This is a genomic window from Anaerostipes amylophilus (assembly GCF_025567365.1).
GTDB classification, from domain to species: domain Bacteria; phylum Bacillota; class Clostridia; order Lachnospirales; family Lachnospiraceae; genus Anaerostipes; species Anaerostipes amylophilus.
Genome location: NZ_JAOQJG010000003.1, coordinates 132,836 through 248,178 on the forward strand (window position 1 = coordinate 132,836; position 115,343 = coordinate 248,178).

Below are 115,343 nucleotides of genomic sequence, written 5' to 3' on the forward strand. Positions count from 1 at the left end.
AACAACTGTACGTTACACAGAATATCAGTATGACCGCAGAGGACAGACAACAGGATATGCAGAATTAAGTCAGGAAAACGCACCGACAGCGGATGAAATCAAAGAACACCAGATCAGATACCATTATGACAGTGATGGAAAGCTTACAAAGGTTACCTATCCAACGACCAAGAATGGAGTTCAGGCTTTAGCATATGAATATGACCAGAACGGATGGCTGACAAAGATCAAAGGAGAGATCCAGTCAGGAGATGGCAGTACAGAAAAGACGGTACGAAGCTATACTTATGACAGCTATGGAAAAGTCAAAGAGATCAAAGACTACAGAGATCTGTTAAACAGCAGTGATCAGGCAGTGAAGAAAGCCTACACTTATGACAGCCTGGACCGTGTCAAAGAGATGACGTACACAGATCTTGAGACAGACAAAGTGATGGAATCTTACCGCTACAGTTATGACAAGAATTCCAATATCACAGAGAAAACAGAAGTCAATAACTATCCAAAAGAAGATACGGATAAAGTCAATGAGACAAAAGCCTATACTTATGATGCACTCGGACGACTGACAAAGACTGTGACAACCGATCATAAGAACGATGACAAGACAAAGACCGTTACCTATACTTATGACAAAGCTGGAAACAGAACCACAGAAGATGATGGAACCACACAGACAGCGTATACCTATAACGGACTGGATCAGTTACAGACAGCAACAAAAGAAAAAGGAACCGCAGTTGACGAAGTCCGCCAGTACAGCTATGATGCCAATGGAAACCAGACGGATGTCAAAAACACAAAGACAGGACAGACGGAATCTTATACTTATGATGCAGAGAACCGCTTAAGCAAAGTATCTGTGACCGACAAAGACGGAAAGACAGCTGTGATCCAGCAGAACCATTATAACGGAGACGGACAGAGAATCCAGAAAGTGGAAGGAAGCAAAACGACGAACTATTACTATCAGGACGGAGTAGTTTCTTACACAACCGATGGAGAGAACAGCCAGACATCCCAGAACCTGATCGGAACCGACGGAAATATCCTTGCAACACAGAGATATGGAAGTGACCATACGGACTATCTGTTGTATCATAAAGATATCCAGGGAAGTACCACAAGTCTTGTAAAAGAAGATGGAAGTGCTGATGCAACATACCGGTATACAGACTTTGGAGAGACAACGATCAACGGAGATAACAAAGCAGAGAATGAGGTTTGTTATACTGGAGGAATCTATGATCATAGTACAGGGCTTTATTATCTGAATGCAAGGTATTATAATCCAGAAGATGGACGGTTTGTGACAGAGGATACTTATCGAGGAGAGACTGCTAAACCAGAGACAGGACATTTATATGCTTATTGTGCGAATAATCCGGTGAATTATGTGGATCCTAGTGGACATAAGGCTAAAACAGTAATTTATTATAATAAAAAAGGGAAGGATTTTAAGAAACAAGCAATGCATTCTCCATATTATAAGAATAGTCAAGTTACATTTAAATCTGTGATTAAAAAAGCACAATTTAAAAAAGAGTGGGATAAAATACCAAAAGGAACATCTGAATTATATTTATATTTGCATGGTGGGGTTAGTTGTTTGTATTTTGATGGTTCTGATATGAATTTAAAAGAGTTGTTAGCTTTAAAAAAGAAAAAAATAAAAAAGAAGATAGTATTGCTTTCATGTAAGGGAGGAATAGGAGACAAAAATAGTGTGGCTAAAATTATGGCTAAAAAATGTCAATGTGTTGTGTATGCATCTAGTTATCCATATGGATTATCTTATAGATATGATAAAAAGAAAAAAGTGTATTATCCTAGATATGGAGGAAAGCGAAATTATTATAATCATGAAAATCCATTAAAAAAATATAAACCTTAATGATGTTATTGAAGTATAAAAAAGAGGAGATATAGAGATGGAGAAAATTGTAATGTATTTAAAAAAAGTAATTATTTTGTTGTGTGGAATTGTACTAGGATATTTAACATCAAGAAGAACAGATATGTCAATCAGTTTAGAATGTATTCTAGGTGATGGCGTTTTTATTGTGTTAGTTATTACGATTATTATGGTAATAACTAAGGAGAAAATAAAATTAGGTATAAACTGTGCCATATTTGGATTATCATTTGTTATTGGTTCAACATGGATTAAGAATATAGAACTTTTTTTTGAATTTGGAAAACAGAATTATGATTATATTTTATGTGGATTAGGTGAAGCGATTATTATTCCTGTGATTTTTGGAGGACTAGGAATAATTCTATATTATTATCATAAAGAAGGCATTTTATCATTAATTTTATCAGGATTACCTGTTATGTATTGTTCATTTACTTTGATTTCTTATCAATGGGAGAACCAATTTTTGTTAGCAATTATTATCAATTTATTAATTTTAGTAATAGTTTTTTGCCTTACAGGTAAGAAATATATGAAATATAAAATACTTTTTATAGTTTTAGGAGGAGTGCTAGGTTTTTTCTATTTTGTTTGAATATATTAGTTGCTTTTTATGTAAAGAAAATAGAATAGATTTTATGAAATAGGTAGGATACAAATTTAAGGTCTCGTGGATCTTACGAAGTCGGAAAAAAGAGGTGCAATAAAACAAAGAAACATAGTTAAATGAAAAGATACGATTATCAATAAGACGGCAGATGATGGGAACAGAAATGTCACAACTTATACTTATGATGACCAGAACTATGCCACAGGTGTAGACAGAAAGAATGGAAACGAAACCATCAATAACAGTATTTCATATGATATGGGAACGGATGGAAAAACTATGACTAGTGTCAAAGATGCCAACGTACATGTAAACAAAGGAGTGATGCTGAAAATCATAGAATAATTCATTTTAAATGATTAATTATAGGAGGATGAATTATGGATAAAATAAGAAAATTTCTAATTTATGGAGTTATCATAATCCTTTTAATCTATAGTTTTATGACAGATAAAGGCGCTGTTCGCTTTAGTGTATTTATATCAGGATATCCTAAAGAGGCAATAACAGGAAGTTTAATATTAGATAAGAGCCATAAATTGAAGTCAAATCAGAAGGCATATATTATAGAACCATATCCTGTAGATAAAGCTACACAAGGAGTATTAGATCGCTGGCTGGTTGAACGACATGCTATATTTTATATCGCAAGGTTTGCCACGGGAGCATAATTAGTAAAGATAAAGACAAGGATATATCCAAAAAACAGTTATACGATTCTATTTGCAATCCCAATATGCAAGGCGTAAAGGAAGCATTGAAAAATCATGCAGAACTTGCAAAAGAAACAATCAAAATATCATCAAAAACGAAGCCGTTAGAATTAGCTGTCAGAGAGATTGAGAGTGGAAATGGACATGTTAAATAGCCTATTGGAATCAGGTGCAAAGCCTGATTCCAATACAAGATTGTGATATAAATGATAAGGAACGGAGGAAAAAGGTATGAAAAAGGGATTCACAAAGAAACGATACCAATTAATTTTACTTATAATTCCATGTATCATCATTTTAGCATATATATATTTTACGCAATCCAATAAGATAGATACAATCAAATTAAAAAGAAGATTGTTTACAACATATTCACCATCTAAGAATCATCAACTTAATGTATATACAGCAGATACAAACAAAGAAAATGCTTCCGTATTAGTAGAACTTAAAAATGATCAAACAAAGAAAAACATATACTGGCAGCCAAATACTTCATGGGCATATATTGTCTGGAAATCAGAAAACATTGTTTATATCAATGGCACAAAAATAAATCTGTCAAAGAATAAACAATATGATGAAAGAGATAACACAGGGGAATCTTTTTACTCAAAAAAAGACAACAATCCACTATATCTTTCCATTCTAAAACAAGAGATTGATGAGCAGAAGATTATAAAGCAACTCAAAGACAAATCAAATATAAATTATGCAGATGCACAAGGGAATACTTTGTTGATGATAGCATCTTATACAGGCAATATGAAGATTTTTCATCAATTGAAAGACAATGGAGCCGATATAAGTAAAAGAAATAATGAAGGACAAGGCGTACTAGAATTTGCAATTAGGAGTGATCTTTCAGAGAAGCAGATTCTTAAACAATTAAAAGATGAAATAAAAATGGGTGCGGTTATAACGGAAGAAACAAAAAATGCTGTGATACAGCCTTGGAATTATCGATGGAAAGCAGCAAGTTGCAATTATAAGGTTTTGGATTGGGTATATGATAAATTAAACCAGAATCCAGAAACAGATATGACAGCAGAACAAAAGGTTCTCTTAAAGGCAGCAAGAGGACAGAAAACAGAGGGGACAAAAGAAGAAGCAAAACTTACAGATAAAGATGGAAATACAATGCTTATGATAGCAGCGGGATATGGAAATCAAAAGCTGTTAAATAACTTGTTAGCTCAAAACCTAAAACTGACACACAAAAATCGCTTTGGAGAAGATGCTTTGTTATATGCTATATCGAAAGATCAAATAACAACAGCAAAACAATTATTGGAAGCAGGTATGGATAATCAAGAAGCCCTGCTAAAAACAGCACAGACAGGAAATGTGAAGATGGCAGAGCTGGTATTAAAATATTTAGACTTACGATCTGACTGGTATATAAAGCAGGCAGTGATAGAAGCAATGAATGAGGGAAATGAAGATTATGCTTATAAATTGTTTTTGAAGTTAAAGGATAAAAATTATAAGGGCGGAACGGAAACAATATATGAGTATGCCAAAGAAATGGGAGTAGAAAAAATTATAGATTGGTATAAAAAGTAATTAGTAAAGGTATTAAATCTAAGAGGTTCTGCTTATGTTAGAACATTTTCATGAGTTGACCACATTGGGTCCTGTAGACCTTACGAAGTCAGAAAACGAGGAAAAAGAGATACAATAAAACAAGGAAGAATAGCAAAATCAGAAAAGTAGCTAGAATAATCGCGATAAATTTAATAATATAAAAAATATCAGATTTCATAAGGACTACGCTACCTTAAGTTATACGCCGTGGCTTTTATGATTTAGCCATAGCCTATCAGTCAGTGCACGTCAACTATTGAAAGCGCCGTATACCGAACGGTACGTACGGTGCTGTGAGAGGACGGCGGTTAGTCACCGCCTCCTACTCGATTTAATGTGAGGAGATGATATAATGGTAAGAAAAAAATAGTTTTAATAGTAAAGATAATTTTTGTATTAATAGTAATTAATGGAATTTTATTAGCAATTCAATATCTGCCTCAAATGAAAGTTGATTCAATAATCTCAAATATGAACGAATATACACAAGAAGATAAAATCTTACTTGATACAGGTGGGGTAACAACATTTCCAACAACGCCATGGAACAGATTGTATTTATATGACGTTGAACATAATAAATGGAAGTTAATAAAAAGTAGTATGATTCCTTATTATGGATTTGGAAGTAAATTTATACTAAATAAACAAAAAATTTATTATAACAGATTTGGAGCGGAAGAAGGAATTGAATTATATTCCAAAAAGACAAAAGGATTTGGCTTTGGCAAAGAAGAGTTGGATCAGGCAGGAATTTGCACCATATCACCAGAATATATGTATTATTTAAAAGAAAGTGGGGCAAGTGATTTTAAAAATAATATATATAGAAAAAATTTAAAAACAGGGAAAACAGAAGTTTTTCTAAAAGGCGAATTCTCCTATATATTAAGACAGGATCATGGAAAATTGTATACATACAATAATGTAGATAAGCAAATCTATGAAATAAATTTAAGTGATAAAACCATCGTGAAATGTAAAAATAGGGGAGATATTATGTGGGCAGGATATATAGATGACGAACATTTCATGGTAACGGATGGGTTAAATGTTTATTCATATGATAAAAAGAGTAAGAAGAAAAAGTATTATATAAAAGATCTGAAAAAAGAAGAAGACTTTTTAAATGATAATTTAAAGATAGACAATAACAAATTATACTATAGTACAAATAATATGGATGTTTTTGTGTTAGATATAAAGACAGGAGAAATTAAAAAGATTGCATCTGAAAGCAAAAATAATAAGAATAGTGCGTGGACATCAGTCATATTTACAAAATCATATATAGTAATAGACATAACAGGTGAAGACTATAAAAACAGGAAAATGTATATTTATTCTTATGGTGGAAAGCTGATTAGAAAGGTGAATGTGCAGCCAGTATGGTAAAATTATTAGATATGACAAAGAGACAGTTACCAGAGAAATTTGATGCTTAAAAAGATATGACAATCATAGATGGTTATAAAAATAACTCATACGATCAGCCAGCCGGTTGTTGATGGAGACAGTATTACTATAGGAAAAGATACCATTATTAATGAGACTGCATATGATGTCAATGGAAAAATGAGAGTGCTGTTACCGATGGAAATGTCACAATCTATACTTATGATGACCAGAACCGTGTCACAGGTGTCAGCAGAAAGAATGGAAACGAAACCATCAGTAACAGTATTCCTTATGACATGGGAACGGATGGAAAGACCACGACCAGTGTTAAAGATGCCAACGGACATGTAAACAAAGAAGTGACAAATGAAGCAGACCTTATGAAGTCAGAAAACAAGAAAAAAGATTCAGAGGGTAGAAGTTGCAAGAAAATTGCAAAAGATAACAAGGCGGTATGGAATTTGAAATTTATACAATGAGGAGGAAGAACATGAAACAAAGAAAAACTAGATATCTGTTATTAATTTTCTGTTTAATAATGCTGACTGCTTGTAATGGAAAGACGACGAAAAAACAAGTTAATTCTAATAGAAAATTATCTCAAATTTTAGATGTTAAAAAAATGCAGATAAAAAGTGATGATGGGTATGGATCATTAAGAATCATAAATCCAGTTGTAGAAAATAAAAGTTATGTTTTTTACATAGAAAATGGTAAAAAAATTATAAAAGTAAATAAACAAAGTAAAGAAAAATCAGTAATCGTAACATTTAAGAGAGTAAATAAAGGCGGCTTATCTCTAGAAGGAAATTATCTGTATTATATATATAATCAAGAAATATATAAAAGTAATTTCAAAGGAAAATACACAAAGATTTTATCAAAAGAAAATTTGAAGAAATGTGGGGTAAATGCAGAAGTTGTTTCGGTAAAAATGTACCATAATAAATTGTATATAATAATGGAGGATTATACAAATTTATATGTTGTTCAATATAATGAAGAAAAATATAAAGTTCTTATAAAAGGTTACATGAGGCAAATATGTTTTGGAGGAGAATGTTTATATTATATAGATAAAGGAGGAGCTGGTATTTATGAGATAAATTTAAATACGCAGAAACAACAGAGAATTCGAGGAATAAAATGGTATGAGGATTATGAGATGGACAATCATCCAATATACATGGAAATAACAGTATATAATGGGAAACTATATTATACAAAATGGGAAACTAAAGATGATATAGGTCGACAAGTCATGTATGAATATGAAAAAAATGAAAAGGATAAAAAGATTTTTGAATTTCAAGGAGGAGCAAATGCCATAGCGGATTCCACAAAAGTTATTGTAGACGAAGTTATGTATGATTCTGAGCATGAAGGAATGCAAGTATTTGATTTAAAAGATAACAAATCATATATTATAAAAAAACCGACATATAAGACAGGAGGCATAAACTTTTTGATCGATGATGTAATACTATATGAAGATGATAAATCTTCAAATAATGTGTACATAATGGAGCGAATTAAATAATTTGGACATTTGACCCCATAGACCTTGTGAAGTCAGAAAATAAGAAAAAAGATTTTTATTATGATTGCGATGCTTTCAACATTTTGTTTACCATATGTGGATGCAGTAAAGATAAGGACAAGGATATATCCAAAAAACAGTTATACACCTTTATTTGTAATCTCAATATGCAAGGCGTAAAGGAAGCATTGAAAAATCATGCAGAATTTGCAAAAGAAACAATTAAAACATCATCAAAAACGAAGCCGTTAGAATTAGCCGTCAGAGAGATTGAGAGCGAAAAGGTACAGCTACAAATATGCTCACAATTGATAAAGAGTGGTGCAGATGTTAATGAAAAAGGAGATGAGATAACAGCACTAAAAGGAACGGTAAGTAGGATTCCATTTGAAAATTATAATGAGAAAATGGACATGTTAAATAGACTATTGGAATCAGGTGCAAAGCCTGATTCCGATATAGTTTCATTTCTTTTAAACAATGATAACAGCAATTGGGGAATGCAGTATTATTTCACGCCTCAAATTTTAAAAAAATTAGAAAAATATGACGGAAAACAAAATATATCACAAGGATTACGAGCAGCAATGAATGGAGATGATCATAAACTTCAAAAACTTGTGATATCAGATAAAATAAATAAAAAAGATAAAGAGCAGGTATTAGCTTTTGCAGCAGCACATTGTAATGTGGATACATTGAAGATCATGAGAAAACAAGGGTATGATTTTTCTTGGAAAGACTCAGATAAAGTAGGATTATTGCAGATCGCAGCACTATGCAATCATTCTTCAGTAGTAAAATATTTGTTAGAACAACAATTAAATTCAAAAGCAAAGGCAGATTATTATAAAGTGAGAGCAGTTGATTTTGCGATTGTCGCAGGAAACTTAGACAATGCAAAGATTTTGATAGAAAAAGACAAAGTGAATTTCAAGAAAAATCATTACGGAAAACCTTGTGATGTATGGGAATTTATTTTAGCCTTCGGCGATAAAAAATCTTTTAAAACACTAGAATCTTTAGGTCATCAGCCAACAAAAGAAGAAATATATGACACCTATCAAAATTACGGTAAGGAACAATATGAGCAGGGGGTAAAAGTAAAAGAAGATGAATTGCAGGAAATAATCTGTATCGAATTTAAGTGCTCGTAGACCTTATGAAGTCAGAAAACAAGGAAAAAGAGATGCAATAAAACACGAAAACGTAGTGAAATCAGAAAAGTAACTAAAAAAATCACAATAAACCAAATAATATAAAAAATATCAGATTTCATAAGGGCTACGGTACCCAGTTGATGAAGTGCGCCAGTACAGCTATGATGCCAATGGAAACCAGACAGATGTTAAGAATACAAAGACTGGACAGACAGAATCCTATACTTATGATGCAGAGAACCGCTTAAGCAAAGTATCTGTCACCGACAAAGACGGAAAGACAGCCGTGATCCAGCAGAACCGTTATAACGGAGACGGACAGAGGATCCAGAAAGTGGAAGGAAGCAAAACAACGAACTATTACTATCAGGACGGAGTAGTTTCCTATACAACGGATGGAGATAACAGCCAGACATCCCAGAACCTGATCGGAACGGATGGAAATATCCTTGCAACACAGAGATATGGAAGTGACCATACGGACTATCTGTTGTATCATAAAGATATCCAGGGAAGTACCACAAGTCTTGTAAAAGAAGATGGAAGTGCTGATGCAACATACCGGTATACAGACTTTGGAGAGACAGCAATCAACGGAGATAACAAAGCAGAGAATGAGGTTTGTTATACGGGTGGAATCTATGACCAGAGTACAGGATTATATTATTTGAATGCAAGGTATTATAATCCTGAGGATGCAAGATTTTTGATAGAAGATACTTATCGTGGAGAAAATGATAAACCTGATACACAACATTTATATGTATATTGTGCGAATAATCCAATAAATCATGTTGATCCTAGTGGTCACTATGCAGTGGCATTATATACATTAGTAAAGGTAGTTGCAGGAGGAGTGGTATTTTATGTATCATATTCAACTTGGAAAAGACGAAGGATAAAGACACGATATGCAGGAAGAAGAGTTACTTTTAAAACTAGAATATCTATATGGCTTACGTGGAGAGCAGCTAATAGAATAATGCATAGTAAAGGTAAGGGAAAAAAGAAAAAGCAGTCAAAAATGAGTGAAAAAGAAAAATCATCAGATATACCAAGTTGGGCAGATGGACATAATCCAAAAGCAGGAGAAAATGGAAATGCTTATGCAAAAAGGGAAATGGACCAACGTTATGGAAAAGGGAAATGGAAAAGGAAAGGAAGACAAGGACATGAATATAGTGAATTAAAAAAATGGGCAGACAGGGGATACCGATACAAAAAAAGAAGATAAGTAATTTGTAAATGTATAAAATATATTGAAGGAGGTAATAATAAGAATGGTTTATGAGCTATTTTTTTCATATTATGATCAAGATCCAGAAAATGATGAAGAAATGATTATTGCTGCATATTCATCATATGAGAAAGCAGAATCAGCAAGAAAAAAACTTTTGGAACAACCAAGGTTTAAAGGAAAAGAAGATTTTTTTGAAATTCATGATTTTAAAATGAATGAACCTTGGTGGGATGAAGGATTTTGGAGAGCAACAAGGTCATATTTCATAATTCAACTTTTAAGAGGATATGTAATTGAAAAAGAGCAAGAGCATAATTCAGAAAATCATAATATAGAAATAAGAAATCAAGAAGATAGATTAGTGTATCAAGGTAGCATGGATTGTTATTATGATCATGAAAAATTTTTGTGTTTGAAAAATATTGAGAGTGGGGAAATGTATTGTTTAGATAAACAACAAGGAAAGATTCAATATGAAGCAAATACTTATGAAGATATGTTAAAATTTGTAAGACAAAGATATCAGATTGAAATTTTTGGATGGAAAGATATTTTTAGAAAATGAGGTGATGCAATATGTATGTATATCAACTAACATATAGAGATGAAGGAAACCTATTACCCATTGGTTATTTTGGAAGTTGGAAAAAGGCAAGAAATGTAATGAAAAAGTATAGATCAACATTACCAGGATTTAAAGAATATCCAAATTATTTTATTTTAAAAAAAGTAAAATTAGATGAGGATGATTACTATTTTCCAGAAAAATAAAGCTGCACAAGGAGTACTAGATTGAAGGCTACTTGAATGATGCGATATATTTTATATTACAAAGCTTACTATGGGAGCATAATTAGTAAAGACATTTCATTCGTAGACCTTATGAAGTCAGAAAAGAAAAAAGAGATGCAATAAAACATGAAAACATAGAGAAATCAGAAAAGTAATTAGAATAATCATAATAAATTTTAGAATCAGATTTCATAAGGGCTACGGTACCTTAATGATATTCAGGGAAAAGTGCCACAGGAAGATACAACTTCCTATGACCCGATAGGAAGAGAAGTTTCAAGTATCGACCAGAATACAGGAGAAGTCAGTCTATAAAGTAAATTGTAGAATTAAACTAAATTGTTCAAAAAATTGCAAATAAAATACACATTTAACGTATAGAACAGAAACTTGTATTGGATAGCATAGATAAAAGATGTTATAATATCCCAAGACATAAGATTACATTTAATGTAGAAAATCAGGAGACAGCAGGGTATGAAATATAATATTCCAGAGAGAGTTTTAAGGGATATTTCTGTATTTGCAAAAAAATATTCAATCAATAAAGTGATTTTATTTGGATCAAGGGCAAGAGGTGACAATACAGAGAGAAGTGATATTGATATTGCTGTATATGGTGGAGATTTTGATTCTTTTTATTGGGATATTAAAGAAAAAGTACATTCCCTTTTAAGTTTTGATGTGGTAGAAGCAGATAAGTCAATTTCAGAGGAATTAAAACAAGAAATAGAAAAGGATGGTGTGGTGATATATGAAAAAGCTTGAGAACTTTTCGAATTGCTTGGAAGTGTTAAAAAATGCAGATTTTGAAATGGCAGATAATAATGATATATATAGGATAGGTGTAATCGGACAGTTTAATTTGACATTTGAGCTTGCATGGAAGGCATTACAAGAAATCTTAAAAATGCACGGAGCAGATGGAGCGGCAACTGGGTCACCAAGAGAGATTTTACAGTTAGGATATAAACTTAGTTTTGTAGATGATGCAGCAGTATGGTTATTGATGTTAAAAAAAAGGAATACATCTGTTCATATATATAATGAACAAGAAGTTGATGAGATGATATTATTGATCCGTGATAGTTTTATTCCAGCATTTGTTGTTCTTGAAAAGACGTTAAGAAGCAAATTAGAAGAAGTAAAAAATGACTGGGAATAAAAGATTTTGGAATCTGTAAATATACAGAGAGGCCAATGAATACTAGATTACAAGAGATATTCCTCCTTTTTCTTTTGCTTGCGTATAAAAAACGAACGTAGTAAAATAAAAAAATATATGTGAATGAAAAAGAAGGATTGAACGGTATGAAGAAAAAACAAATAAAAGGAATGTTATTGTTATTATTAGCAGCAATTATATGGGGAAGTGCATTTGTGGCACAAAGTGTTGGAATGGAATATGTCGGACCATTTACGTTTAATTGCGTAAGAACATTGATAGGAGGGATTGTACTCATTCCGTGCATTACACTTTTAAATCATGGAAAAGTAAAGAAAAAGATGACGAGTTCCGAGAAAAAAAGATTAATGATCGGGGGAATCTGCTGTGGAATTGCGCTTGCAATAGGAAGTACACTTCAACAATTTGGAATTATGTACACAACAGTAGGAAAAGCAGGATTTATCACAGCTTTTTACATTATTATCGTTCCCATTCTTGGTTTGCTATTAGGAAAAAAATGTGGATTATCTGTCTGGATTAGTGTTATGATTGCTTTGATCGGACTTTATTTTTTATGTATTACAGATGGCTTTTCGATTGGGAAAGGCGATAGTTATGTATTTTTAGGTGCATTGGCATTTGCGATTCATATTTTAGTGATCGATTATTTTACACAGTTTAATGATGGAGTAAAAATGTCATGCATTCAGTTTTTTTCCTGTGGAATAATCTGCTTTATTCCAATGATACTGTTTGAGCATCCAGAGATCAGTACGATCTTACTTGCATGGAAACCAATCTTGTATGCAGGAGTACTGTCATGCGGAGTTGGATATACATTACAGATGGTTGGACAGAAGAACATGAATCCAACAGTGGCCTCCCTGATTTTAAGTCTGGAATCCGTGATATCTGTGATCGCAGGATTTTTAGTATTGCATCAAAACTTAAGCCAGAGAGAATTGATAGGATGTGCGCTGATGTTTATAGCGATTATTCTGGCACAACTGCCAGGGGAAAATTGATTTGAAAATATAGTAGTGTATGCTTTCTTTATCTGGTTTGTAGCGCATGATATAGATAACTAATTTTACGATTTTTCCTACTAACTTTGCATAACGCATGGCATCGTGATTGATATCATCATTTTGTGCGTTGATAATATAAAAAGCAATATTTGCAGCTTCTTCTTCTGGAAGATCAACTGCTAGTCTATAACGATCATAAAGTTCAATTAATGCAATTCTAAGACCAACAGTAAGTTGAGTTGCAGCAACATCTTCTGGGGCACAAGTATAAGGATATGTCATTAATTTAGTAATCATAGAACCAATTTTTGCATCTGGAACGATTTCGCGTAACAATATAGCAGCTTTTGCAACAGCTACAAACCGATGGTGCAATGCTTGATAACAACACTGTGTTTCGCCTTTTTCTCCACAAAGATCTGGAATGATACCAGCAGTAATAAAGGAGTGACGATGGATACTGTCAATTTCATTAAATGTAATCCAATATTTCACATATTCTCCGTAATGCTCAAAACATGTCTTTGCGTAGCGAAGGAATCCATGACGTTTTGGATAGTAAGTATCATCCATAGCTTCGTGAATACGTTTGCTTGAAATCGTAACGTGGGCTTTATAATCTTTTATGCCTACATTCCATGCTCCTTCTAATTGAACAGTGTCTAAACCAATGTGCATTAAAATTTCTGCACCATTGTCAGCAGTCATAGCAATCGCATGTTTGGTGTCATATACAGTTGCAATCACACTATCACATGGAGCATAAATAGCACCGTTTCCGCATATTTCAGGAGAAATTTTAAAAATTGATTATATGAATATAACAGAAATTTGGTATCTATGGATAAAAAATCACAATTGACAAACCCCTAAAGGTGTTATAAAATAAGTAACGTTAAAGGCATTGATGGTGCACAGTAAGAAGCTACATAGCTTCCGAAATTCACACCGTAGCTGTATCTCTGAATGCGATGCAATATACATTTTCACATCAGGCATCAGTAGGAGATAACGGAGTCTGCCCGTTACGCAGAGACTTAAGTGCTTATGGTAATTAAGAAGACGTTTAACGATACCATAGGAATTAGGGTGGTACCGCGAGTATATAACAAGAACTCGTCCCTTTGCGGACGGGTTCTTTTTCTTTTATTTAAATATACAGAAAAAGAAAAATGAACCTGATCCGAGAATATAGAAAAGATCAATAAAGGAGAACTAAGCAGATGAAAGAGAGATTAGAGGCAATCAAGAAAGCTGCCTTGGAGAAAATCGAGCAAGCAGATGCAATGGAGAGCTTAAATGATATCCGTGTATCTGTACTGGGTAAAAAAGGTGAATTAACTCAGGTATTAAAAGGAATGAAAGACGTAGCCAAAGAAGAACGTCCGATCGTTGGACAGATGGTTAACGATACCAGAGCAGTCATCGAAGAAGCATTAGAAAAAGAGATGACATTATTAAAGAAAAAAGTTCGTGAAGAGAAGATGAAACGTGAAGTCATCGACGTTACATTACCTGGAAAAACTCATGAAAAAGGACATCGTCATCCAAACCAGATCGCTCTTGAAGATTTAGAGAGAGTATTTATCGGTATGGGATACGAAGTAGTCGAAGGACCAGAAGTAGAATACGATAAATATAACTTTGAGATGTTAAATATTCCTGCAAACCATCCTGCAAAAGATGAACAGGATACATTCTATATTAACAAAGATATCGTGTTAAGAACACAGACATCTCCAGTACAGGCACGTATCATGGAGACAGGGAAGATGCCAATCCGTATGATCGCACCTGGACGTGTATTCCGTTCTGACGAAGTTGATGCAACACATTCTCCATCTTTCCATCAGGTAGAAGGATTAGTTGTAGATAAAGGAATCACATTTGCAGACTTAAAAGGAACATTAGAGCAGTTTGCAAAAGAATTCTTCGGACCAGATACAAAAGTAAAATTCCGTCCACATCATTTCCCATTTACAGAGCCAAGTGCGGAAGTAGACGTTACATGTTTCAAATGCGGTGGAAAAGGATGCCGTATGTGTAAAGGAAGCGGATGGATCGAGATCTTAGGATGCGGAATGGTTCATCCACACGTTCTTGAAATGTGCGGAATCGACCCAGAAGTATATTCAGGATTTGCATTCGGAATCGGACTAGAGCGTGTCGCATTATTAAAATACGAGATCGACGATATGCGTCTGTTATACGAAAACGACAAGAGATTCTTATCACAGTTCTAGGAAACGATAAGAATATTTCGAATAGAGAAGATAGAATAAAGGAGAATAAAAGTAATGGATACACCAATTTCATGGATCAAAGCTTATGTGCCTGATCTTGATTGCACACCACAGGAATATGCAGATAAAATGACATTATCTGGTTCCAACATGGAAAGTGTCACATATTTAGATAAAAACTTAGAAAAGATCGTAGTCGGAAAGATCGAGAAGATCGAGAAACATCCGGATGCCGATAAACTGATCATCTGCCAGGTAAATGTCGGAGATGAAACTATTCAGATCGTAACAGGAGCACCAAATGTATCAGAAGGAGACTTAGTACCAGTTGTCTTAGACGGTGGACGAGTAGCCGGAGGACATGACGGTGGAAAGAATCCAGAAGATGGAATTAAGATCAAAAAAGGAAAACTTCGTGGAGTAGAATCTTTTGGTATGATGTGTTCTATCGAAGAACTTGGAAGTTCCAGAGATATGTACCCAGAAGCACCAGAATATGGAATCTACATTTTCAATAAAGATGTGAAACCGGGAGACGATGCAGTCGAAGCTTTAGGACTTCGTGATGCAGTTGTCGAATTCGAGATCACATCAAACCGTGTAGATTGTTTCAGTATGATCGGTATGGCAAGAGAAGCAGCCGCTACATTTAAGAAAGACTTCTATCCACCAGTCGTTACAAAGACTGGAAATGATGAAGATGTCAACGATTACATTAAAGTAAGAGTTGAAGACGTAGACCTTTGCCCAAGATACACAGCAAGAGTTGTGAAAAATATCAAATTAGCTCCATCACCAGAATGGATGCAGAGAAGATTATCTGCAATGGGAATCCGTCCGATCAATAACTTAGTTGATATCACAAACTACGTGATGGAAGAATACGGACAGCCAATGCATGCATACGATCTTGATACAATTTCAAACAAAGAGATCGTTGTCCGCCGTGCAAAAGCAGGAGACAAATTCACTACATTAGATGGTGAAGAAAGAACACTGGACGAAAATGTCTTAATGATCTGTGATGGAGAAAAAGAAATCGGTATCGCAGGTATCATGGGTGGAGCAAACTCTATGGTAACAGATGACATCAAGACATTATTATTCGAAGCAGCATGCTTTGACGGAACAAACATCCGACTTTCTTCTAAGAGAATCGGTTTAAGAACGGATGCATCTGGTAAATTCGAAAAAGGATTAGACCCAGAAAATGCAATGGCAGCGATGGATCGTGCATGCCAGTTGATTGAAGAATTAGGAGCTGGAGAAGTTGTTGGAGGAGCCGTTGACGTTTATCCAAATCCAGTGAAACAGATTCGTCTTCCATTAGAAGTAGACAAGATGAACGCTCTTCTTGGAACAAATGTATCCAAAGAAGAAGTATTAGAATATTTTGCGAGAATCGAACTTGGATACGATGAAGCAACAAACGAAGTGATCGTACCATCCTTCCGTCAGGATCTTCACCGTATGGCAGACCTTGCAGAAGAAGTTGCAAGATTCTACGGATATGACAACATCCCTGTTACATTACCAAACGGAGAATCCACAGCCGGTAAGAAACCATTCAAGATCCGTGTCGAAGATGTCTGCAGAAATGTAGCAGAACAGAACGGATTTAGCGGTGGAATGACATATTCTTTCGAAAGTCCAAAAGTATTCGATAAATTATTATTACCTGAAGATGCAAAAGAACGTCAGGCAATCGAGATTTCAAACCCATTAGGAGAAGACTTCAGTATTATGAGAACGGTTTCCTTAAACGGAATGTTAACATCTCTTGCTACAAACTTAGCACACAGAAATAAAAACGTAAGACTATACGAATTTGGAAATATCTATATTCCAAAAGCATTACCATTAACAGAATTACCAGATGAAAGAATGCAGATGACACTTGGAATGTACGGAGAATGTGACTTCTTCACATTAAAAGGTGTTGTAGAAGACATACTTGATTCCCTTGGATTAGGTGGAACATCTGAATATACACCAACAACTAAACATCCATTCTTACACCCAGGAAGAGCTGCAGATGTCACAATCGATGGAGAAAAGATCGCTTACATCGGACAGATCCATCCAGAAGTTATGGATAACTACAACATGAAAGGCGAAGTCTATGTAGCAGTCATCGACATGCCAACATTAGTACCAAAAGCAACCTTCGACCGCAAATACGAAGGAGTAGCCAAATTCCCAGCAATGAAACGTGACTTAAGTATGGTTATGAAGAAAGACATCTTCGTTGGACAGCTTGAGAAGATCTTCAAAGACAAAGGTGGAAAACTTCTTGAATCCTACGAATTATTCGATGTCTACGAAGGAGACCAGATCGAAAAAGGATACAAATCCGTAGCATACTCCTTAACATTCAGAGCAAAAGATCGTACATTAGAAGATGCAGAAGTATCTAAGATCGTTGAGAAGATTCTTGATGAACTTAAGAAATTAGGCGTTGAATTACGTGCTTAATTGTGATTGAAAATAAAATAAAGTGAGAATTAAAATCCTCTGGCAGATAATATTGTCAGGGGATTTTTTGAATTTATATATAGCAAAATTGGAATTTACCATCATTTGTGTTAATATAAAAATAAAAGAAAGGAAACGAGGTGACAGCAGAATGGGAATTTATCTAAATCCGCCAGCAGACGGCTTTGAAGATATTTTAAAAGATGATATCTATGTGGATAAAACAGAATTGATTGCATATACCAATCAGGTTCTGGGAACAACAAGAAAGCTTACATGTTTCAGCAGACCAAGAAGATTCGGAAAATCTTTCGCAGCCCAGATGTTAGTTGCCTATTATTCAAAAGGTACAAAATCTGAGCATTTATTTAAAGACTTAAAAATTGCAAAAGATATAGAAGAAAAAAGCCATTACAAACAATATTTAAATCAATGCGATGTCCTATTCTGGGACATGACATGGTTTATTACCAATGCCCGGAATATCGAAGATACGGTAAAAGATCTTCAAAGAAAAATAATTTTCGAATTAAAAGGAGAGTTTACAGACTGCATAGAACAAGAAACAATAGCACTTCCAGAAGCACTCCTGCAGATCAGTGCGGTCACAGGACGAAAGTTTTTTATCATTATCGATGAATGGGATGCGTTATTTCGAGAAGCCCAAACAGATCAGAGACTGCAGGAAGAATATATCCAGTTGTTAAGAGGATTGTTTAAAGGGATACAAGTTTCAAGATTCTTAAGTGGAGCCTATATGACAGGAATTCTTCCAATCAAAAAATACGGAACACAATCAGCATTAACTGATTTCTACGAATACACGATGCTGGAACCAGGACCATTAGCAGAATTTGTAGGATTTACAGAACAAGAAGTCAAAGATTTATGCAAAGAGCAGCAAATCGATTTTGAACAGGCAAAAAAATGGTACGATGGCTACTGCTTCGGACAGACAGGACATATTTATAATCCGAATTCCGTAATGAAAGCAATATTTAACAAGCGATTCAGCAACTACTGGACCCAGACAGAGACATATGAATCACTAAGAGTTTATATCGACTTAAACTTTGACGGCTTAAAAGATATGATAGTAGATCTGATAGGAGAAAAACACTGCAGAATCGATACAGGATCATTTCAAAATGATATGACATCACTGAAAAATAAAGATGATGTATTAACATTATTGGTACATTTAGGATATTTAGCGTATGATATTGATCAAAAAGAAGTTTATATTCCAAATGAAGAGATCCGTCAGGAATTTATTAGGGCGATTAAGAACGGAAAAAGACAGGAACTAGTTAAAACCAATAACCTAAATTAAAGAATAGAATTATAGAAATAGAACCGAGACCATATGAGCTCGGTTCTATTTCTATAATTCTATTCATCTACAACTTAAGTCAATGAAACTTTCTTCAAAAAATTATTGTTTTTCAATAATTTCCATGCTACAATAATCTTGAAATTATCGAAAAACAATAATTAGAGGTGGATAGGATGAAATCAAACATAAATAAATTAATCCTGATCGAAGTCATCGCAGGAATCCTTGTTGCATTCACAGGACTATTATTTTATTCCATGTATATGTTCATCAATCCAGGACTCATGTATCAGAAAATGCCAGACATTTTTTCAATGGACCAAAGCAGTCTGATTGTAATGAAAATTATTTACGCATTCATCGTTTACAGCGTCCTGATCATGTGGTTGATCATGAAAGCGATCCGTTTTCTTGGAGATGACAGCCAGAAGAATTGGAAAAGCCGCTTGTATTTTGGGATGAAAGGACTGATTGCTGCACTAGTCAGTTATTACACGCTTTTGATCACATATGCAAAGACATTTGAACTGCTTCATAAGAGCGAAAATAAACTGCAAAATGTATCTTCGATAGAATGGTTTAAATCAGTATTACAGTTATTACCAATCATTATGACAATCCTGCTATTTATCAACATCATTCATGTAGTAAAAGCAATCGAAGATCATAAGGAAGAGCAGCAGATGATGACGGTGGCAAGACTTGCAGGTGTCGCAAAGGTTACCGCAGTGGTTACAGTCATATCAGATTTTATCCTGAATTTTTATCAGTTTTTGCTTGGAGCGACTTTACAGAATGTAAATGTCACGTTTGCGCCAGACGTATCCATGGAACCATTGATCATAGCATTTGGAGCATTGATCTTCCATGAATACTTCAAGTGGACCAAACAGCTAAAAGAAGAAAATGACCAGTTTATATAGAAGGAATGATAGTTATGGCAATTAAAATACATTTGGATGATATCTTAAAAGAGCGAAATATGACATCCAAAGAACTATGTAAAAAAGTCCATATTACAGAAGCAAACCTGTCAATCTTAAGAAGCGGCAAGGCAAAAGGAGTACGTTTCTCAACGATCAATAAGATCTGCTATTATCTTGAGTGTGATGTTGGAGATATCTTGAAATTTGACGGGAGATTGGAGAAAGAAGATGAGTAGGGGAATAAGAAAAACAGGAGTATTGGCAATGGTTGTGATGCTGGCAGCAACTCTATCAGGATGCCGCCTTGCAAAAAAAGACGAGGATGGAACAGTAAAGAAAACATTGTATGGTGCTTATGCAGTTGTAGGAAAGAGTCTGGATGATCCAGACATTCCAGATCCAGAGATGGAAGGAACAACCGTTGGGCAGAAAGATAAAAAAGGATTTGTTCATTTTAAAAAGATCAAGGGATATTTCTTTTTTCATAAATACGATCAGAAAGAAAATACGATCAGCATGGATGGTGATCCACAGTTGACTCATTTTTCAGGCGGCTCTAATATGAAAGATGGCGAGATCCAAAAAGATAAATGGCAAAAGACAGGCCAGTCATGTAAGGCAACAATTTATGTTCAGGAAACAAAAGGAATCACAAAAGTGCAGATTGGAAGTGTATATAAAAGAGCAGATGGTACATTTTATCTGGAACCTTCAGGAAGGTCTTCTGTGCAGGATCTATGTAAAACAGGAGGGTCTGGGATCAGCCAATCTTTTTCTGTGGATACAGAAGAAGGAAAGATGACATACCGTGTGGACTTTAAAGCAGACCGTGCAGTCAAAAAGATTCAGATCATCGAAATGAACAAAGATGATGTCAAGATCAAAAAAACAGCCTATATTTCACCTGAAATAAAACAATACCAGATGCAAAAAGACACAGCATATGTTATCATAAATGAACAGCTGATCGGTATGAAAGGTCAAACGATCAACAGACAGAAGATACATTCAGCAAAGAAGAATTTCACATATAAATGGAAGCAGCTTGGAGATGATGGAGTATTGACACCGACAGACTTGAAGTTTAAAAAGTAAAATCAGGAGGATAAAATTGAAATATGAAAGATAAAAGAGAATCATTTAACAGCAGGTGGGGATTTATCCTCGCCTGCATTGGTTCGGCAGTTGGTATGGGAAATATATGGATGTTTCCGACAAGGGTATCTTTGTATGGGGGAGGTTCCTTTTTGATCCCATATTTTATCTTTGTCGTTGTGATCGCATCCACTGGTGTGATCGGAGAGATGAGTTTTGGACGTGCGGCAAGGTCTGGACCGATTGATGCATTTGGGATGGTCTGTGAGAAGAAAGGAAAGAGAAAAGTCGGGGAAGGGTTAGGAATGATACCAGTTCTTGGTTCTCTTGCTATGGCAATCGGATATACAGTTGTGATGGGGTGGATCTTAAAATATGCTGTTGGAACTTTCACAGGGGCAACACTTGCACCAAAGACGATCGAAGAATTTGGCGGACGTTTTGGAACAATGGCATCTGCATTTGGAAATAACATCTGGCAGATTTTAGCTTTGATCTTATGCATGTGTATTTTAATCTTTGGTGTAGGAGCAGGGATTGAGAAAGCCAATAAGATTTTAATGCCAATTTTCTTTGCGCTGTTTGTGATCCTTGGAATCTACGTGGCATTTCAGCCAGGGGCAGCAACGGGATATCAATATATTTTCAGAGTCGATAAGGCGGCCATCTTAGATCCAAAGACATGGATCTTTGCACTAGGACAGGCCTTCTTTTCCTTATCCGTCGCAGGAAATGGAACATTGATCTATGGATCGTATTTATCCGATGAAGAAGACATCCCATCATCTGCAGCAAGAGTTGCATTTTTTGATACGGTTGCTGCGATGCTTGCAGCACTCGTGATCATCCCAGCTATGGCAACAACTGGAGCAACACTGGATCAAGGAGGACCGGGGCTGTTATTTATCTATCTTCCAAACCTGATCAACTCCATGCCAGGAAGTACGATCATCGCGATCATCTTTTTCGTTGCAGTGCTTTTTGCGGGAATGACATCACTGATCAATCTCTACGAAGCACCGATCGCAACCGTACAGGAAAAACTCCACGTAGGAAGAAAGACCGCCTGCGTGATCATCGCAGTGATCGGCGTGATCGTATCCTTATTGATCCAGGGCATCGTATCTGACTGGATGGATATCCTATCCATTTACATCTGCCCATTAGGAGCGGGGCTTGCAGGAATCATGTTCTTCTGGGTAGCAGGAAAGAAATATGTAGAAACACAGGTAAACAAGGGAAGAGAAAATAAATTTACGAAATTATATTATCCAATCTGTAAATATATTTATGTGCCAATCTGTATTTTAGTATTGGTACTTGGAATTGCATTAGGAGGAATCGGATAATTATGCCAGGATATATTTTACATTTAACTGCAGCACAGATGTTTTTAAAACAAACAAAAAAAGAGCAGGAATTGTTTGTCAATAAGCAGGAAACAAATAATTTTTTAATTGGAAATCTGATGCCAGATACAACAAAAGATAAAGCAAGATCACATTTTAGAGATCCCAAATATCAAGGAAATATGGTAGAATATCCAGAAATATCATGGTTTGCGAGGAAATATCATAATATTTTACATGATCCGAGTGTAATGGGATATTTATTTCATTTATATATCGACCGGAAGTTTTTCAAAGAATACATGCCAAGAATTATAGAATTCCGAGATAAAGAAGATCGGGTAGAGGAAAAAATGAACAAGGTAAAATATGTGATCTTAAAAAGAACTGGAGAAAAGATTTTAAAAGAAGATTTTTTCTCAGAGAAATATTATTATGGTGACTATACGAAGATGAACACGTATCTGTTCAATCATTATCATATACCGATCAGACTTGATCCAGAAGTTAATAATCCAGGAATTGAAGAAGTTTCTTATCGGAATGTAAAAAATGTTTTAAAAGAATTAGAAGGATACCTGACAGTGCCAGAAGAGGCGGTAAAGAATGTTAAAGTATTCGATGTGGAAGATTTATTATCATTTTTGGAAAACAGTGTAGAAAAATATAACCCATGGAACTGTGAGTAAGAGCAGTTCCATGGGTTATGTTTTATTTATTATTATTCTTTTCAGCTTCCTGCATCTTCATAGCACGAACTTTCAAAGGAAGTCCAAATAATGTAATAAATCCATCTGCATCATGATGATCATACATATCACCAGTTGTGAAAGATGCTAAAGATTCATTGTATAAGCTGTATGGAGAAGTAGTTCCAGCTTTGATGATATTACCTTTGTAAAGTTTGAATTTAACTTCACCTGTTACATATTTCTGAGTAGATGTAACGAATGCCTGGATTGCTTCACGAAGTGGAGTGAACCATTTTCCTTCGTATACAACTTGAGCCATCTGGCTTCCAAGTTTCTTCTTAGCTTCCATTGTTTCACGGTCAAGGATCAATTCTTCTAACTGTTCGTGAGCTGCCATTAAGATTGTTCCACCTGGAGTTTCGTATACACCACGGGATTTCATTCCTACAACACGGTTTTCAACGATGTCGACGATACCGATACCATTTTCGCCACCAAGACGGTTTAATTCAGTGATGATCTCAGAAACTTTCATTTCTTTTCCATTTAATGTCTTAGGAACACCAGCTTCAAATGTCATAGTAACTTCTGTTTCTTTATCAGGAGCGTTCTGTGGAGTTACTCCTAAAACAAGCATGTTATCATAGTTTGGTGCTAAAGAAGGATCTTCTAATTCAAGACCTTCGTGGCTGATATGCCATAAGTTACGGTCACGGCTGTAGCTGTGGCTTGCATCAAATGGAAGATGGATTCCGTGTGCTTCACAGAATTCAATTTCATCTTCACGAGACTGCATTGTCCATACGTCTGTCATACGCCATGGAGCGATGATCTTGATGTCTGGAGCTAAAGCTTTGATACCAAGTTCAAAACGGATCTGGTCATTTCCTTTTCCTGTAGCACCGTGGCAGATAGCAACTGCGTTTTCTTTTCTTGCAATCTCAACTAATTTCTTAGCGATTGCTGGACGAGCCATAGATGTTCCAAGAAGATACTGATGTTCGTATACAGCACCTGCCTGTACGCATGGCATGATGTAGTTATCACAGAAATCATCAACGATATCTTCGATATATAATTTAGATGCTCCGGATAATTTTGCTCTTTCATCAAGTCCGTCTAATTCGTTACCCTGTCCACAGTTAACGCAGCAACAGATAACTTCATAGTCAAATGTTTCCTTAAGCCAAGGAATCAGAGCTGTAGTATCAAGACCTCCGGAATATGCTAAAACAACTTTTTCTTTCATGAAATAAATCCTCCTAAGTGTATATTGACGGGATGCTTTCTTATCTTTCTTATTATATAGAATGTAATATTTCGAAATCAAAATCCCGCATGTTCATATAAATATTTGCTTGTCTATTAATATACGTTATATTTGCATCTTTTGCAAGTTCTATTTTCGAAAATAATGAATATTTATAACATAAAAATGAATAAAATGAAAAACAATTGCATATTTATACAAAACTATTGCATATTTTAAAATTCGGTTGTATACTTATGAACAATGATTGAAAAAATAACCTACATTATAAAAGAGAAGGACAAGGAGATTAACATGATCAAAGCAGGAATCATTGGATCCACAGGTTACGCAGGACAGGAACTTGTAAGAATCCTTACACAACATAAAGATGCAGAAGTTGTATGGTATGGATCCAGAAGTTATATAGACCAGAAATATTATGAAGTATTTAGAAATATGTTTCAGATTGTGGATGACAAATGTTTAGACGATAACATGGATGAACTTGCATCCAAAGTAGATGTCATATTTACAGCAACACCACAGGGACTGTGCAGCTCATTAGTGTCAGAAGATATCTTATCAAAAGTTAAGATCATCGACTTAAGTGCAGATTTCCGTATCAAAGATGTCAATCGTTATGAAGAATGGTATGGAATCAAACACCAAAGTCCAGAATTTATCGATGAAGCAGTTTATGGACTTTGTGAGATTAACCGTGAAGATATCAAGAAAGCACGATTGATCGCTAATCCAGGATGCTATCCAACATGCTCTACATTATCTATCTACCCAATGGCGAAGGAAGGACTGATCGAGATGAACAGTGTGATCATCGATGCAAAATCAGGAACATCCGGAGCTGGACGTGGAGCAAAAGTCAACAACTTATATTGTGAAGTCAATGAAAACATCAAAGCATATGGAGTCGCAACACACAGACATACTCCAGAGATTGAAGATCAGTTAAGCTATGCATCTGGAGAAGAAGTGTTATTAAACTTTACACCACATTTAATTCCAATGAATCGTGGAATTTTGGTGACAGCTTATGCAACACTTAAGAAAGATGTAAGCTATGAAGAAGTCAAAGCAATCTATGATTCTTATTATAAAGATGAAAAATTCGTCAGAGTTTTAGATAAAGATGTCTGCCCAGAGACAAGATGGGTAGAAGGAAGTAACTATGTAGATGTCAACTTTAAGATTGATAAACGTACAAACCGCATCATCATGATGGGTGCTATGGATAACCTTGTAAAAGGTGCAGCTGGACAGGCAGTACAGAACATGAATCTTATGTTTGGATTAAAAGAAACTGAAGGATTAGAATTAGTACCAATGTTCCCATAGAACTTTGGTAAGGAAGGACTAGAATTATGAAGATCATCAATGCCGGAGTAACAGCTCCAAAAGGTTTCAAATGTGCAGGACTTCGTGCTGGAGTCAAACCAGGGAAGACAAACAAAGATATGGCAATGATCGTAAGTGAAGTGCCAGCAAAGATCGCAGGAACATTTACAAAGAACATCGTAAAAGCAGCTCCAGTTTTATGGGGAAAGAAGATTGTAGAGGAACAAGAAGCAGTCAGAGCCGTTGTAGTTAATACAGGAATTGCCAATGCATGTACTGGTGCACAGGGATATGAAAATGCTGTAACAGAAGCAAAAGAAGTTGCAGCCTTGTTAGATATCAAACCAGAAGAAGTTGTCGTAGGTTCCACAGGAGTTATTGGACAGCAGCTTCCAATGGATGTTATTAAAGAAGGAATCAAGAAATTAGTTCCTGAATTGAAAGCTGACAGACAGAGTGAAGAAGATGCCTCATGGGCAATCCTTACAACCGATACAAAACCAAAAGAAGCAGCGGTAGAAGTAGAAATTGCTGGAAAGACAGTTACAATTGCAGGTATGTGCAAAGGTTCTGGAATGATTCATCCAAACATGGGAACAATGCTTGGATTTATCACAACAGATGCAGCGATTGATAAAGCTTTATTATTAGAACTTCAGAGAGAACTGATCGAAGATACATTCAATATGGTATCTGTTGATGGAGATACATCTACAAATGACACTGTTTTCGTTTTAGCAAATGGAATGGCAGAGAATAAAGAAATCACAGAAAAAGATGCTGATTATGAAGCATTCAAAGAAGGTTTATTATATGTGAACCAGTCTCTTGCAAAACAGATCGCAGGGGATGGAGAAGGATGTACACGTTTATTTGAAGTTCATGTAGCAGGTGCAGATTCTAAAGAAAATGCGAAAATCTTAAGTAAATCTGTTGTGACGTCAAGTCTTACAAAAGCAGCAATTTATGGAAAAGATGCGAACTGGGGAAGAATTCTTTGCGCACTTGGATATGCGGGAGTTGATTTTGATCCAGTGAAGGTTGACATCAGCTTAAAGAGTGCGGATGGTGTGATTGAAATCGTAAAGGATGGAATTGCAACAGATTATTCTGAAGATGAGGCAACAAAAGTATTATCCGCAGATGCAGTGACAGCAGATATCAACGTACATAATGGAGATTTTGAGGCAACTGCATGGGGATGTGACCTGACTCATGATTATGTAACGATCAACGCGGATTACAGATCATAAAATAAAATACAGAAAAGCAAGACAGTTACGAAAGGAAAAATGAATGGAACAGATGGAAAATGAAATCGAAGAATTAATCGAACAGTCAAAACAAAAAGCAAAGGTATTAACAGAAGCATTACCATATATCCGTCGTTTTAATAACAGTTATGTTGTTGTTAAATATGGTGGAAGTGCCATGAAAGATAAGAATCTTCAAAAGAGTGTTATCCGAGATGTTGCTTTATTAAAATTAGTAGGTATGAAACCGATCATCGTACATGGTGGGGGAAAAGAAATCAGCAAGTGGGTTCGTATGTCAGGAAAAGAACCTGAATTTTATCATGGACTTCGTGTCACAGATAAAGAGACAATGGAAGTTGCTGAGATGGTATTATTTAAAGTTAATCAGGAACTGGTTGCCATGATGGCAGAAGTTGGAGTGAAAGCAGTAGGTCTTTCTGGAAAAGATGCAGAAATGATCCGCGTTAAGAAAAAAGAGATGCCAGGAAAAGATCTTGGATATGTTGGTGAAGTAACGAGCGTTGATACAACACTTCTTGAAGCACTGATCGAAGATGATTTTGTACCAGTTATTTCTCCAATCGGATTAGGAGATAATTACGAAGCATATAACATTAATGCTGACGATACAGCATGTGCAGTTGCAGAAGCATTAAATGCAGAGAAACTTGTATTTTTAACAGATATCGAAGGTGTTTTTGTAGATCCTGAGGATAAATCAACACTGATTTCTGAGATGGATTTAAAACAGGCAAAAGAATTTATTGACAACGGAGTTGTTGGTGGAGGAATGCTTCCAAAACTTAAAAACTGTATTGAAGCGATCGAAGGTGGAGTTTCCAGAGTTCATATCTTAGATGGACGTTTGACAAACTGTTTGTTACTGGAGTTCTTTACAGAAAAAGGTATCGGAACAGCTATCTTAAAAGAACCATTATTTGATAAACCATTATTCAGTGAAGATGAGGAAGGATGTTAAGATGAAAACTCAGCAGGAATATATCGACCAGGGAGAACAGTATATCTTAAAGACATACAATCGTTTTCCAGTTGTATTAGAAAAAGGGGAAGGCGTTTATTTATACGATGCTGACCATAAAAAATATTTAGACTTTGGTGCAGGAATTGCCGTATTTGCATTAGGATATGGAAATGAAGCCTACAATCAGGCATTAAAAGATCAGATTGACAAGCTGATCCATACATCAAATTTATATTACAACATTCCAGCAGTAGAAGCTGCAAAGAAGATTGTTGATGCTTCAGGACTTAAAAAAGTATTCTTTACAAATAGTGGAACAGAAGCGATCGAAGGTGCATTAAAAGTTGCAAGAAAGTATGCATATAACAAAGATGATTCCAAAGATTATGAATTTATCGCTATGAATCATTCTTTCCACGGAAGAAGCCAGGGAGCTTTATCTGTTACGGGTAACAGCCATTATCAGGATGGATTCGTGCCAAAAGAATTCCGTGCCGTATTTGCAGAATTTAATAACTTAGAAGATGTTGTATCAAAGATTACAGACAAGACTTGCGGAATCATCTGTGAGGTTGTTCAGGGTGAAGGTGGTATTTTCCCTGCAGATAAGGAATTCTTAGAGGGACTTCGTAAAGTTTGTGATGAAAAAGATATTTTACTGATCTTTGATGAGATCCAGTGTGGAATGGGACGTTGTGGATCCTTATTTGCACATGATCTTTATGGAGTGAAACCAGATGTTTTAACACTTGCAAAGGCACTTGGATGTGGTGTTCCAGTTGGAGCATTTGTTGTAGGAGAAAAGGCTGATGGGGCTTTAGTTCCAGGAGATCATGGAACAACTTATGGAGGAAATCCATTTGCAACAGCAGCGATCAATGCCGTATTTGATCAGTTTGAGAAATTACAGATTCCAGAACATGCAAAAGAAGTGGGAGCATATCTGTGGGATAAATTAGAAGAATTAAAAGATAAATACAGCTTTATTACAGGACATCGAGGAATTGCCTTGATGCAAGGTCTTGAATTTGATGCAGATCATCCAGTTGGAGATATTGTTAAGAAAGCATTAGAGAAAGGACTGATCTTAATTTCAGCAGGAAATAATGTCATTCGTTTCGTGCCACCACTTGTCATTGAAAAAGAACATGTTGATGAGATGCTTTCTATTTTAGAAGATTGTATTGCATAAGATGTATAAAATGAACCTCTGTGGAAAGACTATTTATAAAAAGATAGTTTTTCATGGAGGTTTTTTTATATGTTAGGGTTGATCATTGCGTTAGTTTCGGGTGCACTTATGAGCATTCAGGGAGTGTTTAATACAGAAGTAACAAAACAAAGCAGTACCTGGACAACGAGTACGTTTGTTCAGGCAACAGGATTTCTGGCATGCTTGATCATATGGTTTGTGACAGAAAAAGATCAAAGCTTTACAATGCTTCTAAAAGTAAGTCCTAAATACCTTTTGCTTGGAGGGATGATTGGAGCAGCGATCACATTTACGGTAATTAAAAGTATCGAAAGTCTGGGTCCTGCACAGTCTGCTATGCTGATCGTTGCATCGCAAAGTGTTATTTCTTATCTGATCGAGGTATTTGGATTGTTTGGAGTGGAAAAAACAGGTTTTGCATGGATAAAACTTTTAGGAGTTGTTTTGTTTGTTGCAGGTTTGTTAATATTTAAATGGAAATGATAAATATCTCTTGTAAAGTATTATAATTTTCGCTAAAATAGAAAATAGATTTACATGTTCCAGGCTCTTTGCATAAGACCGGGAGGTTTATGTTGTTTAGAAGAGTCCAAATAATAAACATTTTGCTGGTGGTGATATTTATATTTAGTGGATGTACACGCAGAAGTGATGTAATGATAGCATCAAGGCAGGAGAAGACGACAACGGCCAGGAAATCCTCATCCAAAGATTCTATTTACGTCTATATCTGTGGAGAAGTAAAGCATCCAGGTGTATATAAATTTTCAAAGGACGACCGGATCGTAGCAGCGATCAAGGCATCTGGAGGACTGACATCCAAGGCATCAGCAGAGAGTATTAACCAGGCAGAGAAGATGAAAGATGGGCAGCAGATTACAATCCCATCGAAGAAACAAGTAACAAAGAAGGAAACAACCGATGTGAACGCCACACAATCTTCCTCTGGAAAGATTAATATCAATACTGCAAGTGTCGAGGAATTAAAGACACTTTCTGGAATTGGAGAATCGAAGGCGAATGATATTATTTCTTATCGAGAGGAACATGGCTCTTTTACAAGCCCTGAAGATATCATGAAGATTCAAGGAATCAAAGAGGGAATCTATAATAAGATCAAAGACAAGATAACAATATAATTTATAGAGGTGGAAAAATGAGGAAGGTCTTAGTTGTTGATGATGAAAAACTAATCGTGAAAGGCATTAAATTCAGTTTAGAACAAGACGAGATGCAGGTTGACTGTGCTTACGATGGCGAAGAAGCATTAGAGAAAGCAAAGGAGAATAAGTACGATATCATTCTTCTTGATGTGATGCTTCCTGGTCTGACTGGATTTGAAGTGTGTCAGGCAATTCGTGAATTTTCTAATGTTCCGATCATTATGCTGACGGCTAAGGGAGAAGACATGGATAAGATTCTAGGACTAGAATATGGTGCAGATGATTATATTACCAAGCCGTTTAATATTCTGGAAGTAAAGGCAAGGATCAAGGCTATTTTACGAAGAAGCGCACATCACGATGTGAAAGAAGAGGAATCTGCAAAAGTTGTAGAATCCAGAGGATTAAAGATCGACTGTGAAAGCCGCAGAGTACATATTCACGGCAAAGAAGTGAATCTGACAGCCAAGGAGTTTGATCTGCTTGAACTTTTGGTATTTCATCCTAATAAAGTATATAGCAGAGAGGATCTGTTGAATACCGTATGGGGATACGATTATCCAGGAGATGCGAGAACTGTTGATGTTCATATTCGAAGACTGAGAGAGAAGATCGAAGTGAATCCCGGAGTACCGGACTATGTACATACAAAGTGGGGGGTAGGTTACTATTTTCAAGCGTAAGAGAGATCGATTTGCCTTCTTACATAGTATGCAGTTCTTTATCTTTCTATCAATCTTTTTGCTGACGACATTGATATCTGTTTTTTTTAGTAAGTTTTTGAATGATGGATATCGAGAGAAAATATATGATCAGAAAGTTGATAGTGTAGCTAGTCAGTGTGCATGGCTTGGAGATCAGGTAGTTGGAGTTGATTTTCGTTTAGACGATGGCTCCAACTCTCTTTCTACCCAGACAGATAAATTAGCAGCGAGTATGAATGGTCGGATCATCGTAATCAAAAGTAATTATAAGATCATAAAAGATACACATACAGATTTTCAGTCAAGATTCTTCCTGAATCAGAATATTCTTGATATCATGGAGGGAAACAAAGAAAGAATTGTTACAGAGAATGGAAAATATATTGAAGTTTTGGTTCCAATCACATACAAGACAGGAAATAAAACACAGATTCTTGGTGCAGTAATAGCGACTGTTCCATCAGAAGATATGATGGGTGCAGTCATCGAGATGGAACACAGAAGGAATATGCTTTTGGTTGCTTTCATTATATGCGGATTGTGTGCGGCGATGGCAATCAGTTATTTACTGACAAGAGATTTAAAGAAGATTCAGAAAGACGTTGATTTTATTGCATCTGGGCATGAGGATGAGTCGATTGAAGAGACAGGATTTTTGGAAATGCGTATGATTGTACAGCGCTTTAACGAGATTCTTGGAAGAATGCAGACATTAGAAGAATCCAGACAGGAATTTGTATCGAATGTGTCTCATGAATTAAAAACACCAATGACATCAATGAAAGTTCTTGCAGATTCTCTGATTCAGCAGGGAGATCAGGTTCCAGCAGAACTATACCGTGAATTTATGCAGGATATTGTCGCGGAGATCGATCGAGAGAATGTTATTATTTCTGACCTGTTATCCTTGGTAAAACTAGATAAGAAAGCAGCACAGCTTCAGATCACTACAGTCAGCATTAATGAATTGTTAGAGATTGTTATGAAGAGATTAAAGCCGCTGGCACTTCAACGTAATATTGAATTGATCTTTGAAAGTTTTCGTCCGGTTACTGCGGAGATTGATGAAGTGAAATTATCACTTGGACTCACAAATCTGATCGAGAATGGTATTAAATACAACAAAGATGACGGATGGATCCGTGTTACATTGAATGCTGATCATAAGTATTTCTATGTGAAAGTAGCGGATTCAGGTGTAGGTATTCCAGAGGACTGTCAGGATCAGGTATTTGATCGCTTCTATCGAGTGGATAAAGCAAGATCAAGAGATACTGGAGGTACCGGACTTGGACTTGCGATCACGAAAAGCGTTGTATCTCTTCATAATGGAGAGATTAAGCTGTACAGTAAAGTTGGTGAAGGAACAACATTTACCTTAAGAATTCCGTTAAAATATAAAGGCTAGGAGGAGAAGATGAAGAAAAAATCTGTTATGATGATGTTCTGTCTGATTCTTGTTCTGGCACTTACAGGATGCCGGTCAAAGAAAGAAACGAATGACCAGAGCAATCAAAAAGGAACGGCGATTTATTACACAAACAATGATGTGACAAAACTCATATTAAAAAGAAAAAATATCAGATTAAAAGGCAGTCAGATTCAGAAAGTTCAGACGTTATTAGGAGAACTTCAGAAGACGCCAAAGAGTCAGAACATACGGTCTGTTATACCAAAGAGAATTGTGATCAACAGTTTTGAGGTGAACAGCAATATTGTTCAGGTTGATTTTTCAATGGGATATAAACGGATTGCAGAGAACAAAGATTTAATCTGTCGTGCGGGGATTGTTTATACATTAACTCAATTGAAAGGAATTAACTATGTATCATTTTCGATTTCAGGAGAACCTATGCTTGATACAGATGGAACAGCATTAGGAGCACTTGGAAGAGACAGTTTTGTGTTTGATGAATTGCCAATGAAATGATTTATGAAAAAAAGACCTATGGTTCTTATATTTACCGGAGTATTATCCGGAATGGCCGTTGTATGGAATATTTTATCCATGGCAACGGCTTTTTATTTACTTGCAGGACTCTGCATTATGGTGTGTATGCTTTGCTTTGATAAGGGATATGGATGGATCATCGCAGGAATGATCTTAGGAATTATATTTGCTGCATCTGCTAAAATCTCGATGAATCTTGATTTTTCACAAGTCAGATATAATGAAACACAGGATATCATAGGAAAGGTAGTTGAAGTATCGCAAACAAAAACCGGAAAGCAGGCATTGCTTCTTAAAAATGATATGCTGGAAGGAAAAATTTTATTATATACATCAAATGACGAAGAAATAAGTTCAGGCGATGTCGTATCTTTTAGGGGCAGCCTTAAAGTCTTTGATGGAGCAACCAATCCAGGACAGTTTTCCAACAGGCATTATTATTTTAGCAGAGGTATTTATTATCATGCATATTCAAAAGACATACTTATTAAAAAATCTACAGAGTTATGCTTAGATCAAATGATCGCAAGATGCAGAAAATATTTAAAACAACAACTTAGTATGCAGTATGATGAAGGAATTTCAAATTTCCTGAATGCAATGATGCTTGGAGATAAAACAAAGCTTAATGATACTGTAAAAGATGATTTTAAAGAAAGCGGTCTGATTCATTTAATGGCAGTATCTGGACTTCATATTTCGCTGGCAGGAAGAAGCATTTATCGGCTGTTTCGCAGACTTTGTGGCAGCTTTATGATCAGTTCAGTTATTGGAACGATGTCAGCGGTATTTTATTGTGCTTTAACGGGATTTTCAGTATCTTCTTTAAGAGCATTGATCATGCTTTTGATCTATTTTTTATCGCAGATTTTAGGAGAACATTACGATTTATTATCATCGGCTTCTTTTGCTGGTGTGATATTGCTTCTTATACGTCCATACAGGATTTATGATACAGCGTTCCTTTACTCATTTACAGCGGTTTTTGTGATCGGATGTTATCAGAGGATCAAGCCAAGGCTTAAGGGCAAGTTTCAAAAAATAAGAGAATCTTTATTGTTTTGTACAGCGATTCAGATTGGAATGTTTCCAATAATAATTTATTTTCAATATGAAGCACCGCTTCTTTCGTTTTTGGCAAATGTGATAGCTGTACCATTGGCATCGACGGCATTTACGGTGGCGTTTGTTTTGATCTTTCTTCCACATACAATTTTTCACGATATCATTTCGTGGATGATATATGTGATCTTATGGCTTTCCAAACGATCATATGGAATGCTTACAATCGGGCATGTACCATTTTTCTGGGTGATTTTGTTTTATAGTCTGCTTTTGTTGTGTACTTCTAAAAGAAATAAACTTCAATTTAAGATCAGGATTGGTCTTGTTTATACAGGAATTGTGCTTCTTATATTTATACCAAAGTTTCGAAAGAAGACGATCACTTTTCTTGATGTTGGACAGGGAGACTGTTTTATTGCTGATACCAATGCAGGACTGATAATATCAGATGGAGGAAGCAGTAGTGAAGATCAAGTTGGAAAATATAGGATTCTCCCATATATAAAATATCTTGGATATCAAAGGGTCAAAATTGCAGTTATCAGCCATATGGATGTGGATCATTATTCTGGAATTCTTGAACTTCTTAAGATGGGAAGGATTGAATATCTTGGACTTCCTGAAATACAAAAGGATGCAGCAATGGAAAAGATCATAGAAGCGGCAAGACAAAATAATACTAAAGTTTTTTATTTATCGAGAGGAAGAACAATTAAGACGAAAGATGATTATCTTAAAGTTCTCCATCCGGTAAAGAACAGTAAGATGGAAAAGAATGCGGCTTCAATTGTCATGCAAGGGAATGTGCTTGGATACAAATTACTTCTTACAGGGGATGTAGAAAAAGAAGGAGAAGAACAGCTTCTGGGAGAAGGACTTAGCCACGCAGAAATATTAAAAGTAGCACATCATGGTTCTAAGAATTCTACGAGCAGCGAATTTTTGCAAAAGGTATTGCCGGAACAAACGATCATATCCTGTGGACAAAATAACAGATATGGACATCCGCATAAGGAAACAATTCACAGGTTAAAAAGCTGCCATACGAAGATCAAAAGAACAGACACAAATGGAGCTGTCATTTTTCGAGAGAAAAGAGATGGTTGAAAATCAGTTAAAAACAAGGTATACTATCAAAAGCCAGAGAAAGAGATGCAAAAATATGAAGAAAATATTAGAAGATATCAAGACAAATACATATGAACGATTTTATCTGTTTTACGGAGAAGAAAAATATATGATCTCCCAGATGAAGAATCAGTTAAAGAAGGCTTTAGTTTCAGAAGATGATACGATGAATTATTCTTATTTTGAAGGGAAAAAGGCTGATTCAGTGGAGATTGCAGAGCTTGCAAAGACACTGCCATTTTTTAGTGATCATAGATTCATTATCTTGGACGAGACAGGCCTTGGAAAGAAGAGTGATGATTCTTTTATTGAGGCATTAAAAGAAGCTTCTGATACAAGTGTACTTCTTTTTATTGAAGACAGTGTTGATAAACGTTCAAAGATTTATAAGTTCCTTTCGAAGGAAGGACATGTAGTCTGTTTTGAATCAGCAGGAGATAAAGAATTATCCAGATGGTTGATGTCATTACTTAAGAAAGAAGGAAAACAGATGTCATCTTCGACAATGCGAAGTTTCTTATACCGTTGTGGATCTGATATGTATACATTAAAAAATGAACTGGAAAAGCTGATTTCCTATGTTGGAGAAAGAAAAGAGATTACGATTCATGATTTAGAACAATTGACATCGTCTCAGACGACAAATCAGATTTTTGTAATGCTTGAAGCAATTGCAAGAAAACAAAGAGAAAAAGTACTTACATTATATTACGATCTGATCGAATTGAGAGAGTCTCCATTTGGGATTCTTGCGTTGTTGGTAAGACAGTGTAATCAGCTGCTTCAAGTAAAGGATTTAGACAGATTAGGAAAGAATAATGGAATGATCGCCAAGCAGATGAAAGTACCAGTGTTTGTGGCAGGAAAATTAAAAGATCAGGCTAAGCTGTTTTCGATGGAAACACTGTGTAATATGCTCGAGTTATGTGCGAAGACAGATGAGGCGATTAAAACAGGAAAGATCAGCGACAGGGTTGGAGTGGAACTGTTACTGATTGAGTTCAGCCAGAAATAAAATAAAGGAATTAAAAATGGGATAGCCAGATAATAAGAGTGGCTATCCTGTTTATTTTCTAAAAATGTAAACGAAAAAGAAGCCTGACGGTGGCTTCTTTTTTGCGGGTTAATTATATTTATATTCGATTCTTAATATTTAAAATTAAGCGATAGCGTTAACAGCTTTAGATAAACGAGAGATCTTTCTTGAAGCTGTATTCTTGTGGAAGATTCCTTTAGAAGTAGCTTTGTTGATCTCAGAAATGCAAGCTGTTAAAGCTTCAGAAGCTGCTGCTTTATCGTTAGCTGCGATAGCTGCCTCTACTTTTTTGATATATGTTTTAACTTTAGTTTTGATTGCTTTATTTCTTTCTGTTTTTGTGTTGATAACTTTGATTCTTTTTTTTGCTGATTTAATATTTGCCAAAGTGGGCACCTCCAATATAATAACTTAAATTTCTTACTTTTCTTGAATCTTGTCTATAGCGAGACACGGTTAGCTATACACAAAACATACTGTTATATCTTATAGAAAATGTCCTCATTTGTCAATAACTTTGGCAAAAAAATGTAATATTTTTTTAAAAATAATCACATACTACACAAAAAAGGAGGAAACATTGATGCAAAATCGTACAGATCTGGCGTTAGAATTGAAGGAAGAAAAAAATATTGGATCTGCGGAGTCTGGAATTATTGTAAAAACAAGGATAGATACAGCAAATCATATCAAAGAAACAAAGATCATAATCAAAAATAAAAAAGGAGAAATTTCTCTTGGAAAACCAAAAGGGAGTTATATTACGATCGAAGCAAAAAATCTGTCTTCAAATGATGGGAGTTTTCATAAAGAAATGAGTGAAGCATTATTTTTAAATCTAAAGGAGATGCTTGGAAAGAGAAAAAAGATACTGATCGCAGGCCTTGGAAATGCTAATGTAACAGCAGATTCATTAGGACCTAAAGTTGTAAATAATCTTTGCATTACAAGGCATTTAGAAAGAGAAGGAATTGGAGAATATCAGTATGAGTTAAGTGCGATCGCGCCGGGAGTTATGGCACAGACAGGAATTGAGACAAGTGAGATTTTGGAATCGCTGGCAGCAAAGATCAGACCAGATGTTTTGATCGCAATTGATGCACTGGCGGCAAGAAGTTCCAGTAGATTAAATAAAACGATTCAGATCAGTGATACTGGGATTTCACCTGGTTCAGGGGTTGGGAACCATAGAAGTGAGATTACGGAACATACGATCGGTGTTCCGGTATTTGCCATTGGAGTGCCAACGGTAATTTCTGTACCAGCGATCATTCATGATCTTTTTGGTAGGAGATCATTGGAAAAAGAATATGAAAATATGGATGAAGAATTTATTTCCATGCATGTAACACCAAAGAATATTGATGAATCAATGAAAAGGATCAGCTATACCATATCAGAAGGCATTAATCATTTATTGCATAATTAAAGAACCCATGAATACAATGAAAGTATGGAGAAAAGAAAGAGATGGATCATACAGACAGGGATTTTTATATTTTTTATAATTTTTAGTAAACAGGTGTCAGGCACAATGATAGCAGAGATGATCGATGGGTATTATCGGAAAGTGATTACTGAATTTTGTCCAGCATTGTCAAAGAAAGAAGAAACATTTTCAGGGATGATCTTGTCTGATATGATCCGTATATATTATCGTGATACTGTACCATTTTTACAATATCGGACAGACTATAAAGATAAAGATGAGCAAGATCTTGTACAGGAGGATTATTACCATTTTCAGGATGATGAGACAACAGATGAAGCTGCTCAGGAGGTAAAAAAGGAAGCAAAAAGATTTCATGCAAAAAAATGGGAAAATCCCAAATATTTAAGAAAATATATTTATCAGATCGACAGTACAACAATGGCATTGAATAGTGAACTGAATGGAAAAGTTTTACTCAACATGGATCTTAAATTAAAAAAGACAAAAAAACCGCAGATCTTGCTCTATCATACGCATGGGAGTGAGACATACAGAGGAAGTAAAAGAGGAAAAAAATCAGATACAGTGATCGGTGTAGGGGATATGCTGGTTAAGAAATTAAGAGAGAAAAATATTTCTGTTATACATGACCGTAATATTTATGATAAAAAAAACGGGAAAGAAGAACGATCAAAAGCCTATAATTATGCAGCAAATGCAATAGAGAATCATTTAAAGAAATATCCATCTATAAAAGTGGTGATCGATTTGCACCGTGATGGTATCAGTGAAAAAACAAAACTTGTTACAATGCAAAAGGGCAGACGGATGGCACAGATCATGTTTTTTAATGGTATGAGCCGTACCATATCCAATGGAAATATTAGATATCTGAAAAATCCTAATAAACAGATGAATTTAGCGTTCAGTCTGCAGCTTCAGGCACAGGCAGCAAAAAAATATCCTGGTTTTACAAGAAAAATTTATATGAAAGGATATCGTTATAATCTGCATTACAGAGGAAGAAGCCTTTTGGTTGAAGTTGGAGCTCAGAACAATACATTGTCAGAAGCGAAAGCATCCATGAGTTTACTTGCTGAATTATTAAGTGATGTGTTATACTAAAATGGAGTATGTAAAAAGTTATATGTACTTGAAATATAATTAGGAGGAACTTATGGCAATAGATCAGAGTAAAATACGAAATTTTTGCATTATCGCACATATAGATCATGGAAAATCAACATTAGCAGACAGAATCATCCAGATGACAGGGACATTAACTGACAGGGAGATGCAGGAACAGGTTCTTGACAATATGGATCTTGAGAGAGAACGTGGAATTACGATCAAATCTCAGGCAGTGCGAATTGTATATAAAGCAGATGATGGAGAAGAATATATCTTTAATCTTATCGACACTCCAGGACATGTCGATTTTAATTACGAAGTTTCAAGAAGTCTTGCAGCCTGTGAAGGAGCAATCCTTGTTGTCGATGCGGCACAGGGAATCGAAGCTCAGACATTAGCAAACGTATATCTTGCGATCGACCATGATCTGGAAGTTATGCCGGTGATCAATAAGATCGACCTTCCAAGTGCAGATCCGGAACGTGTGAAAGCAGAGATTGAAGATGTGATCGGGATTGATGCAGAAGATGCACCACAGATTTCAGCAAAGAGCGGATTAAATGTAGAGCAGGTATTGAAACAGATCGTAGAGAAGATTCCAGCACCACAGGGAGATAAGAATGCACCTCTTCAGGGTCTGATCTTCGATAGTATGTATGATGCATACAAAGGAGTTATTATCTTTACAAGAATTAAAGAAGGTACGATCAAAGTTGGAACAAAGATGAAGATGATGGCAACCGGAGAAAGTGCAGAAGTTGTGGAAGTTGGAACATTTGGGGCTGGAAGATTTAATCCATGTGATGAATTAACTGCTGGAATGGTTGGATATGTCACAGCCAGTCTTAAGAATGTGCAGGGAACAAGAGTCGGTGATACGATCACAGATGCGGATAATCCATGTGCAGAGCCACTTCCTGGATATAAAAAGGTTAATCCGATGGTATATTGTGGATTATATCCAACAGATGGGGCAAAATATCCAGATTTAAGGGATGCATTAGAAAAACTTCAGTTAAATGATGCAGCACTTCAGTTTGAAGCAGAGACATCGGTTGCGTTAGGATTTGGATTCCGTTGTGGATTCCTTGGATTATTACATTTAGAGATCATTCAGGAACGTTTAGAGAGAGAATATAATCTGGATCTTGTAACAACAGCACCAGGGGTTATTTATCGTGTATATAAGACAGATGGAACAATGATCGAATTGACAAATCCATCAAATCTTCCTGATCCATCAGAGATCGATCATATGGAAGAACCAATCGTTACAGCAGAGATCATGGTAACATCAGAATTTGTCGGAGCGATCATGGGCTTATGTCAGGAAAGGCGTGGAGTTTATCTTGGAATGGAATATATGGAAGAGACAAGAGCATTGCTTCGTTATGAACTTCCACTAAATGAGATCATTTACGATTTCTTTGATGCATTAAAATCACGTTCCAGAGGATATGCATCCTTAGATTACGAGATGAAAGGATATCAGACATCAAAACTTGTGAAATTAGATATCCTGATCAATAAAGAAGAAGTTGATGCACTTTCATTTATTGTACATGAAGATACAGCATATGAACGTGGACGCAAGATGTGTTCTAAATTAAAAGAAGAGATTCCAAGACATATGTTTGAAATTCCAATTCAGGCAGCAATCGGAAGTAAAGTCATTGCAAGAGAGACTGTCAAAGCGATGAGAAAAGACGTTCTGGCAAAATGTTATGGTGGAGATATCTCTCGTAAGAGAAAACTGTTAGAGAAACAGAAGAAAGGAAAGAAACGAATGCGTCAGGTAGGAAATGTTGAAATTCCACAGGAAGCATTCATGAGTGTTCTGAAATTAGATGAAGACTAAAAAGATCGAACTTTACATTCATATACCATTTTGCAAAAGCAAATGTCGATACTGTGACTTTTGTTCGTTTCAGGCAGAGAATGCAGTGATCGATGATTATATAACAAAATTAAAAGAAGAATTGATTTTCTGGGGAAAGAAACTTACAAAAGAGGAAGTAGTGACTGTTTTTATCGGAGGTGGTACGCCATCTTATCTGAAAGAACAGTATATCAAAGAAATTTGTAATGTTATCTTTCAGTATTTTAAGGTCAGTGAGAATGCAGAGATCACGATTGAGGCGAATCCCGGAACGGTAGATTTAAAGAAACTTTGTACATACAGAGAAAGCGGGATCAACAGGATCAGTTTTGGATTACAGTCAACGATTCAGGAAGAACTTCAATATCTTGGAAGAATTCATACCTATGAACAGTTTTTACAATGTTACAATTGGGCGAGAGAAGCTGGATTTTGTAATATCAGTGTCGATCTTATGAGTGCAATTCCAAAGCAAACAATTCATTCCTATGAGAAAAACTTAAGAACGATCGCAGAACTTTCACCGGAACATATCTCAGCTTACAGTTTGATCATAGAAGAGGGAACCCCTTTTTATGAAGATGAGAATTTAGAAGATCTTCTGCCGTCGGAAGAAGATGAGGTGCGGATGTATCAGATGACAGCACAGATTCTCAAGGAATATGGATATGAACAGTATGAGATTTCAAATTATGCAAAAAAAGATTTTGAAAGTCGACATAATTTAGGTTACTGGTCACATATTCCATATCTTGGTGTTGGATTGAATGCATCGTCTTATATGGATGAGAGACGCTTTGAGAATCCATCGGATATGAAACAGTATCTAAAGATAACATCATTTGATGAGCTATACAGCCAGACTCGTCCGTTATCCGTTCATGAGCAGATGGAAGAGTTTATGTTTCTTGGGTTAAGGAAGACGAAAGGAATTTCAAAAAATAAATTCGAAGAGCGTTTCGGCTGTTCTGTGGATTCTGTTTATGAGAAACCTCTAAAAGAATCCATAGAACAAGGCTTTATCAAAGAACAAGGAGATCGAATCTTGCTGACACAAGAAGGGATTCTTGTCAGTAATCAAGTTTTATGTGAATTTTTGTTTGATGAAGAATCAAGTTAAAATTTTATAAATCCATTAATTTTTTTAAATTAATCCTCCCCCAGCCCTGATGGTGCCTGGGGGTTTTTAATTTGTCACAGTTTTTACGAAGCTTCATTTTTACATCTTTATTTGTATAAAAAGGATACTTTTCGAGTAATAGAGCAAGTGAACCAGAAACAACCGGGGTTGCCATGGAAGTACCACTTTTTAAAGTATAACGGTGATTTGGAGCACAGGAAAAAATATTAGTTCCAGGAGCAACAACGTCTGGTTTCATAACACATGAGGAGGTTGGACCACGACCAGAATATTGAACTTTAAATCCGCGTCTGCCGATCATTGGGGAGGTATCATCACTTGATCCAATGGTAATGATCTTTGGACTGTTTCCAGGAATGGAGATACTGTGAGATTTTGGTCCGTGATTTCCACCAGCAATACATACGATCAGGCCGTCATCCCATAATGTGTTAACATGTGTTAATAATTCTATGGAAGCAGGGCTTTCTTCTGAAGCAGAACTTCCAATTGAAATATTGACAATGCGGATGTTATAAGAGTTGTGATGTTTATGAATCCAGTCCAGTCCTTTTAAAAATGCACTTTGAACCCCATTTCCTGATGCATCTAATACTTTTAATGCTATAATATGAGATTTTGGAGCGATGCCAAGATAGTCAGAATCAAAGACCGCAGAAGAAGCAGCAATTCCTGTAATATGAGTTCCGTGTCCGTTATCATCATAACTAAAAGATCGATATTGTACGAAATCTATGAATTCAGCGATACGGCTGGAATATGGAGCAAAATCTTTATGAGGGAAAAGTCCGGTATCAAGATAAGCAATGCCAATGCCTTCTCCTAAAAAACCATGCTGGTGTGCAAGATCAGCATGAATCTGTTTTGAAACAGAAGCTATCATCATTAAAATCCTTTCTGTCTTTATTGTTAGAATACGCAGAACACGTACATATGGAAACAAAAAAGACCCGCAAAAACGAGTCTTTTGAGTGTATAGTTTAAAATATAAAAAATTAGTTAAAACCAATAAATTTGCGGGCTGCTTTATACATACCGATCGTGGCTTTTCTTCCAACATATCCAGGAAGATTGACAGCACAGCTTGTGATATTGTGACGAATCTTGCGATATAATTTTTTATCTTTTCCGTATAAGTATTTCCATAATTCTTTTCTCATCTTTAAATGCTCTTTTGTTCCAGATTTTACTGCGATCACGGAAGAAATACACATGATGATAGAAAGATAATGTTTCATATAGCGTTCTAATGGTTTGCTTACAAGATTAAACTGTGCCATATAATCGATCATGATGTAAGTAACTTTAAACTGTTGATCGATACGTTTGATCATGTTTGCTTCATTGACAGACTGGTCATCACGTCCGATAAAATAGCGGTAGAAGTTTACATCAAGATAATACATCGTTTTTACATATGGCAGTGGTTTAAATACATAAATGTTATCAACGTAAAATGTATGTTCTGGAAGCTCTAACTGGCATTCACGAAGCAGGGCTGTACGATAGATGACAGAATGCATTAGAATATACTGGCTGACAGGGAAACGTCCGACATCATCCCAGCAAAAGATCTTGTCTTTTGGAATTGCGTGACGATAGTGGATCACTGTTTTTTTCTTAGCACCCTGTTTTTCATACACATAATTGGAAAGCAGCATATCAAGAACTGTTCCTTGTTTGTAAAAAGTAGAGAGTGTATCAAGAATTTCGCCATAAGCATATTCATTTACCCAGTCATCGCTGTCGACAACTTTTAAATAAATTCCTTTTGCATTTTTGATTCCTGTATTAACGGCACCACCATGTCCTTTATTTTCCTGATGGATAGCACGGCAGATATCAGGATATTTTTTTTCATATTCATCGGCGATGGCAGCTGTATTGTCAGAAGAACCATCATTGACGATAAGAATTTCAACTTGGTCTCCTCCTGGTAATAATGTATCAATACAGTGTCTCATATATTCCTGAGAGTTGTAACAAGGTACAACAAAGGATATTAATTTCATAAAAACCTCCTGTTTAAAATACGATTAACATTCTTATTATATATGTTTTTTGATCAATTAGCAAAGAGTTTCCCACTCTTCATAAAGTTCTTCCAAAGAAGAAGTGATCTCTGCCTGTTTGTTGCTAAGTTCCATTAGTTTTGCAGGATCAGAAGCATTTTCAGGTAAAGACATGGCTTCGGAAAGTTCTTCTTGCTTTGTTTCAAGGTCGGTGATCATATCTTCGACTTTTTTCAGTCTGTTCTCACGTTTCCTTTGCTTTGCCTGTTCTTCTTTTTGTTGTTTCCAGTCAAGTTTTGCTTCCGTATCAACAGAAACAGCGGAAGTAGAAGCAGCATTTAGAGCAGCCTTTTCTTTCTCTTTCTGTGCGATATAATCTTGATAATTACCAGGATATGAAGTTAATCCGTGGTCAGAAATTTCCAGAATTCTTGTTGCTGTTTTGTTGATAAAATAACGATCATGTGAAACGTACAGAATCGTTCCAGTGTAAGCGTTCATTGCTGATTCAAGGATTTCTTTTGACTGAATATCCAAATGGTTCGTCGGCTCATCAAGAATCAGAAAGTTTGCATGAGAAAGCATTAATTTTGCAAGGGAAACTCGACCTTTTTCGCCACCACTTAAAGAGGAGATCGGACGGAATACATCTTCTCCATAAAATAAAAATGCTGCAAGTGTATTACGGATCTTTGTATTGTTCAGGTCAGGATAGGCATCAGAAATTTCATCAAAGATGGTTTTAGAATCATCTAAGTTATCCTGTGCCTGATCGTAGTAACCGATAGAAACACCTGCACCAAGAGTGATCGTTCCTCCGTTATTGCTGATCTTTTTGCAAATGATCTTTAATAAGGTGGTCTTACCAGTTCCGTTTGGACCGATTAGGGCAACGCGTTCTTCACGAAAGATATCTGCACTGAGACCTTCAAATAGAGGTTTGCTTCCAAATGATTTTGAAACATCTTTTAATGTAAGAACGTCATTTCCACTGACTACTTCTGGCTCAATGCTAAGACGCATGTCTGCATTATATTCAGTTGGTTTTTCTAAAACTTCAATTTTGTTTAAAGCTTTCTCGCGGCTTTCTGCTCGTTTGATCGATTTCTCACGATTAAACTGCTTTAATTTTTTGATAACTTCCTTTTGGTGTTTGATCTCTTGTTGCTGGTTTTTATACTCTTTTAGACGGATTGCTTTGATCTGGTCGCGTTTCTCAATAAATGTAGTATAATTTCCATCAAACAGCATGGAATGCCCTTGGTCGATCTCCATAACTTTATTGACAATTTTGTCAAGAAAATAACGATCATGAGATACAATGATCACGGCACCTTTATAATGAGATAAATAATTTTCAAGCCATCTGATAGAATCGACATCCAGATGGTTTGTCGGCTCATCAAGAAGCAGGATGTCTGGATTCTTAAGAAGAAGTTTACCAAGAGCAACACGAGTTCGCTGCCCTCCAGATAAGGTATTGATCTCTTTTGAAAAATCTTCTTCGGAAAATCCAAGCCCTTTAAGGATTCCTGTGATCTCACTTTTGTAAGCAAATCCATTTAACTGTTCAAATTTATGAGTTGCGTTTGTATACTGGTTCATTTTCTGCTCCAGTGCATCACCGGTCAGATGCTTCATTTCTTGTTCATATGTACGCATCTGTTCATCTAGTTCAATGACTTCCTTCTTAACGGAGAGAAGTTCATCAAAGATCGTATGATGAAATGTATGATCCTGATGTTGGGCAAGATAGCCGATGCTGGCATCCTTTTTTAAAGAAATTTCCCCATCATCACTGGAAATTTCTCCAATCAGTATTTTTAAAAGTGTCGATTTTCCGGCACCGTTATATCCGATGATTGCCAGCCGGTCGTTTTCATTTAAGTGAAATGAGATATTCTGCAAGACAGGTTTTTCAACAAAAGTTTTGCAGATATTCTGGCATGATAATATCATTAAGATACCCCTTTCCAATTTTTTATTGACATTATTTTTCAGAATACCATATTTTTTGAGAAAATGAAATAATTTCATGATAGAAAGATTGACAGTTATTAGACAATCTTATATAATTATAAACAGAATAAAGATTTTGGAGGAATAAAATGGCAAACTCAGGTAAGAATATTTCTTCAGCAGTTATCAAGCGCCTTCCAAGATATTTTCGTTATCTTGGTGCATTAAAGGCAAGGAATATTACAAGAATATCTTCAAAAGAATTAAGTGAACAGATGATGGTAACAGCATCTCAGATTCGTCAGGATCTTAATAACTTTGGCGGATTTGGACAGCAGGGATACGGGTATAATGTAGATAATTTATATACAGAGATTGGCAAGATTTTAGGATTGGATAAGAGAAATGACATGATCATTGTAGGAGCAGGTAACCTTGGACAGGCACTTGCTAATTACCAGTCTTTTAATGAAGATTATGGATATAAAGTTATGGCATTATTTGATGTCAATCCAAAACTGATCGGAATTTCTGTTCGTGGAGTGAAAGTTCTTGATACAGATGAACTTGAGAACTTTATTAAGACACACGGCATCAAGATCGCTGCACTGACGATACCGAAAGATCAGGCACCAGCGATCGCCAAGAAGATGGCAGAATGGGGAATCAAAGGATTCTGGAATTTTGCACCGATCGATCTTCATCTGCCGGATAATGTTACGGTAGAGAATGTCCATCTGGCAGAGAGTCTGATGACGTTAACATATAATGTTCACAATAGAGAAGAACAAGAACAGGAACAATAGGCACAGCAGGTGATAGATGAGATGATTGCTGGAATAGGAACAGATCTTGTAGAGATAGGAAGAATAGAAGAGATGCTTCATAGAGGAAGTCGTCTTACAAGAATTTTTACAACAACTGAATTAGCGTGTGCAAAAGACAATGCTGCGACTTTAGCTGGCAATTTTGCTGTAAAAGAAGCCGTTTCCAAAGTATTTGGAACCGGCTTTTTCGGTATGGAACCATATGAGATCGAAGTATTAAGAGATAAGTTTGGGGCACCATATGTGAAATTATATGGGGGTGCAAGACAGCTTGCGAAGGATAAGAAGATCATAAAGATCCATGTATCGATCACTAATACAAAGGAATTTGCACAGGCATTTGCGATAGGAGAATGCGTATGAAATATGTATTAAAGAATCAGGAAATGCAGACGGTTGATTATGAAACAATTCATGGAATAGGAATTCCAGGGCTTGTGCTGATGGAGAGAGCATCAAAAGCGGTTGCAGACTATGCAGTGCAGATGATCGATCATTCCAAGAGAATTCTGGTAATTTCAGGAATTGGTAATAATGGAGGGGATGCTCTTGCCTGTACAAGAATTTTGCTTGAACAGGACTATCTGGTAGATTATATGATTGTTGGAAATTTGGAAAAAGCTTCAGATGATCTGAAATTACAGCTTCAGATTCTTAAAAATCTTGGATATTTTCCATTAGAAAATGCAAATTTTCATGAATATGACCTTTTGATCGAAGGAATTTTTGGAGTTGGACTTTCCAGAGAAGTTGGCGGTATTTACAAAGAAATGATTGAGCGTATCAATGCATGTGGCAAATCTGTCATTGCAATCGATATTCCGTCTGGTATCAGTGGAGACAGCGGAAAAGTTCTTGGATGTGCTGTTCATGCAGCAATAACGGTCACATTTGGCAGTTATAAAAGAGGACATTTATTATATCCAGGACGTGAATACTGTGGGAATATAAAACTTGTATCCATTGGATTTCACAACCAGACGATTAAAAAATATGCAACGGGATACACATTGGAAGCAGATGATCATTTAATGCCAGAAAGGAAAGCATATTCCAACAAGGGAAGTTATGGAAAAGTTTTGATCATTGCTGGAAATAAAACGATGTCAGGAGCAGCATGTTTTGCAGCAGAAGCAGCATTGCGGATGGGAGCAGGTCTTGTAAAAGTGCTTTCAGATGTACAGAATCGTTCAGTTTTACAGACAAAACTTCCAGAAATTTTATTTGGAGAACGAAAAGATTTAAAAGAATCTCTAAATTGGTGTGATTGTATCTTATTTGGCCCAGGAATCGGAGTTAGTGAAGAGACAAAAGAAATGTTGGAAATGATTCTTGAGGAAGGAACAAAACCATTAGTTATTGATGCAGATGGATTAAATACGATCAGCAGATATGATATGGAAATTAATTATCCATATGGACTGATCTTGACTCCACATCTGATGGAAGCATCAAGACTGATGGCATGTGATATTATGCAAATGAAAGAAGATTTATGTCAGAATGCATATGAGCTTGCAAAAAAATATCATTGCATTGCAGTTTTAAAAGATGCAGCAACTATCGTTGCACAAGAAGGTGATTTGGTGTATATTAATCAAAGCGGAAATGATGGAATGGCAACTGGAGGAAGTGGAGATGTTCTTGCCGGAATGATCACAGGCCTTTTAGGAGGCGGATTAGCTGCTCATGAGGCAGCAGTTCATGGAGTTTATCTTCACGGCCTTGCAGGAGATCATGCAAGATGTGATCTGGGTGCTTACAGCATGATCGCATCAGATATTATCACTCACATAAAGGATGTTACAGGAGGAAGCTATGAATCAGTACTATAGAGTGCATGCAGTCATTGATCTGGATGCAATCTGTCATAATATACAGGAAGTAAAACGTGTCGTTGGAGAAGGTGTCAAGGTAATGCCAGTGATTAAGGCTGACGGATATGGACATGGAGCAGTGCCAATCGCAAAAGAATTAAATAAGATTGGGGTTGATGCATTTGCAGTTGCGATCCTTGAAGAGGGAATCACACTTCGAAATCATGGGATTAAAAAACCAATTTTGATTTTAGGATATACATCAGAATATCAGTACAGCTCATTGATCCAGTATGAGATCGAGCCAACAGTATTTTGTTATGAGATGGCAGAATCTTTATCTAAGATCGCACAGGCTTTAGGAAAAGTTGCAAAGATTCATATTAAACTTGATACAGGAATGAATCGTATTGGATTTAAACCAACACAGGAATCTGTAGAGATTGTTGAGAGAATTTCTAAACTACCAAATATCAAGATTGAAGGAATCTTTACTCATTTTGCATGTGCAGATGAAGCAGATAAGACATCTGCGTACGAACAGGAACGTAAATACGATCAGTTTATTAAATGGTTAGAAGAAAAAGATATTTATATTCCGATCAAGCATGTATCAAACAGTGCATCGATCATTGATCTGGCTGGTTTTAGAAAAGATATGGTACGATCAGGGATCATCACTTATGGATTATATCCATCCGAAGAAGTATCAAAAGATGTATTAGATTTAAAACCAGCGATGGAATTGAAGACACATATTGTATACATTAAGGAAGTAGGACCTGGAGAGGGAATCAGCTATAACCATACTTATGTCACAGACAAGAAGACAAAGATCGCAACAATTCCAGTTGGATATGCAGATGGATATCCAAGAGCACTTTCATCCAAGGGAAGAGTTTTGATCCGTGGGCAGTATGCTCCGATCATCGGAAGAATCTGTATGGATCAGTTTATGGTTGATGTTACAGATATTGAAGGCATTTCTGTGATGGATGAAGTAACATTAGTTGGACACGATGGCAATAAGATGTTAACTGTAGAAGAAGTTGCAAATCTTGCAGGATCATTCAATTATGAATTTGTCTGCGGAATCGGAAAACGAGTCCCTCGTGTTTATATTCGCAATGGTGAGATCAAAGAAGCTGAATATTTTGAAAAATAGGGAATTTTTTGAATACTTTTGAAAGAATTGTAAATACTCTTCATAGAATATTTAAAAAGAAATGGAGAGTGTTTATGCTTATGGTAATTAAGCGAGGCGATATATTTTATGCAGATTTGAGGCCAGTCGTTGGTTCAGAACAAGGCGGTATCCGTCCTGTGATCGTTCTGCAAAATGATGCGGGCAACAAATATAGTCCAACGATCATCTGTGCAGCGATCACAAGTAAGATGAATAAGGCAAAACTGCCAACGCATGTACCAATCGACTGTCACAGATGTGAATTGGAAAAAGATTCTGTGATCTTGTTAGAACAGATCAGGACGATCGATAAAAGCCGTTTAAGAGAAAAGGTATGTCATTTAAATTGTACATTTCTAAAACAGGTGGATCATGCACTGAAGATCAGTTTAAGTCTTGATACATAACAGAAATGGTACGATATTGACCTTTTTTCTTAGAAATGATATATTTAAATTTGCATAGTCTTAATTTCTAGAAGATAAAGGAGAAAGAAATGGAAGGATTTACTCCCTCGGTACTTGTGATGATCATTTTAGCAGTTATTGTTGGATTTGTGGCTGGATATTTTTTCATGAAGCAAAGAGAGAAGATTTTGGAAAACAAGAAGAAACTGCATACATCAGAACAGGAACATGAAGAGGATGAAGACAATGAATATGAAGAAGAGATCATGAACATTGTCAACGAAGGACATGAACAAGGTGCGATCATGGAAGGGGAAGCCCGTATGATCACGAATATCTTTGAGTTTGGAGATAAAGATGTTACAGACGTTATGACTTCAAGAAAGAAGATCGATGCCATTGATATGACCATGTCCGTGGAGAAGGCATTAAATTACATGTTAGATGAGCCGTATTCAAGATATCCATTATATGAAGATGATATTGATAATATTGTAGGAGTGCTTTATTTAAAAGATGTAATCGATGCATACCTCAATCAGAAAGAAGCAAAGCTTTCTGATATTGCAAGAGAGCCGTTTTTTGTTCATCAGACGATGAATCTATCCGTTCTTTTCCAAGAGATGCAGACCAAGAAGATTCATATGGCGATCGTCATTGATGAATATAGCCAGACAGAAGGTATTGTATCTATGGAAGATATGTTAGAGGTTATCGTAGGTAATATCTTAGATGAATATGATGTTGAAGATCGTAATATCACTAAGATCGGATGGGCAGATGTTTATCTTGTACGCGGAAGTACAAGACTTGAAGAACTTGAGGATACACTTGGAATCGAGTTTGACGTTGAAGATATTGAGACACTGAATGGATTTTTAATTGATCAGCTGGGACATTTACCAGAAGACAATGAAGAAATAGAAATAATCTACCAAGGATATTCCTTTAAATCTGTCGATATTCATGACAACATGATCCGGCAGGTAAAGGTAGAAAAAAGGAAAAGGAAGGAAGAAAAAGATGTCAGGACACAGTAAATTTGCGAACATCAAACACAAAAAAGAAAAAAATGATGCGAAAAAAGGAAAAATTTTCACAGTTATTGGAAGAGAAATTGCAGTAGCAGTTAAAGAAGGTGGACCAGATCCAGATAACAACAGCAGATTACGTGATGTCATTGCAAAAGCAAAAGCAAACAACATGCCAAATGACACGATTGAACGTGGTATCAAAAAAGCTGCTGGAGATGCAGATTCTGTTAATTACGAACAGATTACATATGAAGGATATGGGCCAAGTGGAGTTGCTATTATCGTAGATACATTAACAGATAACAAAAACCGTACAGCATCTAATGTAAGAAATGCTTTCACAAAAGGAAATGGTAACGTAGGAACACCAGGATGTGTATCTTACATGTTCGAAAAAAAAGGACAGATCATTATCTCTAAAGAAGAATGTGAAATGGATGCTGATGATCTTATGATGATGGCATTAGATGCTGGAGCAGAAGATTTCAATGAAGAAGAAGACAGCTTTGAAGTATTGACAACGCCAGAAGATTTCAGCGCAGTTAGAGAAGCTCTGGAAAAAGAAGAAGTTCCTATGGCAGATGCCAGTGTAACAATGATCCCTGGTACTATGGTTGAACTTACAAGTGAAGAAGATATTAAGAATATTCAGAAAACATTAGATCTTCTGGATGAAGATGATGATGTTCAGGAAGTTTATACAAACTGGGATGAATAAAAGCATATCATAAATGATATGGCATAAATGACTATAAAAAGCGGGCATTTTTCACAACATTTAGGCAATAATGTTGTGGGGAATGCCTGTTTTGTGTTATAACAATTAATTGATATTATAATAAAAATGAGGTAGTATATGCCGATGGATGTGAATATGATTTCTTTGATTAATTAAAAATAAGCCTAACTATCAGATGTAAATTGGTGGTTAGGCTTATATTATAGATTTTTATGTGATAGAATTAATTGTAAAATTATGCATTTTTAAGTGCTTCTTTCAGATCATTGATAATATCTTTTGCACTTTCAATTCCAACAGATAAACGGATCATTCCAGGAGAAACTCCAGCTTCTCTTAACTGTTCATCGTTCATCTGGCGATGTGTATGACTTGCAGGGTGAAGTACCATCGTTTTGGATGCAGCAACATGTGTCGCAATATTTGCTAATTTCAAGTTATCCATAAAACGTACTGCAGCATCACGTCCACCAGTCAGTTCAAAGGAAATAACACCACAGGTTCTTCCCTCATCCATATATTTTTGTGCTAGTTCATGATATTTATCATCAGGAAGTCCGGCATAAATAACATGAGATACTTTTTCATGAGCATCTAAGAATTCAGCGACTTTCTGAGCATTTTCACAATGACGTTCTACACGCAAAGGCAGAGTTTCTAATCCAAGATTTAATAAGAAACAGTTTTCAGGGGATGGAATGGAACCAAGGTCACGCATCAGCTGTGTTGTAGCTTTTGTGATATAAGCTTTCTTTCCAAATTGTTTTGTATAAACGACACCATGGTAAGATTCATCAGGTTCAGTAAGACCATGATATTTGTGCCCATAAGCGTCCCAGTCAAAGTTTCCGCTGTCAATGATCGCACCACCAACTTGAACAGCGTGTCCATCCATATATTTTGTTGTTGAATGTGTGACGATGTCAGCACCCCATTCAAAAGGACGACAGTTGATCGGTGTTGCAAAAGTATTGTCAACGATCAATGGAACTTCATGTTCATGGGCAACCTTTGCAAATTTCTCAATATCAAGAATGACAAGTGCAGGGTTTGCAATTGTCTCTGCAAATAAAACTTTGGTATTTGGTTTAAATGCAGCGGCAATTTCTTCAGCACTTGCATCAGTATCAACGAATGTACAGTCAATTCCAAGTTTCTTTAATGTAACACCCAGAAGGTTAAATGTTCCACCATAGATCGTAGAAGCTGCAACAACATGATCTCCAGCCTCACAGATATTAAAGATCGCATAGAAGTTCGCAGCCTGTCCAGAAGAAGTAAGAAGTCCTGCAACACCTCCTTCAAGATCAGCGATTTTGGCAGCCACAGCATCGTTTGTAGGATTCTGAAGACGTGTATAGAAATATCCTTCTGCTTTCAGATCAAATAACTGTCCCATTTCATCGGTTGTATCATATTTGAAAGTAGTACTCTGATAAATAGGGAGTGCACATGGTTCTCCTTTCTTAGGAGTGTAACCAGAATGAAGACATTTTGTTTCTAAATCATAATGACTCATAATCATAATTCCTTTCTGTTATAAAAAATATGTATTAAATTATACCCGCAATTCCTAAAGAAAACAAGGGGAATAGAATTCAGACAATTTACTGAATTAACTAAAAAAAATGAAAATTCGAGATTTTTTGTATAAAAGAAAAACAACTTGACAAAAAAATTATTTTTATCACACAAACCAACAAAAACATTGAAAAACTTAACGAAGTTCTTAAGATAATTTGTTGTTTTATTTTTAACGATGTGCTAAAATAATAGTGTTATTTTTAATACTGAAAGGAGTTTCAACATGATTTATTCACATGAAGTAGAACAAATGTGTACAGTAGCTCAGGGTGTAAACCATGGAGCTGCCCCAATTCCTGAAGAAGCAAAATGGGTAAAAGCGAAAGATGTAACAGACATCTCAGGATTAACACATGGTATTGGTTGGTGTGCACCTCAGCAGGGAGGATGTAAATTAACTCTTAACGTTAAAGAAGGTATCATCCAGGAAGCATTAGTAGAAACAATCGGATGTTCAGGAATGACACATTCAGCTGCTATGGCATCTGAAATCTTACCAGGAAGAACAATCTTAGAAGCATTAAATACAGACTTAGTTTGTGATGCTATCAATACAGCAATGAGAGAATTATTCTTACAGATCGTATACGGAAGAACTCAGAGTGCATTCTCTGAAGAAGGACTTCCAATCGGTGCTGGTCTTGAAGACTTAGGAAAAGGATTAAGATCTCAGGTTGGTACAATGTACGGAACACTTAAGAAAGGTCCTCGTTACCTTGAAATGGCTGAAGGATACGTTACAGGTATCGCTCTTGACGCTGATGATGAAATCATTGGATACCAGTTTGTTAACTTTGGTAGAATGATGGACTTCATCAAAGCTGGAGACGATGCTCAGACAGCACTTGACAAGGCCAAAGGTCAGTACGGACGCGTTGATGACGCTGTTAAGATTATTGACCCAAGAAAGGAATAGGAGGTAGCGAATAATGGCTTTATTTGAATCATATGAAAGAAGAGAAAAACAGATTCTTGCTGTTTTAAAAGAGTATGGAATCAATTCTATCGAAGAAGCTGCTGAAATTACAAAAGCTGCTGGATTAGATGTTTATGCTCAGGTTGAAGGAATTCAGCCAATCTGTTTCGAAAATGCAAAATGGGCTTACACAGTAGGTGCTGCTATCGCAATCAAAAAAGGTTGCAGAAGAGCTGCAGACGCTGCTGCTGCTATCGGTGAAGGTCTTCAGGCATTCTGTATTCCTGGATCTGTAGCTGATCAGCGTAAAGTAGGTCTTGGACATGGTAACTTAGGAAAGATGCTTCTTGAAGAAGAAACAGAATGTTTCGCATTCTTAGCAGGTCACGAATCTTTCGCAGCTGCTGAAGGAGCTATCGGAATCGCTGAAAAAGCGAACAAAGTTCGTCAGAAACCTTTAAGAGTTATCTTAAACGGATTAGGAAAAGATGCTGCACAGATCATTTCCAGAATTAACGGATTTACATATGTTGAAACTGAAATGGATTACTACACAGGTGAAGTAAAAGAAGTATTCAGAAAATCTTACTCTGAAGGATTAAGAGCTAAGGTTAACTGCTACGGTGCTAACGATGTAACAGAAGGTGTTGCAATCATGCACAAAGAAGGTGTAGACGTATCTATCACAGGTAACTCTACAAACCCAACTCGTTTCCAGCATCCAGTTGCAGGTACATACAAAAAAGAATGTATCGAACAGGGTAAAAAATACTTCTCTGTAGCTTCTGGTGGTGGTACAGGACGTACATTACATCCAGATAACATGGCTGCAGGACCAGCTTCTTACGGAATGACAGATACTATGGGACGTATGCATAGTGATGCTCAGTTCGCAGGATCTTCTTCAGTACCAGCCCATGTAGAAATGATGGGATTAATCGGTATGGGTAACAACCCAATGGTAGGAGCTACAGTTGCAGTAGCTGTATCTATCGAAGAAGCTGCTAAAGCAGGTAAATTCTAAGAATTGAACAATAATTCAAAGAAACTCATAATAAAAAATAGGCACTTTGTATAAAGTTGCCTATTTTTTATTTTACCAAATTTGTAGTATAATATGAAAAATAGATTGAAAATTAGACTAAAACATTGTAATAATAAAAAATAAAAAAGAGAGGAGCTTTCGATATGGATTACCAATCATACCTATCCCACAACGTAGCCGTCAACCTAAAAAGAATCCGAACCTCCAAAGGCATGAGCCTTGATGTCCTCTCCGAACAAACAGGAGTCAGCAAAAGCATGCTAGCCCAAATTGAGAAAGGAACAGCAAATCCATCCTTAGGAGTCTTAGGAAAGATCACCAGCGGATTAAGAATTGAATTCCAAGAATTAATCGAAGCTCCGCCAATGGAATCCTGTCTCGTAACACCAGATCAGATGACTCCAACAAAAGAAATGATCGGCGAATACAAAGTATGGACCTGCTTTCCATACGAAGATAATCATCAGTTAGAGATTTATCGCATCGACATCGAACCAGGAGGAGAATATATCAGTGGAAGCCACGGAGAGAAGACGAGAGAATATCTTTCTGTAACAGATGGAGAACTTACGATTGAATGTGGTGAAGAAATTCAGAAAATCACAAAAGGACAGATCTATCGATTTGAGACAGATAAAAAACACAATTACAAAAATAATACAGACCAAAAGACAAGTTTTATCTGTGTATTTGTAGACTATCGGTAAATATCATACAGGAATAATAGGATAATAGAACAAGGTGTTCAATATAATGGACAAATACAGTGTATAATATTTTATAAAAATTCCAAAAAATCATGAGAAGGCCACAAAAACACATAAGTAAATAATTAAAATATACTATAAAAGATAAAAATACAGAAAATTAAAAAATTTCGACAGATATATTGACAATTCACTCCACCAGTGCTATTGTATATTTGTACAAAATAAAAGATAAAAATTAAGCAAGGGCGCTTATCATAGGATGAGTTTCCCTTGCTTTTCTTTTTATTATTTCAAGTTTATCAACAAAAGAGATAAACAAAATCTGGCCCAGAGAAGTTAAATAACCAATAACATCATGAGGAGGAAACAGATATGAGATTAAAAGATACAGGATTAACAAGTCAGGACATTAAAGATAAAGTAAACAAATATATGATCGAAACATATGAACGTTTTGACTTCCTTGCTGAGAGAGCAAAAGACATGTATATGTACGATGAAAATGGAGAAGCATATCTTGATTTTTATGCAGGAATTGCAGTTAACAACGCAGGAAGCTGTAATGAAAAAGTTGTAGCAGCAGTTAAAGATCAGGTTGGCGATATTATGCATACATTCAACTATCCATACACAATTCCTCAGGCACTGCTTGCTGAAAAAGTATGTGAAACCATTGGAATGGATAAGATCTTTTATCAGAATTCTGGTACAGAGGCAAATGAAGCAATGATCAAGATGGCCCGTAAATATGGAATTGAAAAATACGGACCAAACCATTATCATATCGTAACAGCCAAGATGGGATTCCATGGAAGAACATTCGGAGCAATGTCAGCAACAGGACAGCCGGGAAATGGATGTCAGGTTGGATTTGGACCAATGACTTATGGATTCTCATACGCACCATATAATAACCTGCAAGCATTTAAAGATGCATGTACAGAAAATACGATCGCGATCATGATCGAACCAGTACAGGGTGAAGGAGGAGTTCATCCAGCAACACAGGAATTCATGAAAGGTTTAAGAGAATTTTGTGATGAAAATGATATGTTACTCTTAATTGATGAAGTTCAGACAGGATGGTGTCGAACAGGTGCGGTAATGTCTTATATGAACTATGGAATCAAACCAGATATCGTATCCATGGCAAAAGGATTAGGTGGAGGTATGCCAATCGGAGCAATCTGTGCAACAGCAGAAGTTGCCAAAGCATTTACACCAGGATCTCATGGAACAACATTTGGTGGACATCCAGTCAGCTGTGCAGCAGCCTTAGCAGAAGTTAATGAACTGATCGATCGTGATCTTGCTGGAAATGCGAAGAAAGTCGGAGATTATTTCGCAGAGAAATTAAAAGGACTTCCTCATGTAAAAGAAGTCAGACATCAGGGATTATTAACAGGTATTGAATTTGATGACACATTAAACGCAGTTGATATCAAACATGCATGTTTTGATCGAAAACTGTTAGTCACAGCCATCGGAAGCAGTGTCATTCGTACAATTCCACCATTGATCGTAACGGAAGAAGAATGTGATAAAGCATTTGCGATCATGAAGGAGGCTGTGGAATCCTTAGCATAAAATAAAATCTTTGAAAAAAGATCAAAATATCAGGGAGGAATGTAAATGAAACATTTTATCGTAAATATCGGATGTGAATACGGAAGCGGTGGTCCGGACATCGGAAGAATGGTTGCCGAATCACTAGGAATTCCATTTTACGACAGAGATTTAGTGGATCAGGTCGTAGAAAAGTTAGGAGTTGACAGAGATCTGGTAGAAAAAGCTGATTCCGGAAAAGAAAATGTCAAATATGAGTTTGACACAACTTTTGGACCAAGATATGCAAACCTTACAAATCGTGTTATCTATACACAGTTTGAGGTTATCCATAAACTGGCAGCGAAATCTTCCTGCGTTATCATTGGACGATGCAGTAACTACATATTAAAAGACAGAGATGACTGCTTGAACATCTTTGTATATGCACCAGATGAATTTAAAGTCAAACATATTATGGAGCAAAAAGGTATTTCACAAAAAGAAGCACAAAAGCTTGTAAAATATAATGATGGAATGCTGAAATCAAGATATGAATATATGACAAACTCTGATATGAGAGATTGTCGAACCAGACATATGATGATCGATTCCAGTATTCTTGGACTTGAAAAAACAGCAAAATATATCATGCAGTTAATTGATCTGCGATTTGAAGACTAAAATAAAATACATTTACATTCTAACAAAGGCGTTAAGAGATAAGGATCTTTTAGCGTCTTTTTTCTTTCGAAACTTTAAACAGAATGTGAAGCAAGAAAGGAATGATATATAATGGAAAAGAAAAAATCAGAATTTGACAAAGTATTTAGTGCATGGGACATTTTAGTCATTGCATTTGGAGCTATGATCGGTTGGGGATGGGTTGTTTCAACCGGGGACTGGATCGGACGAGGCGGAGTTTTAGGAGCTGTCATCGGTTTTGCGATCGGTGGTGCGATGGTATTCTTTGTAGGACTTACCTACGCAGAACTTACCGCAGCGATGCCACAGTGTGGTGGAGAACATGTATTTAGTTATAAAGCTATGGGACCGATTGGTTCATTTATCTGCACATGGGCGATCATTTTAGGATATGTCAGCGTTGTATGTTTTGAAGCGTGTGCGTTACCTACCATTATCACTTATATTTATCCAGGATTCTTAAAAGGATATCTGTATACTGTCGCAGGATTTGATATTTACGCATCATGGCTTGCAGTTGCGATGATCGTTGCTTTATTTATTACATTGATCAATATCAAAGGTGCTAAGACAGCAGCAACTTTACAGACAGTTTTAACTGTTATTATCGGTGGTGTTGGAATTCTTTTAATTGTAGCATCTGTAGTCAGTGGAGATAGTAGCAATCTAGCACCACAGTTATTTGCAGGAGATAGTGCATCAACTACGATGAAAGCGATCATGAGTGTTGCAGTTATGACACCATTCTTCTTTATTGGATTTGATGTTATTCCACAGGCAGCAGAAGAGATTAATGTACCGTTGAAGAAGATCGGTATGATCATGATCTTATCCATTGTACTTGCAGTTGCATTTTATGCGCTGATCATCTTAGGCGTTGGTTATGTTATGAGTCCATCTGATATTTCATCATCTCAGGCTGGATCAGGACTTGTCACAGCCGATGCGATGGCAAAGGCATTCCACAGTAGTATTATGTCAAAAGTCTTGATCGTTGGTGGTATGTGTGGAATCGTTACAAGCTGGAACTCTTTCTTGATCGGTGGTAGCCGTGCCATGTATTCCATGGCTGAATCTTACATGATCCCAAGAACATTTAGAAAATTACATAAAACACACAAAACACCAGTCAATGCATTATATTTAATCGGTGGATTATCTATTTTAGCACCATTATTTGGACGTAAAATGTTAGTATGGATTGTCGATGCAGGTAACTTTGGATGCTGTCTTGCATACTGTATGGTTTCCTTATCTTTCATCATTTTAAGAAAGAAAGCACCAGAAATGGCTCGTCCATATAAAGTAAAACATTATAAGATTGTTGGTGTATTGGCAGTCATAATGTCAGGATTTATGGTAGCAATGTATATCATTCCAGGATCAGGATCAAACCTAGTTCCACAAGAATGGGCAATGGCAGGTGGATGGGCTGTCTTAGGTGTTGTATTCTTCGTTATCTGTAAATCAAAATACAAAGAAAAATTCGGATCTCATATTGATGTTGCGGTAGACGAAAATGAAGTAGAAACAGAAGAAGATCATACATTTGAAGAAGCACTTGGAGTTGTCAATGCTGCTGAAAATGTAGTAGAAGCACAGCCAGCAATTAACTTTAATTACTTCCTTCCAGTTAATATTGCATTTGGAAATGGTAAAGTCTTAGAAACTGGAGAACTTACAAAACCATATGGTAAGAAAGCATTGATCGTAACCGGAAGAAGCAGTGCAAAGAAATCTGGTTTATATGATAAAGTAGCAAACAGTCTTTCTAAAGCAGGAATCGACCATGTACTATTTGATAAAGTCGCACAGAATCCATTAACGACAACTGCGATGGAAGGTGCCGAGTTTGCAAAAACAAATGGATGTGATGTTGTCGTAGCCATCGGTGGTGGAAGTATCATGGACTGTGCAAAAGCGATCGCATTCTTAAGTGTCAATGACGGAGATATCAACGATTACATTTATAACAAATTACAAAGCGATAAAGCATTACCATTAGTTTTAATCCCTACAACTTGCGGAACAGGATCAGAAGGAAATGGATTTGCGGTTCTTACAAACCCAGAAAACGGAGACAAGAAATCCTTACGTTGCAATGCGATCGTTGCAAAAGTATCCATTGTTGATCCAGAATGCATGATGACAATGCCAAAACATGTACTTGCATCTGTCGGATTCGATGCATTATGTCACTGCATGGAAGCATACACGTCAAAGATCGCACAGCCATTTACAGATGCTCTAAGTTTATACGCGATGGAACTGATCGCAGGAAACCTTGTCAAAGTATATAAAGGTGAAGGCGGCAAAGAAGCATGGGAGAAGATCACACTGGCATCAACGATCGGTGGAATGGTCATCAATACAGCAGGTGTCACACTGGCACATGGAATGGAACATCCAGCCAGCGGACTAAAAGATATCGTCCACGGACAGGGACTTGCAGCATTAACACCAGTGATCGTAGAAGCATCTCATAAAGGAAACCACTTCAAATTTGCTAAGATCGCAAGAATCTTTGGCGGGGTTACCGCAGAAGATCTTGCTGGTAAATTAAGAAGTCTGTTAAAAGATATCGACCTTGCTTGTACACTATCTGACCTTGGATTATCCGAAGAAGATATTCCTTGGATGGCAGAGAACTGTATGAAAGTATCTGCGGCAAGTGTTAAGAACAATCCGGTTGTGTTTACACAGAAAGAAATTGCTGAGATATATCGAAAAGCAATGTAAGGTGAATTTAATATAGTCTATGAATATATAAAAGGAAGGAATCCTGAGTGCAACACGCATTTTGCTAATCGTTGCACTTAGGGTTCCTTCTTTTTTATATGCATCTAATAATAGATTCAATTTCTGGATATTTTTCGTGTAATATTTTAAAATATGTATTAGTACATACTAAAGAAACAATATTATAGAGTATTTCCTTATATTTATTCCATGTTATTTCATGAAATGATTTTTCCATTTTTAATATTAATATTTTATTTATCATTGCAATTTTTTTATGGGCATTTAATTTATTATCAGAATCATCTTCTTTCATTATATTTTGTAATAAATTAAAATTTCCATTCTGCATATCTTCATAGGCATCTATAATATAAATCCATTTTCCAAGATTAAAACAGAGTGAATATAAATTATCGTATTTTTCTATCACACAATCTTCTTTATATAATTTGAAAAATAACTGAAAAAGCTCAACAAAAAATTCACCAAATAAATTTGATAGTTGATCAAAACAAGCATTTTCTGATTCTAGAGAATTTATTTTGCTCATTAATTCAGATAATACATTTAATTTAGCACCATATGTATTTAATATGTTTTGGTATTGTGAATTATGTTTGAAAAATTTTAATATAATTTTTTTGACATTATTTTTTTCATCTATAATATCATCTTCCAATTTAAGAACAGAAAGATAGTAATTTATAAATGCACAATATTCTATTACATTATTAGAAATACTCGTGTTTATTTTTTTGAATGGATTTGTTGGACATTTAAAAGATAGGGGTGTCATTTCTGTTTCAAAATTTTCGAGTACTAATGCTAAGAAAACCATGTCATAACTTAAAATTAAACGATAAACTATACCATATTTTTTTCCTATTCCTTGACATAGTGCACAATATTGTTGTTTGTATAGGCGAAAATCGCATATTCTTAAATCATCTCTTTGTGTTTTAATATACCCTAACATAATTCACGACCTTAACATAGACAATGAGAAATACATTTGCCAGCATTCATATAAGTGTCACTATCACAACAACATGCAGAACAGCCAGATAAACATAAACATGAACATAATAAACTGCAACAATCATCGTCATCGCTATTCAGATTACAGCTATCGTCATAATCATGCCAGTTTCCATCGCAACCTTTATAATATCCAGTAAGAAATATATTATCACGGATTCATAATATCTTTATTTTTGTCCTGTGACAAGACAAAAATAAAGGAGATAAAAATGGCAAGAATAATTGATAGTAATGAAAAAAATTTAATTGGAAGCAATCTGAAAATATTAAGGAAACAAAAAAAGATGAGTCAACAAGAACTTTCAGATAAATTAGAAACATTAGCAATATATATTTGCAGAGGATCTATTTCACGAATTGAGGATAAAAGTAGAACGGTAACAGATATAGAATTATATGGGTTATCTAAAGTATTGGGAGTTTCTATAGATTCGCTTTTTGAATATCCTATAGAATAAGTATTTCGAGATATAGAAATATGAAAAGACAGTTTCGTGTCATATCTTTTTTTGATAAAATGTAAAGTGATAAAATGATTTTTAGTTTATCAAATATATAACAATAAGAAGATAAAAACAAAAAAGGGGTAACAAATGAACATGAATAAATACGTCAAAAGCTTGATCAAAAAATATAAAAATCCATCAATTATTGGTGAGAAAAGCATAGAAGAAGTGATTGATTATTTAAAGCAAAAATTTATCATAAAAGATATTACGCAAAATATATCAGATATTGAAATGAAAATATGCAGGTTCAATATCATGCATTCACTCGATGGAGAGAATATTTCATCGGAAGATATAAAATTCCATGCATATCGTGTTGAAGATTCAACGGCAAGCAAGGAATATTATCAAGAAATGGATGATGAAGAGAAAATATATGTTTACATAGATGAAGCTACAGGATATATTGAATCAAATTGTAGTGGACTTTTTACAGAGTTGGCACTTTATAAAGGAATTTCACAATATGATTATGATAACAATACAGATAAACTTATAGAGTATTTAACGCATTGCAAAGATTGGGAAGAAGGGAGCAGGAGAGAGGAAATCCAATGAATGATCAGTTTATACAGGGCATTATATTTGACTGGAACAAAATAGATGATGACAGTTACCTAAAACAAATAGAAGCATTAAAAGATGTTGAAAGACTAGAATTTCAAAATTCAATCAACTTTTTTGTTGGAGAAAATGGAAGTGGAAAGTCTACATTATTAGAAGCAATTGCCATAGCTTATGGATTTAATCCAGAAGGTGGAACGAAAAACTATGTATTTTCTACGCATGATACACACTCCGAATTATGCGATGCCATCAGAGTTGTAAAAGGATATCGGAAGGAAAAATGGGGATATTTTCTTAGAGCAGAAAGTTTCTATAATGTTGCAACGAAGGAAGAAGAATATGGTGGAATAGATTCAGCCAGATATCATGAGAGATCACACGGAGAAGGTTTCTTGGCATTAGCACAAAATAATCTACAGCCCAATGGATTGTATCTTTTTGATGAGCCAGAAGCGGCATTATCACCACAAAGACAATTAACATTATTAATGGAGATATATAAATGTGCAAGAAAAGGAGCACAGTTCTTTATTGTTACGCATTCACCGATTTTACTAGGAATTCCAGACGCTGACATTTATTGTTTTGATGATGGTAGGATTCATTTATGTGAGTATGAGGAGACGGAAAGTTATCAGATTACGGAGATGTTTATAAATAATCGGGAAGTATTATTGGATAGACTTCTAAAAGAATAGATGTAGAAATTCATAATTCATGCTATACTTAAAAATAACAGATTAAATAAAAGAGGTGAGATAAAATCATGGAAAATGAAACATATATGAAACGATTAAAAGACAGACTGCAAATAGAATTTAAAAAACAGGATCGAAGCGGAGTATACGGTTATACACAGAGGAGTATGGCGTATAATTCCAATCGAATTGAAGGAAGTACCTTAACAGAGAAACAGACAGCAAGTATGTTTGAAACAGGAACTTTATATGTGGATGATCCAGACATGATTTTTCGAACAAAAGATATAGAAGAAATGAATGGTCATTTCAAAATGTTTAATTATGTAATGAAATGTATGGAAAAACCTTTGTCAGAAGATATCATAAAAAATATGCATAAAAATTTAAAGGAAGGTGTTTTTGAAGATCGAGCAAATGGATATGCAATTGGTGGGTGGAAAAAGCGTGCAAACAGAGTCAGTGATATCCAGACAGCATTGCCACAAGAAGTTCCAGAAAAGATTCATCAGTTATTAGAAAAGTATCATAACGCAGAGAAAATTACATTATACGATATTGCTAAATTTCATGCACAGTTTGAGAATATTCATCCATTTCAGGATGGAAATGGGAGAGTCGGGCGTATGATCATTCTAAAACAATGTCTGGATCATAATATTGTTCCAGTAATCATCCGTGATATTCATAAAGCAGAATATAATCGATATCTTAATAAAGCACAGCACGAACAAGACTATAAAGGATTAGAAGCTTATTTTGAAAAAGAACAGAAATATTATCAGGAAAGCACAATCCCAATGATATTTGATTTTGATGAATTGTAGAATAAGGGTGTAATTAATAGAGAGTGGACAAGAAAGGAGGTTGGGGTTTATGGCTAAGAAGTTTTGTACAACAGGAACATGTATCCCGGAGAAAAATTATATGGTTGATCTTAGCAACAGGATTCAGCAGATTATCAATCAATATATCGAATCAGGACAATACTTTACGATCAATCGAGCCAGACAATATGGTAAGACAACCTTGCTTTATCTTCTGGAAAAAGAATTGCGAAAACAAGATTATCTGGTTTTGAGTTTAAGTTTTGAAGCTGCCGATGAAGTAGACAAAAGTTCAGACAATCAGATTTTCTTATCTTTCCTCGGACTTCTAAGAGAGAAATATTTAAAATGCCAGCAGGGAAAAGATGTAACATTTCATTCTGTAATTCTTGCAGGTGTTTACGATATTAAAACATTAAAGTTAAAACTACATCCACAAGAAGAATCGAAATATAACAGTCTATGGAATATCGCAGATAATAATCAAATGTATATGAAGGTATCATCTGATCGAAATCAATTTATTGTATCTGGAATGTTGCAAATGCCATTGGCAATGCAAAAGTTTTATGAATATTATGAAGAAATTTATTCAGAAAAAGATCAAAAGTTTATAGAAGAAAATGGTAGGAAATTATTATATTGAAGCACGAATGAGAGATAATAAAAGAACAGATATTATTATTGATTATAAAGGAGAATATATTATAGAAACAGTTGTATAAATTAAAAACAGACCTAAAGTTTTATATGGTCTGTTTTTTATTTAAGAAAATTTTATATCAACAATATAAAAACAAAAATAACAATAGAAGCAACCATCAATTTATACTCATCTGAAAAGTTTTCTTTGTTCTGTAATTTTACCAGTACATGATATAAAAAGTAAAAAAATGAAAAAAAGCATAAAGCCAAGATAAATAAAACGATAATATGTTCCATAATAATTCCCTCCCATAATAAAAATCCTTAAAGTTTTATTTTTAAATAATATTATAAACAATAGATTTCATATGTCCAGATATCCCCCAAAAAAAAACACTTAATGATAAAGAATCTCAACAAGAAATGATAGACATGTTTTGATACAAATAGTTTCATTTGTGGATGAAAAAGGAATATGGTAAACTGATATTAAAATGAACAATAAATTAGAGCAATAGTTAAGAAACGTTTCTTTAAAATAACAGGAAAGGGAAAGATTATGTACAAAATCAGCAATTTCAGTGACAACGACGACGTAAAGATCATCGACCAGTCAGGACCATTTGAAGTCATCGAATATCAGAGAGACTTAAGTGTTATGCCAGAAGATGCCCAGTTAGCATTCTTCTGCAGTCAGATGAACGTAAGAAAACGTCAGCTTAAATGCGAATTATCTAAAGGAAATGTAACAATTCAGGCAGGTGCCATGCAGTGGATGGCAGGAGATGTCTCTGCGACAACAGGAATCAAAGGAGCAGGAGATTTCTTATCCAAGACAATCCGGGGAAAAGTAACGGGAGAATCTGCGATTAAGCCAGAATATACAGGAGATGGAACTCTTGTTTTGGAACCTACATATAAACATATCATTTTATTAGATCTTGACGAATGGGGTAATTCGATCGTATTAGATGATGGTTTATTTTTAGCCTGTGAATCTACACTGAAACAAAAAGCAGTCAGAAGAAAGACGTTCTCTTCTGCATTTGCAGGTGGTGAAGGATTCTTCAACCTAGGATTAAAAGGAAGCGGAGTTGTCTGTCTGGAATCCGATTGCCCAAGAGAAGAATTAGTGGAAATCACATTAGAAGATGATGTTATAAAGATTGACGGAAACCTTGCAATTGCATGGAGTGGAAGTCTTGACTTTACGGTAGAACGAGCAGGAAGATCTTTGCTTGGTTCTGCAGTGAGTGGTGAAGGTCTGGTAAATGTATACCGTGGAACAGGAAAAGTATTATTAGCACCAGTTGTGAATCAGGCAATGAAACCACAGCAGGTGGTGGAGAAAGAGCCAGTGATCGTTAGTGATGACGACGAATAAGAATATAACATATATACAAAAGATTGCTTCATAAAAAGAAATAGCATTTGTTACAAAAAATAAGTAACTTTAGTAAGAAATGCCATTGCAACTTTTATTTTTACATTCTTAGCTTTTGCCATTGCACAGTTTGGATTATTAGCCGTTGTAAAACAGGGATATGCATACCTTGGATACGCAGCATTTATCACACTGTTTGTTCCATTTATTGTTCATGTGATCGCAACAAAAGGAAAAGAAATTTAAAGTTTGTATACAAAAACTTGAAAATTCAAACGATTTGATCTATAATAACAAAGAAATAAAAACAGGGAGCTTGTGAAACAGGCTGAGAGGAAAGTAAAACTTTCGACCTTTGAACCTGATTTGGGTAATGCCAGCGTAGGAAACGAAGATCATGAATCGCGAATATACGGAAAGTTACTAAATCAGTAGCTTTCCGTTTTTTGTGTTTATAGGCAAGTAAATTTTATGAGAAAACAGCCTATAAAACAATGCGGTCAATTGGGGGCACCACTTTTGATCGCAATACAAAAATAATGCATAAGAGAAAAGGAGAGATACTTATGAGAACAGCATTATCAATCGCTGGAAGTGATTCCAGTGGAGGCGCTGGAGTTCAGGCTGACTTAAAGACTATGACAATGAATGGTGTATTTGCAATGAGCGCCATTACAGCACTGACAGCCCAGAATACAACCGGCGTAACAGGAATCTTAGAAGCAGATCCAGAGTTTTTAAAGAAACAGATCGACGCAGTCTTTGAAGACATCAGGCCAGATGCAGTCAAGATTGGAATGGTTTCCTCGAGTGGACTGATCAAAATGATCGCAGAGAGATTACAGCATTATAAAGCGGAAAATATCGTTGTTGATCCAGTGATGGTAGCAACGAGTGGATCAAGATTATTAGAAGAAGATGCTGTAGATACATTAAAGAAAGAACTATTACCGATTGCAACGGTAATCACACCCAATATTCCAGAAGCAGAGATTCTTTGTGGTATGGAGATTCACACGGAAGAAGATATGGTAGCAGCGGCAAAAGCAATCTATGAAGATCTTGGATGTGCTGTCTTATTAAAAGGTGGTCATAACATCAACGATGCCAATGACTTATTATATACAAAAGAAGAAGTTTCTTGGTTTAAAGGAAAGAGGATCAACAACCCAAACACACACGGAACAGGATGTACTCTTTCTAGTGCCATCGCAGCAAATCTTGCCAAAGGTTTTGATCTTAAGACTTCTGTACAAAGAGCAAAAGATTATATTTCAAGAGCTTTAGCAGATATGTTAGATTTAGGAGCTGGAAGTGGACCAATGAATCATGCGTTTGATTTAAAAGATGAATGGAAAGAGGAGGCATAAGTGATGGGAAGCAGAAGAACATCAATCTTTGAAAACGGACTGATCTGGTTTGGAGCAGGAGTTTCATTAGCAGAAATTTTAACAGGTACAAGTTTCGCACCTTTAGGGTTTACCAAAGGATTATTAGCGATCATCATTGGACACATCATTGGATGTGGAATGATGTTTTTTGCCGGATTTATTGGTGGAAAGACAAGAAAAAGCGCAATGGAAACTGTAAAAATGAGCTTTGGATCAACAGGAGCTTTGTTATTTGCAGTATTAAATATTTTACAGTTAGTTGGATGGACAGCCATCATGATCTATGATGGATCATTAGCGGCAGCAGGAATCTTTCATGTGGCAAACTGGGTATGGCCAGTTGTGATCGGAGGACTGATCATCATCTGGATCTTAGTTGGAATTGAAAGTTTAGGAAAGATTAATACGGTTGCAATGGCAGCTTTATTTATCTTAACCGTTGTATTAAGCTTTATCATTTTTGGACATGGATCATTAAATACGGTTGCAAACGATGGATTAACATTTGGCGCAGCTGTAGAACTTGCGGTAGCTATGCCATTATCATGGCTTCCATTGATCAGTGACTACACAAGAGAAGCAAAAGAACCAACAAAAGCAACATGGGCAAGCGTGATCGTCTATGGATTAGTCAGCTGTTGGATGTATGTGATCGGTATGGGAATCTCTATTTTCACAGGAGAATCTGATATCGCACAGATCATGGTAAAAGCCGGACTTGGAATCGCAGGATTATTAATTATCGTATTCTCAACCGTAACAACAACATTCTTAGATGCATGGTCTGCTGGAATTTCCAGTGAATCTTTATCTAAGAATATCAATGGAAAATGGATCGCAGTTGCAGCAACAGTGATCGGAATCATTGGAGCCATTGTTTATCCAATGGATGACATCACAGATTTCTTATATCTGATCGGTTCAGTCTTTGCACCAATGATCGCCGTACAGATCGCAGATTTCTTTATCCTTCATCAGGATTTTTCAAGAAAATCTGTATGCATTCAGAACATGCTTGTATGGGTTGTTGGCTTTATTGCATACCGCTGGCTGATGGGTGTCGATACGATCCTTGGAAACACACTTCCTGATATGGTGATCACGATTGTTTTAAGTGTGATCGTAAGTTTATTGCTTGGGAAGAAGAATGACTAAGCCCTTTATAAATTAACTTATATAATAATAACGAAAAAATGGTTTTATATCATATACAAAATATGATATAAAGCCATTTTTTTTATTTAATGATCGAGGTATTACGTTAAGAAGAGAAGACCTTTCACACAAACAGATTATTAATGATCTTGGATTGGTATCACATAATCCGGAAGAAATCTATCAAAATACGATTTATGTTGTAAAGAAACTGGTTACAGAAGCAGGGATTGATAAAAATAAAGTTGCAGGAATTGGGGCAGCATATTTGGCAGGAATTGCTTTGGGAATTTATGATAAAACGATTTTTGACCAGATTAAGTGTGATAAGTATGAGCCATTAATGGAAGAGGAGCGATGGAAACATAAAAAGTATGGTTGGAAAAAAATAATTCAGAGTGCTTGTGAGAAAAATTAAATTAAAAATAGCACAAATCTATAATGCCTTATAGGATATTTTTATATCTTATAAGGTATTTTTCTGTTCATAACCTATTGACAAGTATAATTTCATTCCTTATAATCATATTATTCCTATTAAAATTGTATGAAATATAACGAAGAAGGTGACAGAGATGAAAGAAATATTATGCTTCGGAGATTCCAATACATACGGACTCATCCCCGGTACAAATAGAAGATATAACAGAGAAACAAGATGGACAGGTATTTTATCAGAGAAGCTTTACGATAAAGGATATAGAATCATTGAAGAAGGATTATGCGGAAGAACCAGTGTGTTTGATGATGCAACAAGAGATGGAAGGAATGGAGCGAAAGTACTTCCGATGCTTTTAGAAACACACACACCGCTTGATCAGGTGGTTTTAATGCTTGGAACCAATGACTGTAAAATATACAATCATGCAAGTGCAGAGCGTATTGGAAAAGGCATCGAAAAATTAATCCAACAGATCAAAAAACATGATCCTACGATCGATATTTTATTAGTATCTCCAATTGAACTTGGAGAAGATGTATGGAAACCAGGGTTTGATCCCGAATTTGATCAGCATTCTGTGAAAGTATCCAAACAATTAAAACAGACATATTTAAAGATTGCATGGAAATACGGATGTGATTTTCTTGCAGCAAGTGATGTAGCCAAACCAAGTAAGGCAGATATGGAACATATGAATGAAGAAGGACATAAAAACCTTGCAGAAGCCATCGAATCATTTCTTGTAGAAAAAGAAAGAAATCATTCAAACGACTATGTAAATGTGGTATGATAAGACAAATGATACAAAACATTCAGAAAGGAATTTTACATATGGAAACGATCAATCCACAGGAATGGAAAAAAGACCTGCCAGCATTTAAAGAAAAGACAGACCGGTTTTATGCAGGAGAATTAAGTAAAGCAGATTATAAAGGATTCTCCGGTGGTTACGGAAGCTATGCACAGAAAGATGGAAAAGCAAGCATGATCCGTCTTCGTATGGCGGGTGGTCATTTAACAAAAGACAAATTAAAATTTATCGCAGACAATATTAAAACATATAACATAGATAAAGTACATTTGACAACATGTCAGGCAATTCAGTTACATAACTTACAGCCAGAAGCAATCTATGGAATCATGGAAGGTGGATTAGATCATGGCATTGTAACAATGGGTGGTGGTGGAGATTTTCCACGAAATGTTACTGTATCTCCATTATCCGGTGTGCAGAAAGGAGAATATTTTAACGTTCTTCCTTATGCAGAAGCAGCTGGAGAGTATTTAATGACATTTATTAAAAAAGAAGTCATGCCAAGAAAGTTAAAAGTTGGATTCTCAAATGGACCAGCGAATGAGACACATGCAACATTCCGTGATCTTGGATTTGTGGCAAGAGAAGATGGAAACTTTGATGTTTACAGTGCCGGTGGACTTGGCAATAATGCAAGATTTGGACTGAAAGTTGCTGAGAATGTAAAACCAGAGAAGATCCTTTATTATATCTGTGCAATGCGAGAGACATTTATCGCACATGGAAATTACAAACAGCGTGGAAGAGCCAGAACTCGCTATATGCAGGAAACTTTAGGAGAAGAAGGATATATCAAAGCATTCCATGAGAAATTAGATGAAGTTTTCGCATCTGGACAGGATTTAGATCTTCATGTAGAGATTCCTGAAGTAACAAAACAAGGAGATGAAAGTAAAGCAGAAGGAAAACGTGTGATCGAGCAGAAACAAGAAGGATTATATGCAGTTGCTTATCATCCATTTGGTGGCTGTCCAAAACCTGAGAAATTAGGTCAGATCTATGATGTGATCAAAGATATGGATGAGGTAGAAGCACGGATCTCTCCAGATGAGACGATGTATATCATTAATCTGACTGGAGATGAAGCAAAGAAAGTTTTAGAAGTCACAAATGACGGTGCAGAAACATTGTTTGAGACATCGGTATCCTGTATCGGGGCAACAATCTGTCAGGTTGGATTAAGAGATTCTCAAGGACTGTTACACAAAGTGATCAAAGCAGAAAGAGAAGCCGGATTAAAAGATGGATCATTACCAAAGATTCATATTTCCGGATGTATGTCTTCTTGTGGAACACACCAGATCGGAGAGATCGGATTCCACGGAAGTATGAAAGTGATTGATAAAGTTGCTCATTCTGCATTTGTTCTTCATATCAATGGATCTGATTATCAGGGCAAAGAGGTTATGGGAGAAGAAGTAGGAACCATCCTTGAAGAAGATATTCCAAAATTCCTTGTAAAATTAGGACATACCGTTGAGAGCGAAGGACTTGATTATGCACAGTGGAATGCAAAACATCCAGAAGGTATCAAGGAAATCGCAAAAGAATATTTACAATAACAGGTAGAAGCAATGGTATATTTTCCAATGTTTGTACAACTAAAGAATAAAAAATGTCTCGTGATCGGTGGTGGCAGGATTGCGCTTCGTAAGATCGAAGTCTTAAAAGATTTTGAAGCGGATGTTACCGTGATCGCACCAGAGATGATACCCCAGATTCGGCAGATCGATAAGATCCGCCGAATCTTTCGAACATTTATGGAGGAAGATTTCAAAGAAGCAGAGCTTGTGGTTGCAGCAACCAATGATCCAAAGGTAAACAGTGAGATCAGCAAGATCTGTATGCAAAGAAAGATTCCGGTCAATGCAGTTGATCAGAAAGAAGATTGCAGCTTTATTTTTCCATCCTATGTAAAAGAAGGAGAAGTAGTTGCGGCGTTTTCAAGTGGTGGTCAAAGCCCTATGATCACGCAATATTTAAAGGAAAAGATTAAACCAAATCTGACGGAAGAATTAGGACAGATCGCACAGATCTTAGGAAGTTTGAGAGCGTTTGCAAAATCATGTATTGCCACAGAACAGCAGCGCAAGGAATTTTATAAAGAATTATTACAAATCGGATTAAAAGATATTGATTCACTAGAAGAACAACGAATCAATGAAATCATTCAAAAATATACAAAAAATCAGAGTGAAATCGAGGAACAGTAAAATGGAACGTACAAGAAGATTAAGAACAAGTAATTATATGAGAGATATGGTGAGAGAAAACCATGTAAGAATTGATGAACTGATCTATCCGATCTTTGTCACAGAAGGAGAAGATATCAAGCATCCAGTAGAATCCATGTCAGGAATTTACCAGTATTCGCTAGACCGCCTGCCAGAAGAAATTAACAGAATTAAAGAAGCAGGGATCAAAGCAATTTTAATCTTTGGAATCCCAGATCACAAAGATGAAGTCGGAAGTGGTGCATACGCTGAAGATGGAATTGTACCAAAAGCAATCCGTCAGATTAAGAAAGAATACGAAGAACTGATCATCATTGCAGATGTATGTCTTTGCGAATATACTTCTCATGGACATTGCGGTCTCGTGAAAGATGGCGTGATCTTAAACGACGAAACACTGCCACTTCTTGCAAAAGCATCTATAAGTTATGCAAAAGCAGGAGCAGATATCATTGCACCAAGTGATATGATGGATCTTCGAGTAAAAGCGATTCGTGAAGCTTTAGATGAAGCAGGTTTTGTATACACACCAATCATGTCTTACAGTGCTAAGTTCGCGTCAGGATATTATGGACCATTTCGTGATGCAGCACACTCCGCACCAGGATTTGGAGACCGAAAGACATACCAGATGGACCCAGCCAATGGACAGGAAGCGATGCGCGAGATCGGGGAAGATATCGAAGAAGGTGCAGACCTTATTATTGCAAAACCAGCACTTGCCTATATGGATATTATGAAAGAAGCATCCATGAAATATAATATTCCAATCGTTGCATATAATGTAAGCGGTGAGTATGCCATGGTAAAAGCAGCTGCAGCCAATGGATGGATCGATGAGAAAAAGATCGTTATGGAAAATATGGTTGGATTAAAACGTGCCGGTGCAAAGATGATCATTACTTATCATGCATTAGATGTTGCAAAATGGCTGAAAGAAGAGGAAAGATAAATGAGTGATACAAGATCAAAAGAGTTATATGAACGAGCAAAAGTACACATTCCAGGTGGGGTTAATAGTCCAGTCCGTGCATTTCGTGCGGTAAACAGAACTCCAAGATTTATGGAATCAGCAAAAGGGGATCGAATCATTGATGCCGATGGAAATGAATACATTGATTATGTATGTTCCTGGGGACCTGGAATCTTAGGACATGCTCATCCACAGGTCATTCAAAAGGTTATGGAATCTTGCAAAAACGGATTAACCTTTGGAGCACCAACAGAGAAGGAAGTAATTTTGGCGGAATTGATCAGTGAACTCATTCCATCCATGGAGGTAAGCCGTTTGGTAAGTTCAGGAACAGAAGCTGTCATGAGTGCGATCCGTGCAGCCAGAGGGTTCACAGGAAGAGATAAGATCATCAAATTCCGCGGATGTTATCATGGACATTCCGACAGTTTGCTAGTAAAAGCAGGTTCTGGGGCATTAACAACATCCGTTCCAGACAGTGCCGGAGTTCCAAAAGACGATACAAAGAATACATTAGTTGCAGAATATAATGATAAAGATTCTGTAGAGAAATTATTTAAAGAAAATAAAAATGAGATTGCAGCAGTCATTGTAGAACCTGTTGCAGCGAACATGGGATTAGTACTTCCAGAAGAAGGATTTCTTGAATTTTTACGAGAGATCACAAAAGATCACGATTCTTTACTGATCTTTGATGAAGTGATCACAGGTTTCCGACTGTCTCTTGGAGGAGCACAGCAGTATTACAATATCAAGCCAGATATCACAACACTTGGGAAGATTGTTGGTGGCGGAATGCCAATCGGTGCTTACGGTGGAAGAAGAGAGATCATGCAGATGATCTCCCCAGATGGACCAGTTTATCAGGCAGGAACTTTATCAGGGAATCCAGTTGCAACAACCGCAGGTATTGAAACATTAAATATCTTAAAAGATGATCCACAGATTTATGAAAGACTGGAAAATAAAACAAAGAAACTTGCAAATGCAGCAAGACAGGCAGGAAATGGACATGTTTGTGTGAATCAGATCGGTTCTTTGATGAGTGTTTTCTTTACAGATCAGAAAGTCAGAGATTTTGAAAGTGCTGTGACATCTAATACGGAACAATATGCAGATTATTTTGGATATTTATTAGATCGTGGAATTTATATTGCACCATCTCAGTTTGAAACAATGTTTATCTCTGATGCACATACCGAAGAAGATATTGAGAAAACGTGTAAACTTGCAGGAGAAGCTTTATGCAATTTGGACTTCTAGGAATCGATTACAAAAATGCAGATCTTGCCGTTCGTGATGAGATTTCATTTACAGATCAGAAAAAGATGGAATTTTTCCGTAAAGCAGAAGAAAATGGAATTGAACAAGTCATGATCTTATCAACTTGTAACCGCAGTGAGATCTACTATTTTTATGAAAAGGAATCACAGGTAAAAGCAATACAAGATATCTATTGCGATATGTTTGAGAAAGTGCAGATTAGGCAATATATTAGACATTGCGAAGAAGACAAAGCTGTTTCTTATCTGTTTCGAGTCACAGCGGGTCTAGAGTCCATGGTACTAGGAGAAGACCAGATTCTTGGACAAGTAAAAGATGCCTTAGATTTTTCGAGAACAATGGGATTTAGCAAAAAAGAATTAAATAAAGTTGTAAGAGATGCAGTAACCTGTGCAAAAAAGGTAAAGACTACGTTTAAAATGAGCGAAAAACCAGTATCTGTTGGTTATATAGGAATCCTTGAAGTTGAAAAAACATGCATGATCAAAGGAAAAACGATTTTGGTGATCGGAAGTGGAGATACCGCAGTTCTTGCTCTTCGTTATCTATATGAATACGAGGCAGGAAAGATTTATTTATGTAGCAGAACACTGGCACATGCAGGAAATGTTCAGAAAGAATTTGAAGAAATTGAGATCATTTCATATGAACAAAGATATGAGGTCATGAAACGATGTGATATCGTAGTTTCTGCAACATCAGCACCACATGTGGTTGTAAAAGAAGAATGTTTTACACCAGAAAAATCTGTTACATTTTTAGACCTTGCAACGCCAAGAGACATCGATCCAAAACTTTCAGATGACCCAAAGGTAAATCTGATCAACTTGGATACGATCAAAGAAATATCTAAAGCTAATCAGTCAGAACGGGAAGAACTTTGTAGAGAAAGTTTTACGATGATCGAGAAGGAAAAAGAAGAAACGATCAAGTGGTTATTTCAAGTTCCAATGGAAGAAACAATCCGTTCCCTTCAGGAAAAATGCACAGAAATCGTGGAAGACAGCTACTCCTATTTATCAAGAAAAATGGATCTTGGGACAAGAGAACAGAAGTTATTGAAGAAAGTATTAAATGCATCTTTGCAGCGAATGATCAAAGAACCGATTCAGGAATTAAAACATTTAGAGACAAGGAAAGAACAGGCAGATTATAAAAAGATGGTAGAACAGCTTTTTGGAATTGACACAAAGAAAGGAACCGATCTATGAAATATATCATTGGCTCAAGAGGATCACGTCTTGCATTAATTCAGACAAAGTATGTACAGGAGAAATTGGCAAAGGCATATCCAGAGCATTCTTTTGAAATTGAAGTGATTAAAACAAAGGGTGATAAAATTCAGAATAAACCATTAGATAAGATTGGTGGAAAAGGACTGTTTGTGAAAGAAATCGAAGAAAAAATCATTTCCGGGGAGATTCATATGGGCGTTCACAGTATGAAAGATATGCCGTCAACTCCAGCGAAAGGGCTTGTTTTCACAAAATCATGGAAAAGGGAAGATCCAAGAGATGTACTAATCCTTCGAACAGCATCCAACCTTTCTGATTTAAGAAAAGGAGCAGTGATCGGAACTGGAAGTAAACGACGTGCGTTTCAGCTGCTAAAACAAAGACCAGATCTTAAGATCGTCAATATCCGTGGAAATGTCGATACAAGACTTCGGAAAATGGAAGAACAAGAATTAGATGGAATCATTCTTGCGGCAGCAGGACTGAAACGACTTGGAATGCAAGATGTGATCACACAATATCTGGAACCAGAAGAAATGATCTCAGCACCTGCACAGGGAGTTCTTGCGTTGGAAGTCAGAGAAGATCAGAAAGAATTACAACAGATGTTAGATGTATTTTCGGACGAAGAAACTATGAACGAGGTATGTGCAGAACGAAATTTCTTAGAACAAATGGGTGGAAGCTGTCATACCCCGGCAGGTGCCAGATGTCAGAAGACAAACGATGGATACCGATTAGATGCGATGTTTGGAAATGAAGATGGAAACAAACAGGCATACACGAAAGTTTATGGGACTGACCCTGAAACTTTAGCAAAAACAGCCGTAAAAAATATAAAAAAACAGTTGGAAGGAATTGTCTATTTGATCGGTGCAGGACCAGGAGATCCGGAACTTATCACAGTCAAAGGAAAAGAGATATTAAAAAAAGCAGACTGCGTGATTTATGACAGGCTTATTCCACAGGAACTATTAGATGAGACAAAAGCTGGCTGTGAGTGTATCTATGTTGGAAAAGAAAATCATCATCATACAATGAAACAAGAACAGATCAATGAATTGTTAGCAGAGAAAGCATTGCAATATGATATTGTAGTTCGTTTAAAAGGTGGCGATCCATTTGTCTTTGGACGAGGTGGGGAAGAAGCTATTTATTTAGCGAATCAGGAAATTCACTGCGAAGTCATTCCTGGAATCAGTTCCTGTATCGCAGCCGCAGAACTTGCTGGAATCCCAGTCACACACAGAGGAATCTCCAAAGGATTTCGCGTTGTGACAGCACATGATTGTAGAAATCAGCTGTCTGATCTTAATTTTGCTTCTATGGCAAAGTCAGAAGAGACATTAGTATTCTTAATGGGACTTACAAAATTAGAAGAGATCACAACCAATTTATTAAAAAAAGGAATGAATGAAAATACACCTGTTGTAGTCATTTCAAATGCGGCATCAGCAAAACAAAAAACATGTACTGCAACATTAAATACGATTCAGGAAAAAGCAGATCAGGAAAAGCTTTCATCACCAGCTGTTATTGTTGTAGGAGATGTTGTGAAACTTCAAAAAGAGATTCAAAAACCAGAAGATACAATTTGGCATTTGGTCACAAAGGTAGGTGATCAGCCATCAAAATTAGCACAGTTATTAAAAGATCATGGATATAAGATCAAAGAATTTCAAACAGGAGAGATCTCTTATAAAAAGAATCTGATTTCTAAGGAAGAATTAGCGAAAGTTACTTATCTTATTTTTACAAGCAGATATGGAGTTCATGGGTTTATGAAACAGATGAAAGCTGCTAATCTGGATCTAAGAAATCTTTATGATAAAAAGATAGTTGTCGTTGGAGAGAAAACGAAAGATGTTTTAATGGAATATGGAATTGTTGCAGATTTTATGCCGAAAGAAGCAGGAGAAGTCTATCTTTGCAAACTTATGAAACAGGAAGTAAATAAAGATGATGTCATTTGGTATTGTAAAGGAATATCTGGTGGAGAAATACTAAAAGAAACACTTGAATCAGTTTGCCAGATAAAAGAAAAGATCATGTATGAAAATAAGAAAGTGATCTTTGATGTCCACCTACAGATCAAAGATATTAAAAGTATTTCATTTACTTGTGCGTCTTCCGTTCGAAGATTTTTTGATCAGATAAAAAAAGAAGAAATAAAGGAATGGATAGAAAACATTCCATGCATCAGTATCGGAGAAAAGACAACAAAACAATTAAAGAAAGTTGGAGTAAAACATATTTTAGAAGCCAAAGATACAACATATTTATCAATGTTTGATAAAATCAAGGAATCTATGTTATAATAGCAAAATGCCAGAGATCAAATGATGGAACGCTGGCATTTTAAATGAAAAAGAAAGGCAGAATTAAATCATTATGGGATTTGAATTTCAGATGTTAGACGGACTTCAGACGATCCATACTTCATTCCTAGATACATTTATGATATCAATCACCAAACTTGGAGATGCAGGAATCGTGTGGATCATTTTGACAGTTATTTTATTACTGATACCAAAAACAAGAAAAGCAGGAGGATACATGGCAGTGGCATTGATCGCTGATCTGATCATTTGCAATGTGATCATAAAACCGATCGTTGCAAGACCAAGGCCTTATAGTATCAATAAAACGGTACAGTTACTGGTTACACCATTGAAGGATTATTCTTTTCCATCCGGTCATACCGCAGCATCGTTTGCATCAGTCAGTGCACTTTATTTTGCAGGAAAAAAGAAAGTGGCAGCAGGGGCTTTGATATTATCTATTTTCATCGCTTTTTCAAGATTGTATTTATATGTTCATTACCCAACGGATGTTTTAGGTGGATTGATCATTGGATTATTATGTGGATGGATCGCAGATGTGATCATTAAAAAGATTGCAGAAAGAAAAGCAAAAGTAAAGGCGTAGATTTTGTACTAAATCAGATTCAAGTTGAATAAATTGGAATTAAAGTATATAATAGCTTTATAAACGGCATGGAAAATACAATATACATATTGTTTATACAATCTGATAATAATCACATCAAGAGTTAACATAAAGATCAGACAATTAAAAAGAAGGAGAGCATTATGAAAACAAAAATCGAAGTGCAGTTTCAGGAACGTAATGTGGATGTAAAAGACACAGAGAAACTTGTTAAAGAAGATTTAAAAGCAAGTGGTGTTAAAATGAACACAATTGCAAACTTAGATATTTACTATCAACCTGCGCAAGGTGATATCTATTACGTTGCAACAACAAAAGACGGCAAAGAGATCAGTAACGAAGAAGCATTAAAGATCGAAGAATAAACTACATATTCATAATACATGCCAAAAAATTAAATTCTAATTATAAAAGTAAAAACCATTTAATAAATCTTGCAAAGACGAATTTGCGGATGATTCTATTAAGTGGTTTTTATTTTTTAATTTTTGGAGATACTAAATGAAATACAGACATTTAACACGTGCTTGACAAGCAGACAAAGCTTCTATATTCTATTATGAGGAAATGAAAAGAACAGGAGAAAAAGATTGAATGATTTAAATATTAACTGGAAAGATTTTTATAAAAATGTATTTTCACTGGTTGTTCCGATGGCATTACAAAATCTGATCAATGTCGGTGTTACTGCAGCCGATGTTGTAATGCTTGGAAAAGTCAGTGAAAAAGTATTATCAGGAGCTTCCCTTGCAGGTCAGATTCAGTATATCATGGTATTGTTCTTATTTGGATTGACGTCAGGTGCAACTGTTCTTACCGCGCAATACTGGGGAAAAGGTGATAAAACAACGATTGAAAAGATTCTTGCCTTAGGGATCAGATCCGCAGTGATCGTAACGGCAATTTTTACAGTGGCAGCCTTTGCAATTCCAGCATCCCTAATGAGAATCTTTACAAATGATCCACAGGTGATCGCAGAAGGAGTCAAATATTTAAGAATTGTAGCATGCTCTTATATTATCATGGGAATTACCAATGTATACTTATATGTTATGAGAAGCATTGAACGAGTGATCGTAGCGACAGTCGTCTATCTTGTATCATTTTTATGTAATGTGATCTTTAATGCAATTTTTATTTTTGGATTATTCGGATTTCCAGCATTAGGAATCCGAGGAGCAGCCATTGCAACATTGATCGCAAGGATCGTAGAATTGATTTTGGTCTGTGGTTATGCAAAGATTTATAATAAAGATGTAAAATTCAGAGTTCATTATTTTCTACATCAGGACAAATTGTTAGTGAAAGACTTTTTAGTCTATTCCCTGCCAGTTGTTTTAAATGAAGTGATGTGGGGACTTGGAACATCAGCAAATACAGCTGTTCTTGGACATATGGGTAGTTCTGCAGTTGCAGCCAATTCTGTGGCACAGGTGGCAAGACAGTTAGCAACCGTCGTATCCTTTGGATTATCCAGTGCAACAGCAATCTATCTTGGTAAGACGATCGGAGAGAAGAAATTTGATCATGCCAGAGCTTATGCGAAACGATTTATTATTTTAAGTGTGGTTATGGGAGTAATTGGCGGGGCATTGATCTTAATTGCTTCCCCAGTTGTGATTTCTTTCTTATCACTAAGTGCAGCTGCAAGATATTATCTGAAGATGATGTTTTATGTGATGTCTTATTTTGTGATCGCACAGGCATTTAATACAACAATGGTTGTTGGAATCTTCCGCTCTGGAGGCGATACAAAGTTTGGCCTGATCATGGATGTATCAACGATGTGGGGATGCTCCATTTTGTTAGGTGCATTGGCAGCATTTGTATTTCATTGGAGTGTACCGGCAGTTTATGTCTTATTGATGAGTGATGAATTGATCAAAGTGCCGATCACATCGATCAGGTATCGTAGTTTTAAATGGTTAAAAGATGTGACAAGAGATAACGTTTAAGAGGTATTGAAAGAGATATTTAAGGGAGGAAAATTTCTATGGAAACAGAAGTAAAATTAACGAAACTTGCCCAGTGTGCAGGATGTGGGGCAAAGGTCGGAGCTGGAACTCTGGCAAAGTTATTAGATGGAATTCCAACAAGATCGGATGAACGATTACTGGTTGGATTCGACAAAAGTGATGATGCTTCTGTCTATAAAATTGATGATAATACAGCACTTGTTCAGACTCTGGATTTCTTTCCACCGATCGTTGATGATCCGGAAATGTTTGGGGAAATCGCAGCGGTCAATGCAATCAGTGATATCTATGCGATGGGAGCTGATCCCAAATTGGCTTTAAATATCATGTGTGTCACAAAAGATATGCCAAAGGACAGTATACAGGCAATTTTACGCGGGGGTTATAAGAAAGCATATGAAGCAGGAGTGATCATCACAGGTGGTCATACAATTCATGATCAGGAACCAAAGTATGGTTTATCCGTTTCAGGATTTGTGCATCCAAAGAAATTTCTGACAAACAGTGGTGCAAAACCTGGAGATGTCTTGATTCTTACGAAACCATTAGGAGTCGGGATTCTAACAACATCCGCCAAAGCAGAATTTATCGATCAGAAAGTGATGGATAAGATTTATGATCAGATGAGACAATTAAATAAATATGCCAGAGATATCATGGTAAAATACGCTGTTCACAGTTGTACGGATGTGACTGGATTTGGTTTGCTCGGACATGGGTATGAGATGGCACAGGGAAGTAATGTGACGATCCATTTTATGACAAAAGAGATTCCATATCACAAAGAAGCATTAGAGATGGCAGATCTTGGAATGATCCCGGAAGGAGCCTATCGAAACCGCAAATATGCAAGTGCAGGAGTCTCAAAAGCAAAAGAAATCAAGAGGGCCATGGAAGATATTTTATACGATCCACAGACATCCGGAGGACTGATGATCGCAGTCGATGAAAAAGATGCAAAAAATTTATTAAAAGATTTACAGAATACGATCCCATGTGCTAAAATAATTGGGTATGTAGAAGATAAAGAAGAGAAATCAATTATATTAGAATAGAACATAAAACAGACAGGAAGGATCTTAAGATGAAGAAAGATTGTCCTGTCTGATTTTGAGCAATCGTTATTCTCATTTGAGAATAACGACAGGAGAGAAGAATGAAAGATCAATTTCAAAGAACGATTGATTATGCCAGAATATCGATCACGGACCGCTGCAATCTATATTGTACCTACTGCCGCCCAGATCATGAGGAAAAGTTATCTCATAAGGATATTTTAAGATATGAAGAAATCCTAAGATTATGTAAGATTCTTACTAAGCTTGGAATTGACAAATTTAAGATCACAGGTGGAGAACCATTGGTACGAAAAGGCTGCGCAGATTTTATTTATGAATTAAAAAAGATGAATAAGGTAAGTAAAGTTACATTAACAACAAATGCAATTTTTTTATCAAGAGATTTGGATAAATTAACAGAAGCAGGAATTGACGGGATCAACGTAAGTCTTGATTTTATGGATTGTGAAAAATATAAAAATATCACAGGATATGATGGCTATGAAAAGGTTATGAAAGCTATCAAAGAAGCAGCTTATATGGGATTGAACGTAAAGATCAATACCGTACTGACAGAACAGACAACGATGGAGGATATCCAGAAATTTATAGACTATATAAAATATCATAAAATTTGTATCCGATTCATCGAACAAATGCCACTTGGAAACAAACAGATCACATCATCTTTGTCACGAGATGAGATCAGAAAGAATCTAAAAGATCAAGGAATTAGATTTCATAAAGTAGAACAAAAAATCGGAAATGGTCCGGCAGTTTATGAAACAATGGAAGGTTATAAAGGAATGATCGGATGGATCGAAGCATTGCATGGAAAGTTTTGTGACAGATGCAATCGTATTCGCCTGACATCGACTGGAGGAGTTAAACCATGTCTTTATTACCAAGAAGCAGGGAATATCAGAAAACTATTAAGAAATGGAAGTTCTGACGAAGAAATCAAAAAGGTGTTAGAAGAGATCATTTACAAAAAACCACAGGCACATCATTTTGAAGACAAGCCGTCAGACAGTAAGATGTATACAATTGGAGGATAATATCAATGGGAGAATTTTCACATTTTGACCAGCATGGAAATGCAGTCATGGTCGATGTAACAGAAAAAAAAGAAACAACAAGAACTGCGATCGCACAGGGAAAGATCAAAGTCAATGATGAAATCTTTGCGAAAGTCAAAGAAGGAAGTATGGCAAAAGGAGATGTCTTAGGAACTGCAAGGATCGCAGGGATCATGGCAGCAAAGAAGACATTTGAACTGATCCCGATGTGCCATCTTCTGATGCTTACAAAGTGTAAAGTTGACTTTGAAATGTTAGAAGAGACCAAAGAGATCAAAGCGGTCTGCCTTGTTAAAACAACAGGAAAAACAGGGGTTGAGATGGAAGCTTTGACAGGAGTCCAGGTTGCCTTATTAACGATTTATGATATGTGTAAGGCAATCGATAAACATATGGTCATGTCAGATATTCATTTAGTGGAAAAAACAGGTGGAAAGAGTGGTGATTTTACATGGAAGGAATCATAAAAGCGGTTTGTATCAGTGAAAAACGTGGAACGGTAAAGAAAAATATCAATGAAGTGAAAGTGATCAAAGACTTTGGATTAGAAGGAGATGCACATGCAGGGAAATGGCACCGACAGGTCAGTTTTTTAAGTGCGGATATCGTAGATGAATTCAATGAAAAAGGAGCATCTGTGATCGAAGGTGATTTTGGAGAAAATGTGCTTGTTTATGGGATTGATTTTAAGAAATTACCAGTTGGAACAAAATTGATCTGTAATGATGTAAAGTTTGAAGTTACTCAGATTGGAAAAGAGTGCCACAGTCACTGTGAGATTTACAAACGTGTGGGAGACTGCATTATGCCAAGAGAAGGAATTTTTGCAAAAGTGTTAGAAGGTGGAATGATCAAAGTTGGAGATAAGATTAAAGTTATTTATCCAGACAAAGATATGCCATATCAGGCTGCAGTCATCACATTAAGTGATAAAGGATCCAGAGGAGAACGAGTAGACACAAGTGGTCCAAAAGCAAGTGAGATTTTAAGAGAACATGGATTTGAGATCATAGAAGAAATCCTTCTTCCAGATGAGATGGCACAGATCAAAAAAGAATTGATCCGTTTAAGTGACAGTCGTCAGGTTGATCTGATCATTACAACTGGAGGAACAGGACTTTCCCCAAGAGATTGTACACCAGAAGCAACTTTAGCCGTGGCTGACAGAAATGTACCTGGAATCGCAGAGGCAATCCGTGCAGGGTCTATGACGATCACAAAACGAGCCATGTTATCAAGAGGGGTCAGTGTCATAAGAAAGAAAACACTGATCATCAATCTTCCGGGTAGCAAAAAGGCAGTCGAAGAGGGTCTTTCCTTTATTATTGACCAGCTGCCACACGGATTAGATACATTAAGAGGAAATACACAGGATTGTGGAAGAAACTAAGAGAGGAGATAATCTATGGATACATCACCGATCATTATATCGATGAAAACAGCAATCGTTGCCATTGTATTTACATTTATTCTAGGATTGTTTGCTGCTCGATGGATCTTATATCGTAAATCTGAAGCGGCAAAGATCTTCTGGGATGGAATTTTTACGATGCCGTTAGTATTACCGCCAACGGTTGCAGGATTTTTCCTGCTTGTATTTTTTGGCTCTTACGGTCCAGTCGGAAAGCTGTTTGAAGATTATCTAGGGATCAGGATCGCATTTTCATGGGGAGCGACGATCCTTGCGGCAGTTGTGATGTCATTTCCGCTAATGTATCGTTCGGCAAGAGGTGCCTTAGAACAGATTGACGATGATCTGATCTTTGCGGCAAGAACACTTGGAATGAGTGAGTGGTGCATTTTTTTTAAGGTTATGATCCCAAATGCATTACCAGGGATCATTTCCGGTGGAGTACTTGCATTTGCCAGAGGACTCGGAGAATTTGGAGCGACAGCAATGATCGCTGGAAATATTCCGGGAAGAACAAGAACACTGCCACTTGCGGTATATTCTGAAGTCGCAGCAGGAAATATGGACGCAGCATATCAGTATGTTTTAGTGATCGTAGTCATTTGTTTTGCAATTGTAGCAGCTATGAATATTTATCTGATCATGGAAAAGAAAAAGCAGGAAGCCTAAGGAGAGATTTATGAGTCTTGAAGTAAAGATCAAAAAGAAATTAAAAGAGTTTACGTTAGAGTCAGAACTTCATGTAGAAACAGGATGTACAGGACTTATGGGGCCTTCTGGAAGTGGAAAAAGCATTACATTGAAATGCATTGCAGGAGTGCAGACAGCCGATAGTGGAAGGATTATACTAGATGGAAGAGTTCTTTATGATTCTGAAAAGAAAATCAATCTTTCACCACAAAAGAGAAAGATTGGATATTTATTTCAGGGATATGCATTGTTTCCCAATATGACAATTGAAGAAAACATCAAAACAGGATTAAAAGCCAAAAAGCTTCCGAAAGATGAAATCAAACAAAAGGCAAATGATATGATGAAACGATTTCATATTGAAGAATTAGCAAAAAGATATCCAAGACAAATTTCAGGTGGACAAAAACAGAGAACAGCATTAGCCAGAATGCTTGCCTGTGAACCAGAAGTCATTTTGATGGATGAGCCATTTTCAGCGTTGGACGAATACTTAAGAGAACAGATGCAAGATGAACTTTCTAATATGCTTACAATGTTAAACAAACCAGCGATCTTAGTGAGTCACAGCAGTAAGGAAGTAGAAAATCTATGTGACAAAAAATATCATATTCAAAGAGGGCATCTGAAAGAAGTCGCATTATAAAATAGGGTAACGATAAAATTTTACACAATATTATTAAGAAAGTGAGGAAGTTACAAATGAAAAAGAGACTTTTAGCTGTGCTATTAGCAGGAGCTATGGTTCTTTCCATAACAGCGTGTGGAAGCAGCAAAGACAGCTCTAAATCCACAACAGAGGCAGCAAAGAAAGAAGAGACAACAACGATTACACTTGCAGCTGCAGCCAGCCTTGAAAAATGTTATACAGAAAAATTAATTCCAATGTTTGAAAAAGAAAACAAAGGAATTAAAGTAGAAGGAAGCTATGATAGTTCAGGAAAATTACAGAGCCAGATCGAAAACGGAATGGCAGCCGATGTATTTATGTCAGCAGCAACGCAGCAAATGAATAACCTTGTCAAAGAAAAATATATCAGCAAAGGTGATGTTGTAGAATTATTAGAAAACAAAGTTGTGCTGATCGTACCTAAAAAAGGGAATGCAAAAGTTTCGTCCTTTCAAGATATCACAAAAGCTGATACAATTGCATTAGGAGATCCTAAGAGTGTTCCAGCGGGAGCTTATGCACAGGAAATCTTTACGAACTTAAAGAATTGGAATGATGTGAAGAAAAAAGCAAGCTTTGGAACAAACGTAACAGAAGTATTAAACTGGGTAGCAAAAGGAAGTGCCGAGTGTGGTATTGTATATGCAACAGATGCAGCAAGCAGCAAAGATGTAAAAGTTTTAACAGAAGCACCAGCAGATTCATTAAAAACACCAGTGATTTATCCAGTTGCAGCATTAAAGAAAAGCAAAAATAAAGATGCAGCAGATAAATTCGTAAAATTCTTACAGAGTGAAAAAGCATTAAAGGTTTTCAAATCTTATGGATTTACAATCAATAAATAAGAAGTAGAAGGTGAAAAACAATGAAATTAGTGGATACAAAAGATGCTGTGGGAACTGTGTTATGCCACGATATCACACAGATCATCAAAGGCGTTACTAAAGACGCAAGATTCAGGAAAGGTCATGTCGTCAAAGAAGAAGACATTCCAGTGTTGTTATCCCTTGGAAAAGATCATTTATATGTCTGGGAAGCTGGAGACGATATGCTTCATGAAAATGATGCAGCCAGGATTCTTTGCGATCTGTGCAAGAATGAAGGTATGAAAGAGTCTGAAGTCAAGGAGGGTAAGATTGAACTATCTGCCGAATACGATGGGCTCTTAAAAATAGACAAAGAAAAATTATTTACGGTAAACTCCTTTGGACAGATGATGATCGCAACAAGATCTGGGAATACTCCAGTTAAAGCGGGCGATAAACTGGCAGGTACAAGAATCATTCCACTGGTCATTGAAAAAGATAAGATGCAGGAAGTCAAAGACAGGGTTGGAGATACGCCAATTCTGTCTCTTCTACCTTATAAAAAGAAAAAAGCCGTGATCTTAGCCACAGGAAATGAAGTATATTATCATAGAATCGAAGATACATTTACCCCGGTTGTAGTAGAAAAGATCAAAGAATACGGCGCTGAAGTGACCAGTACAAAACAATTACCAGATGACAATGAACTTTTAACAAAAACAATTTTAGAAGCAATCGAAAATGGAGCAGAAATGGTATTATGCACGGGAGGAATGAGTGTCGATCCAGACGACAAAACACCACTCGCGATCAAAAATACAGGAGCAGATATCATATCTTACGGAGCACCAGTTTTGCCAGGAGCAATGTTTTTACTTGCTTATTACAAGAAAGGTGATAAAATGATTCCGATCATGGGACTTCCTGGATGTGTGATGTATTCAAAAAGAACCATATTTGATATTGTTCTGCCAAGAATCATGGCAGATGACAAAGTAAGCGCAGAAGAACTTGCACATCTTGGAGAAGGCGGATTATGTCTTAACTGTAAAGTCTGTACTTATCCAAACTGTGGATTTGGAAAAGGATGGTAGAGATGGAATCGTATATACCAAAACATTTTGACTTCAGAGTCAGAGTTTTTATGGAGGAACCTGACTTTGGAAAAGGAGTTGCACAGTTATTATCATTAACAAGAGAGAAAGGTTCTTTATCTGCAGCATATAAATCTATGGGAATGGCAGCAAGCAAAGCATGGAAGATCTTAAAGCGTGCAGAGGCAGATCTTGGAGTGAAATTGGTTGAGAGAAGATCCGGTGGAAAACAAGGTGGCGGTTCTAATTTGACTCCTGAGGGGGAAGATATTTTAAAACGTTATGAGAAATTTCACAAAGAAGTAGCCGAAGCTGCAAAAGAATCTTTTTTAAAAAATTTTGGTGATCTAGGAGAGTAGAAGTAAACGATGAGAAAAAAAGAATTAAAAACAGTCATCACATTTGAGACAACCACACAGGCCATCGGTATGGAAAGTGCCTGCAAAGAATATCAGATTGAGGGACGATTGATCCCCGTACCAAAAGAGATCACAGCAGGATGCGGAATGGCATGGATGACCCCTTTAGAAAATGAAGAATCTGTGGTACAATTTATGTCAGAACATGAAATCATTCCACAAGGGGTATTTCAAGTAGAAATTTAAATTGGAGGATAATTAGATATGAAACAGATTGACGAAAGAGGAAACGCTTGTCCAATTCCTGTCGTACACACAAAGAAAGCATTAGAATCCATGAATGGAGAGACAAAGTTAGTTGTCCTGGTAGACAATGAGCCAGCCGTTCAGAACGTCACAAGATTTGCAGAAGGTAAAAACTGTGAAGTCAAAAGTGAGAAGATTTCAGACAATGAATTTAAGATTGAGATCATGGTAGAAAATTATACACCAGCAGATGAGGAAGAAGAGATTGTTTGCGCACCATCTGCAAAAGATGATTTTATCATTGTTGTATCATCGAACGAGATGGGACAGGGAGAAAAAGCCCTTGGACAGACATTGATCAAAGCATTCTTATTTGCGGTAACAAAACAGGACAAACTTCCATCTAAGATGCTGTTTTATAATTCAGGGGCATACCTTACATGCGAAGGTTCTGATTCTTTAGAAGACTTAAAAACATTAGAAGCAGAGGGTGTAGAAATCTATACTTGTGGAACATGCTTAAACTTTTATGAAGTTACAGAGAAATTAGCTGTTGGTTCCATCACAAATATGTATGATATCGTAGAAATGATGGAAAAAGCAGGAAAAGTGATCAAACCTTAAGGAATATCTATGGAAGATTTAGTTATTGTAAGAGGCGGTGGAGATATCGCCACGGGGACAATTTATAAATTAGTAAAAAGTGGATTCCATGTATTGATCCTTGAGATCACACATCCATCTGCAATCCGCAGAAATGTTGCATTTTCAGAAGCAGTATACGAAGGAAAATGGCAGGTCGAAGATATGACCTGCTATCTTGCAAATGATATGAAAGAAGCAAAACAGATCATGCAAACAGGCAGTCCAGCAGTAATGATTGATCCAAAAGGAGAGATGATCGAGAAACTAAAACCAATTGCCGTTGTTGACGCAATTCTTGCGAAGAAAAATCTTGGAACAACAAGAGATATGGCACCGATCACGATCGCGCTTGGACCTGGATTTACAGCAGGAAAAGATGTTGACGTTGTCGTTGAGACAATGCGTGGGCATAGACTTGGAAGGATCATGAAAGAAGGCAATGCAATTCCGAATACGGGAATTCCAGGAGTGATCAAAGGGTTTGGAAAAGAACGGGTGATCCATTCTCCAGCCGAAGGAATTTTAAGAAATATCTGTCATATCACAGATATGGTAACCAAAGGTCAGATACTAGCAAAGATTGAGACACCAGACGGTGAGATCATTGATGTACCTGCAAGTATGGATGGATTATTGCGAGGTTTAATTCGTGATGGTTATCCAGTGACAAAGGGATTTAAGATTGCAGATATCGATCCAAGAGCAGAAGAATATGATAACTGTTTTACGATTTCAGATAAAGCCAGATGCATTGCAGGTGGTGTATTAGAAGCATTATTATATTTGAAAAATAATCTTACTGCAGATCAGAAAATAGAAGATTCAAAATCAATCTATGCGGACTATGCAGCAACACATATCACAAAACCAGATTGTGTTAAAGATGCAATGATTCATGCATTGTCACTTGGAAATAGTGGAAGAGGTGTTAACGAAAGTTCGTTAGATGCTGCAAGAAAGATTTATGAAGTCCGTACAAAAGTTGATCAGTTTTTTGATGGCTATGGTCCAGAACAAGTTGTATTTACCAGTGGAATTACAGAAAGTTTAAACACGGTGATCAAAGGTTACTTAAACAAAGGAGATCATGTGATCACAACTTTCATGGAACATAACAGTGTTCTCCGCCCATTATATGAGATGGAGCAGCAAGGAGTTCGTTTAACGATCACTTCACCAGATGTTGATCATATCGAACAGGCAATTTATGAAGATACGAAAATGGTTGTGATGATACAAGCATCTAATGTAACAGGTGAAGTATTTGATATCAGAAGCGTTGGGAAACTATGTAAAGAAAAAGGAATCCTATTTGTTGTAGATACAGCGCAAAGTGCAGGAGTTATTCCGATTTCTATGAAAGAAGATTATATCGATGTTCTATGTTTTACTGGACATAAAGGACTGATGGGACCGCAGGGAATTGGTGGAATCTGCATTAGAAAAGGTGTAAAGATCCATCCATTAAAAACAGGTGGAACAGGAATCTTATCATTTTCAAAAACACAGCCAGAAGCATTGCCACAGGCATTGGAAGCTGGAACATTAAATGGCATTGGAATCGCAGGGCTTGGAGCAGCGATTGATCATATCAATACTTATGGAATCAATAAGATACGAAAACAGGAAAAAAATCTGATTGAAACATTTTATAAGAAAATGAAGGAAATCAAAGGAATTAAGACATATCATGAGAATCCTTTGGATTTCACAAAACAGACAGCTATTTGTTCGATCAATCTGGAAGAATATGATTCTGGAAGTGTCAGTGATGAACTAATGGAACGTTTTCATATTCAGACGAGATCAGGAGCTCACTGTGCACCATTAGTACATGAACATTTTGGTACGGTAGAACAGGGAATGGTAAGATTCAGCTTTGGACATGAGACAACTATCGAAGAAATTAACCAGATTATTCATGCAGTCAAGATTCTGGCAGAAGAATAAGAGGAAAAAATGATGATCATTGCAGTTGTAGGTTCCGGTGGAAAAACAACAAGAATTCATAAATTAGCAAAATATTATAGAAGCCTTGGAAAGAAAGTCTTTGTCACTACAACAACACATATGAAAAAAGAACCAGAAACAGTTATTCCAACATATGCGAAGGATCTTTTGAATCCCTTAAATGAGAATGGCTATTGTATGGCAGGAACACTGACAACAGCCAAAGGCGCACCAATACAAAAGATCGGAACATTACCAAAAGATCTTTATGATCTGGTGGTCAAAAAAGCAGATATCACATTGATAGAAGCAGATGGTTCCAGAGGGATGCCTGCAAAGATTCCCGCAGATTATGAACCAGTGATTCCTGAAAATGTCGATGAGATTCATATTGTGATCGGAATGTCAGCATTGGGGAAAACAGCCAAAGAAGTAGTCCATCGCCTTTGCCTGGCTGACGACGATTTAGAAATTAAAGAAGATACGATCATTACACCATTGCATTTACAAAAATTACTGAAGAAAGGATATCTAGAACCATTGAGAGAACAACATAACGATACAAAAATCAAAGTATATCCAGGACAGGCAGATACCTTATATCAAAGAGTGATCGCCCGATTCTTACAGGAAGAAAAAGATGTTACACAGATCAAAGAAGACTGGTTTAAGATTCAACCGAAACTGGTCATTTTCGGGGCAGGACATGTAGCAATCCAGTTGCTTCAGATTGCAAAATTTTTAGATTTCTATACGATTATGATTGATGATAGAGAGGAATTTGCAGATCCGGAGAAGCTTCCACAAGCAGATGAGGTTTATTGCAGGGATTTTCATAATATAGAAGATATTTTGCCAGAACAGGATAACGTATTTTATGTCGTTGTCACACGAGGACACGCAAATGACAGATTATGTGCAGAAACTGTTTTAAGAAGATCATATCTTTATCTTGGAATGATCGGAAGCAAGGGAAAAGTAGCAAAAACTTTTGAGACGATGAAAGAAGAAGGATACAGCAAAGAACAGATCAGCACGATCTATGCACCAATCGGATTAAAAATCGGAGCAAGAACCCCAGAAGAGATCGCGATCAGTATCGCAGCAGAGATGGTTGAGATCAAGAATCAAGAAACAGAAAGTACGATGAGCAAAGAACTTTTTGAAACAAAAGAATCTGGAGTCTTATGTATTATCACAAAGAAATTCGGTTCATCTCCACGAGGTGTTGGAAGTATGATGCTTGTTACAAAAGATGGAATTATTGGAAGTATCGGTGGTGGGAACTTGGAAAAGACAGTTATGGAAGAAGCTATGTCAATCAAAGAAATCATAAAGAAAGAATATGATCTTTCCAATGCCAAGAGTGCAACGCTTGGTATGATCTGTGGTGGTAAAAATGAAATACTATATGTTCCTGTGGAATAGTAAGATATATTACTAGTAAAATTAGCAATAACTGTAGAGTGGTATTTTGTACTTTGTCTACAGTTATTTTTGCTATATAATAGTATAGCAAAACTTAAAAAGGAGTACATAAATGGGAAAATACAATTTTGATGAAGTGATTGACAGACATGGAACAGACTGTCTAAAATATGATTTTGGAATGAAGAGAAAAGGAAGAGATGATTTACTTCCATTATGGGTAGCAGATATGGATTTTCGTCTGCCAGATGAGATTCTTGATGAATTCCACAAAAGAATCGATCATGGAATTTTTGGATATACAGATCCGTTGGATGACTATTTTGATGCGATGAATCACTGGTTTTCCACACGATATGGATATACGATCGATTCAGAATGGGTAACACTTGGTGCAGGAATCGTTTACGCACTAGGAACAAGTGTCAGAGCATTTACCGAAGAAGGCGATACAATGATGGTAATGCAGCCAGTTTACTATCCATTCAGTGAAGTTATCAAAAATGATGGAAGAAAACTGGTAAACTGCCAGCTTCGTTATGAAAACAATCATTATTCCATCGATTTTGAAAAAATGGAACAGATGATCAAAGAAGAAAATGTAAAAGCACTGATCTTCTGTAATCCGCACAACCCAGTCGGAAGAGTCTGGACAAGAGAAGAGATGGAACAAGTGGCAGAAATCTGTCTTAAATACAATGTAGTCTGGATGGTCGATGAGATGCACTGTGATTTCATTTTCCCTGGACATGAGTTTACAAGCTGTATGAATCTGGATGAAAAATATCGCGAGATCATTGCACTTTACAGTTCTCCAGGAAAGACATTTAATGTTGCAGGATTACAGCCAGCCAATATCATTATTCCAAATGAAGAATTAAGAAAAAAATATCAGTGGGCCAATACACAGGCAGCTTACAGTCAGGGAAGCTTAATGGGACAGTTAGCTGTAAAAGTATGCTATACAAAAGGTGCAGAATGGGTTGATGAGCTGGTAGAATATATCTATGAAAATGTGCAATATATGAGTAAGTTTGTAAAAGAAAACTTCCCAAAGGCTACAATGGTACAACCAGAAGGAACTTATCTTGTATGGGTTGATTTTTCTGGATATGGATTTAGTAATGAAGAATTAGAACACTTGATGTTAGAAGAAGCAAAATTATGGCTGGATTCAGGAATTATCTTTGGACCAGAGACAGCACAGTTTGAGCGTTTCAATGTTGCGTGTCCACGAGTGACAGTAAAGCAGGCGTTGACACAATTAAAAGATGCTTTGGATAAACATTTGGCAAAGAAATAAAATGGATATGTGATAGAAAAAAGAATGTGAGGAAAAAATAAGAGATGGATAAACAAAAGAAAAATCTAGGAGCAGTGGCTTTTCTTCCACTGATCGTATTTTTGGTATGTTATGTGGGATGCGGGATTACATTTACTTTGATGGAAGTCGATGATCCATTTGGAAAATTTCCACGTCATGTTGCACTTTTAGCAGGTTGTGCAGTGGCATTGCTTTTAAATCGTGGAATGAATGTACCAGATAAATTAAATATTATGACAACGAACATGGGAAATTCAGGGGTTATGATGATCGTTTTAATTTATCTGATGGCAGGTGGATTTCAAGGAGCAGCAGCGGCAATGGGAGGAAAAGATTCTGTTGTCAATTTATGCCTTCATGTGATTCCAGTAACATTTCTGATTCCAGGAGTGTTTTTAATGTGCTGTTTTATCTCTACATCGATAGGAACATCCATGGGAACGATTGCAGCAATGGCACCGATCGCGATCAATGTGGCACAGGGAGCACACTTAAATGTTGCGATCGTTGGTGCAGCAGTGATCGGAGGTTCTTATTTTGGAGATAACCTTTCTATGATTTCAGATACAACAATTTCGGCGGCAGAAGGATGCGGTTCTGAGATGAAAGATAAGTTTAAGATGAACTTCTTTATCGCACTGCCAGCTGCGATCGTGGCAATGATCCTTTATTCAGTCATCGGCGGTACTGGAAGTGGAGCGATCAAGGCAGGAAGCTATAATATCATAGAAGTTCTTCCTTATCTTATCGTTCTTGGAGCAGCATTGATGGGAATTAACGTTGCGGTTGTACTTTTTGTTGGAATCCTTTCTGCAGGAATTATCGGACTGTGTGTTGGAAGTTGCGGATTCTTTGACTGGATTCAGGCAATTGGAAATGGTATGAGTGATATGTTCAGTATCAGTATGGTTGCAATTTTAGTATCTGGTATTATTGGACTTGTCCGTGAATATGGCGGTGTTGAATGGCTGGTAGAAGCAATCAGTGATAAGATCAAGAGCAGACGTGGTGCAGAATACGGAATCGGTCTAATGTCCGGAATCCTTTCTGCAGCAATGGTCAATAATACGATCGCCATTATTGTAACATGTCCGATCGCAAAAGAAATCGGTGCAAAATATAAGATCGCACCAAAAAGACTTGCCAGTCTGGTAGATATCTTTGCCTGCGCATTTATCTCATTAATGCCACATGACGGAGGAATGCTGATGATCACAGCACTTGCCAATGTTTCTCCACTTAGTGTGCTGAAATATTCATTTTATATGTTCGGACTGATTATTGCTACTTGTGTGACGATACAGTTTGGATTGATGGATGGGAAAAATTAAGTTGAAAATACAGTAGTGCGTCGAGTATAAATAGACACAGAAATATAGATAGGAGTACGAAAAACGAATTCCATTGACGGCTTTTTTGCAGGTCGCTGATTCGCAAACTTTCCTTCGGTAACTCATCCGCTACGCGGATTCAAACAACCGACCAAGTTTGCTGCGAACCTGAAAAAAGCCTATGGAATTCTATCATTTCGTACTCCTATCTATATTTCTGTGTCTATTTATACCTGAAGATACGTGTTTTTCAAGATCATAATCAACATATCATCCCTGGTTCCAATCTACGAGCAGATCATAGATCAGATCAAAACAATGATCCGTAAGGGAGACCTAAAGCAAAATGACCAGCTGCCATCGGTTCGTGCATTGTCAAAGGAATTAAAGATCAGTGTCTTAACGGTAAAGAAAGCTTACAATGAACTAGAAAGAGAAGGCTTTACAGTAACAGTTCATGGAAAAGGAAGCTATGTGACAGCAGCAAACACAGAGTTGATGATGGAAGAACAGAGAAAAGAAGTAGAACAAGACTTAGAACAGGCAATCTTTCTTCCATTTCAATTAAAATACGAAGGAGAGATATGAAAATCCAATTCCCATCAGTAGTCATTCATACCTACAGCTTACCAATAAACAAAATTTAAATATATAAAAAATAGATTGTTTCCCTTGGACCATATGAGCTCGTCGGCACTTAATGAGCAGTGACGATTTATCGTCGCTGTCGAATTTAGTGCCCGCTACGTGCGAATCTGAACGAGAGTGAGTCCAAGGGAAACAATCTATTTTTTATATATTTCGACAAATTTTATTTATTCGTAAGTTTTTTATTTATTCGGAATCAATACAATATCTTCCCCAGCTTTTCTTCTCTGATATAATTCAGCAGTCGCTGTAAGCAGTACATCAGAAGAAGAGTTTAAGCAAGTTTCAACAGAATCCTGTACAACTCCGATGATGAATCCAACACCAACAACCTGCATAGCAATCTCATTTGAGATACCAAATAAAGAACATGCAAGAGGGATTAACAGTAAAGATCCACCGGCAACACCAGAAGCACCACATGCAGAAACTGCAGATAAGACACTTAAGATGATCGCTGTAGGAATATCAACGGAAATTCCCATTGTATGTGCAGCTGCAAGCGTCATAACTGTGATCGTGATCGCTGCGCCATCCATGTTGATCGTAGAACCAAGAGGGATAGATACAGAATAGTTATCCTCATTTAATCCAAGTTCCTCACAAAGAGCCATATTCATAGGAATATTGGCAGCAGAACTTCTAGTAAAGAATGCTGTTAAACCACTTTCTTTTAAACATTTTAAGATCAGTGGGTATGGGTTTTTGCGAAGTAAGCCAAATACTATGATTGGATTCGTCACAAATACAGTAAATAACATACATCCAACTAATAAAGCTAATAATTTACCATAATCAGTAAAGATACTTAAACCATTTGTAGATACTGTGTTATATACAAGACCAAGAATACCGAATGGAGCACAGTTGATGATCCAGTGTACAGCTTTTGTAACTGCCGCAGAGATATCGTGAAGCGCTTTCTTTGTTCCAGGAGTTGCAGCTTTTAATGCAAGTCCAAAAACGACAGCCCATGCAAGGATACCGATGTAGTTTGCATTTACAAGGGAATCAACAGGGTTTGATACGATGTTCATTAATAAATTCTTTAATACTTCTAAAACACCGGTTGGAGGAGCAGCTTCGGATGTAGCAGCTTTTCCAAGACGTAATGTAACTGGGAAGAGAAAACTTCCGCATACTGCAACAACGGCACCGATAAATGTTGTTACCATATAAAGGATGATAACGATACGCATATTTTTTGCACCGTTGCTCTTAGAGTTTGCTAAAGAAGCAATAACAAGTACAAATACAAGAATTGGGGCCACAGCACGAAGGGCACCAACGAATAAATCTCCAAGTAAAACAAGTCCAGTTGCTTTTGGAGCAGCGATACCAAGAATAGCACCAATGATCAGACCGATTAAGATTCTTACGATCAGACTTAAGCTATTCCATTTTTGTAATAGGTTTTTCATTTTAAAATTTCCTTCTTTCCTTATTTTTGTATTTTCAAGATGTTTTATGTCATATTTTCTTGAAAATAAAGAATCAATCTTGTCCATTATATGTGCTTTTTACTCTGGAGTCAATAGAAAATGTCTTTTTTACAAAAATAAATGTCTTTCTGATACGGACACACAGAGAATCTTTTCACAATGAAATATTGACACTTTAAGCATTTAATTTTACAATAAAACATAAGAGTATAGATTGTAAGAAAAGAGATACAAGATCTATACGGAAAGCGGAAAAGGAGAAGACAATGAAACAGGTTATATTAACAGGAGACAGACCAACAGGACGACTGCATGTTGGACATTACGTAGGGTCATTAAAAGAACGAGTAAGATTGCAGAATTCCGGTAAATTTGACGAGATTTATATTATGATTGCTGATGCTCAGGCATTGACAGATAACGCAGAACATCCAGAGAAAGTAAGACAGAATATCATGCAGGTAGCACTTGATTATCTTGCATGTGGACTAGATCCAGAGAAAGTTAATATCTTTATCCAGTCTATGGTGCCAGAACTTACAGAATTATCTTTTTATTATATGAACTTAGTAACAGTTGCTAGAGTACAGAGAAACCCAACAGTGAAAACAGAGATCAAGCAGAAGAACTTTGAAGCAAGTATCCCAGTTGGATTTTTCACATATCCGATCAGCCAGGCTGCAGATATCACAGCATTTAGGGCAACGGTTGTACCAGCTGGAGAAGACCAGATGCCAATGGTAGAACAGTGTAAAGAAATCGTGCATAAATTTAATTCTGTATATGGAGAAACACTGACAGATCCACAGATCGTGCTTCCGGATAATAAAGCATGTTTAAGACTTCCAGGTATTGACGGAAAGGCAAAGATGAGTAAATCTCTTGGAAACTGTATTTACTTATCAGACGAACCAAACGAGATTAAGAAGAAAGTTATGTCTATGTTTACAGATCCAAACCATTTAAGAGTGGAAGATCCAGGACAGGTAGAGGGAAATCCGGTATTTATCTATTTAGATGCATTTTGTAAACCAGAATATTTTGATGAATTCTTACCGGACTACAAAAATTTAGATGAATTAAAAGCTCACTATCAGCGTGGAGGACTTGGAGACGTGAAAGTGAAGAAGTTCTTAAATAAAGTACTTCAGGCAGAATTAGAACCAATCCGTGAGAGAAGAAAGATGTGGGAAGCAAAACTTCCAGAAGTTGCGGAAATTCTTCAGCAAGGAACCAAAGTTGCAAGAGCGAAGGCACAGGATACAATGAAAGATGTGCGTCATGCAATGAGAATCGATTATTTTAATGAGGAAGGATTATTTTAATTAATCTTAGATATAATATTGAAAGTAAAGTATGGTAAAAGAGCCTGTATGTCTATTAGATATGCAGGTTTTTTCCTATTTACTTAATGTCTGAGAATTTCCTTGCTATAACTTAAAGATATGGCAAACCGTTAAATATATATATTTTAAAAAATGATTTTGTGATGATATACTCTGTGTATAGCTTAAAAACAAGGCAAACAAAGGAGAACATCAGATGAGTAAATTACAAGAGCCATTTCGATATGATTATGTAGGAAGCTTTTTAAGAACAGAAGAATTAAAGAAAGCAACAACACAATATAACGAAAACAAGATCACAAAAGAAGTATACGATAACATCGTAAATGAAGAGATCGCAAAATTAGTAGCAAAACAAAAAGAATTAGGATATCATGTGATTACGGACGGAGAGTTCAGAAGAACTTACTGGCATTTAGATTTTATGTGGGGATTTGAAGGCGTAGCACATGAACAGACAGGAAGTGGAGTACAGTTCGATGGAGAATTAGCTTCTTTAGAAGACACGTATCTGGTAGGGAAGATCAAAGCGAAGAAGCATCCATTTGTGGAGTATTTTAAATACTTAAAGCAGTTTGAAGATGAAAATACAATTGCAAAATATACAATTCCTGCACCAGCACAGATGTTTCAGCAAATGATCGTTCCAACAAACATTGAAACGACAAGAAAATATTATGCGACAAATGAAGAACTGATTCAGGATCTTGGTGTTGCATATCAGGATGTGATCAAACAGTTTTATGAAGCAGGATGCCGTAATCTTCAGTTAGATGACTGTACTTGGGGAGCAATTGTGGGAGATGCTGCAAAACAAAGATATAAAGCATTAGGAATTGATCTTGAAGATGTGAAGAAACAGCTGCTTACAGTGAACAACCTTGCATTAGAAGGAAGACCAGAAGATATGGTAATTACGTCACATATCTGTCGTGGAAATTATCATTCTACATTCTTCACAAGTGGTCCGTATGATACAGTTGCAGACTATGTATTTGCAAAAGAAAATGTGGATGCACTTTTCCTTGAATATGATGATGAAAGATCTGGAGGTTTTGCGCCACTTAAGAAAGTATCCGAAGACAAGAAAGTTGTTCTTGGACTGATCACAACAAAGAAACCAGATCTTGAAGATAAAGAAAAAGTGATCAACAGAATTAAACAGGCAACAAAATATATTCCACTGGAACGATTATGCTTAAGTCCACAGTGTGGTTTTGCTTCCTGCGCAATTGGTAATAAATTAACAGAAGAAGAACAGTGGGCAAAATTAAAATTAGTGAAAGAAATTGCAGAGGAAGTCTGGGGAGAATAAAATTTTTGCACACAAATAAGTAGTGTGTTTGCAAAAAAGATAAGATAAAAATGAAACAAGGAGGTACTGTTTATAAGCAGCAAACCTCCCTGTTTTATTTTTTGTATAAACAAATATTAATATTCTACAGATACCAAAAATAACCCTTGAGGCGGAGCGGTAATCCCAGCATCGGCGCGTTTCGTAGATTCCAAAGCCTTTGTAATATCTGCAGGTTTGATCTTTCCACATCCAACTTCAACTAAAGTTCCAGTAAGAATTCGGACCATGTTATGCAGGAATCCATTTCCTGTATAAGTAATCTGGATTTCTTTTTTCATCTTCTTGATCTTGATATCATAAATCGTACGAATCGTAGATTTTTTTGTCTTTTTAATAGAAGAAAATCCCTTAAAATTATGAGTTCCGATGAGCAAAGATGCAGCTTCTTCCATTTTTTTAATATCCAAAGTTTCTGGGAAATACCAAAGATATTTACGTTCAAAAACATTCGATACCCCAGGAATCGCAATACGGTAAAGGTAAGTTTTTTCTTTTGCATTTAAACGACTGTGAAAACGTTCGGAAGCTTCAGAAACTTCAACAATACCAATATCTGATGGTAGATATTTTGTAAGATACTCTTTGATATCACCAAGAGACATCATACAGTTTGTATGGAAATTAGCCACTTGTCCATAAGCATGAACACCTGCATCGGTACGACCAGAACCATTAATATTGACATCTTCTCCAGTCATTTTTGATAGGACAGCTTCAAGCTTTCCCTGAATTGTATTGGCACTAGAATCACCACCAAGTCGCTGCCATCCTTGATAACGAGAACCATCGTATTCGATTGTTAATCTGATATTACGTTTCATATATGTATAAATCCTTTCGTTGCAAATATATTGTTGTTATAAAACAGATTTATTATAACGAAAAAAATAAAAGGTAGCAATAAAATTCTGACTCATACTACGGAGTTTATATTGACGAAAACCATTAGTAAATGATAAAATTAAAACATCTAATCCATACATCTGCAAAGCATTTGGTGGAGAAGATAAAACCGTAATTTATTAGAACAATTTTAATATAGATAAATAAGAAAACTCTGACGGCAAGGATGATCCAAGCAGGAATAGTTACGAAATAAGGATTTATAGAACCATTTTTCTGACATTTTGCCGGAGAGATGGTTCTTACTTTATAGGAAAATTCTATAAAGCAAGAAGCCGTCCGAGTAGGATTTTTTCTTTATAATAGGAGGATAACATGTTAAAAGTAGCAATCTATGGAAAGGGTGGTATTGGAAAGTCCACAGTAACATCCAATCTCGCGGCAGCTTTTGCCAGTATGGGAAAACGTGTCATTCAGATCGGTTGTGATCCAAAAGCCGATTCTACGATCAATTTACTAGGAGGAGAGCCGCTTCGTCCAGTGATGAATTTTATGAGAGAAGAAGATGAAGAACCAGATGAGCTTGCACAGATTTCAAAGGTAGGTTATGGAGGAATTCTTTGTATTGAGACAGGTGGACCAACACCGGGGCTTGGATGTGCAGGACGTGGAATCATTGCAACATTCCAGCTGCTTAAAGATATGGAATTATTTGAAAATTATAAACCGGATGTTGTTTTGTATGATGTCTTAGGGGATGTTGTCTGTGGAGGATTTGCGGCGCCGATCCGTGAGGGATATGCGGATAAGGTTTTGATCGTTACATCTGGAGAGAAGATGGCATTATATGCGGCCAATAATATTTCCAGTGCAGTCAGAAACTTTGAGGACCGAAGCTATGCCAAGGTGTTTGGTATTGTGTTAAATCACAGAAATGTAGAAAATGAGAAAGAAAAAGTACAGGCATTTTCAGATAAGATCGGGGTGCCGATCGTAGGTGAAGTCATGAGAAGTGATGACATTATCCATTGGGAAGAACAGGGTAAGACAGTGATCGAAGGTGATCCGACATCCGAGATCAGCAAATGTTTCTTTGATCTTGCCGAATTATTATGGAAGGAAGAGGAAAAAGAATGAAGCAGGAAGCATATTTTTGTACGGTAAAAGAGCTAAATGAATTAGGAAAAGAACAGATTCCTGACCAGTTGATCTCCCATACACATTTAATCTATAGTTCTCCGGCAACATTGGCATTCAACTCTCCAGGAGCAGAAGGATTTGGTGTTAAACGTGCAGGGCTTGCGGTTCCGGATTCAATTATGCTGATCGTATCTCCAGGGTGTTGTGGACGTAATACATCCGTGCTTAGTTCCATGAGAGCTTATCATGACCGTTTTTATTATCTATTGATGGATGAGACGGATATTGTAACGGGAAGACATTTAAAAAAGATTCCAAAAGCAGTTGCAGAAATCTGTGAGGGACTTGAGAAGAAGCCATCTGTTGTGATGATCTGTATTACATGTGTGGATGCATTGCTTGGAACGGATATGGAGCGTGTCTGTCGTAAAGCAGAGGAATATGCCAAAATTCCTGTTAAGCCATGCTATATGTATGCTCTGACAAGAGAAGGAAGAAAGCCGCCAATGGTGCATGTTCGTCAGTCTATTTATTCACTCTTGGAACCAAAGAAGAAAAAAGGAAATGTAGTGAATTTATTAGGTTATTTTTCACCAATCATTGATGATTGTGAGCTATATGATCTGCTTCATGGAGCAGGGGTAAAGATAATCCATGAGATTTCCAGATGTAAAGATTACGAGGAATATCAGACGATGGCGGAAGCAAACTTTAATCTGGTATTACATCCGGAAGCACGTTTTGCAGCCGAAGACTTTCATGATCGATTAAAAATTCCATATATCGAGCTGCGAAGACTCTATCAGATCGATAAGATCGGCAGTCAGTATCGTGCATTTGGAGCGGCATTAGGTATCGAGTTTGATGATGAAAAACCACGAAAAGAAGCCGAAGATGCAGTCGCAAAATTTAAAGAAGCTCATCCGGATGCATCATTTGCGGTCGGAGAATGGATGAATGGAGATCCATTTGAACTTGCACTTGCACTGGTACGTTATGGATTTCGTGTGCCAGAGATTTATGGAACATTATCTGGAGAAAACTTTATCTATGTAAAACAGTTAGCGCAGATCAGTCCGGAAACAAAAGTTTTTTCAAATCTGGAACCAACGATGCTTTATTATGATGGAAAAGACTCTGGTGTTAATATGACCATAGGAAAAGATGCAGGATATTATCACAAAGAATGTCCAAATGTACTCTGGAACGAAGAACGACAGCCATTTGGATATGCAGGTGTACGCAGACTATTTGAGGAATTGATGGAGGTGTAACATGAGAGGACTAAGAAAATATCTGACACCATTTGCACCAGATCAGTCAGGAGCGGTGTCTGTATTATATGAATTTGGTGGAATTATCGCCATTTGCGATGCTGGTGGTTGTACCGGAAATATCTGTGGATTTGATGAGCCACGATGGTTTGAGAGTAAAAGTGCATTATTTAGTGCGGGACTTCGTGACATGGACGCAATCCTTGGACGTGATGATAAGTTGGTAGCGAAACTTGCGGATGCAGTGACAAAATTGGATGCAAAGTTTGCAGCGATCATCGGGACACCAGTTCCAGCAGTGATCGGAACAGATTACCATGCGTTAAAACGTATGACAGAGAAAAAAGTAGATCTTCCGATCATGACTGTGGATACAGATGGAATGGCATTGTATGATGAGGGTGAAGAAAAGGCATGGATGGAGTTATTTCTTACATTTGCAGGTCAAAAAGAAGAAGTGGTAAAGGATCGAATCGGTATTCTTGGAATGACCCCACAGGATGTCAGTGATCTGCATGCAGCAGACCGTATCAGAGAACATTTTGCAAAAGAAGGGAAAACAGCGGTTTGTTATGGGATGGGAAATGGACTTGATGATGTAAAATCAGTTTCTAATGTAGAAAAAAATATCGTTGTATCGCCAGCTGCCATAAAAGCAGCTCAGTATTTGGAACGAACGTATGGGACACCATATGAAATGGGTTATCCACTAGTCGATGAACTGGTTTGTGATATGGATTATCATGGGAAAAAGATACTGATCGTACAACAGCAGGTGATCGGATGTGCAATTCGTGAAGAAATATTAAAAAAAGCACCCGATGCACAAGTAACAGTTACAAGCTGGTTTATGATGAAACCAGAACTTCGCAAAGACACGGATCTGCATTTACGTGATGAAGATGATTATATCAATCTTGTGGAAAAGGAAGCGTATGATGTCATTTATGCAGATCCATGTATGAAACGAATGACACCAAAATTTGACGGAAATTTTATTGATACAATACATTTTGCAGTATCAGGGCATTTGGCAGAGGCAAGAGGATCAGAAGATTAGCACGATACGATAGGAGAAAAGAGTGTATAAAAGTGAAATGACATGGCGCATTCGCGTATATGGTATTGTTCAGGGTGTTGGATTTAGACCAACAGTCAGCCGTCAAGCGACAGCACATGGAATTTATGGAACGGTCTGTAATAAGGGACCATATGTGGAAATTTATGCGCAAGGTAAAAAAGAGAAGATCGAAGGATTTTTAAATGGATTAAAAGAAAATCCACCAAAACGAGCAGCTATTTTGAAAATAAATATAGAAGACATTACGGAAGAGAACGAACTGCATTTTGAAACATTTGATATCATTGAGAGTGAAAAAACAAAAGGAGAAATCTTTGTTTCCCCAGATATCGCAATCTGTGATGAATGTAAAAAAGAGTTGTTTGATCCAAAAGACAGACGATATCTGCATCCATTTATCAACTGCACCTGTTGCGGTCCAAGGCTTACGATTCTGGATGCACTGCCATATGACAGAGAACGTACAAGTATGAAAGAATTTCCGATGTGCCCAGAGTGCGCAAAGGAATACACAGACGAGAAATCCAGACGTTTTGATGCACAGCCGGTGTGCTGTAATGAATGCGGACCAGAAGTCTATTTGATCGGCAGAAAAGAACGAGGACGAGATGCAATTATATATACACGAAAGATGATCAGTGAAGGAAAGATCGTAGCGATCAAAGGAATCGGAGGTTTTCATCTGTGCTGTGATGCGACAAATGAAGAAGCAGTCAAACGTCTGAGAATCTTAAAGAAACGCCCAGCAAAGCCTTTTGCAGTGATGGCGAAAGACGAAAAAGTTGTGAAACAGGAATGTGTCGTGACAAAGGAACAGGAAGCGATTCTTACAGGACATCAAAAACCAATCTTGTTATTAGATAAAGAAAATGATGGAAAATTAGCATCTTCCGTAGCACCAGGAAATCCAAAAGTTGGTGTGATGCTTCCATATGCACCAGTACAGTTATTGATCTTTCAATACGATGATGAAATCAAAATGCCAGAACTTTTGGTCATGACCAGTGGAAATACTTCTGGTGCACCAATCTGCCGTGAGGACGACGAAGCGATTTCTGAATTATCCAATTTATGTGATGCAATGTTGTCGCATAACCGAAAGATTAGAATTCGTTCTGATGATACGGTTATGGATTTTTACAAAAATGAACCATATATGATCCGTCGATCCAGAGGTTATGCACCATTGCCATTTATGACATCCACGGATTGGAAAGGCCAGGTGCTGGCGGTTGGCGGCGAATTAAAGAATACATTTTGTATCGGCGTGGACAGCAGATTTTATCAGTCACCATATGTAGGGGATTTAGAAGATTTAAGAACCGTAAAAGCATTGCAAGAAACGATCCATCGTTTTCAAACATTGTTGGAAGTAGAACCACAGGCTGTAGTCTGTGATCTGCATCCAAAATACAATTCTACGGTTGTGGCAGAAGAGCTAGGCTATCCGATTATCCGAGTGCAGCATCATTATGCACATATCTTATCCTGTATGACAGAAAATGACTGTGAAGATCCAGTTATTGGAGTTTCATTTGATGGAACCGGATATGGAACAGACGGCACGATCTGGGGTGGAGAAATCTTGCTTGCAGATTATGAAAGCTTTGAAAGATTTGGAAGTATCACTCCATTTTTACAGATTGGTGGAGATGCTTCTGCAAAAGAAGGATGGCGTATTGCGGTATCCATGATCTATGGTTATACGAAAGACCGCAAAAAAGCATGGGAGATCATAGAGAAACTTGGTCTTTGTAGCGAACAGGAAAGCAAAGTTCAGTTTACTATGGCAGATCGTAAGATCAATGCGGTAGTTTCAACAAGCGTTGGACGACTGTTTGATGCAGTCAGTGCGATCCTTGGAATTAGATTGAAATCAGGGTTTGAAGGAGAAGCATCGACAGCGTTACAGTTTGCAGCAGAAGCATATGAACAACAAAATATTTTACAGGAACAAAATGAATTAGTAGATATATTAATATATGAAACAGAAGAACGGTTGATCTTAAATACAAAGATGCTTGTAGAAAAGATCACAGAAGCAAAACTACAAGGGGAAGACAGCAACAAACTTGCATATCTGTTTCATGAGATATTAGCGCAACAGATTACCGCCGCTTGTATCAAAGCAAAAGAAAAAAGCGGCAGAGATAAGGTAGCCCTGAGCGGTGGAGTATTCCAAAACCGTTTATTGCTGCGTTTGACAGAAGAACAATTGGCACAGGAAGGATTTACCGTATTGCGACATCGTATGATTCCACCAAATGATGGAGGAATCGCGATCGGACAGGCGGCATATGGAATGTATCAGTTACAAAATAATAGGAGGATATAATAATGTGTGTAGGTTTATCAGCGAAAGTAGTAAAAATAAATAATGGAACAGCAGTGATCGATGCAGATGGGGCTAAAAGAGAGATTTCTGCCCAATTGTTAGAAGATTTAGAACCAGGGGATTATGTTATGGTTCATGCAGGTGTAGCAATTGCAAAGATTACGGATGAAGATGATAACGAGACAGAAGAGTTAATGGAGGAATTCTTATCATGAAAACAGCCAGAGAGATCATAGAAACTTATGATGGTCCGAAAGTGCGGATCATGGAGGTGTGCGGAACGCATACACACGAGATTTTCAGGCTTGGAATCCGTAAACTTCTTCCCAAACAGGTAGAACTGATTTCAGGACCGGGCTGTCCAGTTTGTGTCACACCAGTTAGTTTTATCGATGAGGCGATATACCTTGCATTAGAAAAAGATGTAACGATCTGTACATTTGGCGATCTGGTACGAGTACCTGGAACAAAGATGAGTCTTGCAGGAGCCAGAGAACAAGGCGCGAAGATTCATGTCGTGTATTCACCAGCAGATGCTGAAAAATATGCTAAAGAACATAGTGAAGAACAGGTGACATTTTTATCTGTTGGATTTGAAACAACAACACCAGCAGGATGTCTTTCTGTCAAGGCAGCCAGAGAAGATCATCTTGATAATTATTCTATTTTGGTTGCAAACAAAACGATGCCTCAAGCTTATGAAAAATTAAAGAACAGTGCCGATGTATTTTTATATCCGGGACATGTTAATGCGATCACAGGAACACGTTTGTGTGAGGATTTGACCAAAGAAGGAATCAGCGGAGTTGTGGCTGGATTTACAGCAAAAGAATTGTTAACAGCACTGGCGGTTTCACTCGTAAAATTCCAGGAAGGAAAGCCATTTTTTGTAAACTGCTATCCACGTGTGGTAACACGGGATGGAAGCAAGGAAGCTCAGGTACTTGTCGATGAGATGATGGAAGCATGTGACTGTGAATGGAGAGGACTTGGTATTATCCCTAAATCCGGAATGAAATTAAGAAAAGAATGGCAGGATTTCGATGCAAGGATCAAATACCAGATGCCAAAGATCGAAGGAAAACCAAACCCAGCATGCCGTTGTGGGGATGTACTTCAGGGAAAATGCAAACCATCTGATTGCAAAGTATTTGGAAAAGGTTGTACACCACAGCATCCAGTCGGAGCCTGTATGGTATCTGGAGAGGGAGCCTGTTCTGCATACTATCAGTATTCATAATTGTACAAAGAATTACCAGTGTTTAAATAGGAAAGAAGGAAAAAACAACATGGAAAATAAAACAGTAACGATGGCACATGGTGCCGGTGGAAAACAGACATCTGAATTGATCGATGAAGTATTTAAAGCACATTTTGCAAATGATGATCTGACAGCAGATGATGCAGCAGTCTTAGTCCCACCAGCAGGAAAAATGGCAGTATCAACCGATGGATTTATCGTATCACCAGCATTTTTCCCAGGAGGAAATATCGGGAAACTTTCTATCTGTGGAACTGTAAATGACCTTGCATGTATGGGAGCTAAACCATTGTACCTTACCTGTGCTTTTGTGATCGAAGAAGGATATCCAATGGAGAAACTTGAAGAGATCGCTACAGCGATGGAAAAAACAGCAAAAGAAGCCGGAGTGCATATCGTATCAGGAGATACAAAAGTTGCAGGAAAAGGACAGGTTGATGGAGTCTTTATCACAACGACTGGAATGGGCCAGATCGAAGAAGGTGTAACAGTCGGTGGAGAACTGGCAAAACCGGGAGACGCGATCATTGTAACAGGTGATATCGGACGACATGGATGTACAATCTTGTTAGAGAGAGAAGATTTTGGAATTGACGCAGATGTGACGAGCGATTGTGCACCTTTATGGAATACAGTCAAAGCAGTGATGGATACAACACATGATTTGCATGTTATCCGCGATGCGACAAGAGGTGGTGTAGGAACTGTCTTATATGAGATCGCAGGCCAGAGCAATGTAGGAATCCGTTTAAATGCAGAAGCGGTTCCAGTACAGCCAGAAGTAAAAGGAGTTTGCGGCATGCTTGGATTAGAACCATTATATCTGGCATGTGAAGGAAGACTTGTTATCATGGCATCAAAGAAAGAGGCAGAAGCAATCGTGGAAACATTGAAAAAATGTCCATATTCAGCAAATGCAGCAATCATTGGTGAAGTTATGGAAGAAGAAGCTGGAAGAGTTATCATGGAGACAGAGATCGGTACACAGGCATTACTTCCACAGCCGGGAGGAGAGCTTTTACCTAGAATCTGTTAAATAGGAGGAAGATGTAAGTGATCAGGATAGCAGTATATGGAAAAGGTGGAATTGGAAAATCAACGACCGTTTCCAATGTGGCAGCAGCATTGTCAGAAATGGGACTTAAGGTCATGCAGATCGGCTGTGATCCAAAAGCGGATTCTACGATATTACTCTGTCATGGAGAAGCTGTTCCGGCAGTGCTTGATCTATATAATAGGAAAAAACAGGCATTGAAACTTGATGATATGATACGCATTGGTTATAACGGCGTGATCTGTGTGGAAGCTGGAGGACCGACACCGGGACTTGGATGTGCCGGGCGTGGGATCATCACGGCTCTTGAAAAATTAAAAGAGCTTGGTGCATATGATGTATACAAGCCAGATGTGGTTTTATACGATGTATTAGGAGATGTCGTATGCGGCGGATTTTCCATGCCGATGCGAGGCGGTTACGCAGATAAAGTATTTATCATTACATCCGGAGAAAATATGGCAATTCATGCAGCAGCCAATATAGCCATGGCAGTGGATAACTTCAAAAATCGTGGATATGCTGAACTTGGAGGCTTTATTCTAAATCGCAGAGACGTTCCTAGAGAAGAAGAAAAAGTAGAAGAGCTGGCAGATGATTTTCAAACAACAATTGTTGGCACATTATCACATAGTGAGCAGGTAATCTTAGCAGAGGAACAGAAAAAAACATTGCTGGAGTGTTATCCAGAAAGTGAAATGGCAGAGGAATATCGTGTGCTTGCAAGGCAGATATATCGCATATGCGGGGAGGAAATCTAATGTTACGTCGTGTAGGTGAAACCATTGATCCAAAAGATGCGATGGTAAAAATAAAAGATGCATCATTCCCAGCTCCGTTTGCTTCAGAACTTGAATATAATTCTCCAGTGCACGGGAACTGGAATATCGTACACACAGGAATGCAACTTCCAGAATCCATTCAGATCTATGTCTGTGCAGATAACTGTATGCGAGGTGTCGTCCTCACTGCAGCGGAAATGAATGCAGCAGACCGTTTTTCCTTTGTGATCGTAGAGGAGCAAAATATCTTAAATGGGAATCTGGAAGATATTACCATCGAAGGTGTGACAGATGTATTAAAGAAACGAGACGATCATCCCAAAGCTGTTTTACTCTTTACGGTTTGTCTTCACCATTTTGTTGGAAGTAATCTTGACTATATTTATAGCGAATTAGAGAAACGTTTCCCTGATATCTGTTTTATTCGCTGCTATATGGACCCAATCATGCAAAAACATGGATTAACTCCAGATCAGAAGCTTCGAAAAGCAATGTATGATCCTCTTATAGAGTGTAAACCATATGATAAAACAGTATCTGTATTGGGAAGTGATTTTGCTCTAGATGAAAGCAGCGATATTAAACGTTTATTAAAGAAATATAATTATAGAATATTTGAGTTGCCAAAATGTAAAAATTGGCAGGATATGATGGAAATGAGCAAGGGAAAACTGTTTATAAACTGCTACCCAGCTGGAAAATACGGAATGGAGACACAGGCAAGGCGTCTTGGACGCGAGTGCTTGTATCTTCCTGGAAGTTTTGATTATGATGAAATAGAAGAACAGTTAAAGAAGCTTACAGATACTCTTGGTTTACCAGAACTTACAGAAGATGAACGAAAACAAGAAAGACAATCATGTGAACAAGCACTTGCCAAAGCAAAAGATTTGATCAAAGATATGCCGATCACATTGGATTATCTATACCATCCAAGACCTCTTGGACTGGCAAAATTGCTCATTACCCATGGATTTTGTGTAAAATCAGTCTATCTGGATGCGATCAATCCAGAAGAAAAGGACGATTTTATCTGGCTTCAAAAACATGCACCAGAACTTGAGCTCATTGCAACGATCCAAGTAAAGATGCGTGTATTGCCAAGAGGCGGCAGTGAAGAAGTACTTGCGATCGGACAGAAAGCCGCATATTTTAGCAAAAGCCGCCATTTTGTCAATCTTGTACAGGGAGAAGGATTATATGGATTTGATGGAATCAGACGAACGACCGAACTTATGATGGATGCATATCTTAAGGAAAAAGATACACAAAAATTAGTAATACAAAAGGGATGGGGGTGCGAGTGCTGCTTATGAGACAATCTTATCGAATTATACCAATTTATACAGCTGACGTGTCAGGCGTGTGTTCTGCATTGTATGAATTAGGTGGCATGACAGTGATGCACGATCCTTCTGGATGCAACTCCACCTACAATACTCATGATGAACTTCGCTGGTACGATCAGGATAGCTTGATTTTTATTTCTGGTCTGACGGAAATCGATGCGATCATGGGAAATGATCAAAAATTTATTGATGATATTGAGCATGCAGCCAAACAACTGCATCCAAAATTTATCGCATTAGCAGGTTCACCAATTCCATTTATGAATGGAACAGATTTCCCTGCAATTGCCCATGTGATCGAGGCAGAAACCGGGATTCCAACATTTTCAGTGCCAACGAATGGCATGAATGATTATGTGTATGGAGCAGGGATCGCATTGGAAGAAATCGCAAAACGTTTTGTAAAAGATCCAGAGAAACAAGATCAAAAAGATTCTACTTCAAAAGCTGTAAATCTGTTAGGAGTAACCCCTCTTGATTTTGGGCCACAGGAAAATGTAGAAATATTAAAACAAAATCTGCAAAAATGCGGATGGGAAGTGATGTCCTCATGGGCAATGGGAGATGACTTAGAAACACTGCAAAGATCAGCACAAGCAGATGTAAATTTAGTTGTATCAGCAGTGGGGCGTCGTGCAGCAAAGATTCTTTGGAAAACATACAAAATTCCTTATGTGATCGGGACACCAAATGAATGGTTGACAGAAGATATTTGTAATGCATTGGAGCTTGCAGTTACAAAGAAGGAAAATCAAAAAGCTGTATATTTACAAAAACGTATGCCCAAGGAAGCCAAGATCACTCTGATCGGAGAGCCTGTCACTATGGGATCACTTGCAGCAGGGATTGAAAAACACTATGGACACTCAACGCGTGTGCTATGCCCATTAAAAGAATGTGAAGCTTTGATTGGAGAGAAGGATAAAGTAGTACTTGGAGAAGAAGCAATGGAAGAAGAACTGAAAAACGCAAAGATCATTGTGGCAGATCCACTGTATAAGCCAATCTGTCCAAAGAATAGCACATTTTATGAACTTGCTCATGTAGCATTTTCAGGAAGAATCTATTTTTAAATGATAAGTGTATTTACAAATATACAGAAAACCATGGAGATCAATCAGATGTTAAAAAGACAAGAACATTTTTTTCAAAGCCAAAAGACAAAGGATTATGAATTTCGAAAGAAAGCACTTTTACGTCTGGAATATGCAATCAAAAAACATGAAAAAGAAATCGAACATGCATTGTATAAAGATTTAGGAAAATCATGCTTTGAGTCCTATATGACAGAGATTGGTATGGTAAAAAGTGAACTTTCTTATATAAAGAAAAATCTGAAAAGATGGATGAAACCAGAACAGGTAAAAACACCACTTGCCCAGTTCCCATCCAAAAGTTTTAAGATCAAAGAACCCCTTGGAAAGGTTCTGATCATTGCACCATGGAATTATCCAATTCTTTTATCCCTGCAACCACTCATTGGAGCGATTGCTGCAGGAAATTGCAGTGTCTTAAAGCCATCGGAACATGCACCGCATTGTGCGAATCTTTTAAAGAAGATGATTGGTGAAGTTTTTCCATCTCATTACGTTGCTGTGATCAATGGAGGTGTAGAGATCAGTGAAAAACTTCTGGAACAGTCATTTGATCATATTTTCTATACTGGAGGAGAACAAGTCGGCAAGATCGTGATGGAAAAAGCATCGAAACATTTAACACCGGTAACCTTAGAATTGGGTGGAAAAAGTCCTTGTATCGTAGAAGAAAGTGCAGATATCAAACTGGCAGCAAAGCGAATTGTTTTTGGAAAATTTCTAAACAGTGGGCAAACATGTGTTGCACCAGATTATATTTTGGTAGATAAAAAAGCAGAAAGTGAGCTGATCTTTTACTTAAAATACTGGATCAACAAAATGATCGGGAAACATCCTTTGTCTAATAAGGATTATCCATCTATGATCAACACAAGACATTATCAGCGGATTATGGATCTTATGAAACATGAAAAGATCGTAGAAGGCGGTTATGGCGATATGAGATTAAAAAAGATCGCACCAACGATTCTTGTGAATGTAAAAGAAAAATCAAATGTTATGCAGGAAGAAATTTTTGGACCAATACTTCCAGTGATGACATATGACAAATTAGCAGATGCGATCATTTATATCAGAGATCATAACAAACCGTTGGCATTGTATTTATTTACAGAAAATGATAAAGTAGAACAAGATGTACTTTCACAGTTGTCTTTTGGCGGCGGCTGTATCAATGATACGATCATCCACCTTGCAACTCCATATCTAGGATTTGGAGGAGTTTCTAACAGCGGAATGGGAACTTATCACGGAAAGAAAAGCTTTGATACTTTTACACATGAAAAAAGCATCATAAAAAAATCAGACAAGATCGACATTCCAATCCGCTATATGCCATATAACAAAGCCAAAGAACAATTGATGAAGTTTTTTCTGAAATTATAAGATAAGGAGCAACTTTTATGGAATTTACAAACGTATTACCAGGAGTCAAACTGGTAAAACAAAATGAAGCAGGAAATGAAGAAGAACTTTTTCTTTCACAAAATGATCATGTGATCGTAAAGACATTAAATGGAAGAGAAATCAAAGGTATTTTTATGCAGATTGAATTTGCAAGATGTCTGGAAGAAGATGATATTGTGCATGTGCATAAAGACAATGGGGAAAATGAAGGAATCCCATTTGATACGATCGATGATATTATTAAGGGTTAAGAAAGAAAAAGAGGATTAAGATTTATATGGAAAATCAGAATCAAAATGTCAGTGCAGACAATATTTACAAGTTGAATGGAAGAGTTCCATTATCTAAAGCAATCCCATTTGGACTGCAGCATGTGCTGGCAATGTTTGTATCCAATCTTGCACCAGTACTGATCGTCTGTAGTGCAGCATTTGTACATGGAACGAATCATCATTTGACTGGAGCAGAAATCACACAGTTATTACAATGTGCGATGTTTGTTGCAGGAATCGGTACGTGTCTTCAGTTATACCCAATCTGGAAGATCGGATCGAGGCTTCCGATCGTTATGGGAGTCAGTTTTACTTTCCTTGGAAGTTTATTGATGATTTGTACAAATCCAGATCTTGGATATGAAGGAATGGTAGGAGCGGTCATTGCCGGAGGTATTTTTGAAGGAATCGTAGGTTTAAGTGCCAGATACTGGAAACGATTTTTAACACCTGTTGTTTCGGCCTGTGTTGTTATCGCGATCGGATTATCCTTACTATCCGTAGGAATGAATTCCTGGGGAGGCGGAGATGGAGCCAAAGATTTTGGATCATGGTATCATCTTTTTATCGGAGCATTTACACTGATCGTCTGTCTTGCAGCCAGATACATCTTAAAAGGTGTATATAAGAACTTAAATGTATTAGTCGGACTGGTCTTAGGATACCTTCTTTCTGTGATCTTTACCGTTGCAGGAATTGCACCACTGGTTGATTTCTCTGGAATTTCAAAAACAATCGCACAGGTTGGCGTTGTAAGTATTCCGAAACTTGTATTCTTTACAAGCCTTAAACCAGTCTTTGATCTTGGAGCATTTTTTACGATTGCGATCGTATTCCTTGTATCAGCAGCAGAGACAACGGGTGCGACAACAGCCATCTGTACTGGAGCACTTGGAAGAGATATTGAAATGGAAGAATTACAGGGATCATTAGCAGCTGATGGATTTTCCAGTGCGATTTCTGGTTGTTTTGGATGTCTTCCATTAACATCATTCAGCCAGAATGTTGGACTTGTCACAATGACAGGAGTTATTAATCGATTTACAATCTTAATGGGAGCATTGATTTTAATCCTAGCATCGTTATTTCCACCACTGGGAGCGTTTTTTAATTCTCTCCCACAGGCAGTGCTTGGTGGATGTACGGTTATGATGTTTGGATCTATCATGTATGAAGGAATCAAGATGTTAAAAGAATGTGAGTTTGATGATCGTACAATGGTGATTGTATCTTTAGCATTTTGTATCGGAGTTGGACTG

The 115,343-nt window shown here is 36.7% G+C and carries 111 protein-coding genes, 1 pseudogene, 1 riboswitch and 1 other annotated feature (1 of these 114 cut by a window edge); of the genes and pseudogenes, 102 read left to right on the forward strand and 10 right to left on the reverse strand.

Annotated features, from left to right (window positions below):
• The 15 genes from OCV53_RS05080 to OCV53_RS05150 form a co-directional block, all read left to right on the forward strand.
• Positions 1 to 1,894: RHS repeat domain-containing protein (locus OCV53_RS05080; protein WP_172674547.1), on the forward strand; the 1,894-nt coding region annotated here is incomplete at its 5' end.
• Between the two features lie 37 nt (positions 1,895 to 1,931).
• On the forward strand, positions 1,932 to 2,513 hold the full coding sequence (locus OCV53_RS05085; protein WP_009204611.1) for a hypothetical protein: 582 nt from the start codon (positions 1,932 to 1,934) through the stop codon (positions 2,511 to 2,513).
• A gap of 395 nt (positions 2,514 to 2,908) precedes the next feature.
• Positions 2,909 to 3,199, forward strand: coding sequence for a hypothetical protein (locus OCV53_RS05090; RefSeq protein WP_055196893.1), 291 nt, complete (start codon positions 2,909 to 2,911; stop codon positions 3,197 to 3,199).
• 65 nt (positions 3,200 to 3,264) lie between these two features.
• Positions 3,265 to 3,396, forward strand: a complete 132-nt coding sequence (locus OCV53_RS05095; RefSeq protein ID WP_262568474.1) for a hypothetical protein — start codon at positions 3,265 to 3,267, stop codon at positions 3,394 to 3,396.
• 76 nt (positions 3,397 to 3,472) lie between these two features.
• Positions 3,473 to 4,807 carry a DUF5412 family protein gene (locus tag OCV53_RS05100; RefSeq protein ID WP_055196894.1) on the forward strand — a complete coding sequence of 445 codons (1,335 nt, stop codon included), beginning with the start codon at positions 3,473 to 3,475 and terminating at the stop codon, positions 4,805 to 4,807.
• Positions 4,808 to 5,272: 465 nt separating this feature from the next.
• Positions 5,273 to 6,223 (forward strand): hypothetical protein, encoded by a 951-nt coding sequence (locus tag OCV53_RS05105; protein ID WP_055196896.1) that lies wholly within the window; start codon positions 5,273 to 5,275, stop codon positions 6,221 to 6,223.
• Positions 6,224 to 6,292: 69 nt separating this feature from the next.
• Positions 6,293 to 6,577, forward strand: coding sequence for a hypothetical protein (locus tag OCV53_RS05110; RefSeq protein ID WP_242852121.1), 285 nt, complete (start codon positions 6,293 to 6,295; stop codon positions 6,575 to 6,577).
• Between the two features lie 139 nt (positions 6,578 to 6,716).
• Positions 6,717 to 7,766 (forward strand): hypothetical protein, encoded by a 1,050-nt coding sequence (locus OCV53_RS05115; protein ID WP_055196899.1) that lies wholly within the window; start codon positions 6,717 to 6,719, stop codon positions 7,764 to 7,766.
• Between the two features lie 188 nt (positions 7,767 to 7,954).
• Positions 7,955 to 8,923: an ankyrin repeat domain-containing protein gene (locus tag OCV53_RS05120; RefSeq protein WP_055196901.1), complete on the forward strand. Its 969-nt coding sequence runs from the start codon at positions 7,955 to 7,957 to the stop codon at positions 8,921 to 8,923.
• A gap of 148 nt (positions 8,924 to 9,071) precedes the next feature.
• Positions 9,072 to 10,160, forward strand: a complete 1,089-nt coding sequence (locus tag OCV53_RS05125; protein ID WP_081020006.1) for an RHS repeat-associated core domain-containing protein — start codon at positions 9,072 to 9,074, stop codon at positions 10,158 to 10,160.
• A 46-nt stretch (positions 10,161 to 10,206) separates the two neighbouring features.
• On the forward strand, positions 10,207 to 10,731 hold the full coding sequence (locus tag OCV53_RS05130) for a hypothetical protein (protein ID WP_022374262.1): 525 nt from the start codon (positions 10,207 to 10,209) through the stop codon (positions 10,729 to 10,731).
• Positions 10,732 to 10,742: 11 nt separating this feature from the next.
• On the forward strand, positions 10,743 to 10,937 hold the full coding sequence (locus tag OCV53_RS05135; RefSeq protein WP_055196904.1) for a hypothetical protein: 195 nt from the start codon (positions 10,743 to 10,745) through the stop codon (positions 10,935 to 10,937).
• A gap of 498 nt (positions 10,938 to 11,435) precedes the next feature.
• Positions 11,436 to 11,726 carry a nucleotidyltransferase family protein gene (locus OCV53_RS05140; RefSeq protein ID WP_022374260.1) on the forward strand — a complete coding sequence of 97 codons (291 nt, stop codon included), beginning with the start codon at positions 11,436 to 11,438 and terminating at the stop codon, positions 11,724 to 11,726.
• Entirely contained in the window at positions 11,713 to 12,123 is a 411-nt protein-coding gene (locus OCV53_RS05145) for an HI0074 family nucleotidyltransferase substrate-binding subunit (protein ID WP_022374259.1), read from the forward strand. The genes OCV53_RS05140 and OCV53_RS05145 overlap by 14 nt, the downstream gene beginning before the upstream one ends.
• Positions 12,124 to 12,269: 146 nt before the next feature.
• Entirely contained in the window at positions 12,270 to 13,151 is an 882-nt protein-coding gene (locus tag OCV53_RS05150) for a DMT family transporter (RefSeq protein ID WP_022374258.1), read from the forward strand.
• On the opposite strand, the gene OCV53_RS05155 is transcribed toward OCV53_RS05150, so the two are convergent.
• Entirely contained in the window at positions 13,074 to 13,961 is an 888-nt protein-coding gene (locus tag OCV53_RS05155) for a family 1 glycosylhydrolase (protein WP_317258442.1), read from the reverse strand. The genes OCV53_RS05150 and OCV53_RS05155 overlap by 78 nt on opposite strands.
• Positions 13,962 to 14,049: 88 nt before the next feature.
• Positions 14,050 to 14,281 (forward strand) — a binding site (T-box leader).
• Between the two features lie 96 nt (positions 14,282 to 14,377).
• Here OCV53_RS05155 and pheS point away from each other — a divergent pair.
• The 8 genes from pheS (at position 14,378) to OCV53_RS05200 (ending at position 23,267) form a co-directional block, all read left to right on the forward strand.
• A complete protein-coding gene (gene pheS / locus OCV53_RS05165; RefSeq protein ID WP_055196908.1) occupies positions 14,378 to 15,397 on the forward strand; it encodes a phenylalanine--tRNA ligase subunit alpha in 1,020 nt (339 codons plus the stop codon).
• A 54-nt stretch (positions 15,398 to 15,451) separates the two neighbouring features.
• Positions 15,452 to 17,872, forward strand: a complete 2,421-nt coding sequence (gene pheT, locus OCV53_RS05170; RefSeq protein WP_055196910.1) for a phenylalanine--tRNA ligase subunit beta — start codon at positions 15,452 to 15,454, stop codon at positions 17,870 to 17,872.
• A 151-nt stretch (positions 17,873 to 18,023) separates the two neighbouring features.
• Positions 18,024 to 19,205 (forward strand): AAA family ATPase, encoded by a 1,182-nt coding sequence (locus tag OCV53_RS05175; RefSeq protein WP_242852122.1) that lies wholly within the window; start codon positions 18,024 to 18,026, stop codon positions 19,203 to 19,205.
• A 176-nt stretch (positions 19,206 to 19,381) separates the two neighbouring features.
• Positions 19,382 to 20,131, forward strand: coding sequence for a hypothetical protein (locus OCV53_RS05180; protein ID WP_055196913.1), 750 nt, complete (start codon positions 19,382 to 19,384; stop codon positions 20,129 to 20,131).
• Between the two features lie 14 nt (positions 20,132 to 20,145).
• Positions 20,146 to 20,370, forward strand: coding sequence for a helix-turn-helix domain-containing protein (locus OCV53_RS05185; protein WP_055196915.1), 225 nt, complete (start codon positions 20,146 to 20,148; stop codon positions 20,368 to 20,370).
• Positions 20,363 to 21,229, forward strand: coding sequence for a hypothetical protein (locus OCV53_RS05190; protein ID WP_055196916.1), 867 nt, complete (start codon positions 20,363 to 20,365; stop codon positions 21,227 to 21,229). The genes OCV53_RS05185 and OCV53_RS05190 overlap by 8 nt, the downstream gene beginning before the upstream one ends.
• Before the next feature lie 23 nt (positions 21,230 to 21,252).
• Positions 21,253 to 22,578 carry a sodium-dependent transporter gene (locus tag OCV53_RS05195; protein WP_055196918.1) on the forward strand — a complete coding sequence of 442 codons (1,326 nt, stop codon included), beginning with the start codon at positions 21,253 to 21,255 and terminating at the stop codon, positions 22,576 to 22,578.
• 2 nt (positions 22,579 to 22,580) lie between these two features.
• The gene (locus OCV53_RS05200) at positions 22,581 to 23,267 is read left to right on the forward strand and encodes a hypothetical protein (protein ID WP_055196920.1); all 687 of its coding nucleotides are present in this window, start codon (positions 22,581 to 22,583) and stop codon (positions 23,265 to 23,267) included.
• A gap of 22 nt (positions 23,268 to 23,289) precedes the next feature.
• On the opposite strand, the gene OCV53_RS05205 is transcribed toward OCV53_RS05200, so the two are convergent.
• On the reverse strand, positions 23,290 to 24,519 hold the full coding sequence (locus tag OCV53_RS05205; protein ID WP_022375315.1) for an argininosuccinate synthase: 1,230 nt from the start codon (positions 24,517 to 24,519) through the stop codon (positions 23,290 to 23,292).
• A gap of 315 nt (positions 24,520 to 24,834) precedes the next feature.
• Here OCV53_RS05205 and argC point away from each other — a divergent pair, with 315 nt between their 5' ends.
• From argC to holA, 11 genes are all read left to right on the forward strand, one after another.
• Entirely contained in the window at positions 24,835 to 25,875 is a 1,041-nt protein-coding gene (gene argC, locus OCV53_RS05210) for an N-acetyl-gamma-glutamyl-phosphate reductase (protein ID WP_022375314.1), read from the forward strand.
• A 26-nt stretch (positions 25,876 to 25,901) separates the two neighbouring features.
• The gene (gene argJ / locus OCV53_RS05215) at positions 25,902 to 27,128 is read left to right on the forward strand and encodes a bifunctional ornithine acetyltransferase/N-acetylglutamate synthase (protein ID WP_055196922.1); all 1,227 of its coding nucleotides are present in this window, start codon (positions 25,902 to 25,904) and stop codon (positions 27,126 to 27,128) included.
• Between the two features lie 43 nt (positions 27,129 to 27,171).
• Positions 27,172 to 28,110, forward strand: coding sequence for an acetylglutamate kinase (gene argB / locus OCV53_RS05220; RefSeq protein WP_055196924.1), 939 nt, complete (start codon positions 27,172 to 27,174; stop codon positions 28,108 to 28,110).
• Between the two features lies 1 nt (position 28,111).
• Positions 28,112 to 29,305, forward strand: a complete 1,194-nt coding sequence (locus OCV53_RS05225) for an aspartate aminotransferase family protein (protein ID WP_172674548.1) — start codon at positions 28,112 to 28,114, stop codon at positions 29,303 to 29,305.
• Positions 29,306 to 29,374: 69 nt separating this feature from the next.
• Positions 29,375 to 29,809, forward strand: coding sequence for a DMT family transporter (locus OCV53_RS05230; RefSeq protein WP_055196929.1), 435 nt, complete (start codon positions 29,375 to 29,377; stop codon positions 29,807 to 29,809).
• A 173-nt stretch (positions 29,810 to 29,982) separates the two neighbouring features.
• Positions 29,983 to 30,465: a ComEA family DNA-binding protein gene (locus tag OCV53_RS05235; protein ID WP_242852123.1), complete on the forward strand. Its 483-nt coding sequence runs from the start codon at positions 29,983 to 29,985 to the stop codon at positions 30,463 to 30,465.
• A gap of 17 nt (positions 30,466 to 30,482) precedes the next feature.
• Positions 30,483 to 31,172 carry a response regulator transcription factor gene (locus OCV53_RS05240; RefSeq protein ID WP_022375308.1) on the forward strand — a complete coding sequence of 230 codons (690 nt, stop codon included), beginning with the start codon at positions 30,483 to 30,485 and terminating at the stop codon, positions 31,170 to 31,172.
• Between the two features lie 97 nt (positions 31,173 to 31,269).
• On the forward strand, positions 31,270 to 32,601 hold the full coding sequence (locus OCV53_RS05245; protein ID WP_242852124.1) for a sensor histidine kinase: 1,332 nt from the start codon (positions 31,270 to 31,272) through the stop codon (positions 32,599 to 32,601).
• Between the two features lie 9 nt (positions 32,602 to 32,610).
• A complete protein-coding gene (locus OCV53_RS05250; protein WP_022375306.1) occupies positions 32,611 to 33,123 on the forward strand; it encodes a GerMN domain-containing protein in 513 nt (170 codons plus the stop codon).
• A gap of 3 nt (positions 33,124 to 33,126) precedes the next feature.
• Positions 33,127 to 35,316 carry a DNA internalization-related competence protein ComEC/Rec2 gene (locus OCV53_RS05255; protein WP_055196932.1) on the forward strand — a complete coding sequence of 730 codons (2,190 nt, stop codon included), beginning with the start codon at positions 33,127 to 33,129 and terminating at the stop codon, positions 35,314 to 35,316.
• Positions 35,317 to 35,371: 55 nt separating this feature from the next.
• Positions 35,372 to 36,352: a DNA polymerase III subunit delta gene (gene holA, locus OCV53_RS05260; protein WP_055197200.1), complete on the forward strand. Its 981-nt coding sequence runs from the start codon at positions 35,372 to 35,374 to the stop codon at positions 36,350 to 36,352.
• 144 nt (positions 36,353 to 36,496) lie between these two features.
• Here holA and rpsT read toward each other — a convergent pair whose 3' ends face one another.
• A complete protein-coding gene (gene rpsT / locus OCV53_RS05265) occupies positions 36,497 to 36,760 on the reverse strand; it encodes a 30S ribosomal protein S20 (protein WP_022375303.1) in 264 nt (87 codons plus the stop codon).
• 196 nt (positions 36,761 to 36,956) lie between these two features.
• Between rpsT and gpr the strand changes: the two genes are divergently transcribed.
• The 4 genes from gpr to hemW all read left to right on the forward strand — a co-directional run bounded on the left by gpr (position 36,957) and on the right by hemW (position 41,935).
• Positions 36,957 to 37,802, forward strand: a complete 846-nt coding sequence (gpr, locus tag OCV53_RS05270; RefSeq protein WP_022375302.1) for a GPR endopeptidase — start codon at positions 36,957 to 36,959, stop codon at positions 37,800 to 37,802.
• Between the two features lie 105 nt (positions 37,803 to 37,907).
• On the forward strand, positions 37,908 to 38,930 hold the full coding sequence (gene spoIIP / locus OCV53_RS05275; protein WP_242852125.1) for a stage II sporulation protein P: 1,023 nt from the start codon (positions 37,908 to 37,910) through the stop codon (positions 38,928 to 38,930).
• 52 nt (positions 38,931 to 38,982) lie between these two features.
• Positions 38,983 to 40,794 (forward strand): translation elongation factor 4, encoded by a 1,812-nt coding sequence (gene lepA, locus OCV53_RS05280; RefSeq protein WP_022375300.1) that lies wholly within the window; start codon positions 38,983 to 38,985, stop codon positions 40,792 to 40,794.
• Positions 40,784 to 41,935, forward strand: a complete 1,152-nt coding sequence (hemW, locus tag OCV53_RS05285) for a radical SAM family heme chaperone HemW (protein WP_055196936.1) — start codon at positions 40,784 to 40,786, stop codon at positions 41,933 to 41,935. The genes lepA and hemW overlap by 11 nt, the downstream gene beginning before the upstream one ends.
• A 4-nt stretch (positions 41,936 to 41,939) precedes the next feature.
• On the opposite strand, the gene OCV53_RS05290 is transcribed toward hemW, so the two are convergent.
• The 3 genes from OCV53_RS05290 to abc-f form a co-directional block, all read right to left on the reverse strand.
• Positions 41,940 to 42,842: a S8 family peptidase gene (locus OCV53_RS05290; protein ID WP_022375299.1), complete on the reverse strand. Its 903-nt coding sequence runs from the start codon at positions 42,840 to 42,842 to the stop codon at positions 41,940 to 41,942.
• Between the two features lie 109 nt (positions 42,843 to 42,951).
• Entirely contained in the window at positions 42,952 to 43,968 is a 1,017-nt protein-coding gene (locus OCV53_RS05295; RefSeq protein WP_055196938.1) for a glycosyltransferase, read from the reverse strand.
• Between the two features lie 57 nt (positions 43,969 to 44,025).
• The gene (abc-f, locus tag OCV53_RS05300) at positions 44,026 to 45,927 is read right to left on the reverse strand and encodes a ribosomal protection-like ABC-F family protein (RefSeq protein WP_022375297.1); all 1,902 of its coding nucleotides are present in this window, start codon (positions 45,925 to 45,927) and stop codon (positions 44,026 to 44,028) included.
• A 149-nt stretch (positions 45,928 to 46,076) separates the two neighbouring features.
• Between abc-f and OCV53_RS05305 the strand changes: the two genes are divergently transcribed.
• From OCV53_RS05305 to OCV53_RS05335, 7 genes are all read left to right on the forward strand, one after another.
• Positions 46,077 to 46,733: a redox-sensing transcriptional repressor Rex gene (locus OCV53_RS05305; protein ID WP_022375296.1), complete on the forward strand. Its 657-nt coding sequence runs from the start codon at positions 46,077 to 46,079 to the stop codon at positions 46,731 to 46,733.
• A 21-nt stretch (positions 46,734 to 46,754) separates the two neighbouring features.
• Entirely contained in the window at positions 46,755 to 47,117 is a 363-nt protein-coding gene (acpS, locus tag OCV53_RS05310) for a holo-ACP synthase (protein WP_022375295.1), read from the forward strand.
• On the forward strand, positions 47,114 to 48,589 hold the full coding sequence (locus OCV53_RS05315; protein WP_055196942.1) for a bifunctional ADP-dependent NAD(P)H-hydrate dehydratase/NAD(P)H-hydrate epimerase: 1,476 nt from the start codon (positions 47,114 to 47,116) through the stop codon (positions 48,587 to 48,589). The genes acpS and OCV53_RS05315 overlap by 4 nt, the downstream gene beginning before the upstream one ends.
• Positions 48,573 to 49,736, forward strand: coding sequence for an alanine racemase (alr, locus tag OCV53_RS05320; RefSeq protein WP_022375293.1), 1,164 nt, complete (start codon positions 48,573 to 48,575; stop codon positions 49,734 to 49,736). Before OCV53_RS05315 ends, alr begins: the two co-directional genes overlap by 17 nt.
• An 80-nt stretch (positions 49,737 to 49,816) precedes the next feature.
• A complete protein-coding gene (locus OCV53_RS05325; RefSeq protein ID WP_009265730.1) occupies positions 49,817 to 50,164 on the forward strand; it encodes a type II toxin-antitoxin system PemK/MazF family toxin in 348 nt (115 codons plus the stop codon).
• 89 nt (positions 50,165 to 50,253) lie between these two features.
• Positions 50,254 to 51,204 carry a hemolysin family protein gene (locus OCV53_RS05330; protein WP_055196944.1) on the forward strand — a complete coding sequence of 317 codons (951 nt, stop codon included), beginning with the start codon at positions 50,254 to 50,256 and terminating at the stop codon, positions 51,202 to 51,204.
• Positions 51,188 to 51,916 (forward strand): YebC/PmpR family DNA-binding transcriptional regulator, encoded by a 729-nt coding sequence (locus OCV53_RS05335; protein WP_055196946.1) that lies wholly within the window; start codon positions 51,188 to 51,190, stop codon positions 51,914 to 51,916. Before OCV53_RS05330 ends, OCV53_RS05335 begins: the two co-directional genes overlap by 17 nt.
• A 256-nt stretch (positions 51,917 to 52,172) precedes the next feature.
• Here OCV53_RS05335 and OCV53_RS05340 read toward each other — a convergent pair whose 3' ends face one another.
• Entirely contained in the window at positions 52,173 to 53,456 is a 1,284-nt protein-coding gene (locus tag OCV53_RS05340; RefSeq protein ID WP_055196947.1) for an O-acetylhomoserine aminocarboxypropyltransferase/cysteine synthase family protein, read from the reverse strand.
• Between the two features lie 288 nt (positions 53,457 to 53,744).
• On the opposite strand from OCV53_RS05340, the gene OCV53_RS05345 reads away from it, so the two are divergent.
• The 6 genes from OCV53_RS05345 (at position 53,745) to OCV53_RS05370 (ending at position 61,181) form a co-directional block, all read left to right on the forward strand.
• Positions 53,745 to 54,437 (forward strand): iron-sulfur cluster assembly scaffold protein, encoded by a 693-nt coding sequence (locus OCV53_RS05345; protein ID WP_008392877.1) that lies wholly within the window; start codon positions 53,745 to 53,747, stop codon positions 54,435 to 54,437.
• 13 nt (positions 54,438 to 54,450) lie between these two features.
• Complete coding sequence (locus tag OCV53_RS05350) at positions 54,451 to 55,461, forward strand: GGGtGRT protein (RefSeq protein ID WP_055196949.1); 1,011 nt, start codon at positions 54,451 to 54,453, stop codon at positions 55,459 to 55,461.
• A 164-nt stretch (positions 55,462 to 55,625) separates the two neighbouring features.
• Complete coding sequence (locus OCV53_RS05355; protein ID WP_055196951.1) at positions 55,626 to 56,189, forward strand: helix-turn-helix domain-containing protein; 564 nt, start codon at positions 55,626 to 55,628, stop codon at positions 56,187 to 56,189.
• A gap of 375 nt (positions 56,190 to 56,564) precedes the next feature.
• The gene (locus OCV53_RS05360; RefSeq protein ID WP_055196953.1) at positions 56,565 to 57,779 is read left to right on the forward strand and encodes an aspartate aminotransferase family protein; all 1,215 of its coding nucleotides are present in this window, start codon (positions 56,565 to 56,567) and stop codon (positions 57,777 to 57,779) included.
• Positions 57,780 to 57,824: 45 nt separating this feature from the next.
• Positions 57,825 to 58,421, forward strand: coding sequence for a cytidylate kinase-like family protein (locus OCV53_RS05365; RefSeq protein WP_022374890.1), 597 nt, complete (start codon positions 57,825 to 57,827; stop codon positions 58,419 to 58,421).
• A gap of 111 nt (positions 58,422 to 58,532) precedes the next feature.
• Positions 58,533 to 61,181 carry a bifunctional amino acid transporter/iron-containing alcohol dehydrogenase gene (locus tag OCV53_RS05370; protein WP_055196955.1) on the forward strand — a complete coding sequence of 883 codons (2,649 nt, stop codon included), beginning with the start codon at positions 58,533 to 58,535 and terminating at the stop codon, positions 61,179 to 61,181.
• A 94-nt stretch (positions 61,182 to 61,275) separates the two neighbouring features.
• On the opposite strand, the gene OCV53_RS05375 is transcribed toward OCV53_RS05370, so the two are convergent.
• Positions 61,276 to 62,160 carry a DUF5685 family protein gene (locus tag OCV53_RS05375; protein WP_055196957.1) on the reverse strand — a complete coding sequence of 295 codons (885 nt, stop codon included), beginning with the start codon at positions 62,158 to 62,160 and terminating at the stop codon, positions 61,276 to 61,278.
• Between the two features lie 274 nt (positions 62,161 to 62,434).
• Here OCV53_RS05375 and OCV53_RS05380 point away from each other — a divergent pair, with 274 nt between their 5' ends.
• The 36 genes and pseudogenes from OCV53_RS05380 (at position 62,435) to OCV53_RS05555 (ending at position 95,987) form a co-directional block, all read left to right on the forward strand.
• A complete protein-coding gene (locus OCV53_RS05380) occupies positions 62,435 to 62,683 on the forward strand; it encodes a helix-turn-helix domain-containing protein (RefSeq protein ID WP_022374893.1) in 249 nt (82 codons plus the stop codon).
• A gap of 135 nt (positions 62,684 to 62,818) precedes the next feature.
• Positions 62,819 to 63,292 (forward strand): hypothetical protein, encoded by a 474-nt coding sequence (locus tag OCV53_RS05385; protein ID WP_022374894.1) that lies wholly within the window; start codon positions 62,819 to 62,821, stop codon positions 63,290 to 63,292.
• A complete protein-coding gene (locus tag OCV53_RS05390) occupies positions 63,289 to 63,999 on the forward strand; it encodes an AAA family ATPase (protein ID WP_055196959.1) in 711 nt (236 codons plus the stop codon). Before OCV53_RS05385 ends, OCV53_RS05390 begins: the two co-directional genes overlap by 4 nt.
• A gap of 68 nt (positions 64,000 to 64,067) precedes the next feature.
• Positions 64,068 to 64,826 carry a Fic family protein gene (locus tag OCV53_RS05395; RefSeq protein WP_055196961.1) on the forward strand — a complete coding sequence of 253 codons (759 nt, stop codon included), beginning with the start codon at positions 64,068 to 64,070 and terminating at the stop codon, positions 64,824 to 64,826.
• Positions 64,827 to 64,875: 49 nt separating this feature from the next.
• A complete protein-coding gene (locus OCV53_RS05400) occupies positions 64,876 to 65,472 on the forward strand; it encodes a hypothetical protein (RefSeq protein WP_055196963.1) in 597 nt (198 codons plus the stop codon).
• Positions 65,473 to 66,030: 558 nt separating this feature from the next.
• Entirely contained in the window at positions 66,031 to 66,855 is an 825-nt protein-coding gene (locus tag OCV53_RS05405; protein ID WP_022375698.1) for an AIM24 family protein, read from the forward strand.
• 299 nt (positions 66,856 to 67,154) lie between these two features.
• Positions 67,155 to 67,260, forward strand: a riboswitch (TPP riboswitch).
• Between the two features lie 161 nt (positions 67,261 to 67,421).
• A complete protein-coding gene (gene thiD, locus OCV53_RS05410; protein WP_055196965.1) occupies positions 67,422 to 68,225 on the forward strand; it encodes a bifunctional hydroxymethylpyrimidine kinase/phosphomethylpyrimidine kinase in 804 nt (267 codons plus the stop codon).
• A 3-nt stretch (positions 68,226 to 68,228) separates the two neighbouring features.
• On the forward strand, positions 68,229 to 69,401 hold the full coding sequence (gene cytX / locus OCV53_RS05415; protein ID WP_022375696.1) for a putative hydroxymethylpyrimidine transporter CytX: 1,173 nt from the start codon (positions 68,229 to 68,231) through the stop codon (positions 69,399 to 69,401).
• 67 nt (positions 69,402 to 69,468) lie between these two features.
• Entirely contained in the window at positions 69,469 to 69,819 is a 351-nt protein-coding gene (locus OCV53_RS05420) for an FGGY family carbohydrate kinase (RefSeq protein WP_262568597.1), read from the forward strand.
• A 157-nt stretch (positions 69,820 to 69,976) separates the two neighbouring features.
• A complete protein-coding gene (locus OCV53_RS05425; RefSeq protein ID WP_022375694.1) occupies positions 69,977 to 70,633 on the forward strand; it encodes a GDSL-type esterase/lipase family protein in 657 nt (218 codons plus the stop codon).
• 41 nt (positions 70,634 to 70,674) lie between these two features.
• The gene (locus OCV53_RS05430; protein ID WP_055196967.1) at positions 70,675 to 72,219 is read left to right on the forward strand and encodes a nitrite/sulfite reductase; all 1,545 of its coding nucleotides are present in this window, start codon (positions 70,675 to 70,677) and stop codon (positions 72,217 to 72,219) included.
• Between the two features lie 12 nt (positions 72,220 to 72,231).
• Complete coding sequence (locus OCV53_RS05435; protein ID WP_055196969.1) at positions 72,232 to 72,870, forward strand: precorrin-2 dehydrogenase/sirohydrochlorin ferrochelatase family protein; 639 nt, start codon at positions 72,232 to 72,234, stop codon at positions 72,868 to 72,870.
• Position 72,871: 1 nt separating this feature from the next.
• The gene (gene hemB / locus OCV53_RS05440; protein WP_055196971.1) at positions 72,872 to 73,843 is read left to right on the forward strand and encodes a porphobilinogen synthase; all 972 of its coding nucleotides are present in this window, start codon (positions 72,872 to 72,874) and stop codon (positions 73,841 to 73,843) included.
• Positions 73,844 to 75,127 carry a glutamate-1-semialdehyde 2,1-aminomutase gene (hemL, locus tag OCV53_RS05445; protein WP_022375690.1) on the forward strand — a complete coding sequence of 428 codons (1,284 nt, stop codon included), beginning with the start codon at positions 73,844 to 73,846 and terminating at the stop codon, positions 75,125 to 75,127. It begins immediately after the preceding gene.
• Positions 75,109 to 76,359, forward strand: a complete 1,251-nt coding sequence (gene hemA, locus OCV53_RS05450) for a glutamyl-tRNA reductase (RefSeq protein WP_055196973.1) — start codon at positions 75,109 to 75,111, stop codon at positions 76,357 to 76,359. Before hemL ends, hemA begins: the two co-directional genes overlap by 19 nt.
• Entirely contained in the window at positions 76,356 to 78,701 is a 2,346-nt protein-coding gene (gene hemC / locus OCV53_RS05455) for a hydroxymethylbilane synthase (protein ID WP_055196975.1), read from the forward strand. The genes hemA and hemC overlap by 4 nt, the downstream gene beginning before the upstream one ends.
• 73 nt (positions 78,702 to 78,774) lie before the next feature.
• Positions 78,775 to 79,311 (forward strand): phosphatase PAP2 family protein, encoded by a 537-nt coding sequence (locus OCV53_RS05460; RefSeq protein WP_022375687.1) that lies wholly within the window; start codon positions 78,775 to 78,777, stop codon positions 79,309 to 79,311.
• A gap of 143 nt (positions 79,312 to 79,454) precedes the next feature.
• Positions 79,455 to 79,697 (forward strand): DUF6465 family protein, encoded by a 243-nt coding sequence (locus OCV53_RS05465; protein ID WP_262568599.1) that lies wholly within the window; start codon positions 79,455 to 79,457, stop codon positions 79,695 to 79,697.
• Between the two features lie 225 nt (positions 79,698 to 79,922).
• Positions 79,923 to 81,287 carry an MATE family efflux transporter gene (locus OCV53_RS05470; RefSeq protein ID WP_022375685.1) on the forward strand — a complete coding sequence of 455 codons (1,365 nt, stop codon included), beginning with the start codon at positions 79,923 to 79,925 and terminating at the stop codon, positions 81,285 to 81,287.
• Positions 81,288 to 81,325: 38 nt separating this feature from the next.
• Entirely contained in the window at positions 81,326 to 82,363 is a 1,038-nt protein-coding gene (gene selD, locus OCV53_RS05475; RefSeq protein ID WP_055196977.1) for a selenide, water dikinase SelD, read from the forward strand.
• 101 nt (positions 82,364 to 82,464) lie between these two features.
• The gene (gene moaA / locus OCV53_RS05480; protein ID WP_022375683.1) at positions 82,465 to 83,424 is read left to right on the forward strand and encodes a GTP 3',8-cyclase MoaA; all 960 of its coding nucleotides are present in this window, start codon (positions 82,465 to 82,467) and stop codon (positions 83,422 to 83,424) included.
• A gap of 5 nt (positions 83,425 to 83,429) precedes the next feature.
• The gene (gene moaC, locus OCV53_RS05485) at positions 83,430 to 83,912 is read left to right on the forward strand and encodes a cyclic pyranopterin monophosphate synthase MoaC (RefSeq protein WP_022375682.1); all 483 of its coding nucleotides are present in this window, start codon (positions 83,430 to 83,432) and stop codon (positions 83,910 to 83,912) included.
• Complete coding sequence (locus tag OCV53_RS05490; protein WP_055196979.1) at positions 83,897 to 84,835, forward strand: MOSC domain-containing protein; 939 nt, start codon at positions 83,897 to 83,899, stop codon at positions 84,833 to 84,835. The genes moaC and OCV53_RS05490 overlap by 16 nt, the downstream gene beginning before the upstream one ends.
• 15 nt (positions 84,836 to 84,850) lie before the next feature.
• On the forward strand, positions 84,851 to 85,525 hold the full coding sequence (gene modB, locus OCV53_RS05495; protein ID WP_022375680.1) for a molybdate ABC transporter permease subunit: 675 nt from the start codon (positions 84,851 to 84,853) through the stop codon (positions 85,523 to 85,525).
• Between the two features lie 10 nt (positions 85,526 to 85,535).
• Positions 85,536 to 86,192 (forward strand): sulfate/molybdate ABC transporter ATP-binding protein, encoded by a 657-nt coding sequence (locus tag OCV53_RS05500; protein ID WP_055196981.1) that lies wholly within the window; start codon positions 85,536 to 85,538, stop codon positions 86,190 to 86,192.
• Positions 86,193 to 86,248: 56 nt separating this feature from the next.
• Positions 86,249 to 87,061: a molybdate ABC transporter substrate-binding protein gene (gene modA, locus OCV53_RS05505; RefSeq protein WP_055196983.1), complete on the forward strand. Its 813-nt coding sequence runs from the start codon at positions 86,249 to 86,251 to the stop codon at positions 87,059 to 87,061.
• Between the two features lie 20 nt (positions 87,062 to 87,081).
• Positions 87,082 to 88,116 (forward strand): molybdopterin-binding protein, encoded by a 1,035-nt coding sequence (locus OCV53_RS05510; protein ID WP_055196984.1) that lies wholly within the window; start codon positions 87,082 to 87,084, stop codon positions 88,114 to 88,116.
• Positions 88,117 to 88,118: 2 nt separating this feature from the next.
• The gene (locus OCV53_RS05515) at positions 88,119 to 88,475 is read left to right on the forward strand and encodes a winged helix-turn-helix domain-containing protein (protein ID WP_055196985.1); all 357 of its coding nucleotides are present in this window, start codon (positions 88,119 to 88,121) and stop codon (positions 88,473 to 88,475) included.
• Positions 88,476 to 88,484: 9 nt separating this feature from the next.
• Positions 88,485 to 88,721, forward strand: a complete 237-nt coding sequence (locus tag OCV53_RS05520; RefSeq protein ID WP_055196986.1) for a putative Se/S carrier protein — start codon at positions 88,485 to 88,487, stop codon at positions 88,719 to 88,721.
• Between the two features lie 18 nt (positions 88,722 to 88,739).
• The gene (yedF, locus tag OCV53_RS05525; protein ID WP_022375674.1) at positions 88,740 to 89,345 is read left to right on the forward strand and encodes a sulfurtransferase-like selenium metabolism protein YedF; all 606 of its coding nucleotides are present in this window, start codon (positions 88,740 to 88,742) and stop codon (positions 89,343 to 89,345) included.
• A 9-nt stretch (positions 89,346 to 89,354) separates the two neighbouring features.
• Positions 89,355 to 90,155: pseudogene (yqeB, locus tag OCV53_RS12415) on the forward strand (selenium-dependent molybdenum cofactor biosynthesis protein YqeB); the annotation flags it as partial.
• A gap of 42 nt (positions 90,156 to 90,197) precedes the next feature.
• Positions 90,198 to 91,316, forward strand: a complete 1,119-nt coding sequence (locus tag OCV53_RS12420) for an aminotransferase class V-fold PLP-dependent enzyme (protein WP_262568600.1) — start codon at positions 90,198 to 90,200, stop codon at positions 91,314 to 91,316.
• Positions 91,317 to 91,325: 9 nt separating this feature from the next.
• Positions 91,326 to 92,744, forward strand: coding sequence for a selenium cofactor biosynthesis protein YqeC (gene yqeC / locus OCV53_RS05540; protein WP_242852126.1), 1,419 nt, complete (start codon positions 91,326 to 91,328; stop codon positions 92,742 to 92,744).
• A gap of 112 nt (positions 92,745 to 92,856) precedes the next feature.
• Positions 92,857 to 94,047, forward strand: coding sequence for a MalY/PatB family protein (locus OCV53_RS05545; protein WP_022375671.1), 1,191 nt, complete (start codon positions 92,857 to 92,859; stop codon positions 94,045 to 94,047).
• A 44-nt stretch (positions 94,048 to 94,091) separates the two neighbouring features.
• Positions 94,092 to 95,399 (forward strand): Na+/H+ antiporter NhaC family protein, encoded by a 1,308-nt coding sequence (locus OCV53_RS05550; RefSeq protein WP_055196990.1) that lies wholly within the window; start codon positions 94,092 to 94,094, stop codon positions 95,397 to 95,399.
• A gap of 243 nt (positions 95,400 to 95,642) precedes the next feature.
• Entirely contained in the window at positions 95,643 to 95,987 is a 345-nt protein-coding gene (locus OCV53_RS05555) for a GntR family transcriptional regulator (protein WP_055196992.1), read from the forward strand.
• A 242-nt stretch (positions 95,988 to 96,229) separates the two neighbouring features.
• On the opposite strand, the gene sstT is transcribed toward OCV53_RS05555, so the two are convergent.
• The gene (sstT, locus tag OCV53_RS05560; protein WP_022374184.1) at positions 96,230 to 97,468 is read right to left on the reverse strand and encodes a serine/threonine transporter SstT; all 1,239 of its coding nucleotides are present in this window, start codon (positions 97,466 to 97,468) and stop codon (positions 96,230 to 96,232) included.
• A 287-nt stretch (positions 97,469 to 97,755) separates the two neighbouring features.
• Between sstT and trpS the strand changes: the two genes are divergently transcribed.
• The gene (gene trpS, locus OCV53_RS05565) at positions 97,756 to 98,814 is read left to right on the forward strand and encodes a tryptophan--tRNA ligase (RefSeq protein ID WP_022374185.1); all 1,059 of its coding nucleotides are present in this window, start codon (positions 97,756 to 97,758) and stop codon (positions 98,812 to 98,814) included.
• 217 nt (positions 98,815 to 99,031) lie between these two features.
• Entirely contained in the window at positions 99,032 to 100,150 is a 1,119-nt protein-coding gene (locus tag OCV53_RS05570) for a 5-methyltetrahydropteroyltriglutamate--homocysteine S-methyltransferase (protein WP_055196994.1), read from the forward strand.
• Positions 100,151 to 100,266: 116 nt separating this feature from the next.
• On the opposite strand, the gene truA is transcribed toward OCV53_RS05570, so the two are convergent.
• Positions 100,267 to 101,013, reverse strand: coding sequence for a tRNA pseudouridine(38-40) synthase TruA (truA, locus tag OCV53_RS05575; protein WP_055196996.1), 747 nt, complete (start codon positions 101,011 to 101,013; stop codon positions 100,267 to 100,269).
• Positions 101,014 to 101,410: 397 nt separating this feature from the next.
• On the opposite strand from truA, the gene OCV53_RS05580 reads away from it, so the two are divergent.
• The 13 genes in view from OCV53_RS05580 to OCV53_RS05640 are tightly spaced (at most 49 nt apart) and all read left to right on the forward strand, a layout consistent with a single transcriptional unit that may run on beyond the window.
• The gene (locus OCV53_RS05580) at positions 101,411 to 102,172 is read left to right on the forward strand and encodes a nucleotide-binding protein (protein WP_022375453.1); all 762 of its coding nucleotides are present in this window, start codon (positions 101,411 to 101,413) and stop codon (positions 102,170 to 102,172) included.
• Entirely contained in the window at positions 102,169 to 103,449 is a 1,281-nt protein-coding gene (locus OCV53_RS05585) for a nitrogenase component 1 (protein WP_055196999.1), read from the forward strand. Before OCV53_RS05580 ends, OCV53_RS05585 begins: the two co-directional genes overlap by 4 nt.
• Position 103,450: 1 nt before the next feature.
• Positions 103,451 to 104,509, forward strand: coding sequence for a nitrogenase component 1 (locus OCV53_RS05590; RefSeq protein ID WP_055197001.1), 1,059 nt, complete (start codon positions 103,451 to 103,453; stop codon positions 104,507 to 104,509).
• Between the two features lie 37 nt (positions 104,510 to 104,546).
• Positions 104,547 to 106,865 carry a carbamoyltransferase HypF gene (gene hypF / locus OCV53_RS05595; protein ID WP_055197204.1) on the forward strand — a complete coding sequence of 773 codons (2,319 nt, stop codon included), beginning with the start codon at positions 104,547 to 104,549 and terminating at the stop codon, positions 106,863 to 106,865.
• A gap of 2 nt (positions 106,866 to 106,867) precedes the next feature.
• Complete coding sequence (locus tag OCV53_RS05600; RefSeq protein WP_022375457.1) at positions 106,868 to 107,080, forward strand: HypC/HybG/HupF family hydrogenase formation chaperone; 213 nt, start codon at positions 106,868 to 106,870, stop codon at positions 107,078 to 107,080.
• A complete protein-coding gene (gene hypD / locus OCV53_RS05605) occupies positions 107,077 to 108,105 on the forward strand; it encodes a hydrogenase formation protein HypD (RefSeq protein WP_055197003.1) in 1,029 nt (342 codons plus the stop codon). Before OCV53_RS05600 ends, hypD begins: the two co-directional genes overlap by 4 nt.
• Positions 108,106 to 108,154: 49 nt before the next feature.
• Positions 108,155 to 109,162, forward strand: a complete 1,008-nt coding sequence (gene hypE / locus OCV53_RS05610; protein ID WP_022375459.1) for a hydrogenase expression/formation protein HypE — start codon at positions 108,155 to 108,157, stop codon at positions 109,160 to 109,162.
• Positions 109,163 to 109,179: 17 nt separating this feature from the next.
• Complete coding sequence (locus OCV53_RS05615) at positions 109,180 to 109,941, forward strand: nitrogenase iron protein NifH (RefSeq protein WP_055197005.1); 762 nt, start codon at positions 109,180 to 109,182, stop codon at positions 109,939 to 109,941.
• Positions 109,941 to 111,278: a nitrogenase component 1 gene (locus tag OCV53_RS05620; RefSeq protein WP_055197007.1), complete on the forward strand. Its 1,338-nt coding sequence runs from the start codon at positions 109,941 to 109,943 to the stop codon at positions 111,276 to 111,278. Before OCV53_RS05615 ends, OCV53_RS05620 begins: the two co-directional genes overlap by 1 nt.
• Positions 111,275 to 112,384: a nitrogenase component 1 gene (locus OCV53_RS05625; protein ID WP_055197010.1), complete on the forward strand. Its 1,110-nt coding sequence runs from the start codon at positions 111,275 to 111,277 to the stop codon at positions 112,382 to 112,384. The genes OCV53_RS05620 and OCV53_RS05625 overlap by 4 nt, the downstream gene beginning before the upstream one ends.
• 33 nt (positions 112,385 to 112,417) lie before the next feature.
• Positions 112,418 to 113,791, forward strand: coding sequence for an aldehyde dehydrogenase (locus OCV53_RS05630; protein WP_055197206.1), 1,374 nt, complete (start codon positions 112,418 to 112,420; stop codon positions 113,789 to 113,791).
• Positions 113,792 to 113,808: 17 nt separating this feature from the next.
• Positions 113,809 to 114,063, forward strand: a complete 255-nt coding sequence (locus tag OCV53_RS05635) for a hypothetical protein (protein WP_022375464.1) — start codon at positions 113,809 to 113,811, stop codon at positions 114,061 to 114,063.
• Positions 114,064 to 114,089: 26 nt separating this feature from the next.
• Positions 114,090 to 115,343, forward strand: partial view of a uracil-xanthine permease family protein gene (locus OCV53_RS05640; protein WP_022375465.1) — the 5' portion only. It continues 138 nt past the right edge of the window; only the first 1,254 of its 1,392 coding nucleotides appear in the window; it begins with the start codon at positions 114,090 to 114,092; the stop codon falls past the right edge of the window.

What these genes read in the sequence shown, in the direction of transcription:
- spoIIP (WP_242852125.1), top strand. Translation starts at nt 37,908, where the DNA reads ATGATAGCAGAGATGATCGATGGGTATTATCGGAAAGTGATTACTGAA.
- hypD (WP_055197003.1), top strand. Translation starts at nt 107,077, where the DNA reads ATGAAAACAGCCAGAGAGATCATAGAAACTTATGATGGTCCGAAAGTG.
- OCV53_RS05435 (WP_055196969.1), top strand. Translation starts at nt 72,232, where the DNA reads ATGGTATATTTTCCAATGTTTGTACAACTAAAGAATAAAAAATGTCTC.
- OCV53_RS05130 (WP_022374262.1), top strand. Translation starts at nt 10,207, where the DNA reads ATGGTTTATGAGCTATTTTTTTCATATTATGATCAAGATCCAGAAAAT.
- OCV53_RS05135 (WP_055196904.1), top strand. Translation starts at nt 10,743, where the DNA reads ATGTATGTATATCAACTAACATATAGAGATGAAGGAAACCTATTACCC.
- hemL (WP_022375690.1), top strand. Translation starts at nt 73,844, where the DNA reads ATGAGTGATACAAGATCAAAAGAGTTATATGAACGAGCAAAAGTACAC.
- abc-f (WP_022375297.1), bottom strand. Translation starts at nt 45,927, where the DNA reads ATGATATTATCATGCCAGAATATCTGCAAAACTTTTGTTGAAAAACCT.
- OCV53_RS05205 (WP_022375315.1), bottom strand. Translation starts at nt 24,519, where the DNA reads ATGAAAGAAAAAGTTGTTTTAGCATATTCCGGAGGTCTTGATACTACA.
- sstT (WP_022374184.1), bottom strand. Translation starts at nt 97,468, where the DNA reads ATGAAAAACCTATTACAAAAATGGAATAGCTTAAGTCTGATCGTAAGA.
- OCV53_RS05635 (WP_022375464.1), top strand. Translation starts at nt 113,809, where the DNA reads ATGGAATTTACAAACGTATTACCAGGAGTCAAACTGGTAAAACAAAAT.
- OCV53_RS05380 (WP_022374893.1), top strand. Translation starts at nt 62,435, where the DNA reads ATGGCAAGAATAATTGATAGTAATGAAAAAAATTTAATTGGAAGCAAT.
- OCV53_RS05500 (WP_055196981.1), top strand. Translation starts at nt 85,536, where the DNA reads ATGAGTCTTGAAGTAAAGATCAAAAAGAAATTAAAAGAGTTTACGTTA.
- trpS (WP_022374185.1), top strand. Translation starts at nt 97,756, where the DNA reads ATGAAACAGGTTATATTAACAGGAGACAGACCAACAGGACGACTGCAT.
- OCV53_RS05100 (WP_055196894.1), top strand. Translation starts at nt 3,473, where the DNA reads ATGAAAAAGGGATTCACAAAGAAACGATACCAATTAATTTTACTTATA.
- OCV53_RS05255 (WP_055196932.1), top strand. Translation starts at nt 33,127, where the DNA reads ATGAAAAAAAGACCTATGGTTCTTATATTTACCGGAGTATTATCCGGA.
- hypF (WP_055197204.1), top strand. Translation starts at nt 104,547, where the DNA reads ATGACATGGCGCATTCGCGTATATGGTATTGTTCAGGGTGTTGGATTT.
- OCV53_RS05225 (WP_172674548.1), top strand. Translation starts at nt 28,112, where the DNA reads ATGAAAACTCAGCAGGAATATATCGACCAGGGAGAACAGTATATCTTA.
- holA (WP_055197200.1), top strand. Translation starts at nt 35,372, where the DNA reads ATGAAGAAAATATTAGAAGATATCAAGACAAATACATATGAACGATTT.
- OCV53_RS05430 (WP_055196967.1), top strand. Translation starts at nt 70,675, where the DNA reads ATGGAAACGATCAATCCACAGGAATGGAAAAAAGACCTGCCAGCATTT.
- OCV53_RS05390 (WP_055196959.1), top strand. Translation starts at nt 63,289, where the DNA reads ATGAATGATCAGTTTATACAGGGCATTATATTTGACTGGAACAAAATA.
- OCV53_RS05325 (WP_009265730.1), top strand. Translation starts at nt 49,817, where the DNA reads ATGGTAATTAAGCGAGGCGATATATTTTATGCAGATTTGAGGCCAGTC.
- thiD (WP_055196965.1), top strand. Translation starts at nt 67,422, where the DNA reads ATGAGAACAGCATTATCAATCGCTGGAAGTGATTCCAGTGGAGGCGCT.
- argJ (WP_055196922.1), top strand. Translation starts at nt 25,902, where the DNA reads ATGAAGATCATCAATGCCGGAGTAACAGCTCCAAAAGGTTTCAAATGT.
- OCV53_RS05240 (WP_022375308.1), top strand. Translation starts at nt 30,483, where the DNA reads ATGAGGAAGGTCTTAGTTGTTGATGATGAAAAACTAATCGTGAAAGGC.
- OCV53_RS05315 (WP_055196942.1), top strand. Translation starts at nt 47,114, where the DNA reads ATGAAATATGTATTAAAGAATCAGGAAATGCAGACGGTTGATTATGAA.
- OCV53_RS05620 (WP_055197007.1), top strand. Translation starts at nt 109,941, where the DNA reads ATGTTACGTCGTGTAGGTGAAACCATTGATCCAAAAGATGCGATGGTA.
- OCV53_RS05200 (WP_055196920.1), top strand. Translation starts at nt 22,581, where the DNA reads ATGCCAGGATATATTTTACATTTAACTGCAGCACAGATGTTTTTAAAA.
- cytX (WP_022375696.1), top strand. Translation starts at nt 68,229, where the DNA reads ATGGGAAGCAGAAGAACATCAATCTTTGAAAACGGACTGATCTGGTTT.
- OCV53_RS05425 (WP_022375694.1), top strand. Translation starts at nt 69,977, where the DNA reads ATGAAAGAAATATTATGCTTCGGAGATTCCAATACATACGGACTCATC.
- OCV53_RS05375 (WP_055196957.1), bottom strand. Translation starts at nt 62,160, where the DNA reads ATGTTAGGGTATATTAAAACACAAAGAGATGATTTAAGAATATGCGAT.
- alr (WP_022375293.1), top strand. Translation starts at nt 48,573, where the DNA reads ATGAATCAGTACTATAGAGTGCATGCAGTCATTGATCTGGATGCAATC.
- OCV53_RS05600 (WP_022375457.1), top strand. Translation starts at nt 106,868, where the DNA reads ATGTGTGTAGGTTTATCAGCGAAAGTAGTAAAAATAAATAATGGAACA.
- OCV53_RS05580 (WP_022375453.1), top strand. Translation starts at nt 101,411, where the DNA reads ATGTTAAAAGTAGCAATCTATGGAAAGGGTGGTATTGGAAAGTCCACA.
- gpr (WP_022375302.1), top strand. Translation starts at nt 36,957, where the DNA reads ATGCAAAATCGTACAGATCTGGCGTTAGAATTGAAGGAAGAAAAAAAT.
- OCV53_RS05490 (WP_055196979.1), top strand. Translation starts at nt 83,897, where the DNA reads ATGGAAGGAATCATAAAAGCGGTTTGTATCAGTGAAAAACGTGGAACG.
- OCV53_RS05175 (WP_242852122.1), top strand. Translation starts at nt 18,024, where the DNA reads ATGGGAATTTATCTAAATCCGCCAGCAGACGGCTTTGAAGATATTTTA.
- OCV53_RS05630 (WP_055197206.1), top strand. Translation starts at nt 112,418, where the DNA reads ATGGAGATCAATCAGATGTTAAAAAGACAAGAACATTTTTTTCAAAGC.
- OCV53_RS05550 (WP_055196990.1), top strand. Translation starts at nt 94,092, where the DNA reads ATGGATAAACAAAAGAAAAATCTAGGAGCAGTGGCTTTTCTTCCACTG.
- OCV53_RS05460 (WP_022375687.1), top strand. Translation starts at nt 78,775, where the DNA reads ATGGGATTTGAATTTCAGATGTTAGACGGACTTCAGACGATCCATACT.
- OCV53_RS05105 (WP_055196896.1), top strand. Translation starts at nt 5,273, where the DNA reads ATGAAAGTTGATTCAATAATCTCAAATATGAACGAATATACACAAGAA.
- OCV53_RS05095 (WP_262568474.1), top strand. Translation starts at nt 3,265, where the DNA reads ATGCAAGGCGTAAAGGAAGCATTGAAAAATCATGCAGAACTTGCAAAA.
- OCV53_RS05545 (WP_022375671.1), top strand. Translation starts at nt 92,857, where the DNA reads ATGGGAAAATACAATTTTGATGAAGTGATTGACAGACATGGAACAGAC.
- OCV53_RS05515 (WP_055196985.1), top strand. Translation starts at nt 88,119, where the DNA reads ATGGAATCGTATATACCAAAACATTTTGACTTCAGAGTCAGAGTTTTT.
- OCV53_RS05385 (WP_022374894.1), top strand. Translation starts at nt 62,819, where the DNA reads ATGAACATGAATAAATACGTCAAAAGCTTGATCAAAAAATATAAAAAT.
- OCV53_RS05340 (WP_055196947.1), bottom strand. Translation starts at nt 53,456, where the DNA reads ATGAGTCATTATGATTTAGAAACAAAATGTCTTCATTCTGGTTACACT.
- hypE (WP_022375459.1), top strand. Translation starts at nt 108,155, where the DNA reads ATGGAAAATAAAACAGTAACGATGGCACATGGTGCCGGTGGAAAACAG.
- OCV53_RS05185 (WP_055196915.1), top strand. Translation starts at nt 20,146, where the DNA reads ATGGCAATTAAAATACATTTGGATGATATCTTAAAAGAGCGAAATATG.
- acpS (WP_022375295.1), top strand. Translation starts at nt 46,755, where the DNA reads ATGATTGCTGGAATAGGAACAGATCTTGTAGAGATAGGAAGAATAGAA.
- OCV53_RS05590 (WP_055197001.1), top strand. Translation starts at nt 103,451, where the DNA reads ATGAGAGGACTAAGAAAATATCTGACACCATTTGCACCAGATCAGTCA.
- OCV53_RS05230 (WP_055196929.1), top strand. Translation starts at nt 29,375, where the DNA reads ATGTTAGGGTTGATCATTGCGTTAGTTTCGGGTGCACTTATGAGCATT.
- OCV53_RS05150 (WP_022374258.1), top strand. Translation starts at nt 12,270, where the DNA reads ATGAAGAAAAAACAAATAAAAGGAATGTTATTGTTATTATTAGCAGCA.
- hemW (WP_055196936.1), top strand. Translation starts at nt 40,784, where the DNA reads ATGAAGACTAAAAAGATCGAACTTTACATTCATATACCATTTTGCAAA.
- OCV53_RS05405 (WP_022375698.1), top strand. Translation starts at nt 66,031, where the DNA reads ATGTACAAAATCAGCAATTTCAGTGACAACGACGACGTAAAGATCATC.
- hemA (WP_055196973.1), top strand. Translation starts at nt 75,109, where the DNA reads ATGCAATTTGGACTTCTAGGAATCGATTACAAAAATGCAGATCTTGCC.
- OCV53_RS05295 (WP_055196938.1), bottom strand. Translation starts at nt 43,968, where the DNA reads ATGAAATTAATATCCTTTGTTGTACCTTGTTACAACTCTCAGGAATAT.
- OCV53_RS05585 (WP_055196999.1), top strand. Translation starts at nt 102,169, where the DNA reads ATGAAGCAGGAAGCATATTTTTGTACGGTAAAAGAGCTAAATGAATTA.
- OCV53_RS05335 (WP_055196946.1), top strand. Translation starts at nt 51,188, where the DNA reads ATGTCAGGACACAGTAAATTTGCGAACATCAAACACAAAAAAGAAAAA.
- argB (WP_055196924.1), top strand. Translation starts at nt 27,172, where the DNA reads ATGGAACAGATGGAAAATGAAATCGAAGAATTAATCGAACAGTCAAAA.
- moaC (WP_022375682.1), top strand. Translation starts at nt 83,430, where the DNA reads ATGGGAGAATTTTCACATTTTGACCAGCATGGAAATGCAGTCATGGTC.
- OCV53_RS05400 (WP_055196963.1), top strand. Translation starts at nt 64,876, where the DNA reads ATGGCTAAGAAGTTTTGTACAACAGGAACATGTATCCCGGAGAAAAAT.
- hemB (WP_055196971.1), top strand. Translation starts at nt 72,872, where the DNA reads ATGGAACGTACAAGAAGATTAAGAACAAGTAATTATATGAGAGATATG.
- OCV53_RS05355 (WP_055196951.1), top strand. Translation starts at nt 55,626, where the DNA reads ATGGATTACCAATCATACCTATCCCACAACGTAGCCGTCAACCTAAAA.
- OCV53_RS05110 (WP_242852121.1), top strand. Translation starts at nt 6,293, where the DNA reads ATGGTTATAAAAATAACTCATACGATCAGCCAGCCGGTTGTTGATGGA.
- OCV53_RS05190 (WP_055196916.1), top strand. Translation starts at nt 20,363, where the DNA reads ATGAGTAGGGGAATAAGAAAAACAGGAGTATTGGCAATGGTTGTGATG.
- argC (WP_022375314.1), top strand. Translation starts at nt 24,835, where the DNA reads ATGATCAAAGCAGGAATCATTGGATCCACAGGTTACGCAGGACAGGAA.
- OCV53_RS05330 (WP_055196944.1), top strand. Translation starts at nt 50,254, where the DNA reads ATGGAAGGATTTACTCCCTCGGTACTTGTGATGATCATTTTAGCAGTT.
- OCV53_RS05395 (WP_055196961.1), top strand. Translation starts at nt 64,068, where the DNA reads ATGGAAAATGAAACATATATGAAACGATTAAAAGACAGACTGCAAATA.
- hemC (WP_055196975.1), top strand. Translation starts at nt 76,356, where the DNA reads ATGAAATATATCATTGGCTCAAGAGGATCACGTCTTGCATTAATTCAG.
- OCV53_RS05350 (WP_055196949.1), top strand. Translation starts at nt 54,451, where the DNA reads ATGGCTTTATTTGAATCATATGAAAGAAGAGAAAAACAGATTCTTGCT.
- OCV53_RS05085 (WP_009204611.1), top strand. Translation starts at nt 1,932, where the DNA reads ATGGAGAAAATTGTAATGTATTTAAAAAAAGTAATTATTTTGTTGTGT.
- OCV53_RS05305 (WP_022375296.1), top strand. Translation starts at nt 46,077, where the DNA reads ATGGCAAACTCAGGTAAGAATATTTCTTCAGCAGTTATCAAGCGCCTT.
- pheS (WP_055196908.1), top strand. Translation starts at nt 14,378, where the DNA reads ATGAAAGAGAGATTAGAGGCAATCAAGAAAGCTGCCTTGGAGAAAATC.
- OCV53_RS05235 (WP_242852123.1), top strand. Translation starts at nt 29,983, where the DNA reads ATGATAGCATCAAGGCAGGAGAAGACGACAACGGCCAGGAAATCCTCA.
- OCV53_RS05145 (WP_022374259.1), top strand. Translation starts at nt 11,713, where the DNA reads ATGAAAAAGCTTGAGAACTTTTCGAATTGCTTGGAAGTGTTAAAAAAT.
- modA (WP_055196983.1), top strand. Translation starts at nt 86,249, where the DNA reads ATGAAAAAGAGACTTTTAGCTGTGCTATTAGCAGGAGCTATGGTTCTT.
- OCV53_RS05570 (WP_055196994.1), top strand. Translation starts at nt 99,032, where the DNA reads ATGAGTAAATTACAAGAGCCATTTCGATATGATTATGTAGGAAGCTTT.
- moaA (WP_022375683.1), top strand. Translation starts at nt 82,465, where the DNA reads ATGAAAGATCAATTTCAAAGAACGATTGATTATGCCAGAATATCGATC.
- OCV53_RS05520 (WP_055196986.1), top strand. Translation starts at nt 88,485, where the DNA reads ATGAGAAAAAAAGAATTAAAAACAGTCATCACATTTGAGACAACCACA.
- selD (WP_055196977.1), top strand. Translation starts at nt 81,326, where the DNA reads ATGGAAACAGAAGTAAAATTAACGAAACTTGCCCAGTGTGCAGGATGT.
- OCV53_RS05290 (WP_022375299.1), bottom strand. Translation starts at nt 42,842, where the DNA reads ATGATGATAGCTTCTGTTTCAAAACAGATTCATGCTGATCTTGCACAC.
- OCV53_RS05345 (WP_008392877.1), top strand. Translation starts at nt 53,745, where the DNA reads ATGATTTATTCACATGAAGTAGAACAAATGTGTACAGTAGCTCAGGGT.
- pheT (WP_055196910.1), top strand. Translation starts at nt 15,452, where the DNA reads ATGGATACACCAATTTCATGGATCAAAGCTTATGTGCCTGATCTTGAT.
- OCV53_RS05195 (WP_055196918.1), top strand. Translation starts at nt 21,253, where the DNA reads ATGAAAGATAAAAGAGAATCATTTAACAGCAGGTGGGGATTTATCCTC.
- OCV53_RS05250 (WP_022375306.1), top strand. Translation starts at nt 32,611, where the DNA reads ATGAAGAAAAAATCTGTTATGATGATGTTCTGTCTGATTCTTGTTCTG.
- OCV53_RS05360 (WP_055196953.1), top strand. Translation starts at nt 56,565, where the DNA reads ATGAGATTAAAAGATACAGGATTAACAAGTCAGGACATTAAAGATAAA.
- yedF (WP_022375674.1), top strand. Translation starts at nt 88,740, where the DNA reads ATGAAACAGATTGACGAAAGAGGAAACGCTTGTCCAATTCCTGTCGTA.
- OCV53_RS05090 (WP_055196893.1), top strand. Translation starts at nt 2,909, where the DNA reads ATGGATAAAATAAGAAAATTTCTAATTTATGGAGTTATCATAATCCTT.
- OCV53_RS05180 (WP_055196913.1), top strand. Translation starts at nt 19,382, where the DNA reads ATGAAATCAAACATAAATAAATTAATCCTGATCGAAGTCATCGCAGGA.
- OCV53_RS05370 (WP_055196955.1), top strand. Translation starts at nt 58,533, where the DNA reads ATGGAAAAGAAAAAATCAGAATTTGACAAAGTATTTAGTGCATGGGAC.
- lepA (WP_022375300.1), top strand. Translation starts at nt 38,983, where the DNA reads ATGGCAATAGATCAGAGTAAAATACGAAATTTTTGCATTATCGCACAT.
- OCV53_RS05365 (WP_022374890.1), top strand. Translation starts at nt 57,825, where the DNA reads ATGAAACATTTTATCGTAAATATCGGATGTGAATACGGAAGCGGTGGT.
- OCV53_RS05625 (WP_055197010.1), top strand. Translation starts at nt 111,275, where the DNA reads ATGAGACAATCTTATCGAATTATACCAATTTATACAGCTGACGTGTCA.
- truA (WP_055196996.1), bottom strand. Translation starts at nt 101,013, where the DNA reads ATGAAACGTAATATCAGATTAACAATCGAATACGATGGTTCTCGTTAT.
- OCV53_RS05140 (WP_022374260.1), top strand. Translation starts at nt 11,436, where the DNA reads ATGAAATATAATATTCCAGAGAGAGTTTTAAGGGATATTTCTGTATTT.
- modB (WP_022375680.1), top strand. Translation starts at nt 84,851, where the DNA reads ATGGATACATCACCGATCATTATATCGATGAAAACAGCAATCGTTGCC.
- OCV53_RS05510 (WP_055196984.1), top strand. Translation starts at nt 87,082, where the DNA reads ATGAAATTAGTGGATACAAAAGATGCTGTGGGAACTGTGTTATGCCAC.
- yqeC (WP_242852126.1), top strand. Translation starts at nt 91,326, where the DNA reads ATGATGATCATTGCAGTTGTAGGTTCCGGTGGAAAAACAACAAGAATT.
- OCV53_RS05115 (WP_055196899.1), top strand. Translation starts at nt 6,717, where the DNA reads ATGAAACAAAGAAAAACTAGATATCTGTTATTAATTTTCTGTTTAATA.